General features: G+C 58.1%; 100 protein-coding genes, 2 tRNA genes, 1 other RNA gene and 1 pseudogene (1 of these 104 running past the window's edge). 64 read left to right on the top strand and 40 right to left on the bottom strand.

All coding sequences use genetic code 11. From position 1 onward, the window contains the following. The 4 genes from LKR43_RS13975 to lpxC form a co-directional block, all read left to right on the top strand. A protein-coding gene (locus LKR43_RS13975) for a cell division protein FtsQ/DivIB (protein ID WP_227684777.1) crosses the window boundary here: on the top strand, nucleotides 1–673 show its 3' portion. The gene continues 119 nt to the left of window position 1, outside the view; 673 of the gene's 792 nt are visible here — the last part of the coding sequence; its start codon lies beyond the left edge, outside the window; it ends in the stop codon at nucleotides 671–673. A 6-nt stretch (nucleotides 674–679) separates the two neighbouring features. Further along, nucleotides 680–1906: a cell division protein FtsA gene (ftsA, locus tag LKR43_RS13970; RefSeq protein ID WP_227684823.1), complete on the top strand. Its 1227-nt coding sequence runs from the start codon at nucleotides 680–682 to the stop codon at nucleotides 1904–1906. Nucleotides 1907–2072: 166 nt separating this feature from the next. Next, the gene (gene ftsZ, locus LKR43_RS13965; RefSeq protein ID WP_227684775.1) at nucleotides 2073–3245 is read left to right on the top strand and encodes a cell division protein FtsZ; all 1173 of its coding nucleotides are present in this window, start codon (nucleotides 2073–2075) and stop codon (nucleotides 3243–3245) included. Nucleotides 3246–3508: 263 nt separating this feature from the next. Continuing rightward, complete coding sequence (lpxC, locus tag LKR43_RS13960) at nucleotides 3509–4432, top strand: UDP-3-O-acyl-N-acetylglucosamine deacetylase (protein WP_227684773.1); 924 nt, start codon at nucleotides 3509–3511, stop codon at nucleotides 4430–4432. A gap of 31 nt (nucleotides 4433–4463) precedes the next feature. Here the strand turns inward: lpxC and LKR43_RS13955 are convergent, their stop codons facing one another. After that, the gene (locus LKR43_RS13955) at nucleotides 4464–4937 is read right to left on the bottom strand and encodes a DciA family protein (protein ID WP_227684772.1); all 474 of its coding nucleotides are present in this window, start codon (nucleotides 4935–4937) and stop codon (nucleotides 4464–4466) included. Between the two features lie 39 nt (nucleotides 4938–4976). Between LKR43_RS13955 and LKR43_RS13950 the strand changes: the two genes are divergently transcribed. Continuing rightward, the gene (locus LKR43_RS13950) at nucleotides 4977–5942 is read left to right on the top strand and encodes a M23 family metallopeptidase (RefSeq protein ID WP_227684770.1); all 966 of its coding nucleotides are present in this window, start codon (nucleotides 4977–4979) and stop codon (nucleotides 5940–5942) included. 91 nt (nucleotides 5943–6033) lie between these two features. After that, a complete protein-coding gene (gene secA / locus LKR43_RS13945; protein WP_227684768.1) occupies nucleotides 6034–8760 on the top strand; it encodes a preprotein translocase subunit SecA in 2727 nt (908 codons plus the stop codon). Between the two features lie 56 nt (nucleotides 8761–8816). Here secA and mgtE read toward each other — a convergent pair whose 3' ends face one another. The 4 genes from mgtE to LKR43_RS13925 all read right to left on the bottom strand — a co-directional run bounded on the left by mgtE (nucleotide 8817) and on the right by LKR43_RS13925 (nucleotide 12818). Then, nucleotides 8817–10295 carry a magnesium transporter gene (gene mgtE, locus LKR43_RS13940; protein WP_227684766.1) on the bottom strand — a complete coding sequence of 493 codons (1479 nt, stop codon included), beginning with the start codon at nucleotides 10293–10295 and terminating at the stop codon, nucleotides 8817–8819. 14 nt (nucleotides 10296–10309) lie between these two features. Then, nucleotides 10310–10648 carry an acyl-CoA thioesterase gene (locus LKR43_RS13935; protein ID WP_227684821.1) on the bottom strand — a complete coding sequence of 113 codons (339 nt, stop codon included), beginning with the start codon at nucleotides 10646–10648 and terminating at the stop codon, nucleotides 10310–10312. Between the two features lie 86 nt (nucleotides 10649–10734). Further along, entirely contained in the window at nucleotides 10735–11937 is a 1203-nt protein-coding gene (locus LKR43_RS13930; RefSeq protein ID WP_227684764.1) for a M20 aminoacylase family protein, read from the bottom strand. 32 nt (nucleotides 11938–11969) lie between these two features. Next, entirely contained in the window at nucleotides 11970–12818 is an 849-nt protein-coding gene (locus LKR43_RS13925) for an inositol monophosphatase family protein (RefSeq protein ID WP_227684763.1), read from the bottom strand. A gap of 86 nt (nucleotides 12819–12904) precedes the next feature. Here LKR43_RS13925 and mnmC point away from each other — a divergent pair, with 86 nt between their 5' ends. Together mnmC and LKR43_RS13915 are read left to right on the top strand one after the other, a co-directional pair. Next, nucleotides 12905–14770: an FAD-dependent 5-carboxymethylaminomethyl-2-thiouridine(34) oxidoreductase MnmC gene (gene mnmC, locus LKR43_RS13920; RefSeq protein ID WP_227684761.1), complete on the top strand. Its 1866-nt coding sequence runs from the start codon at nucleotides 12905–12907 to the stop codon at nucleotides 14768–14770. Between the two features lie 115 nt (nucleotides 14771–14885). Next, on the top strand, nucleotides 14886–17099 hold the full coding sequence (locus LKR43_RS13915; RefSeq protein WP_227684759.1) for a glycoside hydrolase family 31 protein: 2214 nt from the start codon (nucleotides 14886–14888) through the stop codon (nucleotides 17097–17099). 46 nt (nucleotides 17100–17145) lie between these two features. Here the strand turns inward: LKR43_RS13915 and LKR43_RS13910 are convergent, their stop codons facing one another. Further along, nucleotides 17146–17937, bottom strand: coding sequence for a metallophosphoesterase (locus LKR43_RS13910; protein WP_227684758.1), 792 nt, complete (start codon nucleotides 17935–17937; stop codon nucleotides 17146–17148). Between the two features lie 124 nt (nucleotides 17938–18061). Here LKR43_RS13910 and LKR43_RS13905 point away from each other — a divergent pair. Next, a tRNA-Lys gene (locus LKR43_RS13905) sits at nucleotides 18062–18137 on the top strand. A 24-nt stretch (nucleotides 18138–18161) separates the two neighbouring features. On the opposite strand, the gene LKR43_RS13900 is transcribed toward LKR43_RS13905, so the two are convergent. From LKR43_RS13900 to LKR43_RS13885, 4 genes and pseudogenes are all read right to left on the bottom strand, one after another. Next, entirely contained in the window at nucleotides 18162–19154 is a 993-nt protein-coding gene (locus LKR43_RS13900) for an integrase (protein ID WP_227684757.1), read from the bottom strand. 14 nt (nucleotides 19155–19168) lie between these two features. Continuing rightward, nucleotides 19169–19303: pseudogene (locus tag LKR43_RS16335) on the bottom strand (helix-turn-helix domain-containing protein); the annotation flags it as partial. Nucleotides 19304–19535: 232 nt separating this feature from the next. Next, nucleotides 19536–20147: a hypothetical protein gene (locus tag LKR43_RS13890; protein ID WP_227684755.1), complete on the bottom strand. Its 612-nt coding sequence runs from the start codon at nucleotides 20145–20147 to the stop codon at nucleotides 19536–19538. A gap of 175 nt (nucleotides 20148–20322) precedes the next feature. Continuing rightward, nucleotides 20323–20463, bottom strand: coding sequence for a hypothetical protein (locus LKR43_RS13885; RefSeq protein ID WP_227684748.1), 141 nt, complete (start codon nucleotides 20461–20463; stop codon nucleotides 20323–20325). Between the two features lie 215 nt (nucleotides 20464–20678). Here LKR43_RS13885 and LKR43_RS13880 point away from each other — a divergent pair, with 215 nt between their 5' ends. Continuing rightward, complete coding sequence (locus LKR43_RS13880) at nucleotides 20679–21176, top strand: hypothetical protein (RefSeq protein ID WP_227684746.1); 498 nt, start codon at nucleotides 20679–20681, stop codon at nucleotides 21174–21176. 98 nt (nucleotides 21177–21274) lie between these two features. Here the strand turns inward: LKR43_RS13880 and LKR43_RS13875 are convergent, their stop codons facing one another. Continuing rightward, complete coding sequence (locus LKR43_RS13875) at nucleotides 21275–21646, bottom strand: pyrimidine dimer DNA glycosylase/endonuclease V (protein WP_227684744.1); 372 nt, start codon at nucleotides 21644–21646, stop codon at nucleotides 21275–21277. 405 nt (nucleotides 21647–22051) lie between these two features. On the opposite strand from LKR43_RS13875, the gene LKR43_RS13870 reads away from it, so the two are divergent. From LKR43_RS13870 to glnQ, 6 genes are all read left to right on the top strand, one after another. Further along, nucleotides 22052–23062, top strand: a complete 1011-nt coding sequence (locus LKR43_RS13870) for a methionine ABC transporter ATP-binding protein (RefSeq protein ID WP_227684743.1) — start codon at nucleotides 22052–22054, stop codon at nucleotides 23060–23062. Further along, the gene (locus LKR43_RS13865) at nucleotides 23059–23718 is read left to right on the top strand and encodes a methionine ABC transporter permease (RefSeq protein WP_227684741.1); all 660 of its coding nucleotides are present in this window, start codon (nucleotides 23059–23061) and stop codon (nucleotides 23716–23718) included. Before LKR43_RS13870 ends, LKR43_RS13865 begins: the two co-directional genes overlap by 4 nt. Before the next feature lie 19 nt (nucleotides 23719–23737). Continuing rightward, nucleotides 23738–24523: a MetQ/NlpA family ABC transporter substrate-binding protein gene (locus LKR43_RS13860; RefSeq protein WP_227684739.1), complete on the top strand. Its 786-nt coding sequence runs from the start codon at nucleotides 23738–23740 to the stop codon at nucleotides 24521–24523. Nucleotides 24524–24667: 144 nt separating this feature from the next. Then, nucleotides 24668–25423, top strand: coding sequence for a glutamine ABC transporter substrate-binding protein GlnH (glnH, locus tag LKR43_RS13855; protein ID WP_227684737.1), 756 nt, complete (start codon nucleotides 24668–24670; stop codon nucleotides 25421–25423). Nucleotides 25424–25534: 111 nt separating this feature from the next. Next, on the top strand, nucleotides 25535–26374 hold the full coding sequence (locus tag LKR43_RS13850; protein ID WP_227684734.1) for an ABC transporter permease subunit: 840 nt from the start codon (nucleotides 25535–25537) through the stop codon (nucleotides 26372–26374). After that, a complete protein-coding gene (glnQ, locus tag LKR43_RS13845) occupies nucleotides 26371–27099 on the top strand; it encodes a glutamine ABC transporter ATP-binding protein GlnQ (RefSeq protein ID WP_227684733.1) in 729 nt (242 codons plus the stop codon). Before LKR43_RS13850 ends, glnQ begins: the two co-directional genes overlap by 4 nt. A gap of 72 nt (nucleotides 27100–27171) precedes the next feature. Here the strand turns inward: glnQ and LKR43_RS13840 are convergent, their stop codons facing one another. The 3 genes from LKR43_RS13840 to LKR43_RS13830 all read right to left on the bottom strand — a co-directional run bounded on the left by LKR43_RS13840 (nucleotide 27172) and on the right by LKR43_RS13830 (nucleotide 29819). Further along, nucleotides 27172–27873 carry a DUF6776 family protein gene (locus LKR43_RS13840; protein WP_227684731.1) on the bottom strand — a complete coding sequence of 234 codons (702 nt, stop codon included), beginning with the start codon at nucleotides 27871–27873 and terminating at the stop codon, nucleotides 27172–27174. A gap of 198 nt (nucleotides 27874–28071) precedes the next feature. Next, on the bottom strand, nucleotides 28072–28779 hold the full coding sequence (gene murU / locus LKR43_RS13835) for an N-acetylmuramate alpha-1-phosphate uridylyltransferase MurU (protein ID WP_227684729.1): 708 nt from the start codon (nucleotides 28777–28779) through the stop codon (nucleotides 28072–28074). Beyond that, nucleotides 28779–29819: an aminoglycoside phosphotransferase family protein gene (locus LKR43_RS13830; RefSeq protein ID WP_227684727.1), complete on the bottom strand. Its 1041-nt coding sequence runs from the start codon at nucleotides 29817–29819 to the stop codon at nucleotides 28779–28781. The genes murU and LKR43_RS13830 overlap by 1 nt, the downstream gene beginning before the upstream one ends. Nucleotides 29820–29960: 141 nt before the next feature. Between LKR43_RS13830 and LKR43_RS13825 the strand changes: the two genes are divergently transcribed. From LKR43_RS13825 to rsmA, 3 genes are read left to right on the top strand one after another with little or no spacing between them, the layout of a single operon-like run. Continuing rightward, complete coding sequence (locus LKR43_RS13825) at nucleotides 29961–32348, top strand: LPS-assembly protein LptD (RefSeq protein WP_227684725.1); 2388 nt, start codon at nucleotides 29961–29963, stop codon at nucleotides 32346–32348. Further along, nucleotides 32348–33829 carry a peptidylprolyl isomerase gene (locus tag LKR43_RS13820; protein WP_227684723.1) on the top strand — a complete coding sequence of 494 codons (1482 nt, stop codon included), beginning with the start codon at nucleotides 32348–32350 and terminating at the stop codon, nucleotides 33827–33829. Before LKR43_RS13825 ends, LKR43_RS13820 begins: the two co-directional genes overlap by 1 nt. A 6-nt stretch (nucleotides 33830–33835) precedes the next feature. Continuing rightward, on the top strand, nucleotides 33836–34621 hold the full coding sequence (rsmA, locus tag LKR43_RS13815) for a 16S rRNA (adenine(1518)-N(6)/adenine(1519)-N(6))-dimethyltransferase RsmA (RefSeq protein WP_227684722.1): 786 nt from the start codon (nucleotides 33836–33838) through the stop codon (nucleotides 34619–34621). A gap of 43 nt (nucleotides 34622–34664) precedes the next feature. Here rsmA and LKR43_RS13810 read toward each other — a convergent pair whose 3' ends face one another. Beyond that, complete coding sequence (locus LKR43_RS13810; RefSeq protein ID WP_227684720.1) at nucleotides 34665–35894, bottom strand: nucleoside recognition domain-containing protein; 1230 nt, start codon at nucleotides 35892–35894, stop codon at nucleotides 34665–34667. A 124-nt stretch (nucleotides 35895–36018) separates the two neighbouring features. Between LKR43_RS13810 and LKR43_RS13805 the strand changes: the two genes are divergently transcribed. Continuing rightward, the gene (locus tag LKR43_RS13805) at nucleotides 36019–38256 is read left to right on the top strand and encodes an acyl-CoA dehydrogenase (RefSeq protein ID WP_227684819.1); all 2238 of its coding nucleotides are present in this window, start codon (nucleotides 36019–36021) and stop codon (nucleotides 38254–38256) included. A gap of 6 nt (nucleotides 38257–38262) precedes the next feature. On the opposite strand, the gene gloA is transcribed toward LKR43_RS13805, so the two are convergent. The 6 genes from gloA to glyQ are packed head-to-tail and all read right to left on the bottom strand — an operon-like array spanning nucleotide 38263 to nucleotide 43905. Then, a complete protein-coding gene (gene gloA / locus LKR43_RS13800; protein WP_227684713.1) occupies nucleotides 38263–38658 on the bottom strand; it encodes a lactoylglutathione lyase in 396 nt (131 codons plus the stop codon). A 44-nt stretch (nucleotides 38659–38702) separates the two neighbouring features. After that, on the bottom strand, nucleotides 38703–39575 hold the full coding sequence (locus LKR43_RS13795; RefSeq protein WP_227684711.1) for a M48 family metallopeptidase: 873 nt from the start codon (nucleotides 39573–39575) through the stop codon (nucleotides 38703–38705). Then, nucleotides 39553–40305 (bottom strand): lysophospholipid acyltransferase family protein, encoded by a 753-nt coding sequence (locus LKR43_RS13790; protein WP_370632123.1) that lies wholly within the window; start codon nucleotides 40303–40305, stop codon nucleotides 39553–39555. The genes LKR43_RS13795 and LKR43_RS13790 overlap by 23 nt, the downstream gene beginning before the upstream one ends. A 2-nt stretch (nucleotides 40306–40307) precedes the next feature. Beyond that, nucleotides 40308–40850, bottom strand: a complete 543-nt coding sequence (gmhB, locus tag LKR43_RS13785; RefSeq protein ID WP_227684709.1) for a D-glycero-beta-D-manno-heptose 1,7-bisphosphate 7-phosphatase — start codon at nucleotides 40848–40850, stop codon at nucleotides 40308–40310. After that, entirely contained in the window at nucleotides 40847–43000 is a 2154-nt protein-coding gene (gene glyS, locus LKR43_RS13780; protein ID WP_227684707.1) for a glycine--tRNA ligase subunit beta, read from the bottom strand. The genes gmhB and glyS overlap by 4 nt, the downstream gene beginning before the upstream one ends. Continuing rightward, nucleotides 43000–43905, bottom strand: a complete 906-nt coding sequence (gene glyQ / locus LKR43_RS13775; RefSeq protein ID WP_227684705.1) for a glycine--tRNA ligase subunit alpha — start codon at nucleotides 43903–43905, stop codon at nucleotides 43000–43002. Before glyQ ends, glyS begins: the two co-directional genes overlap by 1 nt. Before the next feature lie 200 nt (nucleotides 43906–44105). Between glyQ and LKR43_RS13770 the strand changes: the two genes are divergently transcribed. From LKR43_RS13770 to LKR43_RS13750, 5 genes are all read left to right on the top strand, one after another. Then, on the top strand, nucleotides 44106–44873 hold the full coding sequence (locus LKR43_RS13770; RefSeq protein WP_227684703.1) for a crotonase/enoyl-CoA hydratase family protein: 768 nt from the start codon (nucleotides 44106–44108) through the stop codon (nucleotides 44871–44873). Between the two features lie 69 nt (nucleotides 44874–44942). After that, nucleotides 44943–46469, top strand: a complete 1527-nt coding sequence (locus tag LKR43_RS13765; protein WP_227684701.1) for a fumarate hydratase — start codon at nucleotides 44943–44945, stop codon at nucleotides 46467–46469. A 144-nt stretch (nucleotides 46470–46613) separates the two neighbouring features. Further along, entirely contained in the window at nucleotides 46614–47444 is an 831-nt protein-coding gene (locus LKR43_RS13760) for a MaoC family dehydratase N-terminal domain-containing protein (RefSeq protein ID WP_227684695.1), read from the top strand. Further along, nucleotides 47441–48670 carry a CaiB/BaiF CoA-transferase family protein gene (locus LKR43_RS13755; protein WP_227684694.1) on the top strand — a complete coding sequence of 410 codons (1230 nt, stop codon included), beginning with the start codon at nucleotides 47441–47443 and terminating at the stop codon, nucleotides 48668–48670. Before LKR43_RS13760 ends, LKR43_RS13755 begins: the two co-directional genes overlap by 4 nt. Next, nucleotides 48670–49482, top strand: a complete 813-nt coding sequence (locus LKR43_RS13750; protein ID WP_227684691.1) for a CoA ester lyase — start codon at nucleotides 48670–48672, stop codon at nucleotides 49480–49482. The genes LKR43_RS13755 and LKR43_RS13750 overlap by 1 nt, the downstream gene beginning before the upstream one ends. 11 nt (nucleotides 49483–49493) lie before the next feature. Here the strand turns inward: LKR43_RS13750 and folK are convergent, their stop codons facing one another. The 4 genes from folK to hda are packed head-to-tail and all read right to left on the bottom strand — an operon-like array spanning nucleotide 49494 to nucleotide 52752. Next, entirely contained in the window at nucleotides 49494–49982 is a 489-nt protein-coding gene (gene folK, locus LKR43_RS13745) for a 2-amino-4-hydroxy-6-hydroxymethyldihydropteridine diphosphokinase (RefSeq protein ID WP_227684689.1), read from the bottom strand. Continuing rightward, nucleotides 49979–51340 (bottom strand): polynucleotide adenylyltransferase PcnB, encoded by a 1362-nt coding sequence (gene pcnB / locus LKR43_RS13740; RefSeq protein WP_227684686.1) that lies wholly within the window; start codon nucleotides 51338–51340, stop codon nucleotides 49979–49981. The genes folK and pcnB overlap by 4 nt, the downstream gene beginning before the upstream one ends. Nucleotides 51341–51352: 12 nt before the next feature. Continuing rightward, nucleotides 51353–52051, bottom strand: coding sequence for an HAD family phosphatase (locus tag LKR43_RS13735; RefSeq protein ID WP_227684816.1), 699 nt, complete (start codon nucleotides 52049–52051; stop codon nucleotides 51353–51355). Next, the gene (hda, locus tag LKR43_RS13730) at nucleotides 52051–52752 is read right to left on the bottom strand and encodes a DnaA regulatory inactivator Hda (RefSeq protein WP_227684685.1); all 702 of its coding nucleotides are present in this window, start codon (nucleotides 52750–52752) and stop codon (nucleotides 52051–52053) included. Before hda ends, LKR43_RS13735 begins: the two co-directional genes overlap by 1 nt. A 116-nt stretch (nucleotides 52753–52868) precedes the next feature. On the opposite strand from hda, the gene purM reads away from it, so the two are divergent. Then, the gene (gene purM, locus LKR43_RS13725) at nucleotides 52869–53921 is read left to right on the top strand and encodes a phosphoribosylformylglycinamidine cyclo-ligase (protein ID WP_227684683.1); all 1053 of its coding nucleotides are present in this window, start codon (nucleotides 52869–52871) and stop codon (nucleotides 53919–53921) included. An 11-nt stretch (nucleotides 53922–53932) separates the two neighbouring features. On the opposite strand, the gene miaA is transcribed toward purM, so the two are convergent. The 5 genes from miaA to LKR43_RS13700 form a co-directional block, all read right to left on the bottom strand. Continuing rightward, nucleotides 53933–54868: a tRNA (adenosine(37)-N6)-dimethylallyltransferase MiaA gene (miaA, locus tag LKR43_RS13720; RefSeq protein WP_227684681.1), complete on the bottom strand. Its 936-nt coding sequence runs from the start codon at nucleotides 54866–54868 to the stop codon at nucleotides 53933–53935. Then, nucleotides 54865–56706, bottom strand: a complete 1842-nt coding sequence (gene mutL / locus LKR43_RS13715) for a DNA mismatch repair endonuclease MutL (RefSeq protein WP_227684679.1) — start codon at nucleotides 56704–56706, stop codon at nucleotides 54865–54867. Before mutL ends, miaA begins: the two co-directional genes overlap by 4 nt. A gap of 111 nt (nucleotides 56707–56817) precedes the next feature. Continuing rightward, complete coding sequence (locus LKR43_RS13710; RefSeq protein ID WP_227684677.1) at nucleotides 56818–58185, bottom strand: N-acetylmuramoyl-L-alanine amidase; 1368 nt, start codon at nucleotides 58183–58185, stop codon at nucleotides 56818–56820. Next, nucleotides 58155–58673 (bottom strand): tRNA (adenosine(37)-N6)-threonylcarbamoyltransferase complex ATPase subunit type 1 TsaE, encoded by a 519-nt coding sequence (gene tsaE, locus LKR43_RS13705; RefSeq protein WP_227684675.1) that lies wholly within the window; start codon nucleotides 58671–58673, stop codon nucleotides 58155–58157. The genes LKR43_RS13710 and tsaE overlap by 31 nt, the downstream gene beginning before the upstream one ends. An 8-nt stretch (nucleotides 58674–58681) precedes the next feature. Next, complete coding sequence (locus tag LKR43_RS13700) at nucleotides 58682–59584, bottom strand: AEC family transporter (RefSeq protein WP_227684662.1); 903 nt, start codon at nucleotides 59582–59584, stop codon at nucleotides 58682–58684. Nucleotides 59585–59779: 195 nt separating this feature from the next. On the opposite strand from LKR43_RS13700, the gene LKR43_RS13695 reads away from it, so the two are divergent. Together LKR43_RS13695 and LKR43_RS13690 are read left to right on the top strand one after the other, a co-directional pair. After that, nucleotides 59780–60766 (top strand): tripartite tricarboxylate transporter substrate binding protein BugE, encoded by a 987-nt coding sequence (locus LKR43_RS13695; protein WP_227684661.1) that lies wholly within the window; start codon nucleotides 59780–59782, stop codon nucleotides 60764–60766. A gap of 130 nt (nucleotides 60767–60896) precedes the next feature. After that, nucleotides 60897–60971: transfer RNA gene (locus LKR43_RS13690), tRNA-Arg, on the top strand. A 17-nt stretch (nucleotides 60972–60988) separates the two neighbouring features. Here the strand turns inward: LKR43_RS13690 and ybaK are convergent. Together ybaK and xerD are read right to left on the bottom strand one after the other, a co-directional pair. Continuing rightward, nucleotides 60989–61480, bottom strand: a complete 492-nt coding sequence (gene ybaK / locus LKR43_RS13685; RefSeq protein WP_227684660.1) for a Cys-tRNA(Pro) deacylase — start codon at nucleotides 61478–61480, stop codon at nucleotides 60989–60991. Between the two features lie 36 nt (nucleotides 61481–61516). After that, nucleotides 61517–62434 carry a site-specific tyrosine recombinase XerD gene (gene xerD / locus LKR43_RS13680; RefSeq protein WP_370632124.1) on the bottom strand — a complete coding sequence of 306 codons (918 nt, stop codon included), beginning with the start codon at nucleotides 62432–62434 and terminating at the stop codon, nucleotides 61517–61519. A gap of 174 nt (nucleotides 62435–62608) precedes the next feature. Here xerD and modA point away from each other — a divergent pair, with 174 nt between their 5' ends. The 3 genes from modA to LKR43_RS13665 are packed head-to-tail and all read left to right on the top strand — an operon-like array spanning nucleotide 62609 to nucleotide 64799. Then, nucleotides 62609–63364 (top strand): molybdate ABC transporter substrate-binding protein, encoded by a 756-nt coding sequence (modA, locus tag LKR43_RS13675; RefSeq protein ID WP_227684657.1) that lies wholly within the window; start codon nucleotides 62609–62611, stop codon nucleotides 63362–63364. 11 nt (nucleotides 63365–63375) lie between these two features. Further along, on the top strand, nucleotides 63376–64065 hold the full coding sequence (modB, locus tag LKR43_RS13670; RefSeq protein ID WP_227684654.1) for a molybdate ABC transporter permease subunit: 690 nt from the start codon (nucleotides 63376–63378) through the stop codon (nucleotides 64063–64065). Then, complete coding sequence (locus LKR43_RS13665; protein ID WP_227684652.1) at nucleotides 64062–64799, top strand: ABC transporter ATP-binding protein; 738 nt, start codon at nucleotides 64062–64064, stop codon at nucleotides 64797–64799. Before modB ends, LKR43_RS13665 begins: the two co-directional genes overlap by 4 nt. Here LKR43_RS13665 and LKR43_RS13660 read toward each other — a convergent pair. Next, a complete protein-coding gene (locus LKR43_RS13660; protein ID WP_227684651.1) occupies nucleotides 64751–65578 on the bottom strand; it encodes a TOBE domain-containing protein in 828 nt (275 codons plus the stop codon). The two genes, LKR43_RS13665 and LKR43_RS13660, sit on opposite strands and share 49 nt — an antisense overlap. Nucleotides 65579–65741: 163 nt before the next feature. Here LKR43_RS13660 and LKR43_RS13655 point away from each other — a divergent pair, with 163 nt between their 5' ends. Then, a complete protein-coding gene (locus tag LKR43_RS13655) occupies nucleotides 65742–66959 on the top strand; it encodes an ABC transporter substrate-binding protein (RefSeq protein WP_227684649.1) in 1218 nt (405 codons plus the stop codon). A gap of 59 nt (nucleotides 66960–67018) precedes the next feature. On the opposite strand, the gene LKR43_RS13650 is transcribed toward LKR43_RS13655, so the two are convergent. Beyond that, complete coding sequence (locus tag LKR43_RS13650) at nucleotides 67019–67858, bottom strand: AraC family transcriptional regulator (RefSeq protein WP_227684647.1); 840 nt, start codon at nucleotides 67856–67858, stop codon at nucleotides 67019–67021. A 42-nt stretch (nucleotides 67859–67900) separates the two neighbouring features. Between LKR43_RS13650 and LKR43_RS13645 the strand changes: the two genes are divergently transcribed. From LKR43_RS13645 to recR, 9 genes are all read left to right on the top strand, one after another. Continuing rightward, the gene (locus tag LKR43_RS13645; RefSeq protein ID WP_227684645.1) at nucleotides 67901–68740 is read left to right on the top strand and encodes a phosphoenolpyruvate hydrolase family protein; all 840 of its coding nucleotides are present in this window, start codon (nucleotides 67901–67903) and stop codon (nucleotides 68738–68740) included. 2 nt (nucleotides 68741–68742) lie between these two features. Continuing rightward, nucleotides 68743–69183: an SRPBCC family protein gene (locus tag LKR43_RS13640; RefSeq protein ID WP_227684643.1), complete on the top strand. Its 441-nt coding sequence runs from the start codon at nucleotides 68743–68745 to the stop codon at nucleotides 69181–69183. Continuing rightward, the gene (locus LKR43_RS13635; protein ID WP_227684641.1) at nucleotides 69183–70403 is read left to right on the top strand and encodes a Tm-1-like ATP-binding domain-containing protein; all 1221 of its coding nucleotides are present in this window, start codon (nucleotides 69183–69185) and stop codon (nucleotides 70401–70403) included. The genes LKR43_RS13640 and LKR43_RS13635 overlap by 1 nt, the downstream gene beginning before the upstream one ends. 53 nt (nucleotides 70404–70456) lie before the next feature. Continuing rightward, the gene (locus LKR43_RS13630; RefSeq protein WP_227684639.1) at nucleotides 70457–73111 is read left to right on the top strand and encodes a PD-(D/E)XK nuclease family protein; all 2655 of its coding nucleotides are present in this window, start codon (nucleotides 70457–70459) and stop codon (nucleotides 73109–73111) included. After that, the gene (locus LKR43_RS13625) at nucleotides 73101–76466 is read left to right on the top strand and encodes a UvrD-helicase domain-containing protein (protein ID WP_227684637.1); all 3366 of its coding nucleotides are present in this window, start codon (nucleotides 73101–73103) and stop codon (nucleotides 76464–76466) included. Before LKR43_RS13630 ends, LKR43_RS13625 begins: the two co-directional genes overlap by 11 nt. Before the next feature lie 10 nt (nucleotides 76467–76476). Continuing rightward, nucleotides 76477–76574: signal recognition particle sRNA small type (gene ffs / locus LKR43_RS13620), an RNA gene on the top strand. Nucleotides 76575–76672: 98 nt separating this feature from the next. Beyond that, the gene (gene dnaX / locus LKR43_RS13615) at nucleotides 76673–78589 is read left to right on the top strand and encodes a DNA polymerase III subunit gamma/tau (protein ID WP_227684636.1); all 1917 of its coding nucleotides are present in this window, start codon (nucleotides 76673–76675) and stop codon (nucleotides 78587–78589) included. A 42-nt stretch (nucleotides 78590–78631) separates the two neighbouring features. Beyond that, the gene (locus LKR43_RS13610) at nucleotides 78632–78958 is read left to right on the top strand and encodes a YbaB/EbfC family nucleoid-associated protein (RefSeq protein WP_227684635.1); all 327 of its coding nucleotides are present in this window, start codon (nucleotides 78632–78634) and stop codon (nucleotides 78956–78958) included. Continuing rightward, the gene (recR, locus tag LKR43_RS13605; protein ID WP_227684634.1) at nucleotides 78958–79566 is read left to right on the top strand and encodes a recombination mediator RecR; all 609 of its coding nucleotides are present in this window, start codon (nucleotides 78958–78960) and stop codon (nucleotides 79564–79566) included. Before LKR43_RS13610 ends, recR begins: the two co-directional genes overlap by 1 nt. 34 nt (nucleotides 79567–79600) lie before the next feature. Here the strand turns inward: recR and LKR43_RS13600 are convergent, their stop codons facing one another. Beyond that, on the bottom strand, nucleotides 79601–80683 hold the full coding sequence (locus tag LKR43_RS13600; RefSeq protein ID WP_227684632.1) for a PA0069 family radical SAM protein: 1083 nt from the start codon (nucleotides 80681–80683) through the stop codon (nucleotides 79601–79603). A 95-nt stretch (nucleotides 80684–80778) separates the two neighbouring features. After that, nucleotides 80779–81738: a transaldolase gene (gene tal, locus LKR43_RS13595; protein WP_227684630.1), complete on the bottom strand. Its 960-nt coding sequence runs from the start codon at nucleotides 81736–81738 to the stop codon at nucleotides 80779–80781. A gap of 108 nt (nucleotides 81739–81846) precedes the next feature. Between tal and carA the strand changes: the two genes are divergently transcribed. From carA to LKR43_RS13580, 3 genes are read left to right on the top strand one after another with little or no spacing between them, the layout of a single operon-like run. Next, nucleotides 81847–83001 (top strand): glutamine-hydrolyzing carbamoyl-phosphate synthase small subunit, encoded by a 1155-nt coding sequence (carA, locus tag LKR43_RS13590; protein WP_370632122.1) that lies wholly within the window; start codon nucleotides 81847–81849, stop codon nucleotides 82999–83001. Between the two features lie 9 nt (nucleotides 83002–83010). Continuing rightward, entirely contained in the window at nucleotides 83011–86253 is a 3243-nt protein-coding gene (carB, locus tag LKR43_RS13585) for a carbamoyl-phosphate synthase large subunit (protein WP_227684621.1), read from the top strand. Nucleotides 86254–86263: 10 nt separating this feature from the next. After that, on the top strand, nucleotides 86264–87025 hold the full coding sequence (locus LKR43_RS13580; protein WP_227684615.1) for an SDR family oxidoreductase: 762 nt from the start codon (nucleotides 86264–86266) through the stop codon (nucleotides 87023–87025). A 41-nt stretch (nucleotides 87026–87066) separates the two neighbouring features. Here LKR43_RS13580 and LKR43_RS13575 read toward each other — a convergent pair whose 3' ends face one another. Next, the gene (locus LKR43_RS13575) at nucleotides 87067–87702 is read right to left on the bottom strand and encodes a histidine phosphatase family protein (protein WP_227684607.1); all 636 of its coding nucleotides are present in this window, start codon (nucleotides 87700–87702) and stop codon (nucleotides 87067–87069) included. 139 nt (nucleotides 87703–87841) lie between these two features. Between LKR43_RS13575 and LKR43_RS13570 the strand changes: the two genes are divergently transcribed. Both LKR43_RS13570 and greA read left to right on the top strand, forming a co-directional pair. Beyond that, entirely contained in the window at nucleotides 87842–89176 is a 1335-nt protein-coding gene (locus LKR43_RS13570; protein ID WP_227684604.1) for a solute carrier family 23 protein, read from the top strand. A gap of 236 nt (nucleotides 89177–89412) precedes the next feature. Beyond that, nucleotides 89413–89889, top strand: coding sequence for a transcription elongation factor GreA (greA, locus tag LKR43_RS13565; protein WP_227684603.1), 477 nt, complete (start codon nucleotides 89413–89415; stop codon nucleotides 89887–89889). A 136-nt stretch (nucleotides 89890–90025) separates the two neighbouring features. Here greA and LKR43_RS13560 read toward each other — a convergent pair whose 3' ends face one another. Next, a complete protein-coding gene (locus LKR43_RS13560; protein WP_227684595.1) occupies nucleotides 90026–90592 on the bottom strand; it encodes a YhbY family RNA-binding protein in 567 nt (188 codons plus the stop codon). Between the two features lie 17 nt (nucleotides 90593–90609). Here LKR43_RS13560 and LKR43_RS13555 point away from each other — a divergent pair, with 17 nt between their 5' ends. From LKR43_RS13555 to LKR43_RS13535, 5 genes are all read left to right on the top strand, one after another. Beyond that, nucleotides 90610–91245, top strand: a complete 636-nt coding sequence (locus LKR43_RS13555) for an RlmE family RNA methyltransferase (protein ID WP_227684593.1) — start codon at nucleotides 90610–90612, stop codon at nucleotides 91243–91245. A 112-nt stretch (nucleotides 91246–91357) separates the two neighbouring features. Beyond that, nucleotides 91358–93253: an ATP-dependent zinc metalloprotease FtsH gene (ftsH, locus tag LKR43_RS13550; RefSeq protein ID WP_227684592.1), complete on the top strand. Its 1896-nt coding sequence runs from the start codon at nucleotides 91358–91360 to the stop codon at nucleotides 93251–93253. Nucleotides 93254–93273: 20 nt separating this feature from the next. Beyond that, a complete protein-coding gene (gene folP / locus LKR43_RS13545) occupies nucleotides 93274–94113 on the top strand; it encodes a dihydropteroate synthase (protein ID WP_227684586.1) in 840 nt (279 codons plus the stop codon). Continuing rightward, complete coding sequence (gene glmM, locus LKR43_RS13540) at nucleotides 94110–95456, top strand: phosphoglucosamine mutase (RefSeq protein WP_227684584.1); 1347 nt, start codon at nucleotides 94110–94112, stop codon at nucleotides 95454–95456. The genes folP and glmM overlap by 4 nt, the downstream gene beginning before the upstream one ends. Before the next feature lie 64 nt (nucleotides 95457–95520). Then, entirely contained in the window at nucleotides 95521–96303 is a 783-nt protein-coding gene (locus LKR43_RS13535) for a GNAT family N-acetyltransferase (RefSeq protein ID WP_227684582.1), read from the top strand. 11 nt (nucleotides 96304–96314) lie between these two features. On the opposite strand, the gene ppx is transcribed toward LKR43_RS13535, so the two are convergent. Beyond that, on the bottom strand, nucleotides 96315–97805 hold the full coding sequence (ppx, locus tag LKR43_RS13530; RefSeq protein ID WP_227684580.1) for an exopolyphosphatase: 1491 nt from the start codon (nucleotides 97803–97805) through the stop codon (nucleotides 96315–96317). A 194-nt stretch (nucleotides 97806–97999) separates the two neighbouring features. On the opposite strand from ppx, the gene ppk1 reads away from it, so the two are divergent. The 11 genes from ppk1 (at nucleotide 98000) to LKR43_RS13475 (ending at nucleotide 112305) form a co-directional block, all read left to right on the top strand. Then, nucleotides 98000–100072: a polyphosphate kinase 1 gene (gene ppk1, locus LKR43_RS13525; protein ID WP_227684578.1), complete on the top strand. Its 2073-nt coding sequence runs from the start codon at nucleotides 98000–98002 to the stop codon at nucleotides 100070–100072. Nucleotides 100073–100174: 102 nt separating this feature from the next. Continuing rightward, the gene (gene pstS, locus LKR43_RS13520) at nucleotides 100175–101218 is read left to right on the top strand and encodes a phosphate ABC transporter substrate-binding protein PstS (RefSeq protein WP_227684568.1); all 1044 of its coding nucleotides are present in this window, start codon (nucleotides 100175–100177) and stop codon (nucleotides 101216–101218) included. 163 nt (nucleotides 101219–101381) lie between these two features. Next, nucleotides 101382–102320: a phosphate ABC transporter permease subunit PstC gene (pstC, locus tag LKR43_RS13515; protein WP_227684566.1), complete on the top strand. Its 939-nt coding sequence runs from the start codon at nucleotides 101382–101384 to the stop codon at nucleotides 102318–102320. 14 nt (nucleotides 102321–102334) lie between these two features. Beyond that, nucleotides 102335–103195 (top strand): phosphate ABC transporter permease PstA, encoded by an 861-nt coding sequence (gene pstA / locus LKR43_RS13510; protein ID WP_227684564.1) that lies wholly within the window; start codon nucleotides 102335–102337, stop codon nucleotides 103193–103195. 42 nt (nucleotides 103196–103237) lie between these two features. Continuing rightward, the gene (pstB, locus tag LKR43_RS13505) at nucleotides 103238–104014 is read left to right on the top strand and encodes a phosphate ABC transporter ATP-binding protein PstB (protein WP_227684563.1); all 777 of its coding nucleotides are present in this window, start codon (nucleotides 103238–103240) and stop codon (nucleotides 104012–104014) included. Nucleotides 104015–104435: 421 nt separating this feature from the next. Beyond that, on the top strand, nucleotides 104436–105812 hold the full coding sequence (locus tag LKR43_RS13500; protein ID WP_227684562.1) for a substrate-binding protein: 1377 nt from the start codon (nucleotides 104436–104438) through the stop codon (nucleotides 105810–105812). 67 nt (nucleotides 105813–105879) lie between these two features. Then, entirely contained in the window at nucleotides 105880–106734 is an 855-nt protein-coding gene (locus LKR43_RS13495; protein WP_227684561.1) for a branched-chain amino acid ABC transporter permease, read from the top strand. Next, nucleotides 106731–108635, top strand: coding sequence for an ATP-binding cassette domain-containing protein (locus tag LKR43_RS13490; RefSeq protein ID WP_227684560.1), 1905 nt, complete (start codon nucleotides 106731–106733; stop codon nucleotides 108633–108635). The genes LKR43_RS13495 and LKR43_RS13490 overlap by 4 nt, the downstream gene beginning before the upstream one ends. Continuing rightward, on the top strand, nucleotides 108632–109336 hold the full coding sequence (locus tag LKR43_RS13485; RefSeq protein ID WP_227684559.1) for an ABC transporter ATP-binding protein: 705 nt from the start codon (nucleotides 108632–108634) through the stop codon (nucleotides 109334–109336). The genes LKR43_RS13490 and LKR43_RS13485 overlap by 4 nt, the downstream gene beginning before the upstream one ends. 33 nt (nucleotides 109337–109369) lie before the next feature. Beyond that, entirely contained in the window at nucleotides 109370–111349 is a 1980-nt protein-coding gene (gene acs, locus LKR43_RS13480) for an acetate--CoA ligase (protein WP_227684558.1), read from the top strand. A 167-nt stretch (nucleotides 111350–111516) separates the two neighbouring features. Then, complete coding sequence (locus tag LKR43_RS13475; protein ID WP_227684557.1) at nucleotides 111517–112305, top strand: helix-turn-helix domain-containing protein; 789 nt, start codon at nucleotides 111517–111519, stop codon at nucleotides 112303–112305. Between the two features lie 67 nt (nucleotides 112306–112372). On the opposite strand, the gene LKR43_RS13470 is transcribed toward LKR43_RS13475, so the two are convergent. Then, nucleotides 112373–112846 carry an AMP-binding protein gene (locus LKR43_RS13470; RefSeq protein ID WP_227684556.1) on the bottom strand — a complete coding sequence of 158 codons (474 nt, stop codon included), beginning with the start codon at nucleotides 112844–112846 and terminating at the stop codon, nucleotides 112373–112375. 151 nt (nucleotides 112847–112997) lie between these two features. Here LKR43_RS13470 and LKR43_RS13465 point away from each other — a divergent pair, with 151 nt between their 5' ends. Both LKR43_RS13465 and LKR43_RS13460 read left to right on the top strand, forming a co-directional pair. Continuing rightward, complete coding sequence (locus LKR43_RS13465; RefSeq protein ID WP_227684555.1) at nucleotides 112998–114635, top strand: acyl-CoA synthetase; 1638 nt, start codon at nucleotides 112998–113000, stop codon at nucleotides 114633–114635. 151 nt (nucleotides 114636–114786) lie between these two features. Next, nucleotides 114787–115343 (top strand): transposase (locus LKR43_RS13460; RefSeq protein ID WP_227684554.1); only part of this gene is annotated, 557 nt, incomplete at its 3' end.

The raw sequence follows: 115343 nt of genomic DNA, 5'->3' as shown, positions 1-115343 counted from the left end.
CACGATTCAGATTGAGCCCTTGCAGTCCGAGGCCTTCAGCTATGTGACGGCTGCAGGGGTGCAGGCCAGCATTGCGGGGCGTGTATCAGGCAATTTCTTTTCGGTGAATCTTGATGACACCCGGCATTTGATAGAAACCGTGCCTTGGGTGCGCCATGCTCAGGTGCGCCGTGTATGGCCCAATGCCCTGAGCGTGAAGATAGAAGAGCAGCAGCCTCTGGCCCTGTGGAATGAAAACCAGATGATCAACACCTGGGGCGAATCGTTTACCGCCAACCAGGGCGAGCTGGCCGACGATGCCAGTCTGCCGCAGCTTAATGGACCTGACAGCTCGGAGCGGCTGGTGGTGCAGCGTTATGCCGAGCTGGCCCGTTGGTTTGCCCCTCTTAACCTGAGTGTGCACGAAGTAACGCTCAGCCCGCGCTATGCCTGGGAAGTGCAGCTGTCTGACGGCGTGCGCCTGAGTCTTGGGCGTGACCCGGCGGCCGATGTCGCGGACCCGCACGGACGCTCCGGCGCCTTGCCCTTTGCCGCCCGCATTGCGCGTTTCGTGCATGCCTGGCCCAAATTGAATGAACGGCTCGATGGACGTGCCATCAGCAGTGCAGATTTACGCTATCCCAACGGTTTTGCAATTACGTTGGCCCCTGTTTCCAGTATCTCTTCGAAGTAAATGACTATGACCCGTGACATCAAAGACCTGATCGTTGCACTCGATATCGGCACCAGCAAAGTGGTGGCGGTAGTGGCCGAGATATTGCCTGAAGGACGTTTTGAAGTGCTGGGCCTGGGCCAGCATGAATCCCAGGGCATGCGTAAAGGGGTGGTGGTCAATATCGAATCGACCGTCAACTCGATACAGCGTGCCCTGGAAGAAGCGGAACTGATGGCTGACTGCAAGATTCGCGAGGTTTATACCGGCATCGCAGGCAGTCATATCACCAGCTTTAACTCCAGCGGCATGGTGGCCGTCAAGGACAAGGAAGTGACGGCAACCGACGTCGCCCGGGTCATTGAGACCGCCAAGGCGGTCAATATACCGACCGACCAGCAGGTGCTGCATGTGCTGACACAGGAGTTCATTGTTGATTCGCAGGAAGACATCCGTGAGCCCATAGGGATGAGCGGACTGCGTCTGGAAGTACGGGTGCATATCGTGACCGGTGCGGTCAGCGCGGCCCAGAACATCGTCAAGTGTGTACGGCGCTGCGGGCTGGAAGTGCAGGATCTGATCCTGCAGCCGCTGGCATCCAGTCTGGCCTGCCTGACCTCCGACGAGAAGGAACTGGGTGTGGTGCTGGTTGATGTGGGTGGTGGCACAACCGATGTGGCCATATTCACGGGCGGAGCCATACGCCACACCGCCGTGGTGCCCATTGCCGGCGACCAGATCACCAGCGATATCGCCGCGATGCTCCGGACACCTACGCCGGACGCGGAAGAGATCAAGCTGCGCTTTGGCATTGCCAAGCAGGTTCTGGCCAGCGCCGACGAGCACATCGAAGTGCCCGGACTGGGTGACCGGCCCAACCGCCAGGTCAAGCGCCAGGCGCTGGGCGCTGTGATCGAGCCGCGCATTGAAGAACTGTTTACTTTTGTACAGCAGATCGTGCGCGAGTCGGGCTATGAGGACTTGCTGGCTTCGGGCGTTGTCCTGACCGGCGGTACTTCGCTGATGCCAGGCATCGTCGAGCTGGCAGAAGACGTATTTCTGAAACCGGTGCGTGTGGCAGTGCCTGCCTACGAAGGCAGTCTGGCCGATGTTATGCACAATCCGCGTTTCTCCACCGTAATGGGCTTGCTGGCCGAAGCCCGTTTGCAACGCGCCCGTGGTCGCAAGGTTGCCCAGCAAAAAGGCAGTGTCAAGACCTTGCTGGCGCGTATGAAGGAGTGGTTCATGAATTAGGGTCGACAGGCCCTGATGGGCGGGCGATATAAGCCCGCTCCTGGAGATGTTTCAAATCAGATGCGAGTTTTCGGGCTGGCGTTTCTTTTGAGGCTATTCCAAACAATAAGCTGTACTGGGGAATTTTTGTATTTATTGCTTTTCTGGAAATGTGAGGGAGTCAATCATGATGAATTTTGAAATGCTCGATACCAACTCGAATGGTACTGTCATTAAAGTAGTGGGCGTAGGCGGCGCTGGCGGCAATGCCGTGGCCCATATGATTCGTTCGGGTGTACATGGTGTGGATTTCATCTGCGCCAATACCGATGCACAAGCGCTGGCCACCAGCGAGGCACCGGTTCAAATCCGTCTGGGACGCACCGGTCTGGGTGCTGGTGCCAAGCCTGAGCAAGGCCGCGCTTCGGCTGAAACAGCTCGCGAAGAAATTCGTGCAGCCCTGAACGGCGCCAACATGGTGTTCATTACGGCTGGTATGGGTGGCGGCACCGGTACCGGCGCAGGTCCGGTGGTTGCGGAAGTAGCCAAGGAACTGGGCATTCTGACCGTAGGTGTGGTGACCAAGCCTTTTTCGTTCGAAGGCGGCAAGCGCATGAAAATGGCTGAAGAAGGTATTGCCGAGCTGTCGAAGCACGTGCATTCGCTGATCGTGGTTCTGAACGAAAACCTGTACGACCTGATGGACGACGATGCAACCCAGGACGACTGCTTCAAGGCGGCTGACGATGTGCTGCACAACGCCTGCGCAGGCATCGCCGAGATCATCAACGTTGAAGGTAATGTGAACGTTGACTTCGAAGACGTCAAAACCATTATGGGCGAGCAAGGCCAGGCCATGATGGGCACGTCGATCGCAGCGGGTGCTGATCGTGCCCGTGTTGCGGCCGAACGCGCCATTGCCTGCCCCTTGCTGGAAGGCGTTGACCTTAACGGTGCACGCGGCATGCTGGTCAATATCACCGCCAGCCGTACACTGAAAATGCGCGAAACCCGTGAAATCATGGATACCATCCGCAGCTACGCCTCCGACGATGCAACCATCGTCTTCGGTACCGCTTACGACGAGTCCATGGGCGAAAACCTGCGGGTTACCGTCGTGGCCACAGGCCTGGGCCGTCCTGCCGCATCGCGTCCTCAGTTGGTCTCCAGCTCTGCTGAAGAACTGCGCCGTACGGGTACCGACGATATGCCCCTGACCGGGCATGATTACGGTAACTCCGACGTTCCGGCCGTGATACGTAACCCGCGCAGCCAGGCTTCGGCCCAGGTTCGCGCTCTTGAAACTGCCGGCATGGACCACTTTGACATTCCGGCGTTTCTGCGCAAGCAGGCGGATTGATAGCCTGAAGCGTAAACAATTGTAAGTTTCGCCTCTCTCCATACCGGCCTGAGCAGGGCCGGTACTCCAGGGCGCATGGTTTCTTCCCCGGGAACCATGCGCCGTTGCGCTTGAAACAGGGTGTTTTGGCCGAAAATTTGCATGCAGTTCATGAAGTTAGTTGAAACAGAAGTATTTAGTGGTTAACCCGCAATTCGGGTTAAACTAGGCTTGATTCATGGCACTGGCGCTTTTAGCCCTGCCGCATACTGCCGAATAAAAATATGCTACGTCAACGCACTATCCAGAAAGTTATCAGTACCAAAGGGGTGGGCCTGCATTCAGGCCGACGGGTCGAGATCACCCTGCGTCCGGCCGCGCCCAATACCGGTATCGTATTTCATCGCGTTGACCTTCCCGAAGTAGTCGACCTTCCCGCGCAGGCGGACCAGGTAGGCAATACCCGCATGGCTTCTGTACTGCAGCAGGGCAACGTGCGCGTTTCTACAGTCGAACACCTGATGTCAGCCCTGGCTGGCCTGGGCATCGATAACCTGCACGTCGATCTCACGGCAGAAGAAGTCCCCATTATGGATGGCAGCGCCGGCACATTTGTATATTTGCTGCGTTCGGCCGGCCTTCAGGAACAGGCTGTGCCCAAGAAATTCCTGCGGGTGCTGAAAACCGTTGAAGTCAGCGAAGGCGAGGGCGATGACCTGAAGTGGGCTCGTCTGGAACCCTACGACGGCTTTGCCTTGTCGTTTGCCATCGATTTTCATCATCCTGCCATCGACTCGACGGCCAATTTTGCCGAAGTCGATTTCGCAACCGATTCCTATGTCAAGACGATTGCGCGTGCCCGCACTTTCGGCTTTGCCAGCGAAGTCGAGGCCCTGCGTGCTGCGGGGCTGGCCCGCGGTGGTAGTCTTGATAACGCCATCGTGATGGACGAATACCGCGTCCTGAACTCCGATGGGCTGCGCTACGACGACGAATTCGTCAAACACAAGATACTCGACGCCATCGGCGACCTTTACCTTATAGGAAAGCCGCTAGTGGCAAAATATGTGGCGTGCAAATCCGGGCACGGGCTGAATAATCAGCTGGCCCGGGCCTTGCTCGCCCAACAAGACGCCTGGGAACTCGTCACGTACGAGTCAGCCGCTGCGGCGCCCAAGGCGTTCGTGCAAGAGTGGAAGTTCGCTTAAGCACAATCTGGAACCTGCCCGACACCAGGCGCTAGCCCTGATGATGCCGCAGCAGCCGTTGCACGGCATCGGCCAGCGGCCCGGGGCGCAATTCGCTATGTAATGTTTCAAAGGCCTTCAGGGCCGTGCCGTCCAGAGGCACGACCTCCCGGCTTGGCGTTTTTGTCCGGGTTTTGGCCAGTCCGGCTTGAACCCGCACGCTGATTTGGGTAAGGTTCCAACCTTTGCTGTTCAACAACTGGATGATCCGGGGTGCTATTTGCCGAAGTTTTGCGGCATGTGCCGCGCCGGGAACTGCCAGTGTAATTTGCTGTCTGTCTATACGGGCCACCTTGCAAACTTCCGCCAGGGCAGGGGGTAAGGCCTGTTTTGCTGCCTGCTCCACGGCGATCAGTTCCCGTGCAGCGGCCAACACCTGCGAGCCGCGCTGGTCGTCGCTCAGCCAACTGACTGCCAGGACGGCAGCGGTGGCTTCTGATGATGGAGCTGAATGGCGTCTGGTCATACGTGGGTTTTATGGATATTAAACGTGGGAAATATGTTTATGCGGAATCGATCTGCCGATTCTACCGCTAAAGGATTCAAGGGCCTGGCTATTGGCTTGCTGGTTGCCTGCGCCATGGGTGCCTCGGCCGTAGCAGGGGCCTGGGTGCAATCGCAGCGTACCGTACAGCCCGTGCTGAGCAGTGACCAGGAACGCATCATTACCGAACAGGCCTTGCGTGACTCGGCCTATGTGCGCCAGAACGTGAATCTGCTGGCCGGCAAGGTTGGCGATTTGCAGGCCAAGCTTATTGCCATGGACGGCCTGAGCAAGCGCGTGGCCGAGGTTGCAGGCGTGTCTTATACCGACCCCGAGGTACAGGCCAGCATCGAGCAGACGAGCCTGGATCCTGTTATGGATGATATCACTACGGCGCATGGGGCTTCCTGGTCGGCCGAGGGACTGGGGCGTGAGCTCGACATCCTGACTCACCAGCTTTCCGAACAGAAAGACTGGTTCGCCATGCTGGACCTGGTCATGACCAAGCGTACAGGGGTCGAGGCCAGCCTGCCCACCCTGATGCCGGTCGACTATCCTTATCTCAGCTCCTCTTTCGGCTGGCGCCGTAATCCGGTGACGGGCCGCCATACCTTGCATGAAGGGCTGGATTTTGCCGCGCCCAAAGGTACGCCCATTCGCGCAGCATCGGGCGGCGTCGTCACGCAGGCCCGCTACGCCACGGGTTATGGCAAGCTGGTCGAAATCAACCATGGCAATGGATTGATCACGCGCTATGCCCATGCGTCATCCATCAATGTAAAGGTTGGTGATCTGGTCGAGAAAGGGCAGCTTATTGCGCGAGTCGGTTCTACGGGCCGGTCTACCGGCTCGCATCTGCACTTTGAGGTGCGCATGGCGGGACACCCGCTGGATCCTACCCTGTTTCTGGCCGACCAGCAGGCGCCCGAACACCTGGTAACTGATGCCTCGAAAGTCGCTCAAGCCGTCACTGCTAAGGTGCGTTAAACTGTATCGTTTTCCTGCGGATGTATCCGCCAACCCATACAGGCATGTAGGCTTGCGCCTTGCGTAGCAGGCTCGCATTGATGAAACAAGAATGGTTTCTCTGCTAAAAAAGCTAATTGGCAGTCGTAACGACCGCATACTTAAACAGTTTCGCAAACAGGTCGCGCAAATCAATGCGCTTGAACCGGCCATGGGGGCGCTCAGCGACGAAGAGCTGACAGCGAAAACCGCCGGATTTCGTCAGCGTATTGCCGATGGTGCCTCGCTGGATGACCTTCTGCCCGAGGCATTTGCCGTCGTGCGCGAGGCCAGCAAGCGGGTATTCGGCATGCGTCACTTCGACGTCCAGTTGCTGGGCGCCATCGCTTTGCACAGCGGCAAGATTGCCGAGATGCGCACCGGTGAGGGTAAAACCCTGATGGCAACGCTTGCCGTCTATCTGAACGCGCTGGCCGGCAAGGGCGTACACGTCGTGACCGTCAATGATTACCTGGCACGTCGTGATGCCGAATGGATGGGCCGGTTGTACTCCTTCCTGGGCCTGACCACCGGCGTGGTCGTGCCGCAGCAAGATAACGAAGAAAAGAAAGCAGCCTATCAGGCCGACATCACCTACGGCACCAATAACGAATACGGCTTTGATTATCTGCGCGACAACATGGAGTATCGCGCCGAAGATCGCCGTCAGCGTCCGTTGTTCTATGCCATCGTCGACGAGGTTGACTCCATCCTGATCGACGAGGCGCGCACGCCGCTTATCATTTCCGGCCAGGCCGAAGATAATACCGATCTGTATACTCGCATGAACGTCGTACCGCCCATGCTTACGCGCATGGCGAGCGAACCCAAGCCGCACGAGCCCGAGCCCGAAGGCGATTTCTGGGTAGACGAAAAAGGCCAGCAGGTGCATTTGTCAGAAGCCGGGCAAATCAGGGCTGAAGAGGTTCTGACTCAGGTCGGGCTGCTGCCCGAAGGCGAATCCCTCTACGACCCGCGTCATATTTCACTGGTTCACCATCTTATGGTGTCCCTGCGCGCTCACTCCCTGTTCTTCCGTGATCAGCAATACGTGGTACAGCAAGGTGAAATCGTTATCGTCGATGAGTTCACGGGTCGCCTGATGGCGGGCCGGCGTTGGTCCGACGGCCTGCACCAGGCGGTGGAAGCCAAGGAAGGCGTCAAGATCCAGAACGAGAACCAGACGCTGGCGTCCATTACCTTCCAGAACTACTTCCGCATGTATGGCAAGTTGTCCGGCATGACGGGTACGGCCGATACAGAAGCCTACGAGTTCCAGTCGATTTACGGGCTGGAAACCGTCATCGTGCCGACCAATCGTCCCATGGCACGTAATGACCAGAACGACCAGGTCTTCAAGACCGACGCTGAGAAGTACAACGCCATCCTGGCCGACATTAAAGATTGTCACGAGCGCGGGCAACCCGTGCTGGTCGGTACGACCAGCATCGAGAACTCCGAACTGCTGTCAGGCCTGTTGAACAAAGAAAAACTGCCGCACTCGGTGCTTAACGCCAAGCAGCATGCGCGTGAAGCCGAAATCGTGGCGGAAGCCGGCAAGCCTGGCCATATCACCATCGCCACCAATATGGCAGGCCGCGGTACCGACATCGTACTGGGTGGCAGTGTCGAGAAACAGATTGATGTGTTGCGTGCCGATGCATCCCTGACCGACGAGGAAAAGGAAGCGCGAATTGCCACCATCAAGGCTGAGTGGGCGCCTGCCAACGAGGCCGTCAAGGCAGCTGGTGGCCTGCGCATCATAGGTACCGAGCGCCACGAATCCCGTCGCATCGATAACCAGTTGCGTGGCCGGGCAGGCCGCCAGGGCGATCCGGGCTCCTCGCGTTTTTACCTGTCGCTTGAAGATTCGCTGATGCGCATCTTTGCCGGCGACCGGGTGCGTGCCATTATGGAGCGGCTGCGCTTGCCCGAGGGCGAGCCCATCGAGGCAAAAATGGTGTCTCGTTCCATCGAGTCGGCTCAGCGCAAGGTCGAGGCACGCAACTTCGATATCCGCAAACAATTGCTCGAATACGACGACGTGTCCAACGACCAGCGCAAAGTGCTGTACGCGCAGCGCAACGAAGTGCTCGAGTCTACCGACGTTGCCGATACCATTGCTAATTTGCGTGATGCCGCCCTGAGCGAGCAGTTCCGGTCCTATATCCCGGAAGGCACCATGGAAGAGCAATGGGACGTACCGGGCTTGCAGACCGCACTCGAAGCCGAATGGCAGCTTGCCTTGCCTCTGGTTGATATGCTTGAGCAGGAATCCAGCCTTACCGATGACGATTTGCTGGACCGGGTTCTGGAAGAAGGGCGGCGCCTGTATCAGGTCAAGGTCGATCTGGTTGGCAGGGAAGGCTGGGCTCCCTTCGAGCGCTCCATGTTGCTGCAATCCATCGACACCAACTGGCGCAATCACCTGTCGTCACTTGATCACCTGCGCCAGGGCATACATTTGCGCGGCTATGCACAGAAGGATCCCAAGCAAGAGTTCAAGCGCGAGGCGTTCGAGCTGTTCTCAAGCATGCTGGACCGCATTCGTGACGAGGTCGTGCGTACGCTGATGAATGTTCGCATCCAGTCGTCCGAGCAGGTCGAGGTCGAAGAACCCGAACCCCAGCTCGAGAATGTGACTTACCACCATTCGGATTATGATGCCGCGCTTAGTGGTGAAGACCCCGGGCTGAACCAGGCTTCACAAGGCGCAGAGGTGCCCAAGGTAGGTCGTAACGATGCATGCCCTTGCGGCAGCGGGAAGAAATACAAGCATTGCCACGGCAAGCTTGCCTGATTCCGCGTACAGGGCTTTCCTGGCCTGATCCAAAGGCCGGGAAAGCATCCACGCTTTTAGATCAGGAAAACCGTAGCCAGTCCCAGGAATACAAAGAAACCCAACGAATCGGTGGCGAAGGTCAGCAGCACCGACGAACCCATTGCAGGATCTTTGCCAAAGCGATCGCGCAGCATGGGAATGACCACGCCCAGTGCCGCGCCGATCAGCATATTACAGATCATGGCGGCCATCATGACTGCAGCAATGGCCAGCGAGCCTGAAATCGCCCAGGCGAATGCCGCTGCAACCATACTGCCGCACAACCCCACCAGAAACGTAACGGTCAGTTCACGCTTGACCAGTTGCCAGGCGTTCTGGCTGCTTACGCGTCCTACGGCCAGCGCCCGGATAATCATGGTCATGGTCTGGTTGCCCGAGTTGCCGCCGATACCGGCGACGATGGACATCAGGAAGGCCAGGATAACGATATGGCTGACCGTATCCTCAAAACGGGATGCAATCAGCGAAGCCGTTGCCGCGGTGCACAGATTCACAAACAGCCAGGGGGCGCGGTTGCGCAAGGCATCCAGCACAGGTGCGAAGATATCCTCTTCCTGAAGACCGGCACGGGACAGGGCCTGTTCCTGCGAGTCTTCCTGCATCACGTCAACCACTTCGGCGATGGTCACGCGACCTATGAGGCGGCCCTGATCATCGGTCACGGGCGCCGACACCAGATCATAGCGCTCGAAGGCTCCGGCCGCATCGGCGTCGGAGTCGAGCGGATTCAGGGTCAGGTAGTCGGTGGACATCACCGTGGAGACCAGGTTTTCAGGATCCTTGACCAGCAAGGTCGACAGCTGCAAAGTGCCTTGCAGCTTGTCGTCCCGGTCGACCACAAAGACCTGGTCGGTATGATCGGGCAACTCTTGTAGACGACGCAGGTATCGCAGTACGACTTCAAGGGTGACGTCCTCGCGCACACGCACCATCTCGAAGTCCATGATGGCCCCGACCGTGTCTTCGGGGTAGCCCATGGCTTCGATCAGTTGAGCACGCTCGGCATCGGTCAGGCCTTTCTGGACCTCGCTGATGACCTCGGCCGGCAGGTCGGCGGCCAGATCGGCAATCTCGTCTGCATCCATGGTGCCGGTGGCGGCCACCAGATCCTGGTGATCCATGGACTCGATGAGCGATTCACGGGCCCAGTCGTCAACTTCGAGCAATACATCGGCGTCGTGTTCGGCGCTGACCAGCTGCCAGACAGCCTGCCGCTCCTGCACCGGTAGCGACTCGAGGATGAACGCGATATCCGAGGGGTGCAGATGATTGATGATGGCCCTGATCTCGTTCTCGTGCTGTCGGTGCAGCAGTCCTTCGAGCAGGTTCGAGCGGTTGTCCTCTTCGAATTGACGACGCGCAAGCGCTTCTACGACTTCCTGTCGCTTAAGTATGGTTTGCAGCTGCTGCAAAGCCAGTTGTGCGTCTTCAGGATCAAGGCGGCGCGGTATGGTGATCGGCACGCTTTCAGCCTGGACTGGGGAATCCGGCATGGTCAACCTTGGTTTCAGGCAGGAGGAAGTGGACGGCGCTTGCGCTGGTCATCGGTCGCAACGTAAGTCAGGATGGCTTCCGTGACTTTGACGACCTCGAGCTCCAGGCGCTGGCGCTCGGCATAGACTTCGACCGATACGGTCACGGATGTGGTGCCGACCTTCACGATTTCCGCGTAAAAACTCAACAGATCGCCCACAAACACCGGTTGCTTGAAGGTGAACGAATTCACCGCAATCGTGGCTACCCGCCCGGCAGCGCGGCGAGTCGCGGGAATGGATCCCGCTATGTCGACCTGGGCCATGATCCAGCCGCCGAAGACATCCCCGTGGATATTCGAGTCGGCGGGCATGGGCGTGACGCGCAGTACGGCGTGCCGTTCTGGTGGTGGTAACACAGTGGTGGTGTTGGCGTTCAAGAAGGTGGCTCCCGAAATGTTTAACGAGTGGGATTGGCCAGCCATTGCCTGGCCAGCTCGACCCAATAGGTTGCCCCCAGGGGAATGAGGTCATCGTTGAAGTCGTAGCTCCCGTTATGCAGCATGCAAGGACCGAGGCCATGACCGGCGATGCGATGATCGCCCTGGCCATTGCCTATCCAGATGTAGCAGCCCGGTACTTCCTTGAGCATGAAGGCAAAGTCTTCGGACCCCATCGAGGGTGTGACGGACTGATCGACCTGGGACTCGCCCACAATGCCGCCGAGCACCTGCGCACAAAAGGCCGCTTCGGGCTCGTGGTTGATCGTGGGAGGATAACGGCGCAAAAAGGTAAAGCTTGGCGTGCAGTCGAGCGCCCGGCAGGTGTGTTCGGTGATGTCGCGCATGCGGTTCTCGATGAGGTCAAGGACGTCATCGGAAAACGTGCGTACCGTGCCCCGCAGCGTGGCGTCGTTGGGAATCACATTATCGGCCGAGCCAGTGTGTATCTGGGTAATGCTGATGACGGCAGGATCCAGCGGATGGCGATTGCGGGTGACGATGGTTTGCAGGCTTTGGGCCAGCTGGACAGCGGCCATGACCGGGTCTGCACCCAGATGCGGCATTGCTCCGTGCGCGCCCTTGCCCTCGAGGACAATTTCAAAGGTGTTGCTCGAGGCCATGATGGGGCCGGCGGTCAGTCCGAATGATCCTGCGTCCATGCCTGGCCAGTTATGCATGCCGAAGACGGCATCCATGGGAAACAGGTCGAACATGCCATCGTCTATCATGGCCTTGGCACCGCCCAGACCTTCTTCTGCCGGCTGGAAAATCACATACACAGTGCCGTCGAAATCACGGTGTTCAGCCAGATAACGCGCAGCGGCAAGCAACATGGCCGTGTGGCCGTCGTGGCCGCAAGCATGCATTTTCCCCGGATTGCGGCTGGCATGCTCGAAGGTGTTTGCCTCTTGCATGGGCAAGGCGTCCATGTCGGCGCGCAGTCCCAGGGCTTTGCCGTTGCGGGTTCTGCCATGTATGGTGCCTACCACTCCGGTAACGCCCAGTCCACGGTGTACAGGTATGTTCCAGGACTCCAGCTTCGCGGCAACGACATCGGCGGTTCGCACTTCTTCGTAGGCCAGTTCCGGATGAGCGTGGATGTCGCGCCTGATATCAGTGATTTCGGACTTCCAGCCCACAATCGCTTCAGCGAGTTTCATGCTTGTCTCCTGTTTTTCTTTCTATTGTGAAGTTATTCTTTCTTCAGATGCGGTTGTATCATGGCATCGAGCGCAGGTGCGGTGTGGGTGTTGCCGGCATACACATAGCCTTTTATGGGCCATGGGGTGCGGTGGTACATGTCTTCGCAAACGCCGCCGGCCTCGCGCACAATGACTGTTCCGGCTGCGACGTCCCAGGGGGCCAGCCCCATTTCCCAGTAGCCGTCGTAGCGTCCGCAAGCCACCCAGGCCAGGTCAAGCGCAGCTGCGCCCAGGCGTCGTACGCCGCGCGTGGTATTGATGGCTTCGTGCAGCGTTGGCATGTACTGGTCTGCAAACGAGAAGTCACGGAAAGGGAAACCCGAGCCGAGAACGGATTCGGCCAGAACCTCGGTTTGCGAGCACGTGATGCGATGCCCGTTCAGCCAGGCTCCGACACCATGCATGGCGGTAAACATCTCTTCGCGATTGGGGTCGTATACCACCCCAATGACGGGCGTGTCTTCGGTCAGGGGAGTGTCTCCGTCGACCAGGGTACCTGCGTGTGCGATCAGTGCAATCGACACGGCATATTGCGGAATGCCATGAAGAAAGTTGGTGGTGCCGTCAAGTGGGTCGATATACCAGGTCGCTGCCCCCGAGGTTTGTCCGCCGCTTTCTTCGGCCACGATGCCCAGCTCGGGCGTACGTTCGCGCAGGATCTCGAGAACCGCCTGTTCGGCTTCGCGATCAGCCTGAGAAACCAGATCATTGCGACTTTTTTTGTCGATGACCAGTTCGGCGCGGTTGTGTGAGTAGGCTTGCAGGATGGCTGCTGCTGCGTGGGCTGCAGTGACTGCGGCGTCGAGGTAGTCGCTGAGAGGAAGACGGGTTGATGGCATTGTTGTACGGTAATTGGTCAACTGGAGCGGATTTGCTCACGTATCATTGTACGTGATGGTATCTTATATTTATTGCACCGAACTGTATGTCCAGCAACTATGAACCGCTGATACCGGCTCAGCCGGAACTGAATCAGCGTGGCGTGCCTGTCAGCGCCAGTTTTGGCGATGTATACCACCCGCAATGGGGGGCCCTCGAGCAGGCCCGGCGTGTATTCCTCCACGGCAACGATCTGCCCCGACGCTGGCGCGGCAAAGCCAGCTTTACCGTTTGCGAAACGGGATTTGGGCTCGGGCATAATTTTCTGGCGCTGTGGCTGGCCTGGCGCCAGGACCCGCACAGATCCAGGCGGCTGCATATGGTGTCGTTCGAACTGCATCCGTTTGCCAGCCATCACATGCAGGCCTTCTGGAAAGAGAGCCTGTCTGCGGCGGAGCAGGCGCTTGCCAGCGAACTGCTGGCGGCATGGCCGCCGTTGCTGCCGGGCCTGCACCGGCTGGAACTCGATGGCGGGGCAGTTACTCTGACACTGGCATTTGGTTCAGTGGAGCGCCTCGCCAGACAAGTCTCGGCACATGTCGATGCCTATTTCCTGGATGGCTTTGCGCCGCGTGTTAATCCGGCAATGTGGACGCGCCATCTGTTTGGCCAGTTGGTACGCATGGCGAATGTGGGCGCCACGGCGGCAAGCTGGTGCTGTGCCGGAGAAATGCGTCGCGGATTACGCGATGCGGGCTTCCTGGTATCCAAGGTGCCGGGCTATGGCGGCAAGCGCGAAATAACGGTGGCCACCTTGCGGCCTGGCATGGGCCGGCAGGGCGGCCAGGCTGAGCGTGGTGACAAGGTTCTGGTGGTCGGTGGTGGGCTGGCGGGTGCGGGCGTCGCGCAGGCGCTCGCCTTGCGGGGGCACGAAGTCGAGGTGTTCGATCCTGTATTCGCACAGGGGTTGGGAGCCAGCCATCTGGGTCATATTGCCGCTGCACTCACGCCGGTCATCAGTCGTGACGATGATATTCGCGCACGCTTGAGCCGGGCGGGCACCTTGCGTGCCCTGCAGCGTTGGCAGGGCTTGCCCGAGCCTGCCCGTCCCTTGCGCTGCGGAACGCTTGAGGTGGCCACCGACGCCCAGCATGCGGCGGATCGCCGGCTGGCTCTTGAAACCTTGCGCTTGCCCGCTGACTGGGTCAGTTGGGTAGAAGGGGCACAGGCAAAAGAACTGGCCGGTGTGGAACCGCCCTGGGGCGGCCTCTGGTTTTCAGCCGGACAACGAGTGCAGCCCGAGGCCTTGCTGCACGCTTTGTTGGGCCTGCCCGGGGTATACTGTAGGGATAGCTCAGTCAGTCGTTTGCTCTATAACGACGCGGGTCGGGAGTGGCTGGCATTCGATGCCGACGGGCGGGTGCAGGCCAGTGCTTCCAGTGTGGTGCTGGCCAATGCATGGCACGCCTCTGCGCTGTTGGCAGCCACGCCAGGCCTGGGTGCCATGCCCAAGGTGGGCGCCATGCATCGATTGGGCGGGCAGGTCAGTTACTTTGCGGCCAACCAGCCAGGCTGGCCGCACGCCATTGTCGCTGGCGATGGTTATTGTCTGCCGGCTGTCGATGGTCTCCATGTGGGCGGCAGTACGTATATGGCCGACGTGGCCACAAGTAAAATAACGGCACAAGGGCACCAAGACGTCATGAACAAGCTGAGTGTGTTATTGAATGTGCAAAAGGCCGCAGTTGGGCCGGTACCAGCCAAAGGATGGGCCGGCTGGCGTGCAGCAGTCAGTGATCGTCTGCCTGTTATTGGTCAGGTTCCTGGCTCTTCGGGTTTGTGGCTGGCTTGCGCATTCGGTTCGCGCGGCCTGACCTGGGCGCCATTAGCCGGTGATCTGATAGCCGCCCGTCTTAACCACGAACCGTTACCCCTGGAGCGCGAGCTGATGCGAAAAATTGCTCCCCGCTGACCATTCCATCAATTTCTTAAGGTGCATAAATACGTGCGATTTTATTTTATAGCCCAAATCCGTCAAAATAATGGCTTTTGAATGCTTATTGGGCGTAAGCCCCGAGGATTGCGCTGTGCCGCCCAAGTCTGACCTTGATCACGTGACGCAACTTGTTGCCCTGGATTTTCTAACCTCGAAATCGACACGAGCCGATTTTGCCGTGCCTGACACCGATATGCAGCTTCTGATTGAAGCGCATGCTCCGGGCGTCTACCGCTTGCGCTGTGCGCAAGCGGGTGTACTGCATAACGAAAAGCCCGGCGCGCGGGCCCGTGCCCACGCCGAGATGCTGTTGGCGCGCCACGAGCCGGTAGGCGAGCTGGCCGTCAGCTCCATTGCCGAAGCACCGCATAGCGGCTGGCGGCTTCAGCAGGGTGACATTACCCTGGAAGTCACGCAGTCTCCTTTGCAGCTGTTCGTTTACAAGGGTGAAGATTGTGTGCTGGGTAGCTCCGGGCTTGCACTGGCATGCGACCACGACAAGCAGCAAGCCTCCTGGCATCTTGCATTCGAGCTGGATGGCGACGACGCCCTGCATGGCACCGGAGAAACCAGCACCGAGCTGGATCAGCGCGGCAGTACAAGAGTCTCCGACGAGCACGGTGCGCGAGCGCTGCCCTTGGTCTGGAGCACCAAAGGGTGGGGCCTGTATTTCAATACCCTGGCTTGCGTGAAGCATGATCTGGGCGACACCGATCCCGATCTGTACCAGGTTTCGCTGTCTGACGGTGTGCTCGACCTCTTCCTGTTTGTTGGCGAACCGTCAGAAATCCTGAATCAGTACACGGCCCTGACCGGTCGTGCCGGCCAGCCGGGTCTCTGGCCCATGGGTGTCTGGCTCGATCAGGCCGGCGGTCAGAGTGTGGAAGATACCCTGGCTGTCGTGCAAACCTTCCGCGACCAGCAGTGGGGGCTCGATGCCGTCTGCCTGGCGGCGCCAGCTGCGTACGGCTTTCAGGCCGACAAGCCGGCCTTTGAGTGGGATGCCAACCGTGTCCCCGATGCGCGCGATCTGTTCGCCCGAGCCCAGGCACTGAACGTGCAGTTTGCAGCACCTTCATTTCCGGGAGTGCTGCGTGGCACCGAAATGTTCGACGAATGGGAAGACCGTGGCTGGCTCCTCATCGACGATGACGGCAATGCCCACGTTTTTGAGGGCAATGAAGCCAGTGGCGGCCAGCCTTTCGGCTTGCTTGATCTCACGCACAAAGACGTCTACAAGCTTTGGTCAGAGCGTCAGCGCCAGGTTTTCGACGAAGGCCTGGGGGCGCCCGTCTGCAATGCGCAATTCGATATCCCCGACGGTATCACCGCGCGCGGCGGAGAATCCGGCGCCATTTTGCGCACGGTTTATCCCTTGCTGGCGCGTCGCGCCTTGTTTGATGCGGTTGCGGGGCATAAAACACCACAAGAAGGCGTGGTCATCAGTAGCGACGTCTTTCCTGCGGCGCAGCGTTTTGCCTGGCAGCGCGGCCCGCGCACAGGCAACGACTGGGCGGCCTTTGAACATAGCCTGCGCACGGCACTCTCGCTGGGCGACAACGGCATTACGGTTCAAACACACACGCTGGGGTCCGCGCAGCATCCTGTCAAGGACATGACGCCAGAGCTCTATATACGCTGGCTCGCTGCCAATGTCTTTTCAGCCAATTTCAGTTTTCAGGCCTTGCCGGCCCTGTTGCCTACGGCGTTTGATGCGGCAATTCAGGAATTGGTGCGGCATTGGCTGCAATGGCGCTACCGGCTGATTCCCTACGTGCTGGGGATTATCGAAGACGCAGTTCGTTCAGGCCTGCCGGTGCAGCGCTCCATGGCGCTTGCCTTCCCTTCCGATCCTCTGGCGCAAGCCTGGGATACGCAGTACCTGCTGGGGCCGGCCCTGCTTGTGGCGCCGGTGCTGAAACCGGGCAAGCAGACGCAGGTCTATTTGCCCGAAGGCGACGCATGGTGGGATCTCAATACCGGCTGGCGCTACGAGGGCGGCACGACCTGGACTGTCGACGCCGACCTGGATACATTGCCGTTGTTTGGCCGCGAGGGCCATATGTTGTGTCTGGGGCCAAACGCCCAGCATACCGGTGACTTCAATTCAGCCCGCATCCTCGACGAGGTCTGGATGTTTGGCATGCCCGAGCACAGCCCGGTGGTCATGCGCAACAAGATTCGTGTCATGCAAATGCAGGGATCCAGCTATATCAAGGGCCTGGAAGGCTTGCGTATCCTTCCGTCGGAAGGTCTCGAGGTCAAGCGGCGCGGGGCGGAAGTCCGCATATCGCGGGCGCGCTGATTGTGCTGCAAACCTCGGGGAAATAAAAAAGGGCCTAAGCCCTTTTTTATTTCCCATTCAGTGTGATGACCAGATCAGGGTCGAAGTCTGGGTTTTCGGTGATGCCGTCTTTCGTGTAGCCGCGCGGATTGCAGACTACACGTGTCTGATTGACCTGGTAATCGAAGCTGTTGTGTGTGTGACCGTGTATCCACAAGGCGGGCTGGCCCTCATCCATAAGATCCTCGCTGTTCGAGACAAAGCAGGTATTGATGGGCGAGCCTGCAAAGCGCGAATGTATGCTTTTGGGGGATGGGGCGTGATGCGTGATGACGACAGTAGGCCCGTCGAAAGGTGTGGCCAGGTTTTGCCGCAACCATGCGCGATTAAGCCGGAACAGGGCTTCGACGTCGTCGGGGGTCAGGTTGCTGTCGGGCCTGGTGCCGGACCGGATGCGGCTGAAATCGTAGGTGAATTTCAGTGCGTGTGCGATGGCCTCATCGCGGGCTTTACCCGGGCCTTCGAGATTGAAATCCGTCCATAGTGTGCTGCCAAGAAAGCGTATGCCATGGAGCACGATGGCTTCGTTATCCAGTACGTGTATTTGCGTGCCGTCGGCATAATGCTTCAACAGGCTTATGGTTTCCTTCATGTCGCTGCCGTAGAACTCATGATTGCCTGCCACATACAGCACTGGCTTGGTAAATGCCCGGGCCCAGGCAATGGCTTCTTTTGGCCGGCTGATGTCGCCTGCAAGTATCGCTATGTCAAACTGCGACGAGGGCAGGGAAAGGCCGCCCCTGCTCAAATGCAGATCTGAAAGTATGGACAGGCGTACGGGTTCTTGACTGGCAGGCATGATGATGTTCCATGGGTAATGGCCGGGTGCAATACATCGTAATCCACCAGACGTGACTGTGTATTTTGCGCCGCAGCTAATTTGACACGCTTAAAAAAAAGAGTCATAATAGCTGTCTTAGGTTGGGTCGTTAGCTCAGTTGGTAGAGCACCGGACTTTTAATCCGTTGGTCGCGCGTTCGAGCCGCGCACGACCCACCAACTATTTCAAGAGGTTGCGTGATTTCACGCAGCCTCTTTCTTTTTGGCGTTGGGGGATTTCTTGGCAATTCGCTCAAGCGCTCCCCTAAGCCTCGATGTAGCAAGGTGCGAGTAGCGCTTGGTGCTGGCTACCGACTTGTGCCCGAGTACGCCGCCCACCGTGTAGAGGTCAACATCCACGTTGATCATCGCGCTGGCCGACGAATGCCGCAAGTCGTGAAAACGGACATAGCCCAACCCGATAGCTCGGGCCGCCTCTTTAAAACGCTTAGATATCCAGAATCGATCCCTCATAGGGACTTTCAGGCAAGCTTGTATTTTTGGATGGATAGGCACCATCCTAGGATCTCCGTTCTTGGTGTCTGTCAAGACGAAATTCCCCCCAACAGCATCGGCCCGTAAGATTTCCGAGATGCGCATGCCGCTATAAAAAGCGATTCGGATCGCGGCCCTGGCGGACTGGCACCGGCACTTTTTGGCAATCATAAGCACCTGCTTGCGGGTCAAATAGTAATGACGATCATTGTTCACCGGCGGCACTTCCACTTTCTCGCCTGGGTCGTGAAGCCCAAGACCGTGATGCTTCCACGCATACCGGCAAGCCGATGTCAGGTAACGTATCCGATTCTTGATTGTAGCCGGCGCCAGTGGCGAGCCATCATCTTTGAGCGCCTTTTCCCGGTAGTCCCGGCAGACTTGGGCAAGGTCGCCCATATTCTTCCCTTGATAGGACCAAAACATCAAAGCAAGCTCATTTTCAATGTTTTCGCCAGATTTCAGGCCTGGAACTTTGTGCTTCAGATATAACTTGATGGCGTCTTCAATCAGGCCGTCTGGCTTTTCGATACCAGATGCAACGGCGTAGAGCCTCGCTGATTCTTGGCGGTCGTAGGCGTCAGCCTGGGGCTTTTTCCACGTTTTCGGAAGTAGCTTTCTAGATCGGACCCTTTGGCCGTTAATGATGCGGTCGAAGTCGAATACGAGGCAACCGCGTTTTTTGTCTTTATAGATCGACATGATTGTAAGTACTCGGTAAGATCGTCCATCGAAAAAAGGACACGCCTGCCGATTCGATGGCAGGGTATCGGGCCGGTTGGCGCAGCTAGATCATAGACTGTCCGGGAGGAGACTCCCAGATGCTGCGCAGCTTGCACTACAGAGAGCATTCTCTATCTCCCATCAAAAACCCGCCACGGGGGCGGGTAGATTCAACCACCTGGCTGTTACGGCCAGCACCTCGGCTATGCGCTCAGTCATGGCCATCCTCCATAGTTATCCACAGCCCGCCAGCGAAAACCGGGGGCCCCTGGGAGTTATCCCCAGGCAAGGGGAGTTCGAACCCCAGACTCTCGCTAGTCACGAGCGGGCATAGGGGGGTAATAATAATATTTTGGGTGGTCATTGCCGTTTCTCCAGTTCGCTCCAGGCCTCGTCTTCCTCGGGCGTCGGCGCGTCCTGCTGTGCTTGCTGCTCCGCGATGCCGACAATTGCTTGCAGGGCATAATCAAGTGCTGCCTGCTCATTTGGGCCAAGCATTTTTTCTTCGAGCTTGAAACGGCACAAGAACATACTGGCACGTTCTGGCGTCATGGCACTCGGCCCCTTCACCGGCTCTGCGCATTTAAGGCAAAAATACTGGTCGGCTTTCTTTACCCAGCCATCTGCATTTTTATTTCCCACCCGACCGCAGCCGTCGCAGGCCATATAAAATTCCAGCATTGCCTCGCACCGCTCGCAGTCATCGTCTGTACAGCTTTCGGCGTGAGCAATATTTTGGGCGTCAGTAGGCTCGTCAACCGTCAAGGATTGCTTGGCTGGCGACTCGGCAGGTTGTGAGGGTGTGTCAAACATCCAGTCTTGATTTAATGCTGGCTTGTAGCGCTGCTGGCGGACATGGGCGATGGCGGATTGCCAAACTGAATAGCATCCTTCTTTTAGGGATGGCGAACGATCTTTGGTTTCCCACCACGCCTCAAACGCGGCGCGTTGGTCTTTGTCTTGTTGGGTCATTGTTCTTCCTTTAAGTCCCTGCGCTTGCCTTCCCAGTCACAGCCCATGCAATGACATTCAGCATCGTCGTCGTGGGTCTTGCTTGAGTGGCAGTAGAAATGGCCTGTGTTTACGTCATATGCTGTTCGCTCGTAGACAAGCAGGTTGTCCGAGCCACAGTTAGGGCAGGTTTTCATCACTCCCCCTCAATGCGGCGGCGGGCGATATCGAGCAGGAATGCCCGCAGTGCCTTCCATTCGTGGTTTCTGCAGCCGCTATCGACATAAACGCGGAAACCTTCGCCTTTGGCATCGGCGAACTCTTGCGCCGATTCCATGGTGATGAAGGTTGCGTAGTGCTCCCATTCTTAGATGTAGCCTGTGCGGATGTATCCATCCGGTTCGTCGCCGCTATCGATCCAGTTGCCCTCAAGAGTCTCCGCCTCATCGTCAACTATCCGAAGCCCGCTATCGTTGAAATGTTCACTTTCACCTACGCGGCGTATCTGGCGTGGTATTGGCGCATGTGAGCTGGTCTGAGCGCTGGGAACGAATGGACCCTGAGCGCGTCCTGATGCGCAAGCAGGAGCAGCAGCAGCGCCAGCACGCCAGATCAAAGCAGGGCAAGCAGGAAAGGGAGAGGGAAGGCATTGAGGCATTATTTGAAGGAAAGCCAATGACGCAGGATGAATCTTTACAGATCGAAGAGCTGCTTGAGACCTGGTACCGGTACGAGCGGGCCTATCTGCCGGCATTGGGGGCGCCAAGGGTTTCCGTGTCATGCAAGGGGCACGAGCCGGAGAAGGGTGATACCCACGCTACCGGCTCAGACAGGGACGAGCTATTGGAGCGCATCACAGCTGAAGCAGTTGAGGCGTGTGTAGACGAGTTGCCGGTCATGCAGCGCGCGGCCATTAGTGTGCATATGCGCAACAGGACGACGCGGCAGGCGGTGCACCGTAACCCGCGAATCGAAGATCAGCATCGAGCGTATCAAGAGGCAAAGATGGCCCTGTGGCCAAAATTGAAGAGAAAAGGATTGGTGAAATGATACTGTGCGCATTGACAGTGGATGAATTCACAGCGATAATACTCATGTCGGGGCGTCTTGCGCCCTGAAGAATCGTAAGCCCTGCCAATCGGTGGGGCTTATTTATTTCCGTTTCGTTCTTCGATTCGTCTTCGGTTCAGCTGTATCGCGTCGCCCGTCGGCTCCCAATCGTTCCAATAAGAGTCTGGCAGATCAGGAAAGTCCTCTGGCTTCACCCCGGTAAAGGTCGGTTTGTAGCCGCGTCGCTTCATTTCCTCGATCAACGCCAAATGACGCTTGGCGAGGTAGCCCAGACGAGTGTAGAAGAAAAGGACGTGGCCCTTTCCGAGTGTATACGCCTGCGGTTGAGTAAAGCTGCCACGCAGCGCAGCCTTCTGCGCCAGTGCAAATACACGCGGCAACTCCCGGTATTCAGCAACGAGATGAGGGCCGCTGAGTTCTTCTACAGGAACGCAGTTGATTCGGGTCATACGATAGATTCTGAGCGTAAAGCACTTTTATACCAGTTGTCTCCTCCTAGGCTGTTACACCCAGCCCCTCGCGCCCCGCTGATTCATTCGAGTCACGGGGCGCCTCCTTTTTGAGGCTACAAAAGCCTATGAAAATCCCCTGCGCCGCAACGCCTCTCGTGGCAATGCCATCAAGGCTGAACGCAGTCATCATTCAGCTGGTTTGAAAGTTCGGGCAGCTTTTTTAATAAAGCTGCCTTTTCTTTTGCGCGCTCGCTTCATTATTTTAAGTATGTTCAATATGCCCAAACGGTATTAGGCTGCGCTTAATAATTTCTTTTGGTCATGTTAAATTACACGTTTGGCCAAAAGCCTGCATCGCCAAAAGCGCACTCGACATCACCCTGTTACGCCTAAGTTTGTATTTTGATCCGCCTAGAAAATATCCGTAAAACCTATGAATCACCTGGTCGTGTCATGCACGCCCTGGATGGTATCGACCTGCATGTCAGGCAGGGCGAGGTGTTCGGCATCATCGGGCGTTCGGGGGCGGGCAAAAGCACCCTGATACGGATGCTCAATTTGCTTGAACGCCCTACGCAGGGCCAGGTCTGGGTACGCGAACAAAACATCACCGCACTGAGCGAGGCGCAACTGCGACAGTTCCGGCAGGGCGTGGGTATGGTGTTTCAGCATTTCAATTTGCTGCGCTCACGCACTGTCATGGACAACGTCTGCTTTCCGCTACGACTTTCCGGCATGAGCCGGAAGCAGCAAATCGAACGGGCGCACGAAGTGCTTGCTCTGGTGGGGCTGACTGAACATGCCCGAAAATATCCGAGGCAATTGTCGGGCGGGCAGCAGCAGCGGGTGGGGATTGCCAGGGCGCTTGCCAGCCGTCCCGAGCTGTTGCTGTGCGACGAGGCGACCTCGGCTCTGGACCCTGAAACCACTCAGTCCATCTTGCGGTTGCTGCTCGATATCAACAAACGTCTGGGCCTGACCATCGTGCTGATTACGCATGGCATGGATGTCATCCGTACCGTATGCGACCGTGTGGCGGTTATCGATGCCGGGCGCATTGTCGAGTGCGGTGAAGTTCTCGATGTCTTTCTGCATCCGCAGCATGCGGTCACGCAGGCGCTGTTGTCCGAGAGCGGCATGGACGCCGAAGGCTGGCGCGAGATGGCACAAGGCATTTCAGGCCGGCTGGTCAGGCTGAGTTTTCGTGGTGACGCGACCTTACAACCCATGCTCAGTCGCGCCAGCCGCGAACTCAATCTTGATCTGAGCATTCTGCAGGGCTCGGTCAGCCGCATCAAAGATACCCCCTACGGCCAGCTGGTGCTGTCGATACAGGGCGATGCCCAGGCGCAAGACCGGCTCGCCGGTCTGTTTGCCGCGCAGGGGGTGCAATGCGAGGAGCTCAAGCCATGATATTTGCCAATATGGACTGGGCCCTGATAGGTGAAGCGACCATCGACACCCTGCTCATGACCGGTTTCTCGTTGCTGTTTACGATTCTGATAGGCCTGCCGCTGGGCATAGTGCTGTTCCTGACCAGCAAGAACCAGATGCTGGACAACCGTCCCGTTTATCAGGTCTTGTCGTTTGTCGTGAATGTGTTGCGGTCGGTGCCTTTTCTGATTCTGTTGATCGTGATGATTCCCATGACACGTATTCTGGCGGGTACCTCACTGGGCGTGGAAGGGGCGGTGCCGCCCCTGGTCGCCAGTGCTGCACCTTTTTTCGCACGGCTGGTCGAGAATGTATTGCGTGAGCTGGATCCTGGCGTCTCTGAAGCGTGCCGCGCCATGGGTGCAAACTCAAGGCAGACCGTATTGTGGGCGCTCGTGCCCGAAGCCACCACCGGTATTGTGGCTGCAGTAATCGTGACGGCCATCGCGCTGGTCGGATACTCGGCCATGTCGGGCGTTATCGGCGGAGGGGGCCTGGGTGACCTGGCTTTGCGCTTTGGCTATCAGCGCTATCAGACTGACGTCATGATCGTGACGGTCGTCATACTTGTTGTAATGGTTCAGTTATTGCAGGTTTTTGGTGATCGCCTGGTGGCCAGGTTGAACCGGAAATAATATTTTCAAGGAGTTAAGCATGTTTTTGAAGAAAATCGTCTCCGTCGCTGCTGGTTTTGCGCTGCTGGGCAGTGCTGCCTTGCATGCGGAAACGCTTAGTGTTGCTGCAACGCCGGTGCCGCACGCCGAATTGCTGGAGCTGGTCAAGCCAGTCCTGGCCAAAGAGGGTGTCGAGCTGGATATCAAGGTGTTTACCGATTATGTGCAGCCCAACCAGCAGGTGGCTGATGGTCAGATCGATGTGAATTTCTTTCAGCACCAGCCTTATCTGGACTCCTTCAACAAAGAGCGTAAAACAGACCTGGTCACCGTCGGCCTGGTCCATGTAGAGCCTTTTGGCGCGTACTCCGACAAGATCAAGAACGTTGCAGACCTGAAAGAGGGGGCGCAGATTGCTCTGCCTAACGATCCGTCCAACGGTGCCCGTGCATTGTTGCTGCTGCAGAAACAAGGTCTGATCAAACTGAAGGATCCGGCGAATATCCTGGCGACCTCGCGTGATGTTGTTGAGAATCCCAAGAAGCTCAAATTCCGTGAGCTCGAGGCTGCAACGCTGCCGCGTGTCCTGCCTGATGTTGACCTTGCCCTGATCAATACCAACTATGCGCTGGAAGCCGGCTTGAACCCGGTCAAGGACGCCCTGTTCATCGAAGGGGCAGACTCACCCTATGCGAACATCGTTGTCACCACCCAGGCCAGGAAGGATGACGCGGCAGTCAAGAAGCTGGTGCAGGCTCTGAACAGTGACGAGACACGCAAGTTCATCGAAGAAAAATACAAGGGTGCCATCGTTCCGGCCTTCTGACCGGCATCAAACCTGACCCATGCAAAGCGGCTTAAAGCCGCTTTTTTTCGGTTACCATACGCTGTAACGTCTGTTGTCATAAGCAACAGAGCGCGTCATAGCCCCATTGCAGGGCACCCGTCGTCCATTACAAGGAGTCAATATATGATCAAAAATAAAATGCTGGCAGGTTTGGCCGGCCTGGCCCTGGCACTGGCCTTGCCCGCTGGCAGCGCAATGGCACAAGACAAAGAATTGCTGGTTGCAACCGATACCGCCTTTGTCCCTTTTGAGTTCAAGCAAGATGGCAAATATACGGGCTTCGATATCGAGCTGTGGGAAGCCATTGCCCAGGAAGCCGGCCTGAAGTACAGCCTGCGCCCCATGGATTTCAATGGCATTATCCCTGGCCTGCAAACCCGTAACGTCGATGTTGCCCTGGCAGGTATCACCATACGCGACGACCGCAAGAAGGTCATTGATTTCTCCGACCCCTACTACGAAAGCGGCCTGGCGCTGCTGGTCAGCAAAGACAACAACGCCATCACCAAGGCACAGGATCTTGACGGCAAAATGGTTGCGGTCAAGATAGGCACTGCAACGGTCGATTACCTGAAGGAAAACGTTCCCGGGGCCAAGCTGAAACTGTTCCCCAATATCGACAACGCCTTCCTTGAACTGGCCACAGGGCGCGTGGATGCTGTTGTACACGACACACCCAATCTTCAGTATTTTGCCAAGACTGGCGGTAAAGGCCGCGTCAAAGTCGTGGGTTCGTTGAAAAGCGGCGACTTTTACGGCATTGGTTTCCCCAAGGGAAGCGAGCTGGTCCCTGTTGTGAACAAGGCGCTCAAAGCCTTGCAAGACAATGGCAAGTACGATGCCATCTACGAAAAATGGTTCGGTCAGAAGGTCCAGTAATCTGACCCAACCTGGTACGGCGATCAGGTGTTTCTTGCACCGGATCGCCGTTTTTTGTTCGGAACGGCGCCTGCTGCAGCTGCGCGGCGCCCATTTTTAAAGGCGATTACCGTGACTTTTGAATGGTCAGTCATTTGGGATGCAATGCCCAGCCTGCTTGAAGGCGCAAAAATGACGATAAAAATCACCTTGCTGGGCTTGATCGGCGGTACCTTGCTGGGTTTTCTGACGGGCGTGATCACGACTTACGTCAAGGTGCTGGTTACCTGGAAAACAGCAGCTATCGCCGTCGCTTCCCTGATTGCACTTTACATACTGCTGCAGCTTGCTTCGTGGCTGGGCGGAACCGTATTGTCGGGCGTGCCCGACTGGGCCTGGCTGGCCATACAGATAGTGGTGGCCGTGCTGCTGCTGCTACGTTTTGCAGCTTATATACCGGTGGCCCTGTCGTTTCTGGCGCAACTGTACATTCTGGTTATCCGTGGTACGCCGATCGTGGTGCAGGTCATGTTCATCTATTTTGCCCTGCCATTGATATTTGGCTGGCGCATAGATGCCGTGCTGGCTGCCATTTTCACCCTGGTCATCAACTCGGGTGCCTATATTGCAGAAATCGTGCGCGGTGCCTTGCAATCTGTTCCCAAAGGCCTGAAAGAGGCCGGTGAGGCCATGGGCCTGCCGTTCTACAAGGTACTTGCCTATATCATTGGGCCCGTTGCGTTGCGCCGCATGATACCGGCCATGGGTAACCAGTGCATCATCAGTCTTAAAGACTCATCCCTGTTTATCGTAATTGGCGTTGCCGAGCTTACGCGCCAGGGTCAGGAAATCATTGCGGGCAACTTCCGCTCGGTCGAGATCTGGGGTGCCGTCGCAGTGCTCTACCTGATCCTCACCGGCATCATTGCGCTCACGCTCAAATTCATTGAACACAGGACGCAAATCGTATGAGCATTGTTGAATTCAAAAATGTCGTCAAGCGCTTTGGAAGCAGCACAGTCCTGAATGGCATAGACCTCACCATAGAGAAGGGCGAAGTGGTTGTCGTGGTGGGCCCGTCCGGCTCAGGCAAGTCCACGCTTCTTCGCTGCATCAATGTGCTGGAACACATAGAAGAGGGCGACATCATCGTCAATGGCCTGAGCGTGCGTGGCAGCGGGCCCGAGGTCCGCGAGCTGCGTCGCGAAGCCGGTATGGTGTTCCAGCAGTTCAATCTTTTTCCTCAGCTGACCGCCCTGGAAAATGTCATGTTCGGGCCCGTGCACACGCGTGGCGTCAGCAAGTCACAGGCACGCGAAGAGGCCAAGGCTTTGCTTGACAAGGTGGGCCTGGCCGAAAAAATGGGCAATTATCCCGGCCAGCTTTCGGGCGGACAGCAGCAGCGTGTTGCCATTGCCCGGGCGCTGGCGATTCGTCCCAAACTCATGCTGTTCGATGAGCCGACCTCGGCGCTTGATCCCGAACTGCGTCACGAGGTGCTGAAGGTCATGCAGGACGTTGCCGAAGAAGGCATGACCATGGTGGTGGTTACGCACGAAATGGAGTTTGCCCGCAAGGTCGGTACCCGCCTGATTTTCATCGATCAGGGCAAGATTGCCGAAGATGGTCCTCCGGCCGAGCTCCTGAGCAATCCTCCCAGCCAGAGGCTGAAAGACTTTCTGCAGCACGTGGCCTGATCAGATAACCAGCCTGTAAAAGCAGAGGGGCCTGGCTTTACCGGCCAGGCCCCTCTGCTGCGTTTGTGCCTTTTACCTGACGACTCGTATGGTGCGCGTGCCAACCACCTTGTCGGAGTCGTTGCGCATGATCTTGATTGTGACTTCACGGGGAGTGAAGCCTTCTGGCATGGTGGCGTTTCCATCTACATGGGTGTAGCGCTCGAGCTCCAGGTCAAAGGGGGGGAGGTCAATGTGGCCTGACTTCCGGTTGCTGTAGCGCCCGGCTACGGTCAGCTCGACCTTGCCCTGGAACAGTGCGGTTTTTCCTTCTTCCTGCATGACCAGAAACTCATAATTCAGCAGGTCTTCACTGCTGGTGAACGATGCAGCGCGGATGCCGGGCGAAGTACCCCGTGGATCGGGGGGCATGGCCTGGGCAAACATGGCAATATCTTTTTTGGCCTGTTCCAGCTGTTCCTTGGCGCTGGCAAGCTCGGTTGCCTGCGATGCAAGTTGGGTGCGTACTTCAGCCAGTGTGCGGGTTTCGCGGCTGAGATCGGTTTGCAGCCGCTGTTTGTCCATGTTGGCGCTGTTCAGGTCGTAGTGCAACTGTTCGGACTGTTGCACCGTCAGGCGCGTAGGGCCATAGCTTTTCTGCAGAAACAGCAGGCCGCCGGCACCCAGCACCACGCCAGTAAGCATCAAGACCAACCATCTGGGGATGCGGCGTGTGCGGCGGGTTGTGCCGTATGCCGTGGGCTTGAATACATGGCGCTTGGAGGAACCGAACATGGGTAATTATTTCCTGTATTGCAGTGCGGCGTGCTGGTGAATCTGGCCGCGAAAAAACGTTAAAGAATAGTCTGTAAGCACTGGGTCCGACAATCCCGGCGGGGTTTGGTTTCGCTTTGAAGGGTTTTGTAATAATAGCGTGCCGTGTCTCACAGGCAAAAGCGTAGCATGCCTGCACGCTGCAGGCATACCCGCCTGTTATTGAATTGACCCGCGCGAAAGCCGTTGGTCAAGCTCGGCCAGGCGTTCGGGCGTACCCACATCGACCCATGCTCCCGGGTGATGGCTGCCTATTACCTGTTGTCGCAGCATGGCCTGGCGCAACAAGGGCGCCAGCGCTGCGGGCTGCCCGGGTGGCAAGTCTTTGAACAAAGTGGGCAGATAGATACCGATGCCGGCAAAGGTCAGTGCGGTGCCTTCCGTGTTGGTGCCCGGATGCATGAGCAGGCCGTTGGCGCATAATTGAAAATCACCCGCCGGATGATGGGCGGGGTTATCGACCATAAGCAGCCATGCCTGCCTGGCCTGCCGCTTCAGGTCAGCGGCGATGTCGATGGCCCGGGCGGGATCCCAATCGCACCAGACGTCACCATTGACGACTAAAAAGGGGGCGTCGTCAAAAAAAGGCAGTGCTTGTGCAATGCCGCCAGCCGTTTCCAGGGGCAGAGGCTCCGGTGAATACACGATGCGTGCACCCAGCTGGCGCCCGTCATCCAGTGCCTGCTCTATCTGCTCGCCCAGCCAGGCGTGATTGATAATCAGCTCGGTGATGCCCGCCCTGGCCAGGCGCTCTATGTGCCAGACGATGAGCGGCTTGCCGTTGACTTTCAGCAGCGGCTTCGGAGTGTGATCGGTCAGGGGCCGCATGCGCTCGCCGCGGCCCGCTGCAAGAATCATGGCTCGCATCAGAAGGTGTACCCAACGCTGATCTGGCGGTTCTCGAGTTTGTCCAGCAGGCGCAGGAGCGGGCGGAATGCGTTGTAGCGGCTTGCTACTTGCCTTGCATAGGCATTCACGCGCGGGATGTGATCCAGGTAGTGATGCTTGCCGTCCCGGTGTGAGAGCCGGGCGAAGACACCCAGTATGCGCAGGTTACGCTGCAGGCTCATGTATTCGTACGCCTGGTGGAAATCGGCGAAATCGGATGCCACCGGCAAGCCTGCCGCCCGGGCTGCTTCCCAGTAGCGTATCGCCCAGTCCAGTTGCTGTGGTTCTTCCCAGGTAGTGCGTGCGTCCATGACGAGCGAGGCAATGTCATAGGTAATCGGGCCGGCCAGTGCATCCTGGTAATCGATGACGCCAGGCAGGCCGTCGTGGCTGACCATAAGGTTGGGCGAGTGGAAGTCGCGATGTACGAACACATTGGGTTGCCGGACGTTCTCGGTGACGAGCAGCTCGAAGATGCCGTGCAATGCTTGCAGTTCGGTATCGTTCAAGCTTGCCTGGCAATGGCGCTGGGCATACCATTCCGGAAAAACGGTAAGCTCTTGTGACAGCCGCTCGATGTCGTAGGCGGGCAGTCCCGATACGGGCGTATGCTGCATTTGGACCAGGGCCTTGAGGGCATTGCGATACAAAGTTTGCAACTGGGTGTCGTCGAGGCCGGCCTGTATTGCCTGATAATACGTCTGGTCGCCGAGGTCTGACAGCAGCAGGAAGCCTTCATCCAGGTTTTGTGCCAGCACTTTAGGCACCTTGACGCCGGTCTGAGCCAGCAGCCCGGTTACATGCAAGAATGGACGGCAGTCTTCTTGTTGCGGTGGTGCGTCCATGACTATCGCTGTGCCGGATCCGGCCTGCAGGCGAAAATAGCGGCGAAAGCTGGCATCACTGGATGCCGGCTGCAGCGTGGCGACATCCAGGCCGCGTGCACCAGCGATATCGTGCAGCCACAGGCTCAGTGCGGCAAGACGGTGGTCGGTGCGATTATTCAAGGTTGGTTCCATGGTTTGCAGTTGAAGGTTGGGTCAGTCATAGGGCGTCGATGCGCCATGCGGGCGCCGGCTTCTCTATAATACCGGCTCGCTTATCGTTGCGGTTTGGCAACTATGCCAAAATATGGTTTGTTTTCAGGAGTCACTACCCTCGTGCGTTTGCTTTGGTGGGCATTTATTATCGCTTTCAGCGGCGTCTCGACGGCGCAGGCCCAGACGTCTGCGCCGCAGGACGGTGTCCGCATCGCCCCGGGCCAGCTGACGGTGGCGCCCAATCTGCGCATTCATCGAAATATAGCCGATGAAGACATGTCTTCTTTTCTGGTTGCCGACAAAATGGAAACCGATGAGAACGGCAAGGTCATCTTGAGCGGCTCGGCAGAGGTCAGACGCATAGATTCGGTTGTGAAGGGTGACCGTATCGAGTACGAGCGTTCCAGCGGTCAGGTTCAGGTGCGCGGTAACGGCCTGATCATGCGTGATGCCAGCATTGTGACGGGCCCTGAACTCAATTACAACCTGAATAAAGAAACCGGTGAAATAAACGATCCCAACTTCTGGCTGGGGGCGTCGGGTGGTTCCGGTACGGCCAGCAGGGCGCAGATCTTCAGCAAAAGTACCATGCGGCTCTCTGATGTGAATTATTCGGGCTGTCCCTGCCCCGAGCCTGCCTGGTATATCAAATCGCCTCGGGTCGACATGGATTTTGACGAGAATGAAGGTATTGCGCGCCATGGTGTGCTGTACTTCAAAGACGTCCCCATCCTGTATTCGCCCTGGCTGAGCTTTCCCCTGAAAAAAGAGCGTAAGTCAGGGTTTTTGATTCCGACTTACGGCATGTCCAGCAACAGCGGGCTCGAGTTATCGGCGCCGTATTACTTCAATATCGCACCTAATTACGATGCCACCCTGACGCCGCGCTATCTGAGCAAGCGTGGACTGCAGTTGGGCGGAGAATTCCGCTATATGGGTGAACGCTACAGCGGCGCGCTGGAAGGCACTTATCTGCACGATGACAAGGACACCGGCGAGCGTCGCTGGTTGTTCATGGCGCGCCATGCGCATGCGCTGGGGGGCGGCTTGAGCGCGTCCTACGATATCCGCCGGGTCTCCGATGACGACTACTTCCGTGATTTCTCTACATTCGGGCTGAACGAATCGACCAATAATTATCTGACCAGCCGGGCGGGGCTGGACTGGTCCGGGTACAAGTATTTCAGAGCATCGCTGGCAGCATACAAATACCAGACCTTGCAGGATGCAACGACCGGCTATGTGGCGCCCCAATACGACAAGCTGCCTGAGCTCTACGTGGGCGCAGCCAGGTACAACTGGAACGGCTTTGACGTCAAGTCTGACAATTACGTAACCCGTTTCCGCATGCCGTTCTATTCGGGCTCGCTTCAAGAGTTCGATGCCTATCGGGACCGCAGGATTGCACCGGACGGAACACGTTTTTCGTCTTATTCGACCATTGCATTTCCCGTCGTGCGTGCCGGTTGGTATGTAACGCCCAAGTTCGGCATGCACCTGAGCCAGTACAACACCGAGTGGTACGCCGATGAGCCTGGGCGTGGGGTCTATAACGCCTACCCCGGGACACAATCGCGAGCCGTTCCCGTGCTGTCACTCGATTCGGGCATGACTTTCGAGCGCAACACCACACTGTTCGGCAACAAATCCATCCAGACGCTTGAGCCCCGGGTTTACTACTTGTATGTGCCGTATCGGGACCAATCGCAAATTCCTGTCTTCGATACCGACATTGCCACATTCAACTTTTCCCAGGCGTTCAACGAGAATCTGTTTACCGGAGGCTGGGACCGTATCGCCAATGCAAACCAGGTCACGCTGGGTCTGACCACCCGCTGGCTGGACGAGGAAACAGGTTTCGAGCGTCTGTCGCTGTCAGCCGCACAACGCTTGTATTTTGATGACCAGAAAGTTGCGCTGCCGGGTGGGCGCGGCTTGCGTACCGATACCAAGTCAGACTACCTGGTGGGTATGAATGCTGCCTTGACCGACACGTTGAACGTACGCTTTGATGCGCAATTCAATCCCGAATCAAATGACCGCAACCGCATGTCGGCCGGCTTCCGCTGGACACCCAAGCGCCTGACCACGTTGTCGGCCTCTTATCGCTACGAGCGCGACCAGAACATGCTTTTGCCCGCTTACGGTGATAATCCCAACTACGAAGACCGGACGCGTGAGCAAGTCAGCGTGTCTGCGCAGTGGCCCTTGACCAACAAGCTTTACGCCATGGGTCGCTACGATTATTCTTTGCAGGAAAAACGCGGTACCCAGTCAATACTGGGTCTGGAGTATAAAGGCGATTGCTGCTGGACAGCGCGTGTCGTGGTCCAGCGCTATGCCGTATCAAAAGAAGATGCCAACAGTGCCGTGTTCTTCCAGCTCGAGCTTTCCGGGCTGGGATCGCTGGGCACTGACCCTATGCGTTTATTGCGTGACCGCATCATAGGATATGAGTCGGTGACGCCTTCAATACCGGATACAACCACCTTCGAGAGGTATGAGTAATGCGTAGTTTTTACGCTAATCGCTGGATAGCTGGCATGTTGATGTGCATTATGGGTGCACTGTTGTCGGCAACAGGCACGGCGGCTGAGAAGGCCAGGCAGCCGGCATCGCCACAGTTTGTCGATGGGATTGCTGCCGTGGTCAATCGGCAGGTCATTACGCTGCAGCAGGTCAACAGCCGCGCCGCCCAAGTGCAAAAGCAGATGCAAGCCCAGAAGATCCCCGTACCTGAGTTTTCCGTGCTGCAGAAGCAGGTATTGCAACGCCTGATCATGGAAGAGCTCGAACGGCAGGAAGCAGAACGCTTGGGTATCAATGTGACCGACGCACAGGTGATGCAAGCGGCGCAAACCGTTGCCCAGCGTAACCGCATGACGACCGAGCAGTTGCGTAAAGAAATCGAAAAGACGGGTGAAACATGGGATGGCTACCTGAGCAATTTGCGCCAGGAGGTCCGCACCGACTTGCTGCGGCAGCGCACCGTAGACAGAACCATTGTCATTTCCGACGCCGAGATCGATGCTTTCCTCAAGAGCCAGGGGCAGTCTGCGGCGCCAACGCCTCAGCAAAGCGCGGCACAGCCCACGCCCCAAGCCGCGCCGGTGCCGACCGGGCCGCAGATTCTGGGGCTGGCACAGATTCTCGTCGTGGTGCCGGAAGGGGCCCGAACGGCCGAAGTGCAGGAGCTGCGTAAAAAGGCCGAGGGCTTGCTGGCACAGGTGCGGGGCGGAGCCGATTTCGGCGGCGTGGCTGCGGCATCGTCCGATGGGCCGCAAGCGCTGCGCGGCGGTGAACTTGGCGTCCGTCCTCTGGATGGCTGGCCGGATCTGTTCATTCAGGCTACCCGGAATCTGCAGGCAGGCCAGATCAGCGAGATCGTCCAGAGCGGCAACGGCTTTCATATCCTGAAAGTTCTCACACGAGGCCAGCCGCAGCGCGGCAGTGCGCCGCCTTCACCGTCCGGACCGCCGCCTGCCATGGCACAGCAGCAACCGGCCATACCGGAAGGCCCCATGATGGTGACCCAGACACACGCCCGTCATATCCTTATCAAGACCACTCAGGTCATGTCCGACGAGGCAGCCCGAACCCGTCTGGCACAGTTGCGCCAGCGCCTGATCAACGGCGAGAGCTTCGAATCCCTGGCTCGACGTTACTCCGAGGACGCGTCGGCACCGCAGGGCGGCGATCTTGGCTGGCTGACGCCGGGCGAGACCGTACCAGCGTTCGAGCGGGCCATGGACGCACTGGAGCCAGGCCAGATCAGCGAGCCCATACAGTCGCAGTTTGGCTGGCACCTGATTCAGGTTGAAGAACGTCGCACCAAAGACATGGAAAATGAATTCCGCCGCATGAAGGCACGCCAGCTGTTGTTCCAGCGTCGTGTAGAGCCAGCATTCGAAGACTGGCTCAGCCAGCTGCGCGGACAGGCATATATCGATAACCGCCTTGACCCGGCCTCGAATCGCGGACGTCGTTAATTATTTATGGCACATCAGGCTCGCAAACGCTTCGGCCAGCATTTTCTTACCGACGAAGGTGTCATTGACGCCATCGTGCGGGGCATAGATCCCCGGCGCGATGACAAGATGATAGAAATAGGCCCGGGGCTGTCCGCCCTGACGGGACCTTTGCTGAACGCACTGGATCACCTGACGGTCGTGGAAATCGACCGGGACCTGGCTGCACGCCTGCGCAGCAGCCACTCTCCCAAGCGCCTGACGGTTATTGAGCAAGACGCCCTGACAGTTGATTTTTCTGCCTTGGGCAACGGCTTGCGGATCGTTGGCAATTTGCCATACAACATTTCCAGTCCGTTGTTGTTCCATCTGATGAGCAGCGCGGAACAGGTGCGCGATCAGCATTTCATGCTGCAGCGTGAAGTGATTGACCGCATGGTGGCGCAGCCGTCGTCGGCCGATTATGGCCGTTTGTCGGTGATGTTGCAGTCGCGCTACCGCATGGTCAAGCTGTTCGATGTGGATCCTGAGTCGTTCGATCCGCCGCCCCGTGTGGTGTCAGCAGTTGTGCGCATGGTGCCTTTGCCCGAGACGCGTCACAAGCCCGCGAGTGCCAAGGCTTTCGAGCAGGTCGTGGCGCGTGCTTTTGCGCAGCGGCGCAAGATGCTGCGGCGGGGTCTGGCAGACTGGACGCCTTCGATAGACTGGGATGCGCTCGGCATTCCTGCCACGGCGCGGGCCGAAGAGTTATCGGTGGAGCAGTTCATTCTGCTGACTGATCACTTGCTGGATAAGGGTGTGTTGGCGGGGTAGCCGTCTGTTTTTTATTGCTGCCCTTTTGGTTTCTTAAGCAAGGTTACCCAAAGAACCAGTAGCACGCTGCGATGGCGGCGGTGATGCCTGCCAGATCGGCGATCAGGGCGCAGCCTACGGCGTGGCGGGCTCGCTGGATGCTGACTGCACCGAAATACACGGCCAGCACGTAGAACGTGGTTTCAGTGCTGCCTTGTATGGTGGCCGCAACAAGGGCGGGGAAGCTGTCGGGCCCGAAGTGCTGCATGGTTTCTATCAGCATGGCGCGTGCGGCACTGCCTGAAAATGGCTTGACCAGTGCCGTTGGCAAGGCGTCGACAAAGCGACCGTCCAGGCCAAAGGCCTGCACCGCCCAACGTATGCCATCGAGTGCGACATCCAGAGCACCCGATGCGCGCAGCACTCCTATTGCGCAGAGCATGGCGACCAGATAGGGCAGCAGATTCCTGGAAACTTCGAATCCGTCTTTCGCGCCTTCCACAAAGCACTCATAGACGGCGATCTTCTTGCGGGCTCCGGCCAGCAGGAAGATCATGATGATGCCGAACAGCGTCAGATTCCCCAGTAACGATGAGGTTGCGGCGATGGCGGCACTGCTTAAGGTTGCCAGCACAGCCATGAAGGTGCCCAGGATGAGCACCAGGCCGCCCAGCCACATCAGTACGACCGGATCGTACAGCTTCAGCCTTTGCATGAACGCCACCGACAACAGGCCGGCCACGGTAGATGCCGAGGTGGCCAGCAGTATAGGCAAAAATACCATGGTGGGGTCGGGAGCGCCTTGCTGTGCGCGGTACATGAAAATGGTGACCGGCAGCAAGGTCAACGACGACGCGTTCAGCACCAGAAACAGAATTTGCGCGTTGCTTGCCGTGTCGGGCCTGGGATTCAGGGTCTGCAGCTCCTTCATCGCGCGCAAACCTATTGGTGTTGCAGCGTTGTCCAGCCCCAGTCCGTTTGCGGCGAAGTTCAGGGTGATCAGGCCCAGGGCCGGGTGGCCTGGTGGCACTTCCGGCATCAGCCGGCTGAACAGGGGGCTCAGCCAGCGCCCGAGCATGTCGACCAGGCCGGCGGCCTCGGCGATACGCAGGAATCCCAGCCATAGTGTCAGGGTGCCGAACAGCAGGATCATCAACTCGACCGACAGCTCGGCCATGTCGAACAGGCTGAGCACAATGCGCGAGAAAACCTCGGGATCGTGAAGAAAGATCCATTGGTACAGCCCCGACAGCGAAGCTACGACGAAAAAAGCAAGCCAGAGCGTGTTGAGCATAGAGCGTCGCTATGAATTTTGTGGCGGTACGGAATTGTCGCAGACTTCTGCCTTCGGGGGCGCAGGTTTGATCGAGGTCCTGTACGCCCCTTGGTATTTCGGGGGATAATGTCCGTGACTGCACATCGTTGTAAAAGGAAGCATCATGAACTGGAGAGCCTGGCGTCGTCAGTGGCTTACCGAGCCTTTATACCGCATGGCCCGCGATGCCATGCCGAGTTTGTCTCCTACCGAACAGCAAGCCATCGAAGCAGGTGATGTCTGGTGGGACGCCCAGCTTTTTTCCGGCAGGCCCGACTGGCGCATGCTGCTCGATGTTCCTCCTGTGGCACTCACCACCGAAGAACAGGCCTTTATCGACGGTCCGGTGGCGCAGTTGTGCAAGATGCTGAACGATTGGAACATCAACTGGAAAGATGCCGATCTTCCCGCGCAGGCCTGGGATTTCCTGCGTCAGCAGGGTTTCTTTGGCATGATCATTCCCAAAGAATATGGCGGTCTGGGTTTTTCCGCTTATGCCCACTCCGAGGTCGTGCGTCAGATTTCCGTGCGCTCCGTGACGGCAAGCGTCACGGTCATGGTACCTAATTCGCTGGGCCCGGGCGAACTGCTTATGCAGTTCGGCACGCAAGAACAACGCGAGTACTGGTTGCCGAGGCTGGCGCGCGGCGAAGAAATTCCCTGCTTTGGCCTGACCAGTCCCGAGGCAGGTTCCGATGCTGCTTCCATGACCGACACGGGTGTGGTTTGCCGGCGTGAAATCGACGGTGTCGAAACACTGGGCATATTGCTCAACTGGCGCAAGCGCTACATTACTCTCAGTCCCGTTGCCACCGTGCTGGGTCTGGCTTTCAAGCTGTCCGACCCCGATGGCCTTATTGGCGAGAACAAAGAGCCGGGTATTTCGGTCGCTCTGATCCCGGTGAACTTGCCTGGGGTGGTCACCGGACGCCGCCATTTGCCTGCCATGCAGGCATTCCAGAACGGCCCGACCGAAGGGCATGATGTTTTCGTTCCGCTTGATGCCCTGATCGGTGGTGTCGAGCAGGCCGGCCAGGGCTGGCAGATGCTCATGAGCGCCCTGGCTGCCGGACGGGGCATTTCCCTGCCGTCGCTGTCGGCAGCGGCATGTACTTTTTCAGCCCATACTGCCGGTGCGTATGCGCGTGTACGCACCCAGTTCGGCATACCGGTGGGCAAGTTCGAAGGTGTCCAGGAAAGACTTGGGCACCTGGCCGCCAACGCCTATCTCGTTGAAGCCGCGCGTCGCTTTACTTGTGCGGGCATAGATCAGGGCTACAAGCCTTCAGTCGTGTCTGCCATCATGAAGCTGCATGCAACGGAACGCATGCGGGTATCGGTGAACGATGCCATGGACATCCATGCAGGCAAGGCAGTGATCGACGGACCATCCAACTACCTGGGCAATCTGTACCGTGCCGTGCCGGTTGCGATTACTGTCGAAGGCGCCAATATACTTACCCGCAGCCTTATAGTGTTCGGGCAGGGCGCCATACGGGCTCATCCCTATCTTATGGACGAAATCGTGGCCATAAGCAATAGCGACCAGACTGCCGGAGAAGACGCCTTTGATGCCGTCATCTGGAGGCATCTGGCGCATAGCGCCAAGAACGCGTTGCGAGCCGTGGGTACTGCCTGGACGGCAGGCGTGTTTACGCGTGCACCCAAGGCAGCCGGAGCCGTTGCGCCGTATTTCAGAAGTCTGAACCGTTATGCGGCGGCGTTTGCCCTGATTTCCGAAGTCACGCTGCTTACCCTGGGTGGTTCGCTCAAACGCAAGGAAATGCTGTCGGCGCGTCTGGGCGATATTCTGGCCGAACTGTTTCTGGTATCGGCGGTGCTGAAGCGCTGGCTCGATGAAGGCAAGCACGATGCAGATCTGCCGCTGGTGCGACTGTGCTCCTTGCAAAGTTTTGCCACCATAGAAAAGCGGCTGGACGACGTCCTGCTCAACTTTCCGTCCCGCGCCATGGCCTGGACCTTGCGGGCTATGTTGCTGCCAGTGGGTTTTCGATCGCCACCACCCTCCGACAAGGTGATTGCGGCCTGCGCAAACATTCTGCTTGAACCCTGCGATGCTCGCTCGCGCCTGGTGGGTGAAGTCTGGGAGGGTCACGACAGCCCTAGCGTCGAACTGCTGGAGCGTGCCTTTGAACTGATCAACGAGGTTCAGCCACTGCTTGATCGCATCAGGCATGCGGGTCTGAAAGACTGGCGCCTGGCCCACGAGAAGGGTGCGATCACTGACGGGCAGGCGGCAAGGCTGCAGGCTGCCGAGCAGGCGCTGGAACAGGTCATCGAAGTCGATGATTTCGCCCCGGAAGACCTGTCGCGCAGCTAGCTGTTCTTAGTCGTTACGATCTTTTTTCTGGATCAGCTCGATTTTGTAGCCATCGGGATCCTCTACAAAGGCAATAACGGTCTGGCCATGTTTCATGGGGCCGGCTTCGCGCACCACGTTGCCGCCTTTTTCCTTGATGCGGGCACAGGCGTCGTAGGCATTTTCAACCTCGAGTGCAATATGACCGTAGCCGTTGCCCAGGTCATAAGACGAGGTATCCCAGTTGTGCGTGAGCTCAATAACGGCGCCTTCGCTTTCTTCCTGGTAGCCCACAAACGCCAGCGTAAATTTGCCGTCGGGATAGTCTTTGCGCCGTAACAGCTTCATGCCGAGTACGTCGGTATAAAAGGCAAGCGAGCGATCCAGATCGCCCACGCGTAGCATGGTATGCAGTAAACGCATCAAAATCTCCTTGATGGTTGGGTTGGTGAAATGCCTGGTTCGCCTTAAATCAGGGGCAGGGAACCAGGGTTGTGTTGTCTGAGGGCATCGCGTGCCTGCTCAAAGCCTGGGAGTATACGTTCGACTTCACGCCAGAAATCCTTGCTGTGGTTCAGCTCCCGCAGATGCGCGATTTCGTGCGCAATCACATAGTCGATGATGTCAGGCTGAAAGTGTATCAGGCGCCAGTTAAGCATAATGTTCCCGTCACTGCTGCAGGAACCCCAGCGCGTTGCGGCCGATGACAGTCGCCATCGTCGCATGGTCAGATTGCTGACTGCCAGAAAATGCCGCAGGCGCTCGTCGAACCAGGCCTGGGCCTGCTGCTGCAGCCATACGTGGGCGCTGTCACGTATGCGGTTCCGGTCTGCATCAAGAGGCAGTGGCAGAAAGAGTGCGTCGTTGTCCCGGGGGGTAAAGCGAACTCCGGCAAATCCTGCAGCCCTGCGCGTGTTGTCCAGTGTCAGCACAATGCGCTTGCCCATATAGGGAATGCGTCCGCCGTGATGCCATTGGGCTTCCGCCGTTTCCAGCTGCTGCTGGCGGGCCTGGCTAAGGCGCAGTTTTTCCAATACCCATGCTGATTTTTCGATGACGGCGGCGTCGATCTGGCTTAAGGTGATCCAGTTTGGGGCTCTGACTTGCAGGCCGTCGTCATTGATGGTCAGCCCTATGCTTTTGCGTCTTGACCGTTGCAGCACATAACCGATTTTCTGTTCCGGGGCCTGCACTTCCCGCCAGCGGCAACCCGCGGGTAAGGACGGCGGGCAGCTTATTGGCACTATCGATAAGGGGCGGGCAGCCGGGGCCGGTGGCGGAACCGGCTGTGTCTCGGGCGGATCAGAGAAAAACAGCTCAAGTTGCTTGATCAGGCCCATATCGTTCAGGATTCAGTATGCGCATTTCAGATTCGATCCAGTCACGAACCTTCTGATTGACCGCTTCGGCTGTCAGGCCTGCAGGATCTATGGGTGGCCCTATGGATACGGTAACGAGTCCGGGCTTTTTGATGAAGGCATTGCGGGGCCAGCACTCGCCTGCATTGTGTGCGACCGGAATAATGGGCGTATTGGTGCGTGTTGCCAGCAGGGCTCCGCCCAACTTGTAGCGACCAGCTTTGCCGGGCGCGATGCGTGTTCCTTCGGGAAACAAAATCGGCCAGCGTCCCTCATTGATACGCTGCTGGCCAGTGCGTACGACCTGTTCGAATGCGTCGCGCCCCTTGCTGCGGTCTATGGGTATCATGCGCAGCAAGGCCAGTCCCCAACCGAAGAATGGCACCCAGTGCAGCTCCTTTTTGTAGACGAAGCACAGCTCGCGCGGCATATAAGCCGGAAAGAACAGCGTTTCCCAGGCTGACTGGTGTTTGGACAGCAATATGCCGGGGCCATCGGGCAGGTTCCCGGCGCCTTTTATCTGCCAGCGTATGCCAAGTATGACTTTGGCGCCCCAAACCCCCAGGCGTGGCCAGCCGGCCGTCAGCCGGTAACGCCAGTGCAGGGGCAAGGGAGACCACAGTATGCAGGCAAATGCGTAGGGGATGACGGTGACGATCAGAAAGAGCTGATAAAGCGTGGCGCGGGCAATGGCCAGGCTGTGTTTGAACATATCTATTCCTCGGACAGCCAGGTATTCACTACGGCTGCCAGGTTGTCGGCGATGCGGGTTCCGGCGGGTAAGTCGCCTTTGTCCAGGGTTTTGCGTCCGTTTCCGGTCATGACCAGCCACGGTGTGCATCCGGCTTCTGCTGCGGCCTGAAGGTCGCGCAAGGAGTCACCCACGGCAGGTACGCCGGCAAGATCGGGCAGATCGTAGCGGCGTGCAATATCGAGGAACATACCGGGCCTGGGCTTGCGACAGGTGCATCCGTCGTCCGGCCCGTGCGGACAGATGAAGATGGCCTCGACCATGCCGCCGGCCTGAACGACCTCGCGCCGTAATTTTGCGTGTATGGCATTGAGCGTGTCCATGCTGAACAGGCCGCGTGCGATGCCGGACTGGTTGCTGGCGATCACCACGCGCCAGCCCGCCCGCGACAGGCGGGCGATGGCATCTACGCTGCCCGGCAGCGCGATCCATTCGTCAGGGCTTTTGACGAAGGCGGGGCTGTCTTGGTTGATGACGCCGTCGCGGTCGAGTATGGCGAGCTTCACTGGGCCAGCCTGGAAATATCGGCCACCTGGTTCATGGCACGGTGCAAATCATTCAGGAGCGCCAGGCGGTTGGCACGTACGTCGAGATCTTCGGCCATCACCATGACATCGTTGAAAAACGCATCGACTGCGTCTTTGGCCTGTGCCATGGTTGCCATGCTTGCGCTGAAGTCACCTTGGGCAAACTGGGCCTGCGCCTGCGGTGCAAGCCTGGTAATCGTGTCGGCCAGGGTCTTCTCGGCGGGCTCGGACAGGCGGGCGTAATCAAGGCTGCCAGGCTCGGCGTCTGCCTTCTTGAGCAGGTTGCTGATGCGCTTGTTGGCTGCCGCCAGGCTGGCAGCTTCGGGGCGCCGGGCAAATGCTGCGCAGGCGGCGCTGCGTGCCTGCACCTGATGCAGGGCCGGCTTCAGGGCCAGTACGGCATCGATAACGTTGCGATCGACGTCCTGGCTTAACTGGTTGCGATAGCGTTCATAGATGAAAGCCTGCACCTGCTCGGCCGTGTCATGCGCAATGACGCCCAGATCGAAGGTGCCGATCGCCTGGGCAAGCAGGTCGTGAAGGTTCAGCGTTTCGGTGTCGCTGATGACAAGATAGCCGCCCGCATGCAGTTGTTCGAATGCACTGATCAGGCCCAGCGCGGCACGACGCAAGCCGTAGGGGTCGCGTTCGCCGGTGGGTACCAGGCCTATGCCCCAGATGCCCAGCAAGGTCTCGACGCGCTCGGCCATGAAAAGAATGGTGGCGGTCAGGGTTTCCGCCTGAACTGGTGCATCGAGGCGAATGCGGTATTGACTTCTGATGGCCCGCACGACGTCGTCGGGCTCGCCATCGGCTGCGGCGTAATAGGCGCCCATGATGCCTTGCAGCTCGGGGAACTCGTTGACCATATTGGAGGTCAGGTCGGCCTTGGCCAGCAAGGCCGAGCGGCCGGCAAGGGCAACATTGGCACCCAGCTGCTCGGCAATATGGCGCGATACCTTGCGCACGCGCTCGACGCGGTTCAGTTGTGTGCCCAGTTTGTTGTGATACACGCTGGAGGCAAGCGCCACCACGCGATCGGCCAACGGTGTTTTCAGGTCGGTCTGGAAGAAGAACTGCGCGTCTGCAAGGCGAGGGCGCACCACGCGCTGGTTGCCTTCGATGATGTGCGAGGGATCCTCGGTTTGCATATTGCTGACGATCAGAAAGCGATGTGTCAGCTTGCCTGTGCCGGGCTCAAACAGCGGAAAATACTTCTGATTCAGGCGCATGGTCAGAATCAGGCACTCGGGCGGTACATCAAGGAATTGTTGTTCGAACTCGCCGACGTAGACGGTCGGGTGCTCGACCAGTGCGGTTACCTCATCGAGCAATGCGATGACCTCGGGGTCGGTACCCAGCGTAGCTCCGAGAGCCTGGGCGTGTGCTTGCAATTGCTGGTCGATGAGTGCGCGGCGTTCCGTAAACGAGGCGATGACCTTGCCATCGTCGGACAGGCGCTGCTCGTAGCTATTGGGGTCGTTCAGTTCAATTTCACCGTGTGACATGAAGCGGTGACCCAGTGTCGTGCGACCGGCTGTAAGGCCAAGCGCCTGCACATTGATGACCTGGTCACCCCACAGCGCAACAAGCCGGTGCGCCGGCCGGACAAACTTCACGCTGCTTACGCCGTCGGCGAGCTGATAGCGCATGACCTTGGGTATGGGCAGGTGTGTGATGGCGTAGTCCAGCGCTTCCTGGAGGATGGGATCGAGCAGGGCGCCGCAGCTGACACCTTGCGCATACAGGTAGTCTTGCTTGCCGTCAGACTCGCGTATCAGGTCGGCCGCCGTCAGGTGCTCAAGATTTTTGCTGGCCAGTTTCTTGGCCAGGGCGGGTGTGATTTCACCGGCTTCGGTCAAGCCGATCTTGGCCGGCATGAGTTTTTCGGTAAAGTTCTGGTCGGGTGCCTGGCCAAGCACTGCGCTCAGGCGTACTGCCAGGCGCCGTGGTGTGGAGAAATCGGTAACCGTGCAGCCGTCGGGCAGCAGGTGATGCTGATCCAGTATTTTGTGCAGGCCTTCGGCAAATGCCAGGCCGAGCTTTTGCAAGGCCTTGGGCGGCAGCTCTTCGGTCAGCAGCTCGATCAACAGCGGCCGGTTCTGTACGGCGGAAGAGGCGTTCGTCATTATTTGGCCTCCGTGCTGATTGGCTGGGCAAGCATGGGGAATCCTAGTTTTTCGCGTGAGTCAAAGTACGCCTGTGCGACCGTGCGCGACAGGTTGCGGATGCGGCCTATGTAAGCGGCGCGCTCGGTGACGCTGATCGCGCCTCGTGCATCCAGCATGTTGAAGGTGTGGGCGGCCTTGAGCGTTGCCTCGTAGGCCGGCAGGGCCAGTGGAACGGTGATCAGGCGCTGCGCCTCGGCTTCGTAGTCGTTGAAATGTCCGAACAGCATGCTGGTGGATGCGTGTTCGAAGTTATAGGTGGATTGCTCGACCTCGTTCTGGTGGAACACGTCGCGATAAAGTACGCGGCCATTGGGAGAATCGGTCCAGACCAGGTCGTAGACGCTTTCCACGCCCTGCAAATACATGGCCAGGCGCTCCAGGCCGTAGGTGATTTCGCCCGTTGTGGGCGTGCAGTCCAGGCCACCCACCTGCTGGAAGTAGGTGAACTGGGTGACTTCCATGCCGTTCAGCCATACTTCCCAGCCCAGGCCCCAGGCGCCAAGCGTGGGATTTTCCCAGTCATCTTCCACAAACCGGATATCGTGCTCCTGGGGGTTGATACCCAGCGCCTGGAGCGAGCCTATGTACAAATCGATGATTTCTGGCGGTGCGGGCTTGAGCACCACCTGGTACTGGTAATAATGCTGCAGGCGATTGGGGTTTTCGCCGTATCGGCCGTCTTTGGGGCGCCGTGAAGGCTGCACGTAGGCGGCACGCCAGGGCTCCGGGCCTATCGAGCGCAAGAAGGTTGCGGTATGCGAAGTACCTGCGCCAACTTCCATGTCGTAGGGTTGCAGCAGGGCGCAACCGTGTCTGTCCCAATATTGCTGTAGCGTTAAAATGATTTGCTGAAAAGTGAGCATGAGCGAAAGCCAGTAAAGCGATAAGCCGCAAAAGTTTTCAATTTTAACTGGTTCCGCACAGAAGGCGGTATGTCGCGCGTCAAGAACAGATACAAATGATCGTATGATGTAGGTTCAATGGCTGCAGGCGGCAAGGCATGCAGTGCTCATCCCGTTCAATCTTCTGCGTCCTGTGTCGCAGTTTTTTCTGGAATAGCTTTATGTCTGACTTAGTAAAAGTGGAAGTGGTCGACCGAATTCAGGTAATTACCCTGAACCGGCCCCAGGCGCGCAATGCCATCAACTATGAAACCGCCCAGGAGCTGGCGCGGGTACTCGACCAGATGGACGCCTCCGACGACGTCGTCATGGGCGTGCTCACAGGCGCGGGCAACACTTTTTGTTCAGGCATGGATCTCAAGGCGTTTGCCCTTAACGGTCAACGGCCCTACGTTGACGGCCGGGGGTTCGCAGGCTTGTGCGAGAAACCACCCAGAAAGCCCATGATTGCCGCAGTCGAAGGTTATGCGCTGGCCGGTGGTTTTGAAATCGCTTTGGCTTGTGACCTGATCGTTGCTGCCCGCAGTGCCAGTTTCGGCCTGCCTGAAGTCAAGCGTGGCATTGTCGCCGGCGCGGGTGGCATGATGCGCCTGCCCAGCCGCATTCCTTACCATATTGCAATGGAAGCCATTCTTACCGGCGAAATGTTCTCGGCCGAGCGCGCCCACGGCTACGGTCTGGTCAATCGTCTGGTCGAGACCGGTCAGGCGCTCGAAGCCGCGCTCGAAATGGCACGCATCATTGCCTCGAACGGCCCTCTGGCTGTACAAACAGCGAAAAGTATCGTGACCCAGTCACGCGACTGGAGCCAGGCCGATATGTTCGATCTGCAGCGCCCTCGTACCGCCCATATTTTCACCTCGGCAGACGCCAAGGAAGGCGCGACCGCCTTTGCCGAAAAACGGGCACCCGTCTGGACCGGCAAGTAAGGCCAGCCCATCTACAGTGTTTCCGCAGGCTGCCCGCGGCCTGCCATTTTTTATTTGCCAGCAAGCACCATGACTACCATTATCAAAGAAAGCGATCTGATCCAGTCAATCGCAGATGCCGTACAGTTCATCAGTTTTTATCATCCTGCCGATTACATCAAGCACCTGGCACGCGCCTACGAGCGCGAGGAAAGTCCGGCAGCCAAGGATGCCATCGCCCAGATCCTGACCAACTCACGCATGTGCGCCGAGGGCCATCGTCCCATTTGCCAGGATACGGGTATCGTCAATGTATTCCTCAAGGTCGGTCTCGATGTGCGCTTTGACACGCGTCGCAGCATGCAGGAAGTGTGCGATGAAGGCGTGCGTCAGGGGTACCTGAATCCCGATAATCCGCTGCGGGCGTCGGTGCTGAATGATCCCTTGTTTGCACGCAAGAACACGCGTGACAACACTCCCTGTATTGTCAACGTCGAGCTGGTCCCCGGTGACAAGGTCGACGTCCAGGTCGCCGCAAAGGGTGGCGGCTCCGAAAACAAGTCCAAGTTCGTCATGCTCAATCCCAGCGACTCGCTGATCGACTGGGTGCTCAAGACGGTTCCGCAAATGGGTGCTGGCTGGTGCCCTCCCGGCATGCTGGGCATAGGCGTCGGTGGTACGGCCGAGAAAGCCATGCTCATGGCCAAGCAGTCGCTCATGGAAGACATCGACATGTACGAGCTGCTGCAGCGCGGACCGCAGAACAAACTCGAGGAATTGCGCATCGAGCTGTACCAGAAGGTCAATGCCCTGGGCATAGGTGCGCAGGGCCTGGGCGGCCTGACAACAGTGCTTGACGTCAAGATCAATACCTTCCCGACCCACGCGGCATCCAAGCCTGTGGCCATGATCCCCAACTGCGCGGCGACACGGCACGTCCACTTTGAGCTCGATGGTTCGGGTCCGGCTGAACTTACGCCGCCGTCCTTGTCCGATTGGCCCGATGTGCATTGGGCGCCAGACTACAACAAGTCGCTGCAGGTCGATCTCAATACCCTGACCAAAGAGCAGGTTGCCAGCTGGAAACCCGGCCAGACGCTGCTGTTGTCCGGCAAAATGCTGACCGGACGCGACGCGGCACACAAGCGCATCCAGGAAATGCTCGACAAGGGTGAGCCACTGCCCGTCGATTTCACCAACCGCGTTATCTATTATGTGGGTCCCGTTGATCCGGTGGGTGCCGAGGTTGTCGGTCCGGCAGGCCCGACAACGGCTACGCGTATGGACAAGTTCACCGACATGATGTTGTCCCGCACGGGCCTGATCTCCATGATAGGCAAGGCCGAGCGCGGCCCTGCGGCCATCGACTCAATCCGCAAGCACGGATCGGCTTATCTGATGGCGGTTGGTGGCTCTGCCTACCTGGTATCCAAAGCCATACGCGGTGCCAAAGTGGTGGGCTTCGAGGACCTGGGTATGGAAGCCATCTACGAGTTCGACGTCAAGGACATGCCTGTGACCGTGGCCGTCGATTCGCAAGGCACCTCGGTGCACGAGACCGGCCCCAAAGCCTGGCGGGCACGCATTGCGGAAATTCCGCTGGTTCCGGTAGCCTGAAGCGGGCAGGCCGGGCTGCCTGCCCGGCGCGCTTGCGCCGTGTTGTTTGGCATATGCGAACCGGGCCTTATCCAAAAACTAATTCAAAAAAAGCCGGTCAGCTGGCAAGCTATGGCTTGAATTGATATTAATTTGGGAATGATCATGACGACACCGGATCTGGACGCATGGATAGGACGCCAGGAAAGCAGCGAAGACAATATTGATATCGGGCATATCCGGAAAGTCGCCCTGACGCTTGATATGCCTGCGCCGGCACCTGGTGCGCCATTACCGTTGCTGTGGCAATGGGCGCTCTTCACGGACGGCGTGCCTTACAGTGCGTTAGGCGGCGACGGCCATCCGGAGCGCGGCGGCTTTCTGCCGCCGGCCGATACCCGTAACCGCATGTGGGCGGGTGGTCGGGTTGAGTTTATTCAGCCTTTGCGGGTAGGCGGCAAGGCCCACAAGACATCGACCATTCTGGCGATCAAGGAAAAAACCGGCAGTACGGGCAAGCTGCTGTTCGTGACCGTCGGGCACAAATACACCCAGGGCGATTCGCTGTGCATATCAGAGGAACAGGACATCGTCTATCGCGAACCCAGTCCGCCCAAGCTGCAGGGCAGCACGCCAACACCTGCATCGCAATGGAGCGAATCCATAGACCCCAGCCCCATTATGCTGTTCCGCTATTCGGCGATCACGTTCAATGGGCATCGCATTCATTACGATCACCCGTACACTACGCAAAAGGAAGGCTATCCGGGTCTGGTCGTGCACGGACCCATGATCGCGACGCTGATGTGCCGCGCCTTCACGCACGCCCATCCCGACAAGGTGCCTGTGTCGCTGTCGTATCGAGGCTTGCGTCCTCTGGTTTCACCCAAGCCCTTCAACGTGCAGGGTGCATTGGCTGAAGACGGAATTGCACAGTTGTGGGCGGAGCAGGATGGCACGCTGGCCCATCAGGCAGAATTGAGGTTCAAGGCATGAGTACAGATCGCAAGGCCAACGATGTTGTGCAAGATCAGATCAGCGCGCCGCGCCCGCTCGACGGAATCACCGTCATCAGTCTCGAGCATGCGATCGCGGCGCCGTTCTGTACCCGCCAACTGGCTGACATGGGCGCGCGTGTCATCAAGATAGAGCGCCCTGGCGTGGGCGATTTTGCGCGCAAGTACGATGAGCGTGTAGAAGGGCTTGCCTCCCATTTTGTCTGGACCAACCGCTCCAAAGAGAGTCTTACTCTGAACCTGAAGCATCCCGATGCGGCCAATGTGCTCAAGGAACTGCTCGCGCAAGCCGATGTGCTGGTCCAGAATCTGGCTCCGGGGGCGGCTGCCCGTCTGGGGTTATCTTTCGAGGCATTGCACGATCAGCACCCGCGTCTTATCGTTTGCGATATATCGGGCTACGGAGAAGGCGGGCCTTATCAGGACAAGAAGGCCTATGACTTGCTGATTCAAAGCGAAAGCGGCTTTTTGTCTGTCACGGGCACTCCACAAAGCCCGGCCAAGGCAGGTTGCTCGATATCAGATATTGCAGCAGGCATGTATGCCTACAGCAGCATACTGTCTGCCTTGCTTTTGCGTGCACGCACCGGAGAGGGCAGTCGTATCGATGTTTCCATGCTCGAGAGCACGGTCGAGTGGATGAGTTTTCCTCTGTACTATGCATTCGACGGTGCATCGCCGCCGCCGCGTGCAGGTGCTGCCCATGCCACTATTTATCCCTACGGGCCTTTCCCTGCCGGAGACGGGAGCGAGGTCATGCTGGGCTTGCAGAACGAGCGCGAGTGGGCCGCTTTTTGCGCCACAGTGCTGCAGCAACCCGAGCTGGCCGGCGACGACAGATTCAACACCAACAGCTTGCGTGTTGCCAACCAGGATGCCTTGCGCGTGCTGATCGTTACCGCTTTCGCCTCGTTGTCGCGCAGCGAGGTTATCGCCAGGCTCGATGCTGCCGGCATTGCCAATGCCAGTGTCAATACCATGCATGATGTCTGGGCGCATCCACAACTGGCCGCGCGCCAGCGTTGGCGCACCATAGACAGCAGCGCCGGACCCCTGCCGGCCTTGATCCCGCCGGCTACAAACTCGTCGTTCCCGGCGCGCATGGACAAGATCCCCGAGCTGGGCGAGCATTCGGCAGCGCTGTTGGCAGAACTGGGCTATACCGAAGAACAAATACAGACATTCATTAAGGAAGGGGTAATTTGATGCAAGCACCCATCAGGGCAGCGCTTTTCGTTCCGGCTACGCGCCCCGAGCGCTTTGCCAAAGCGTTGGCGGCTGGTGCCGACACAGTCATCATTGATCTTGAAGATGCGGTCGAACATCCGCTCAAGGAGCAGGCGCGCAATAACCTGCGGGAGTTTGCGGCTGCCAACCCTCAGGCCACCATTCTGGTGCGCATCAACGACGCCACCACTTCCTGGTTCGAAGAAGACCTTGCCTTATGTTCCGCCTTGCCATCGGTACGGGCGTTAGTATTGCCCAAGGCTGAATCGCCCGAGCAAGTGAAACGGGTGGCCGATACCGGCAAGCCGGTACTTCCGATCGTGGAGAGTCCGCGCGGCGTTTTGGCGCTAAGCGGGATTGCTGCGGTACCCGGGGTAGAGCGCCTGTCTTTTGGCAGTCTCGACATGATGCTCGAAACGCGAACCATACCCGACACGGCCGGTGCCCACATATTGCTTGATCACATACGCTGCCAGATTTTGCTGTGCAGCGCGGCGCACGGCTTGCTGCCACCTGTCGATGGTGTATATCCGAACTTTGCCGACGATCAGGGTTTGGCGGCCATTGCAAGCCAGGTACGCGACATGGGTTTTGGCGGCATGCTGTGCATACACCCCAGACAAATCCCGGTCATACTCCAGGCGTTTGCTCCCAGCGACGCCGACAGGGAATGGGCGAAACGCGTGGTCGACACGGCCGATGCCACCGGCTCGCTGGCTTTTCAGCTGGATGGCAATATGGTGGATGCGCCGGTCATCGAGCGGGCGCGACGCATACTGGCAAGCGCCTGACAACGCACGTATCAGGTTTCAGGCTGATCAGGCACAGGCTCCAGCGCCTGATCAGAACAGGCTTGCAGCAGCTCTGTCAGTGAACCCTGACGCAGGTGCAGCGCTGGCCTGAGCTCTTCCAGAGGGCGTAGTACAAACGCACGCTCGTGCATGCGCGGATGCGGCACGGTCAGGCGCGGTGTGTCCACGGTCAGTTCGCCGTACAACAGCAGATCCAGGTCCAGGGTGCGCGGAGCATTTCGATAAGGCCGCAGCCGCCCATGCTGATTTTCAATGCCCTGCAAGACGCTTAACAGCGCATCGGCCGCCAGATCAGTGTCTATTTCAGCGACGGCGTTGACATAGTCGGGGCCTGTGGCATCGACGGGTGCGCTGCGATAAAACCGCGACAGCCTTAGCCCCGAGATGCCTGGTGCGGCACCAAGGGCATGTGCAGCCTGCTGCAAGGTATGGCGCGCGTCACCCAGGTTGGCACCCAGGCCTATGTAGGCCTTGATCACGCCTGCTGTGTGCCCGTGGACGGGGTCGCGGGCCGCTTGCGCGGGCGTCGCCGGCGCCTGGTGCCGGAGGAGCGGTTGCCGCGCTGCTGGGTTTGTTGGCTTTCTATCATTTCGCCACGCAAGGCATGATCGGCATTGGCCAGGTCCATCCACCACTGTGCCTGCACACTGTCGACCTCGCGGGCTTCGGCCCGTAATTGCAGGAAGTCGACGGCGGCCCTGAAGCGTGGTTGCTCCATCATGCGCCAGATGGCTTTGGCGTTGATGCGTTCAAAGCGCGCCTGCATGAACCAGATCTCGCGCATGTCGGCCTGAAAGCGTCGCTGTATGGCCAGCTTGCGGGTTTGAGCTTCGACGACCGAGTCGGCGGCCTGCATGAGTGCTTGTGCCGGATGTTCACCTTCCGCGCACAATTCCTGCCAACGCTTGTTTACAAGCTTCCAGAGCAGGGCGGCAAACAGAAAGCTGGGGCTGATGGTCTTGCCCGCACGGACCCGTGCGTCGGTACGTGCCAGAGCCAGCTCGATAAAAGCCTCTCCGCCTTGTTCCTGGAAGACTGTGTCGATCAGGGGCAGCAGGCCTTTGTGCAGATCGAAAGCCTGCAGTTGTCGCAGGCAGTCCATGGCGTGACCACAGGTCAGCAGTTTGAGCGTTTCATCGAACAGGCGCGATGAGGGCACGTGTTCGATCAACTCGGAGAGCTGGGTAATGGGTGCGCGGGTAGCAGGATCCAGGGTGCCGTTCAGCTTGGCTGCAAAGCGCAGCGCCCGCAGCATGCGCACCGGATCTTCGCGATAGCGCTTTTCGGGGTCGCCTATCATGCGCACCACGCGATTCTTCAGGTCGGTCACGCCACGATGGTAGTCGAGCACTTCTTCGTTGATAGGGTCGTAATACAGGGCGTTCAGGGTGAAGTCGCGGCGGGCGGCGTCTTCTTCCTGTGAACCGAATAAATTATCGCGCAGGATGCGGCCGTGCTCATCGGTATGTTCGTCGCTGGCCGCATTGGCGCGAAAAGTGGATGTTTCAATGATTTCCTGGCCAAAGACTACATGCACCAGCTGGAACCGCTTGCCGATAATGCGTGCGCGACGAAACAGCGGACGGATCTGGTTGGGGGTGGCATTGGTGGCCACGTCAAAGTCTTTGGGTTCCAGGCCGACGATCAGGTCGCGCACGGCGCCACCCACGATAAAGGCATCGTAGCCTTCGGCGCGCAAAACTTCGCATACCTTGATGGCATGGCGCGAGACATTGCGGCGATCAATACCGTGCTTGTCGCGCGAAAAACGTTCGGGGACATCGGGCGGAGTCGCAAACAGGCGGCTTACAAAGTTTTTTATTGTTTCTTTAAGCATGGTGGCGGTATTTTAAGACTTTGCGTCTTGCATGTCCTTGAACAGGTCCAGCGTGGTCCAGCCGCGCTCTTCCGCCAGTTGCCGCAGGCCAGGGTTGGGGTTGGTGGCAACGGGATGGGTCACGACCTCGAGCAGGGGCAGGTCATTGTGCGAGTCGCTGTAGAAATAAGACGCGTCAAAGTCTGACAGACTGCTGTCCATTTCGTTCAGCCATGCGTTCACGCGCACGACTTTGCCGGCCTGGAAACTGGGCACGCCCTGAATCTTGCCGGTATAGCGTCCATCGCGAATTTCCGGAACGGTCGCAATCAGGTGTGGAATGCCAAAGGCGCGGGCTATGGGTGCGGTCACAAATTCGTTGGTGGCAGTCACGATGGCACACAGATCGCCGTGGGCAATGTGCTGCTGAACCAGATCCAGAGCCACGGGCAATATGGCCGGGCGAACCACCTCGGCCATAAAGGCCTCATGCCATTGCGCCAGTTCGGCCATGCTCGCATTGCTGAGCAGCCCGAGCATGAACTCGGCGGCGCGTTCGGCCGTCAGGGTCCCTGCGTTGTACTGTTCCATCAATTCTTCGTTGCGCCGCTGGGCCTGGGCAGGATCGCCTGCGCGCCCGGTGCGGGCCAGGAAATCAGCCCATTGATAGTCGCTGTCCAGTGGAAGCAGGGTATGGTCAAGGTCAAACAGGGCCAGACGTTTTGTGGTCATCATGAGTTATTGTGGTCAGGCTGGCCCGAAGCCAGCAGTTCCTTCAGCAAGGGCAGTGTTATTGCCCGGTGGCGTTCAAGCGAATAGCGGTCGAGCGCATCGAGCAGCGCGCTTAGATGTCGCATGTCGCGGGTGTAGTGGGTCAGGACCCAGTTAATGACTTCCGGACCCAATTGCAGGCCTCTGTCGGTGGCTCTGGCCAGCAAGGCCTGGGCACGATCGTCGTCGGAAAGCTGCTCCAGACGGAAGACCAGGTCCCAGCCCAGGCGCGTGCGCAGGTCTTCCCGCAGCGGCATGGCCAGTGGCGCCCGGTTACCTGCGAGCACCAGCACAAAAGCCTGGCTGGTCGAGGCAACCTCGCGCCATCGATTGTACAGGGCAAACAGTGCGGCCTGCCAATCGCTGTCCATGCTCTCGACGTTATCGATAGCGATAAGCTTGTGCGTCAAGGTGTCGGCGCTGGCGATCTCGCGCAAGGCGTCTGCCTGCTCGCCAGGATGGAAATAGCGTGTAGCCGGCCCGGCTGCCATCGACTGCAGCAGGTGCGTGCGTCCGGCACCCGGAGGGCCCCATAAATAGACGGCCCTGCCTGGCTGGCAGTCTCGCAATGCCTGTACGGCTGCCTGGTTGCTTCCCGCCACAAAGTTGTCCAGCGAAGGGGGCGAAGGAGGCAAAAGGTCGAGTATCAGTTGCTGCGTCATCGGCTGCCCGGAGCCCGATAGCCGCCTGTTGCGGAAATGTCAGCCGTATTCATCGTAAAATCAAGCCTTGGTAATTCATTAAACACGCAATTCTTGCATATCCCACGGCATTTCTCATGACAAACAAACATTCCGCCTCCCTGACCTATCGTGATGCAGGGGTCGATATCGATGCCGGTGAGGCGCTGGTCGATCGTATCAAACCCTTGGCTGCCAAGACCATGAGGGCGGGTGTCATGGCCGGAATAGGCGGGTTTGGCGCGCTTTTTGAAGTGCCGCGCCACCTGAAGGAACCTGTTCTGGTGTCTGGCACTGACGGCGTTGGCACCAAGCTCAGGCTGGCATTCGACTGGAATCGCCACGACACCGTGGGCATAGACCTGGTCGCCATGAGCGTCAACGATATCCTCGTCCAGGGCGCGGAACCCCTGTATTTCCTTGATTATTTTGCCTGCGGCAAGCTCTCGGTCGATACGGCCGCCAGCGTGGTTGGGGGCATCGCCAAGGGTTGTGAACTGTCGGGTTGCGCCCTGATCGGCGGGGAAACTGCCGAAATGCCCGGCATGTACCCAGACGGCGAATACGACCTGGCCGGCTTCGCTGTCGGTGCGGTAGAAAAATCGCGCATCATCGACGGCAAATCCATTGCGGTTGGCGATGTGGTGCTGGGCCTGGCGTCCAGCGGCGCGCACTCCAACGGATTTTCGTTGTTGCGCAAGATTCTTACTCACGCCAATGCCCGGCCTGGTCAGGAGCTGGACGGCCGTCCCATCGAAGACGTGGTCATGGCGCCTACCCGTATCTACGTCAAGTCGGTATTGGCGGCTATTGCAGAGCATGGCACGGCGATCAAGGGCCTGGCTCACATCACCGGTGGAGGCCTGCTCGATAACGTACCGCGCATTCTGCAGCCCGGCCTTTCGGCGCGCCTGCATCGCGATGCCTGGACTATGCCCAGGCTGTTCTCCTGGTTGCAGGAAAACGGCGGCGTGGCCGACGCGGAAATGCACCGCGTGTTCAATTGCGGTATCGGCATGGTAATTGTTGTGCCGGCCGATCAGGCTGATGCGGTAACGGCTACCCTGGTTGCCCATGGCGAACAGGTCAGCCGGCTGGGCGAAATTATCGAACAGCAGGGCGCCGATGCGCCGCAAACCATAGTGGTCTAAATCCACTTCGTCTACAGCGGCCATTGCCTGGCAACACGGTCCACGATCTGCATCGCGGCATCGGTGGCCAGGCAATCAACGGTTTCACGTTCCGGTTGCGAACGCAGCCAGGTCAGCTGGCGCTTGGCCAGTTGCCGTGTGGCCGCCACCGCCTGTTCTATAGCCTGCTCGATACTTATACGGCCATCCAGGTGATCCCATAGCTGCCGATAGCCCACGCAACGCACCGAGGGCAAGCCAACATTCAGGTCTGGCCGGGCATGCAGCGTGCGTACCTCTTCGAGCAGTCCGGCCTCCAGCATGGTGTGATAGCGCGTTGCAATGCGTGCGTGCAGGGCAAGCCTGTCGGACGGCTCAAGGCTGAGGGTCACAAATTTCTGTTGATTTTCCTGCCGGGGACGAGCGTCCGCCAGCCAGGCTGACATGGGGCGGCCGCTGCTACGGTAAATTTCGATGGCTCTTTGCAGGCGCTGGCTGTCGTTGGGTGCGAGCCGGGCGGCTGTTTCAGGGTCGAACACCGATAGCTGACGATGCAGTTCGGGCCAGCCACAGTTCTGGGCCTCGCGATCGATCTCAGCCCGAATGACGGGATCTGCCGCTGGCAGTTCATTCAGACCTTCACGCAGCGCTTTGTAATAGAGCATGGTGCCGCCGCAAATCAGCGGCCGATTACCCCGCTCTTGTATCTGGCGGATCAGCTGGCTTGCGTGGCTCTGAAACTGGGCTGCGGAATAGCGCTCGGCCGGATCGAGGATGTCCAGCAGGTGGTGCGGCATGACCGCCTGTTCCTGCTTGCTGGGCTTGGCTGTGCCTATGTCCATGCCGCGGTAAATGGTTGCCGAATCCATCACAATGACTTCTATGGGCCAGCGCTGTGCCAGGGCAAGGGTGGCCGCGCTTTTTCCCGCCGCAGTGGGGCCGGCCAGGCAGATTACGGGTAAGATCATTGGCCACGCATGAAGAGCTTGTCGAGCTCTCCCACCTTCCATTGAATCCAGGTAGGCCGGCCGTGATTGCACTGATCGGCGCGCTCGGTCTGCTCCATCTGACGCAGCAGGCCGTTCATTTCATCCAGCGTCAGCCGTCGATTGGCCCGTACCGATCCGTGGCACGCCATGGTAGACAGCAATTCGTTGCGTTGCTCGGTCAGTCGTGGCGAGGCGCCAACGCTGGCCAGGTCTCGCAGTACGTTGCGCGCCAGCGCTTCAATGTCGCCGTGGGCCAGCAGGGCGGGAACCGCGCGTACCGCTACCGATGCGGGGCCGGTTGGGCGCAGGTTCAGACCCAGCTCAGCCAGGGTTTGAGCATGCTCCTCGATCAGGCCCAGATCTTTTTCCGTGACGCTGAACACAACGGGAACCAGCAATTCCTGGCACGGCAGACTCTGGGCGTCCATCGCCTGTTTAAGCTCTTCGTATACGACGCGTTCATGCGCTGCATGCATGTCGACCAGTACCAGACCCGCATGGTTCTGGGCCAGGATGTAGATACCATGCAGCTGGCCCAGAGCCATGCCCAGCGGAAAGTCATGCACGCCATCTGTCGTAGCTGTGACAGTCGAAACAGGAGGGTCCAGGGGGCGGTACAAAGACTGCCAGTCTTGCTGCGGTCGTGTCTGGCTGTGCAGGCTGAATGAATGTTGCTGCTGTTGGGGGCGGTAAAAGGAGGGCGCCGGCGCACGGCCATCAGTCGTGGCCGTCGCTGCCTCGAAGGCTGGTGCCGGACTGGCGGAATCCGTAGCACTGCTCGAGGGTATTTGCCGGCTCAGCGCGGTATCGGGTGCGGTCAGCGACTGACCGCCTGCGCCAGCCAGGACCTGAGTCAGGGTCTGGCTCACGAAACGGTGTATGGCTCCGCTGTCGCGAAAGCGCACTTCATGCTTTGCAGGATGCACATTGACGTCGACCATTGCGGGGTCTACGGTCAGAAACAGAACAAAGGCAGGTTGCCGGTCGCCGTGCAGGACGTCGGCGTATGCCTGGCGTATGGCGTGCGATACCGTGCGATCCTTGACGTAGCGTCCGTTCACGTACAGATACTGCTTGTCGGCGCGGCTGCGCGCATACGTGGGCCGTGTAATCACACCTTGAACCGAGATCAGGCCGTGCTGATGCTCAACGTACAGGCCTTGATCGGTAAACTCCTGGCCCAGTACATCACGTACACGCTGACCCACTTCGCAGGCGCGCCAGTTGCGCTGTGCCTTGTCGTTGTGGAACAGCCGAAAGGCAATATGCGGGTGGGCAAGCGCGATGCGTTCCAGGGCGTCGACGCAGTGTCCGTACTCGGTCGCTTCAGAGCGCAAGAATTTGCGGCGGGCGGGTACGTTGTCAAAGAGCTGACGAACGTCGATGGTGGTGCCGATCGAGCCCGAGGCTGCTGTGGGCTCGAGTTGGTCGGCTTCCATTTGCCATGCATGAGGCTCCCCCGCGGTCCGTGATGTCAGGGTCAGGCGGGCGACAGAGGCAACCGAAGCAAGCGCCTCTCCGCGAAAGCCCATGGAGCTGACCGATTCGAGCTCGTCCAGCGATCCGATTTTATTTGTGGCGTGGCGCGTCAGCGCCAGCCTGAGCTCGTGCGCAGGAATGCCATAGCCGTCATCGCTGACTGATATGCGGCGTATGCCGCCCCCATCCATGCGCACTTCTATGGCCCTGGAACCTGCATCAATGGCGTTCTCCAGCAACTCTTTCAGTACTGATGCGGGGCGCTCAATGACCTCGCCCGCCGCGATCTGGCTGATCAGCAGATCGGGAAGCTGGGCAATGGAGCGGCGTTCTGACATGACGTGGTGTTTCCTTGGCTGACGAATCTGACGAATACATAGCGTACTCGTCAGATTTTAGCCGGACGCGAGCCGTCGCTTGGGAATCGGGTGCAGCTGTGGCAAAACCGGTCAGCTTCGCGCCATGGTGGGGTGGGCGCTGAAGTAATGATTGACGCCGTCCAGCATGGCGCGTGCAATGCGGTCCTGGTGGGCAGGGCTGCGCAACAGGCGCTCTTCCTCGGGATTGCTGATAAAGGCGGTTTCTACCAATATGGACGGAATGTCAGGGGCTTTCAGCACAGCAAACCCGGCGCGTTCCACCCGTTTTTTATGCAGGCGATTGATCTTGCCGATTTCATTGAGCACACGACTGCCCGCACGCATGGAGTCATTGATCTGTGCTGCAGTAGACAAATCCAGCAATACCTGTGCCACCTGCTTGTTGTGTGAACCAAGGTTAACGCCGCCGATCAGGTCGGCATCGTTTTCACGTTTTGCCATCATTCGCGCAGCGGCACTGGTTGCGCCGTTCTGCGACAGTGCGAATACCGATGAACCTCGTGCGCTGGGCTTGATCCAGGCATCGGCATGTATCGAAATGAACAGATCAGCCTTGACGCGACGCGCTTTCTGGACCCGCACATGCAAGGGAACAAAATAATCGTTGTCGCGTGTCAGGTAAGCGCGCATATTGGGCTGGGCGTCGATCAACTTCTTCAGCTTGCGGGCGATGCTGAGCACAATGTCTTTTTCTTTTGTACCCCTGGGGCCGATGGCACCGGGATCTTCGCCGCCATGGCCTGCATCCAGCGCCACAAGTATGGGCTGAGCCTGGCGCACAGGGGCAGGTGTGCTGCTGGGTGGTGCGGCAGGCGGCTGTCGACGCGGTTTCTGGGCCACGGGCGGGGGCAGCTGCTGCCCCGGAACAGATGGCACCGGAGCTTCGTCAGGGGTGTTGCGAGCCAGGTCTTCGAGCACATCGGCCAAAGGGTCGGTGTCGGTGCTGTTCATGATGGCCAGCAACGGATCCTGGGCGATCTTCGGGTACAGATCCAGTACCAGACGATATTTGTATTCGCCGATGGGTTTCAGGGTAAAGACCTGGGGGGCAATGGGCTGCTTTAAATCCAGTACAAGGCGCACGACGCCCGGGCGGTTTTGTCCGACCCGCACACTGCTGATGTAAGGGTCGTTGGGCTTGACCTTTGATACCAGGTCGTTGATGGCGGGGCTGAGCCTCAGGCCATCTATGTCGACGACCAGCCTGTCGGGACCCTCTAGCGCGAAATGTTCAGCTTTCAGCTCACTGTCCATCTCGAGCGTGACCCGTGTGTACTCATCAGCGGGCCAGGTCCGGACGGCAACAATGGTGGCGGCATTGGCGGTTGTGGTGATGACGGGCAGCACAAACAGGCTGCCGGCTGTGGCAATGAGGCGGCGGCGCGCTGCGCTTTCCGGCGCGGAGCCTACGAGGGCAAGTTCAGTGTCGTCAGCCATAATTTTCCTTTGTCGCTGTGGGCTGTAAGGCTGGCGCGCCGTCCGGAGTCTGCATATTCAAGATGAATGTCCAGGTCGGGAGACGGTAATAAGGCGCCTGCTTGCTCTGGCCACTCAATTAAAACAATGGCGTTTTTCTGCAGAATATCCCGAAAGCCAGCATCTAACCATTCTCGAGGATCGCTAAATCTATAGAAATCAAGATGATAGAAGTATAAGTTAGAAACATTATAGCTTTCAAGTAAAGCGTAGCTGGGACTTTTAATTCTTCCGGTGATTCCGGCTGCCCGAAGAAAAGCGCGGGCAAAGCTGGTTTTGCCCGCGCCCAGGTCGCCACGCAAGTGAATTCGGCCCCCCGGCTGAGTGTCTCCGGCGACCGGATGTTTGCCGCAAGCCAGCATGGAAAGTTGTTCGGCTAACGCTGAAGTTTCCTCTTCATTGCTTAAGTATGTGCTTACTGTCGTTAAATCTTGATTTTCTTCGTTCATTTTGAGATTCACCAAACAATAGATCCGGCCATCAGCCAGAAAGGAATGGTCAGCGCGGACAACACGGTGCACAGCGACATCGTGACCGCGACCAGGCGTCCGTTACCGCCCATTCTTGCTGCCAGCACATAGGCTGACGAAGCTGTGGGCAGGGCGCCAAATAACAACAGTATTTGTCTTTCAACCATGCTCAGGTCAAGTATCCAGCCCAGAAACAGCGCTGCGAGCGGCAGCACCATCAGGCGCAGCGTGATGATCCACCCCATCAGTTTGCCGGCGCTGCGCACACCGTGGAGCGATAGGGTCGCGCCCACGCACATCAGGCCTATGGCGATGGCGCACGAACCCAGCCGGCTAAGCGTGGTGTCAATGACGTTTGGGATGGGTATGCGCAGAAAATTGCACAGCAAAGCCAGTACGGTGGCAATGATCAACGGATTCTGCAGGATCTCGCGCACTATTCTGCCGCCGTTCTGGCGTGCCAGCGCATGGACGGCGGCAACATTAACTATTGGAATGGCGAAGCCGACCAATATGGCCATGACGGTCTGGCCGTTGGCTCCGGCCAGACTGCCGGCCAGTGACAGACCCATATAGGTATTGAAACGATAAGCGCACTGCGCAAGCGATGCATGGTCTACCGGATCGGGACGCAGGACCGGTACGGCCAGCCAGGCCATTGCAATGCCGAACATCATCAGACCAACCGTGGCCTGCAGCAAAACATATGTGCCCGAGAGGCTAAGCGGGGTTTGCGTGATGGAGTGAAACAGCAGGGCCGGGAACAGCACGAAGTACACCAGCTTTTCGGCACTCTTGAAAAAATCGCCTGTAAACAGGCGCTTGTTCAGCAGCAGCCAGCCAAGTCCAATAAGCAAAAAGTCAGGCAATACAAGCAGGAATACAGACATGGGGTTGCGTTGTGAATAGTAGGAATGCTGGCTGGGCGCGGGGATCGGGCAATAGGGCTGGCGAATGGCAACTGTAACCGGACAAGACAAGGATGCCAGAATGCTGTTATTCTGCGGTTCGCAATAAAAATGAGCTTAACGCAAAATTAAAGCGCTTGTTTTACTGCTTTCATGCACTCATGGAGAGATCAAGACATGGCAATATTCCAAAAGAAACTCGCAGCGATTACCCTCGCCGCAGGCGTGGCTTCGCTATTTGGCGCCACTGCCGTAGCTGCTGATTACCCATCACAGCCTATCCGCGTCATTGTTCCGTTTGCGCCTGGCGGCTCAACCGATATCGTGGCACGCATCGTAACCCAACGCATGGGCGAAGAACTCGGACAAACCATGGTTGTCGAGAACAAAGGCGGTGCAGGTGGCGCAATCGGTGCAACCGAAGCGGCCCGCGCCAAGCCCGATGGCTACACCTTGTCGATTGCAACCGTCTCCACCATGGCCGTCAATCCGGCCTGCCGCCCTGACGACTTGCCTTATGACCCCCTGAAGGATTTCCTGCCGGTCACCAACTTCGCCAACGTACCTAACGTTATCGAAGTCAATCCCAAGTTCCCGGCCAAGACCTTCAAGGAATTTGTGCAAATCCTTAAAGACAATCCCGGCAAGCATACACATGGCAGTTCGGGCACATGCTCGGTACTGCACTTGTTTGGCGAGGCCTTCAAGCTGGCTACCGGCACCGATGCCATTCACGTACCCTACAAAGGCTCGGGTCCTGCTGTAACTGACGCAGTTGGCGGCCAGATCGACAGTATGTTCGACAACCTGCCTTCCTCCATGGGGCAGATCCAGGCCGGCAACTTGCGTGCCCTGGCCGTTGCATGGCCAGAGCGCGTGGCAAGCCTGCCCGATGTGCCCACACTGGCAGAAGAGGGCTATCCTCAGCTGAACCAGCCTGCCTGGTACGGCTTGCTGGCTCCCGCCGGTACGTCCGACGAAATCATCAAGACCCTACGCGATGCCGCCGTTGTTGCACTGAAGGATCCCAAGGTCATTGCCGCTCTCGAGAAACAGGGCGCTGCTCCTTCGGGCAACACGCCGGAAGAGTTCGGCAAGGAAATCAAAGAGCAATACGACTGGGCCAAAGACGTTGTCGCCAAAGGCAATATCAAGCTTGAGTAGGACGGCCAGTCTGTGAAGACACCTGCCGATGCCGGCGTGTCTTCATGAAGAAACCGGAGCGCAAGGCTCCGGTTTTTTTTGAACAACCTTGTGTTCATCCAGTGTGCTTTATAATCTCAGCCCACACCGCGTCTCCGTAGTTAAATGGATATAACTTTCCCCTCCTAAGGGAAGATTGCAGGTTCGATTCCTGCCGGGGACGCCACCATCTCCCGCTAGCGCCTATTTCGGTATCCCCGCCTGCACAGCCTTCGCACCCAGCAAATCCAGCAGCGCCGACGGCGCCACGCCTATCAAATAACCGCGCCGTCCGCCATTCACATAAATAACCGGATAGTCCAGCAGGTCTTGTTCTACCCACACAGGCATTTTCTTGCGCGTGGAAAAGGGCGAGGTGCCGCCCACCAAATAGCCGGAATGCTTTTGTGCGGTGTCAGGTGTGCAGGGGGCGATTTTCTTGCTGCCGGTCTGGCGAGCCAGATTCTTGGTGGAAACTTCCAGATCGCCGTGCATGACCACAACCAGAGGCCTGGCATGCTCATCTTCCATGATCAGGGTCTTGGCCACCTGATGTAAATCCAGTCCCAGTTGCCGCGCAGCTTCGGTTGCGCCGCCATGATCCACATATTCGTAGGGGTGTTCGGTAAAGCTGATCTTGTGTTTTTTCAGGAACTGGGTGGCGGGGGTTTCCGAAACGTGTTTTTCTTTGGCCATTGTTGTGGGGTGACAATAATAGAAATGGGGCGAGGCCTAGGCGCGGGGGTGGTGTTTGGCGTGCAGGGTTTTAAGGCGTTCGCTGGCAACATGAGTATAAATCTGTGTTGTCGAAATGTCGGCGTGGCCCAGCAGCATCTGTACAACGCGCAGGTCGGCGCCGTGGTTCAGCAAATGTGTTGCAAAGGCATGGCGCAGCACGTGTGGCGACAGGGGCGTGTGAATATCGGCCAGTGCCGCGTATTTTTTTACGATCAACCAGAATGACTGCCGTGTCATGGGTGCTGCCCGAGAGGTGACGAACAGGGCATCGCAGCGGCGCGGGCCCAGCAGATCGGGGCGAGCCTCTTTTATATACAAGTCTATCCAGTGCAGGGCTTCGTCACCCAGCGGTACCAGCCTGTCCTTGCCGCCTTTGCCCTGATTGATGCGTACGATGCCTTCTGCCAGGCTGACGTCCAGCATGCCCAGGCTGATCAGTTCACTGACTCGCAGGCCGGTAGCGTAGAGGGTTTCCAGCATGGCGCGGTCGCGCAGGCCCAGGGCGTTGCGATGATCGGGTGCCTGAAGGAGGGCGTCAACCTGGTCTTCAGATAGTGTTTTTGGAAAGCGTGCTGCTTGCTTTGCGGCTCGCAGGGTCAGGCAAGGATCTTTTGAAACCAGTCCTTGGCGCATGGCCCACAGGTAGTAACGCTTTAATGCAGCAAGGCGCCGGTTGGCGGTAGTGGCTTTTGTTGTGGCATGTTTAGCCGCAAACCAGTCCTGGATGTCGGCTGCATCGGCCTGCTCCAGCTTTTTTCCCGGCTTGGCGTGCAGCCACTGGGCAAAGGCGGACAGGTCGCGGCGGTATGCCGACAGCGTGTTCTGGGCCAGGCCGTCTTCCAGCCAGATGGCATCCAGGAAAGCATCGATAGAGGGGGGAGGCAGGTAAGTCAACGGTGCTTGTGTCGTGATTTGGTTGCGTATGATTTTGATACTGCATTGTCGCAGGCCTGACGGCTTTTGCGCCAATGCAAACAATCCGTGTTTTAGTTGTGGTCGGGTTTGACATATCGTTATATAGGTATATATATTACGAGCTGCAACAAACGGGTCTTGGCTCACGCTCCAACAACACAGGAACAAGTAATGAAACTCAAGAAACTGATCGCAGCGGCAGTACTTGCCGCTGTGGGCTGGCATGCTCAGGTCTCCGCTGCCGATATGCTGGTGGGGGCGGCTGCCAGCCTGACCAACGCTTTTACCGAGCTTGCCACGCAATTCCAGCAGAAGCACCCCGATACCAAGGTGCTGATGAGTTTTGCCAGTTCTGATGCCGTAGCAAAGCAGGTAATTGAGGGCGCTCCCATGGATATATACGCTTCGGCTGACCAGAAGGCCATGGACAAGGCCGTGGCGGCCGGCAGCATTGAAACGGCCACGCGGCACAACTTTGTCCGTAATGAAGTCGTGCTGATCGTTCCCGTCAACGATCCCAACAACATCAAATCGCTGGCCGATTTGAAATCAGATGGCGTCACGCGCATTGCCCTGGGCAATCCGGCTTCCGTACCGGTGGGCCGCTATACCAAAGGATTGCTTGAGCAATCCGGTGACTGGGATACAGTCAAGAAAAGCGAGGTGCTGGGCCAGAACGTACGGCAAGTACTGGATTACGTCGCGCGCGGCGAGGTCGATGCAGGCTTTGTCTATGCCACTGATGCAGCCATCATGCATGACAAAGTAAAGGTCGTGCAAAAGCTGTCCTCGCCCACGCCGGTGCTGTATCCCATTGCCCTGGTCAAGCGCGATGGCCGTCATCCCGATGCCAAGGCCTTTCTGGATTACATTGATTCAGACGAAGGGCAGGCTGTGCTTGCCAAATACGGGTTCTCGAAACCCTGATCCGGCAGACCATGACGGAAATCAGCGTTCCGCTGCTGCTGTCGCTTAAAGTGGCCGGCTGGGCCACTTTTTTTGCGGCTGTGCTGGGTATCAGTGTGGCTTACGGCCTGTCGCGCTGGCGCTCTTCCTGGGCTGACGCGATAGATGCCCTGCTGACGCTGCCCATGGTGCTGCCGCCCACGGTTATCGGCTATTACCTGTTGGTGTTGCTGGGCCGCCGTGGCTGGTTTGGATCATATTTATCCGGGCTGGGTATAGAGCTGGTCTTCACCTGGCAGGGGGCGGTCATTGCCGCGACAGTGGTGGCGTTTCCCATGGTGCTGAAAGCAGCGCGTGCGGCTTTTGAAGACGTGGATCATGCGCTGGAGGACGGCGCACGGGTATTGGGTATTGGTCCATGGGGTATTTTCTTCAGGGTAACGTTGCCGCTGGCGCTGCATGGCATTCTGGCTGGCGTGCTGCTGGCATTCGCCCGTGCGCTGGGTGAATTCGGCGCCACGCTGATGATTGCCGGAAACATACCCGGGCGCACACAAACATTGTCGATTGCCATCTACGAGGCAGTCCAGGCTGGCAACGACGACACGGCCAATACGCTGGTACTGGTCACGGCGCTGACCTGTGTGGTGGTACTGCTGATTGCAGGACGCCTGGCGCCTGATCGGTCGCGCATGAAGGGCATGGCAGGAGGGCGGCGATGATAGACATCAATATCGCGCGGCGCATTCATGCGGGAAAGCGGGAATTCCACCTGAATGTAGTGCTGCAGTCCAGCGCCCGCCGCATTGCCTTGTTTGGTCCATCCGGATCGGGCAAGACATTGACGGTGCATGCCATTGCCGGCCTGATGCATCCGGACAGCGGCTATATCCGCGTCGATGGAAGCACGCTGTTCGATGCGGGGAAAAATATTTTTCTGACGCCTCAGGAGCGCAAGCTGGGCTATCTGCAGCAGGATTACGGCCTGTTCCCGCACCTGACCGTCGAGCAGAATATCGGCTTCGGACTTAAGCAGGGCTGGCTAAACCCCAGGCGCAATTCCTTGCCGCGTCCCGCCATGCGCTGGGTGGACGCCTTTGACCTGCAAAGCGTCTTGCACAGCTATCCGCGTGAAATTTCGGGTGGCCAGAAGCAACGTACCGCACTGGCGCGCGCACTGGCGGTGCAGCCCAGGCTTTTGTTGCTGGACGAACCCCTGTCGGCCCTTGATGTGAACCTGCGCCGCACCATGCGCGAAGAACTGGCGGCTTTACAGGCCGCGCTTCAGATACCGACCATTTTGATTACGCACGACCCGGACGATGCGATAGCTCTGGCCGATGAAGTGTATCTGATACAGGATGGCAGCATTGTCGGACGCTGCCACCCGTCGGATTTGCACGAGCTTCAGTCCATCACACCCAGCATGACGCTGGATGCCTTGAAAATGGCATAAGCCTTTTGACCGGTTTCCAGCCCCATGGATGCCTGGCTTTCCCTGGAAATGATGGCCGCTATAACATGGCCTGTGGGCAATTCGATGCAGACTTCGCTATTGACGGCACCTTCGGTAATACGACTTACTTTGCCCGGCAGCTGATTGCGTGCTGATAAGCGCATGTTGTCACCGGCCTGACCTACCAGCACCGACGAGGCCTTGATGAAGGCCAGTGCGCGCTTGCCGGGTTCCAGCCCCAGACTCTGAGTGCTCTCGCTGGTGATGGAGGCCACAATGTGCGTCTCGCGGTTCAGTTCCAGTGTCACCTCATCGTTGACAGCGCCGGGAGTGATGGCAACTACGGTGCCTATAAGCTTGTTGCGTGCGGAAGTATCTATCATCATGTGCTGTATCACTTCCAGGTTGTGGCTGGCCTGATCATTGATGGTTGCGAGCCTGGCCATGAAGCGTTCGTGCTCGGCATGCAGCAGGGCGTATACGCGTATTAATTCATGAGCGCGAGCGGTCAGGTTCGCGCCACCGCCACGCTGGCCACCGGTGATGCGCTGTACCAGCGGCTCGCCCGCCAGATTATTCATCGTCTCGACCGCATCCCATGCGGCCTTGTAGCTCAAGCCGATTTTTTTCGCTGCAGCAGTGATAGACCCTTCTGAGTCGATGGCGGCCAGCAGCGCCATGCGTTTCTGATTTCCCCAGTTCTGTTGACCTGAACGGAACCAGATGGAGCCGGCCAGCTCTACAGGCGGAGTTTCTTGATCTTTATTTTGTTCAGACATAGGTTCAGTGTAGGCCGTTTTCGTTCAGGAAGTGGATTTCGGATAGGTGCAGGTGCCTTCAAAGTATGGACGCCGGGACAGCCGAAATTTAGCATGAGGCATACCTTGGGAACACAGGGTCCGAATCGCAGTCCGTGCGAACGAATTACACAGGAGACGAAATATGCAGACCAGTTTATGGAAATGTACCGCGGCGTCTATCGCCCTGACAGCCGGTGCCGCCACTGCCCACGCCCAGACACTATCCGACGATGTCATACGCATAGGTGTGCTTACCGATATTTCCGGCGTCTATGCCGATGTATCCGGCAAAGGGGCCATTGAAGCCGTGAAGATGGCGGTCGAGGATTTCGGCGGCACCATGTTCGGCAAGCCCATCGAGGTCATCTTTGCCGATCACCTGAACAAGCCCGATATTGGTGCCGCAAAGGCACGTGAATGGTTCGACCGCGACGGCGTCGATATGATTACTGACCTGGCTAACTCGGGGGTCGCCCTGGCCGTTGCCGGTATCGCCAAGGAAAAAAAGCGCCACATCATCGTCAATAATCCCTCCAATATGGGGCTCACTAATGCGATGTGTTCGCCCTACACCATACACTACACCTACGATGCCTATTCACTGGCTCACGGCACCGGGCGTACGGTTGCTGAACAGCCTGGTGGCGATACCTGGTACTTCCTGACGGTTGATTTTGCTTTTGGCATAGGCCTTGAAGAGCAGGTCAGTGAAGTCGTGCGCGCCGCTAATGGCAAGGTGTTGGGTGCAGCCCGCCATCCACTGGGCACAACCGACTACTCGTCCTATATTCTGCAGGCCCAGTCATCGGGTGCAAAAATCATAGGCCTGGCCTCCACAGGACACGACAGCATCAACGCCATCAAGGCGGCTCACGAATTTGGTCTTACGCCCAAGCAAAAGCTTGCCGGCCTGCTGCTCTGGATCAATGACATACACTCCATCGGCATTGATGTCGCCCAGGGCATGATGCTTACCAATGCCTGGTACTGGGATATGAACGATGGGTCCCGTGAGTTCGCAAAACGATATTACGAGCGTATGAACAGCATGCCCAATATGGCGCATGCAGGCGACTATTCATCCACCATGCACTACCTGAAGGCGGTGCAGGCAGCCGGCACAGATGACCCCGATGCGGTTTCGGCCAAAATGCGTGAAATGCCCATCAACGACTTCTTTGCCCAGGACGGCAAGGTCCGCGAAGACGGGCGCATGGTTCACGACATGTATCTGTGGGAAGTCAAATCTCCATCCGAGTCCAAGGGGCCATGGGATTACTTCAAGCTGGTCAAGACCATCCCGGCTGACAAGGCGTTTGCTCCGCTGGCCGACAGCACCTGCTATCTGGTCAAGAAGTAAGCCGGAAGCATACGGTGGATTCCACGCTTTACGGCATCGATCAAAGGCCTCGCAGCTTTCTAGCTGCGGGGCCTGGACCGGTACTCCGATGGGCGGAAGCCGGTCAGGCGCTTGAAGGTATTCGAGAAAGTGAAGGGGTTGATGTAGCCCACGTCCTGGGCAATGGCTTCAATTTTCTTTTGGGTAGTCACCAGCTGATGAGCCGCCTGCGCAATGCGCATGGTCGTCAGTTGCTTTCCCGGACTGCGGCCAAAGTTGCGCCAGCACAGTCGGCGCAAATGTTCAGGGCTGATATTCGCCAGGCGCGCAAGTTCTTCAAGTGTCCATGGCCGCCCGATGTCGTCAAGAATCGCCGACCACATGCTGTTCAGGCGTGGTTCGCGCTGCCAGGGGTCTACTATGCGGGTTACATAGCGTTCAATAATGTCTACCCAAATGGCGCAGGTGCCGGGGTCAGCATCCGACTCCATTTCAGCCGACAGTCCCAGTATGGCTTTTTCCAGCGGTCGTCCGTCGAACCTGGTCAGGCCTGGCGCCATGGCGCTTGCCAGCGATCTGGGCGAACTGGGCATGAAGCGCACCCAGCACAGCTGCCAGCGCTGACCAGGCAGGCAGTGGAAGGCATGCAGAACATGCGCAGGCGCGAAACTGGCCAGGCCAACGGTATGGCTGCGCCAGTTGCCATCCAGCAAGGTCTGGCCTTCGCCGCCCAGGCACACTTGCAGGAACGCGCCGCTAAGGTGGGTGCGAACTACCGTATACGGAGAGGCCGCATCTACGACGGCAACATGAGCAATATGCCGCGCGGCCAGCGCCTCACAGTGTTCGGCACGAACTGTGATGAGGCGGGTGTCATCGCCCAGAATATGCGTCTCGGTCTGCAGGTCAGGTTTCTCCATAAATCGAATCATTACACAAAAACGCGTTACTAAGGAGTTGTTATGGCAAGGCATGATCGCCAGGCATTGATGCAGAAGTTTCAGGACATGGTCGCACGGGGTGAACCCATTATTGGCGGTGGCGCGGGTACGGGTATTTCGGCCAAGTGTGAAGAGGCGGCCGGGATAGATCTTATTGTGATCTACAACTCTGGTCGCTATCGCATGGCAGGGCGCGCATCGTCGGCAGGCTTGCTGGCCTATGGCAATGCCAACGAAATTGTGCTCGAAATGGCCGGCGAGGTCTTGCCAGTGTGCAAGCGCACGCCCGTGCTGGCCGGAGTGAACGGCACCGACCCTTTTATCGTCATGCCGGTGTTCCTGAAAAAGCTCAAGGAGCTGGGATTTGCCGGCGTGCAGAACTTCCCCACCGTTGGCATTATCGACGGCACCTTCCGCCAAAGTCTCGAAGAGACCGGCATCAATTATTCAACGGAAGTCGACATGATCCGTCAGGCGCATGAACTGGATCTGCTGACTACGCCTTATGTGTTCAGTGCTGATGAAGCTGTTGAAATGGCCAAGGCGGGTGCTGATTTCATCGTGCCACACATGGGCGTGACCGTCGGTGGCACCATAGGGGCGAACTCGGCCAAAACGCTGGAAGAGTCTGTGCGATTGATCGATGAGTGGGGCGAAGCCGCACGAAAAGTCCGCAAAGACATCATCGTCATTGCGCATGGCGGCCCCATTTCCATGCCCGACGATGTGCAGTATGTGCTGGACCACAGCGAGCATTGCAACGGCTTCTACGGTGCCAGCAGCATGGAGCGGCTGCCTGTCGAGGTCGCCATCACCAAACATGTGTCTTTGTACAAGGCACTGTCACGTAAAAAAGGATGATCATGGCAAGAGTCTATGTAAGCGCCGTTATGGACGCCACATTGGATCAGGCGTGGGAGATGCTGCGCGATTTTGGTGATCTGGGCAATTATCATCCCTTCTTTGAAAATTCCTACATTGAAGACCAGTGGCCGGCAGACCGCATCGGTTGCGTGCGCCACTTCACCGTTCGTGACGGTGGCGGCATACTGCGCGAGCGATTGCTCGAGCTTTCCGATCACGAGCATCGCTGCACCTATGAAATCCTTCACATTGATGCCGACTGGACTAACTACGTGGCACAGATGCATTTGCTGCCGGTTACCGAAACGGGGCAGTGCTTTGGTGAATGGTGGGCCACCTTTGATGTGCCGGCGGATCAGGAAGCCGAGGCCGTCGAGCGTGTTGCCGATACCTTCCGGATATTCTTTCAGTGCGTGAATGAGCGTTACGGGAAAGGCTGATGACGACAACACCATCCGTCTGGGTGGTCGGAACCTTTGATACCAAGGCCGATGAACTTACGTATCTGGCCAGGTTGATCAGACAGGCCGGCCTGCCCGTGCTCACGGTAGACATCAGCACCCGCGGCACGGCAGGCCAGGCCGACCTGTCTGCCTCCGATGTGGCCGCTTACCATGAATCGGGTGCCGGGCATGTGCTGGGTGGCACCGACAGGGGTGCCGCGGTGATTGCAATGGGTCAGGCCTTGCGCCGCCTGATCGGTGACCGCAGCAAGGCAGGGCAGATCCTGGGCGTTCTGGGCATAGGCGGATCGGGTGGTACTTCCATGCTGGCACCCGCCTTGCAGGTATTGCCTTATGGCATGCCCAAGCTACTGGTGTCTACGCTTGCCGCGGGCAACGTTGCACCCTTTGTCGACGTATACGACATCATGATGCTGAACCCGGTGACCGACCTGGCAGGCATCAACCGCCTGTCACGCATGGTGCTGGCCAACGCAGCACATGCCATGGTCGGCATGGTCCAGCACCCGGTGCCCGAGCCTGCAACCGACGAGCTCCCCGCTATTGGTCTGACCATGTTTGGCGTCACCACCGAGTGCGTGCAAGCCGTTACACGGTTACTTGACTCTGATTACGATTGCCAGGTGTTCCATGCCAATGGCATAGGTGGCCGGACCATGGAGTCCCTGGCCCATTCCGGGTTGCTTCGCGCCATCGTTGATATCACCACGACCGAGGTGGGCCAGCATCTGGCCGGCGGGGTCTGCGACGCGGGTCCTGACAGGCTTGCTGCGGCGGCCGAGCTGGGCCTGCCCTGGATAGGTTCCGTCGGCGCGCTCGACATGATCAACTGGGGGGCGCGCGACACCATACCGGTCCGCCATGCCGATCGTCTTTTTCATACGCATAATGCCCACGTTACCCTGATGCGCAGTACAGCGGCCGAGCTGGAGCGGGCGGGCGAGCATATTGCCTTGCGGTTGAATCAGTCGCCGGGCATCGTGCGTTTGTTGCTGCCCATGCAGGGCCTGTCTGCCATCGATAGGCCTGGCGCGCCATTCCATGATCCGGATGCCGACCAGGCGCTGTTTTCTGCGATAGAGCGCCATTTTGTAGCTACCGACCGGCACCGGCTGGAAAAACTGCCGTGGCATATCAACGATCCTGAATTTGCAAGGGCACTGGCAACAACTGTGCGCGATGTGATGGAACCGTAAAGGAAGTCGTTAGAATAGGTCTGTTGCAGAATCGGCCAGGCGCGCCTCGACCCATGACAGACCTATTCCCACCCATCACGCTGGATGAGCTCGCAAGGCTGGAAGCCCAGGACGTACTGGTGCTGACCGTCAATAATCGTCACGCGCGCCGCATTCTTGCCGATCTGTCGGCATCGCTGAGCCCCGGACGCAGCGTGATGGCCGTACCCGATATCGTGCCCCTGTCAGGCTGGCTGCGGCGAGCCGCCGATCAGCTTTCCTTCGTACCCGATTGTGGCCTCGCTTCCCACACGCTGGATGCCTTCGGGGCGCAGTGGCTCTGGAAGCAAGTGATTGCAGAAGCTGAATCCGAGCGGGCCCTGCTCGACGTTGCCCAGGCGGCCAGACTGGCTGCCGAAGCTGACCGACTGATCGACGATTGGCACATACAACCCGCGCAAGGCACGGAGACCAGCGACTACCAGCATTTTCTGGACTGGCGCGAACGCTATCGAAAGCAGTTGGCACAGCTGGACATGGAGGACGCCAACCTTGCCTATGGTCGCATCGTCCAGGCAGTGCGCGACGGCATGCTCCAGGCGCCGGCGGGCACAATAGTGCTGGCCGGATTCAACGAGTTTTCGCCCCGCTTGTCCGATATGCTGCTCGCCCTGCAGGAGCAGGGGGTCAGGCTTGCGGTGTTGAGTGCACCCGTCCAGATGGCGGATACCGTGAAACGAGTGGTGGCACCAGGTCCTGACGACGAATGGCGGCTGGCGGTGCAATGGGCTGCCGACCAGTTGCAGATGCATCCGCAGGGCCGCTATGCCATAGTGGCCGCCCGGCTGGAGGCTGACGTGGTGCTTGCCCATCGCTGTCTTCGGAGCGGCCTGCTCGACGAACAAGGCCAGGTACTGCCTTATAACGTTGCAGTTGCACGCGCCATGAATGAATGGCCTCTGGTCGCGGCTGCCCTGGCATGGCTGCGTGTGCTGGCCGGTTTTACCATCAGGAATTCCTGCGCACCTGCCGACCTCGGGCCCGCTTTGCTGGCCGGTGCATGTGCCGGTGCCGGCCGCGAGGCTTCAGGTCGGGCTGCCATCGATGCGTTTTGGCGTCGGCGTGCCGTAATGGGTGTGTCTGCAACGTCGTTTGCAGAGCTGCTGGCTCAGCATGCGCCTGAACTTGCTACGGCCTGGCACGACAGCCACGCCTTGATGTCCGGGCAGTCAGGGCCGGCCACCGTTGATGTCTGGGTGCGGCGCTTCCGGCAGGGCTTGCAGATTCTGGGCTATCCCGGACAAGCCGTGCTGGATAGCCATGCCTTTCAACAGCTGGAAGCCTTTGATGGACTGATGGACAGTCTTGCGCGCCAGGCGCGTGTCATGGGCAACGTAAGCATGACGACCGCCGTGAGCCTGTTGCAGCGCCTTGCCCGTGAAACTCCGTTTCAACCTCAGCGGGATCCGGCGGCAAGACTGGATGTGCTGGGCTTGCTGGAGTCTGAGGGTGGGCGCTGGGATGGCGTATGGGTACTGGGACTGACCGATGAGGTGCTGCCGGCTCCACCCAGGCCCAATCCATTCATTCCACTGGCCGCATTGCGTCAGGCGCGTGCGCCACGCGCGACACCAGAGCGCGAATTGCATTGGGCCAGAACGCTTTATCAAAGCCTGCTCGCCAGTGCGCCGCAAGTGTGGCTGAGCCATGCCGAGTACGAAGGCGAGCGTGAGTTGCGCCCCAGTCCCTGCATTGCAGATATTGAAGCCAGCCCCAGGGAACTGCGTGCCCGGGAGCCTCGGCCCATCACGCTGGAATGTGTTCGTGATGAACAAGGCCCGCCCGTGCAGGCTGGTGCGCTGACCCGTGGCGGGATTGCTGTCATCGACACGCAGGCGCGCAATCCTTTATGGGCATTTGCCAAGTACCGATTGGGTGCAAGCGAGCTGCCTGACTACGCCCAGCTGTCTGACCAGAACGCCCGCGGACTGTTGCTGCACCGGGCCATAGAGCTGGTGTGGCGCATGCTCGCAGACCAGCAGGCACTGTTTGATCTGCAGGCAAATGGCGGCTTGCAGTCGCTGCTGGAACCATCCGTGCAACAGGCGGCAGATGAGTGCCTGCAGGACTATGCGCCGGCGGTCCGCCGGATGGAAACGGAACGCACGACGGGTGTGCTGCAGAAATGGCTGCTGCTTGAACTGACGCGTGAACCATTTCGGGTGCGTGATGTCGAGCAAACTTATGCGTGGTCGCACGGGGCGCTGCAGCTCAGCCTGCGCCTGGATCGCATAGATGAGCTGGCTGACGGGCGCCTGGCCGTTATCGACTACAAGTCGGGTGGCGGGCGCCTGGACCCCAAATCCGACTGGATGCGTGAGCGCCCGGTGGGCTTGCAACTGCCGTTTTATGCTTCGGTGCTCGCGCAAGACGATGCCCGTGTGGCCGCACTGGTGCTGGCACGGCTGCATGCCCGCGAAGTTCAGGTCAAGGGGCTGGCTGATGCCGATTACGGTTTTGAGGGGCTGGCCGGATTGTCCGACTGGCCGGCCTTTGCGGCGTACAGCTGGGATCAGCTGATGCAGCAATGGCGCGATGTCATCTGTTTGATGGCCGATGAATACGCAGCGGGTGTAGCGCGCAACCATAGTCTGCGAAAAGATGACATACAGTATTGCGATGTCTTGCCTTTGTTGCGCCTGAACGAGGAGTACCCACGTGTCGATTAAGCAACCCAGCGATAGTGCGGTACGCGCTGCGGCGATAGATCCTTCGCGTTCCTTCCTTATCCAGGCCCCGGCCGGCTCGGGGAAAACCGAGTTGCTTACAGACCGGATTCTGGCCTTGCTGGCGACGGTAAACCGTCCGGAAGAAATCGTATCCATCACGTTCACCCGCAAGGCGGCTTCGGAAATGCATGCCCGCGTTCTGGCCAAGCTGCAGGCGGGTATGGGCCCGCAGCCTGCAGAACCTTACAAGCTGCGCGGCTGGCAGCTTGCGCAAGCCGTTTTGCAACGTGATCGAGAGCTGGGCTGGGATCTGCTGGAGTACCCGGCCAGACTCAGCATCCGCACCATAGACTCTTTCTGCACCTGGCTGGTACGCGCCATGCCCTGGCTGACATCATTGGGTGGCGTGCCCGCCATCACCGACAATGCGCGGGAGCACTACGAGGCCGCCGCGCAGGCGACGCTGGCCATGGCTGATGACAATGCCGCCGTGGCAGGCCTGATCGCGCACATGGATGTGGACGTCCGCGCAGCACAGGAGTTGCTGGCCGATATGCTGGCCAGCAGGGATCAGTGGTTGCCATTGCTGGGGCAGGGGGCGGATGTCGACGTCTTGCTGGACAACCTGGACAGCGCCGTCGTGGCCGATCTGACGGCATTGGCACAGGCGATGCCTGCAGGGTGGGCGCAGGCGTTGGCGCCCTGTGTTTCAAGGGCTGCAAATGTCCTGGCCGCAGCCGGGAACGGCGCCAGCCTGGAAGCCTTGCAGTTTTGGGAGGGGGCTCCGTTCGGAACCGATATGGCGAGTCTGGAGCAGTGGCAGGCCTTGGCCAATGTTCTGCTGACCGGCAAGAATACCCTGCGCCGTCGTGTCACCATCAAGGAAGGGTTCGAAGCCAAGGCTGCCTACAAGGACGAGTTTCTGCAATGGCTCAATGCTGCGTCCGACTCGGAGGACTGGGTCGCCATGCTGGCAGGCATACGGCTTGCACCGGCCGAAGGCTATACCGACGAACAGCACGAAGTCCTGCTTTTGCTGGTCGAGGTGCTGTGGCTGGCTGCGGCGCAACTGAACCTGCGTTTTACCGAGGCGGCCGAGGTGGACTTCGCCGAGATTGCGCAGCGCGCCCTGCAGGCTCTCGGTCATGCCGATGATCCCACCGACCTGTTGCTCGCTCTCGATACGAGCATACGGCACATATTGATAGACGAATTCCAGGACACGAGCCAATCACAGATCGATCTGCTCGAGCGCCTGACTTCAGGCTGGCAAACGGGTGACGGACGTACATTGTTCCTTGTGGGCGACCCCATGCAATCCATCTATCGCTTCCGCAAGGCCGATGTGGCTTGCTTTCTGAAGGTGAAAGAGCAGGGGCTGGGCGACATCACCTTGACGGCGCTGGAGCTTACCGACAACTTCCGCTCGCAGGCCAATCTGGTGGATTGGGTCAATGCCACTTGCGGGCTCGTCTTCCCGGCCGAGAATCATGGCGGACTGGGGGCGATCACTTATACGCCGTCGGTGGCATTCCAGGACGGTGTGGATGGTCTGGGCGTGCAGTTTCACCCGATATGGCAGGACAAGGACAATGCCGATGAGGCTGACGATCCGGTGACAGCGGCCGAATCTGTCGCCATACATCTGGCCAGGCAAGCCTTGCAGCAATATCCCGACAGTCCTCATCCGGTTGCCATTCTGGTCAGGGCCCGCAGTCATCTCGATGCGATTGTGCACCGTCTGGCGCAGGAAGATATTCCCTGCCGTGCGGTCGAGCTTGTGTCCTTGCAGTCGCGCCAGGTTGTTATAGACCTGGCACAGCTTGCCCGGGCGCTGTCGCACGCCGGCGACCGATTGGCCTGGCTGTCGGTGCTGCGTTCGCCTCTTTGCGGGCTGACGCTGAACAGCCTGCATGCCGTGTTTGGAGCAGATCTGACTGCTGCCGTCCCGACATTGCTGGCCGCCTGGCTTGCACGCGATGCGGCCGGCCAGCCTGGTATTCATGAAGACGACGCCCGGCGCTTGCGTCATGCCGCAAGCATCCTGCTTGATGATGGCAATGCTTCAGGTACCCTGCCTTTTGCAGCCTGGCTTGAAACACGCTGGCTGGCCCTGGGCGGCGCCGATATCTACCCTGGCGCCAGCGACAGGGCAGACGCCGAGCGCCTGCTGCGCCTTATCGAAGAGCTTGCCCCCTATGGTGGTCTGAATCCGGTCGCCCTGGAAGACCGGCTGGCCAAGCTGTATGCCGCCCCAAGCAGCAGCGGCCGTGCCGTCGAAGTCATGACCATACATAAGTCCAAAGGGCTGGAGTTCGAAACTGTCATTCTGGCTGGAATGCATAAACGCCCGCGCGCCGACACGGCGCCGCTCATGCGTTTCGAGATGTCGGGCGGGCAGTTGCTGCTCGGACCCATCAAGCACAAGACTGCAGAAGAGCATGATCCTGTGTCGATTTATCTGGCCGAGCGTGAAAAGAAACGGGCTGCTTACGAAACAGACCGTCTGCTGTATGTTGCCCTGACCAGGGCGCGGCAGGAGCTGCATCTCATTGGTGTAGTCGGCCTGGATGACAAGACGGGCATCAAGCTGCCGGCCGGCAGTTCTCTGCTGGGGCGGTTGTGGGAGCATATCCGGATGCCCGATCTGCCCGAAGCCTCCGATCTCGAGGCGGTTGACGGCGTGTCAGGCGCCGCGGATGCACCGGCCGGCCGTCTGTTGCGGCGCATGACGCCCGACAGCGTGCCAGAGGTTCAGGCGACTGCTGTGCCTGCAGGGCAGGGCACTCCATGGCAGTGGCGAGTCGAATCGGGCGACGAAAGCGTGATCGGCACGGTGGCTCACGCCTGGCTGGAAAGGCTGGGCAACGAAGGCATGGCGTCCTGGCCGATCCGCCGGCTTGATGACACCATACCGGTGTTTCGCAAGCAGCTGGCGCGGGCAGGACTGGCCACCTCCGCACTCGATGCCGGGGCACAAGTCCTGCGTGACACGCTGGTGGCCACGATAGGGAGCGAACGGGGTGCCTGGCTGCTGGGGGTGGCCAGGGCGCATCGCGAGTGGTCCTTGCTGGACCTGAGCGGACGGGTTTCCGTCATCGACCTGGCCATTTCGCAAGAGCATGACTGGCTGGTGGTGGATTACAAGACCGGCATCCCGCAAGAGAGTGAAACGCTTGAGAGTTTTGCGGCGCGCATGCGTGACCGCTATCGCGACCAGATACAGCGCTACTGTGCGCACGTCAGTGCGATTGATGGTCGCCCGGCACGCGGCGCGCTGTATTTTCCCCGGGCCGACCTTTGGGTCGAGTACATGCAGGACGTGCCGCCGGCACGAGCAGGCAAGTCCTGTTAAACTTCAGTCTGGCGGGCCCCTTCGCATGGTCCGGCGGTGAAACTGGTCAGGTCGGGAACGAAGCAGCCATAGTCGCTTAGGGTCAGTGCCGAAGTCAGGCTCGCCTCTTCATGCCCGCCTCATATCCCCCCGAATACCCCAAGCGGCATCGAATCCGGTACACTTTTCCTTTATCGATCCGATCGCTCTCTGCTTAAGCTCCCCGCATGACTTATCTGGTACTGGCGCGTAAATGGCGGCCACGTTCGTTTGAGACCCTAATAGGCCAGGATCACGTGGTTCGTGCGCTCACGCACGCGCTGTCCACGCAACGTCTGCATCACGCCTGGTTGTTCACCGGCACGCGTGGGGTGGGCAAAACGACCTTGTCGCGCATACTTGCCAAATCGCTTAACTGCGAATCCGGCATTACCGCTACGCCCTGCGGGCATTGCCAGGCGTGTACCGAAATTGATGTCGGTCGCTTTGTTGATTATGTCGAGCTCGATGCCGCGTCCAATCGCGGTGTCGATGAAATGACGCAGTTGCTCGAGCAGGCGGTGTATGCGCCCAGCAGTGGCCGCTTCAAGGTCTACATGATCGACGAAGTCCACATGCTGACCGGTCATGCGTTCAATGCCATGCTGAAAACGCTGGAAGAGCCGCCGCCGCACGTTAAGTTCATCCTTGCCACGACCGATCCCCAGAAAATTCCCGTAACGGTGCTGTCGCGCTGTCTGCAATTCAATCTGAAGCAGATGACGGCCGAATCCATCGTAGAACACCTGCAAGAGGTTCTGGGCCAAGAGGGCATGCAGTACGAGGTCTCCGCCTTGCGATTGCTGGCGCAGGCGGCATCCGGATCCATGCGCGATGCGCTGTCCCTGACCGATCAGGCTATTGCCTATAGCGCCGGCAACCTTACGGGCGAGGCAGTGCAGGGCATGCTGGGCACCATAGATCAGCAGCATCTGGTCACTTTGCTGGGTGGGCTGGCTGCCGGCGATGCGGCTCAGGTACTGAAAGTGGCTGATGAACTGGCCTCGCGCGGGCTGTCGTATTCAGGCGCACTGGCTGACCTGGCCGTGCTGTTGTCGCGAGTTGCCATTCAGCAGCGCATTCCGGGAGCCATCGCTACCGACGACCCGCTTGCTGACGACATTGTCCGGCTGGCCGCAGCCATGCATCCCGATCAGACCCAGTTGTTTTACTCAGTGGCGGTACATAGCCGCGGCGAACTGTCGCTGGCGCCCGATGAATATGCCGGCTTCGTCATGGCCTGCCTGCGCATGCTTGCGCTGGTTCCCGCAGGTACGGTGCCGCCTCCTGCGCCACCGTCCGGCACCGACGACACCAAAACACAGGCCGTTGCACCCAACACTGAGCCTGATCCGGCGCCCGAGAGCCAGGCCGCACCCGATGCCGCCGATATTCCGGCATGGGAAGAAACGCCGGAAGGCTACGCCGAACAGGCTGAACCGGCCGGGCAGGCCAGCCCCGTTTACGAACCGGCGGCTGAAGCGGCGGCCGATGACAACCAGTTCGAAACTATGCAGCCCGTCGAGGCGACTGACGACGATGCGCGTCTCGAACCCGCCGACATGTCTGCCTACGATGGCCCGCCCGACGACTTCCAGGAAGCATCATTCGTACCGGATGACTTCCCGGAAATTGACGCCGTGCCCGACGACGCTGTTCCGGCGGCACTTATGGGCGAACGCAAGAAAACCAAAGGGCCGCGCCTGAAGGGTATGACGGCCCAGGACTGGCCTGCGCTGGCCGCAGTGCTTCCGGTCACGGGCTGGGCTGCCGAGTTGGCCCGTCAAAGCGAGTGGGTGGGTATCGATGGCGAACAAGTCACCTTGCGTGTGGCGATATTGTCCCGGGAAGACAGTGCGGGCAGGCAGCGCCTGCAAACCGTTTTGTCAGAACATTTCGGTACTGTGATTCGCTTGAATATCGAATACGGTACCACCGGCGATGAAACGGCTCATGCGGTTGAGCAAGCCCAGAAAGCCATACGTCAGCAAGAAGCCGAGCAGGCTGCGGTCAACGATCCCTTCGTCCAGACGCTCATCTCCGAGTTTGGTGCCCGGATGGTACCGGGCTCCATCAGCGCCACGCCCCTGCGTAAGGTGGCATAAGGCGCAGTTTTTTATATTTTTTATGTTCAGGAAATACCCATCATGATGAAAGGCCAGATCGCCGGCTTGATGCGCCAGGCGCAGCAAATGCAGGAAAACATGAAGAAGGCGCAAGATGCGCTTGCTGAAATTGTTGTGGAAGGTGCTTCAGGTGGCGGGCTCGTCAAGGTTTCCATGACTTGCCGTCACGACGTCAAGCGCGTAACCATAGACCCCAGTCTGCTTGCCGACGACAAAGACATGCTTGAAGACCTGGTGGCTGCGGCCTTCAACGACGCGCTGCGCAAGGCCGAAGCTACGTCCCAGGAAAAAATGTCTGCGGTCACGGCCGGCATGCCCCTGCCTCCCGGGATGAAGCTGCCGTTCTGATGGATTCGTCGCTGCCCGAGCCGGAGCCGCTCACCAGTCTGATTGAAGCCTTGCGCCGCTTGCCCGGCGTGGGAGTGCGCTCGGCCCGACGCATGGCCTATCACATGCTTCAGTACGATACCAACGGAGCCGAGCAGCTCAGCCGGGCTCTGGCCGCAGCGTTGCAGGACTTGCGCCACTGCTCACGATGCAATGGCTTTGCCGAAGAAGAGGTGTGCGCCACCTGCGCCAATCCCAAGCGCGATGCTTCTTTGCTTTGCGTGGTTGAAACGCCGGCAGATCAGAACATGATCGAATCCAGCCATGGTTATCGGGGCCTGTACTACGTGCTGATGGGGCGCCTGACGCCGCTTGAAGGTGTCGGACCCCAGGCTTTACAGTTCGACCGCCTGCTGCAGCGCGCTACCGACGGCGTCGTAAAAGAAGTCATCCTGGCTACAAACTTCACGGCTGAGGGCGAAACTACTGCGCATTATCTGTCCGAGCTGCTGCGCGCCCGCAACCTCACCGTTTCCAGGCTGGCTCGCGGCGTACCGGCAGGCAGCGAACTTGAGTATGTAGACGCGGGCACCATTGCGTGGGCCCTGATGGAAAGACGCCATACCTGACGCTCAAGCTGTCAGGCAATGGCGTGCGCTGCGCTTAAAACAGCGTGCCCTGGCTTTGCGCAGGTTGCGGACGGCAAAAATCATCAGTGTTCAACGACAGCTGTGCGTCGCGTTCGGGGTTTAGTCCGGCCTTGGCGCACGCTTTCCGGAAGCGCTGGCGGATAAGGTCGGCAAAAATACCGCTGCCTTTCATGCGAGTGCGGAAGTCGGAGTCATAAGTCTTGCCGCCACGCATCTGTTTGATCAGATTCATGACGTGAGCCTCTTTCAGGGGGTGGTGGGCAGCCAACCATTCCCGGAACAGCTCGGTGACTTCAAGGGGCAGCCTGAGCAGCACGTAAGCGGCATGGCGTGCGCCGGCCTCTTGGGCGCTGAACAGAATCTTTTCAATATCGTGATCTGTCAGTGCCGGAATGACCGGAGCCACGATGACGCCGGTGGGAATACCCGCCTGGGAAAGCTTGCGCAGGGTATTAAGCCTGGCGCCCGGCGCGCTGGCCCGTGGTTCCAGGGTTCTTGCGATGGTGCCATCAAGCGAACCGAGCGATATATATACCCGAACCAGATTTTTTTCTGCCATTCTGGCCAATATGTCGATGTCTTGTGTGATGGATGCCGACTTGGTGGTGATGGCGACCGGGTGGTTGAATTCGTGCAGGACTGCCAGAATAGTAGCGGTGATGCGCAGGCGCCTTTCTATGGGCTGATACGGATCGGTGTTGGCGCCCAGCGCAATCAGTTTTGGCACATACGATGGCCGGGACAACTCTTTGCGCAAGAGTTCGGCAGCATTGTGTTTGGCGTACAGCCTGGTTTCGAAGTCCAGCCCGGGTGAATGATTCAGAAAGGCATGTGTGGGCCGGGCGTAGCAGTAGATGCAACCGTGTTCGCACCCGCGATAGGGATTGATGGATTGATCAAACGGAACGTCGGGGGATTCGTTGCGCGAGATAATGGATTTTGCCGTTTCATTGCTGACGACGGTTGCTGGTCGGGGAGTGTTGTCATCGGGGACGACGCTGCCCCATTCGTCATCGAACGCTTGCCGCTGCAGCTGTTCGTAGCGGGATGTTCTGTTCGAGATGCTGCCCCGGCCTTTGATGGGCGTAGTCTGCATGGAGGGCTCTTGATAGCTGTATGAATATACAGTATATCAGGCCTGCCCGGCCGTCGAGCCACAATTGCGTTAAGGCCGGGCAGGAGGCTCCGGGGTTATTTTCCTCGCGCTTGTGCGATCAGGGCATCGAGCTTGATGCCATCGGCTACGAATGCACGTATGCCTTCGGCCAGTTTTTCGGTGGCCATGGCGTCCTGATTCAGCTCGGTGCGGAAGGACACTTCGTTGCTGGCTTGCCAGGCCGGCGCGTTTTGCTTTGCGTGCCCGGGGGTCAGCTGGCGGATCAGGCCGGTGGTGTTTCCGGAAAGCTGATTCAGCAGATCGGGGCTGATGGTCAGCAGGTCGCAGCCGGCCAAAGCCTGAATCTGGCCGATATTGCGGAAGCTGGCGCCCATGATCTCGGTGGGGATGTCGTAGGTCTTGTAGTAATCGTATATCCGTGTGACCGACTGCACGCCTGGGTCGGCGGCGCCGGCACTTGCGGTTTCGTCCCATTGGGCGCCCGCGTTTTTCTTGTACCAGTCATAGATACGACCCACAAACGGGGAAATCAGTTGCACCTTGGCCTGGGCGCATGCAAGAGCCTGTGGCAGGCAGAACAGCAGCGTCATGTTGCAGCGTATGCCTTCGGCCTGCAGCACCCTGGCTGCCTGTATGCCTTCCCATGTTGAAGCCAGCTTGATCAGCACGCGTTCGCGCTCAATGCCGCTGCGTTGATACAGTTCAATAAGCTGGCGGGCACGCTCGATGCTGGCCTGGGTGTCGAAGGACAGGCGTGCGTCGACTTCGGTGGATACCCGCCCCGGGATAATGGACAGAATCTCGCGGCCAAAGGCAACCAGCAGGTGGTCGACCAATTCGCTGGCCGACGCATTGGCGTGGTCGCTGACGACTTTATCCAGCAAATAGCGGTTTTCTTCCTGCTGTGCCGCCTTCAGGATAAGCGAAGGGTTGGTGGTTGCATCGGTAGGCCGATACTTGCGCATGGCCTCGAAATCACCTGTATCGGCAACGACAGTCGTAAATTGGCGAAGTAAATCAAGCTGATTGGACATAGGTTGGTTACACCATCATTATTTAATATCGACCCGTTCAAAAGGGTCTGGAGGTTCTCAATGTATAATTAGAAGGTTTAATTATCGACTTTACAACCGGGGTTTACAGTGCTGCCGCCACTCTTTTCCAAAGAGCCAAATCAGGCTCCTTCCGCAATTCTTGCATTGGCAGACGGTACCATCTTCAAGGGTGTCTCTATTGGCGCCGATGGTTATTGCGTGGCTGAAATCGTATTCAATACGGCCATGACGGGCTACCAAGAGATTCTGACCGATCCAAGTTACAGCGGTCAGATCGTTACTTTAACGTATCCACATATCGGTAATACCGGTGTCAACGACGAAGACGTGGAATCCACACAGGTGCATGCGGCCGGGCTGGTCGTGCGCGACTGCGCCTTGCGTGTATCCAGCTTTCGCGCCAAACAGTCTCTGCCTGACTACCTGAAAGAGCAGGGTATTGTTGCTATTTCAGGGGTAGACACCCGCAAGCTCACACGTATTTTGCGTGATGGCGGTGCGCAGGGCGCCTGCATACTGGTGGGCGATGATGCCGAACGCGCCGTGCAGCTGGCCCAGGGCTTTCCTGGCATGTCCGGACAAGACCTGGCCAAAACGGTTTCCATCAAAGACAGTCAGAACTGGCGTGAAGGTACCTGGCAACTGGGCAAGGGCTTTAACCAACCCGAAGACACAAGCTATCACGTCGTAGCATACGACTATGGCATCAAGACCAACATTCTTCGCCTGCTGGCCGACCGTGGCTGCCGCATTACCATGGTGCCGGCCCAAACGCCCGTCCAGGAAGTCCTCGACCTGAAGCCCGACGGCATTTTTCTGTCCAACGGCCCTGGCGACCCCGGGCCCTGCGACTACGCCATCGAAACTTGCAAGGCGGCGCTCGAGAAAAAAATTCCGTTGTTCGGCATTTGCCTGGGTCAGCAGATCATGGGCCTGGGGCTCGGCGCCAAAACGGTCAAGATGAAGTCAGGCCACCATGGCGCCAATCATCCAGTGCAAGACCTTGATACCGGTCGTGTCTTCATCACCAGCCAGAACCATGGCTTTAATGTCGACAAGGAAAGCCTGCCGGCCAATGCCCGCATGACACACGTATCTTTGTTCGATGGCACTTTGCAAGGCTTCGAGCTTACCGATGCGCCCGCATTCTGCTTCCAGGGTCACCCTGAAGCCAGCCCCGGCCCACACGACATCGTGGTGCTTTTCGACAAATTCATCAGCCTCATGGCTGGCAAAAAATAAATCAGCAATATGCCAAAGCGTTCAGATATAAAAAGCATACTCATCATTGGCGCGGGCCCGATCATCATCGGGCAGGCCTGCGAGTTCGACTATTCCGGTGCACAGGCCTGCAAGGCGCTCAAGGCCGATGGTTTCCGTACCATTCTGGTCAACAGCAATCCCGCCACCATCATGACCGACCCGGAAACGGCCGATGTGACCTACATCGAACCCATTACCTGGGAAGCCGTCGAGAAAATCATCGAGCGCGAGAAGCCCGATGCCTTGCTGCCCACCATGGGCGGCCAGACCGCGCTGAACTGCGCCCTCGATCTGGTGCATAACGGCGTACTGGAAAAGCACGGCGTTGAGCTCATAGGCGCCAACGAGCACGCCATCGAAAAGGCGGAAGATCGCCAGAAATTCAAGCAGGCCATGAATGACATCGGCCTTGAATCGGCAAAATCCGGTGTGGCGCACTCCATGGACGAAGCCTGGGCAGTGCAGCGCCGCATTGGCGAGGAAGTGGGCACCGCGGGCTTCCCCGTGGTTATACGTCCCAGCTTCACCATGGGTGGCTCGGGCGGTGGCATTGCCTACAACAGCGAAGAGTTCGAAAGCATTTGCCGGCGTGGCCTGGAAGCGTCGCCGACCAACGAACTGCTCATCGAAGAATCACTGCTGGGCTGGAAAGAGTATGAAATGGAAGTCGTGCGCGACAGCGCCGACAACTGCATTATTGTTTGTTCCATCGAGAACCTGGACCCCATGGGCGTGCATACCGGTGACTCCATCACCGTGGCGCCTGCGCAAACCCTGACCGACAAGGAATACCAGATCATGCGTAACGCATCGATCGCGGTATTGCGCGAGATCGGGGTTGATACGGGTGGTTCCAATGTGCAGTTTGCCGTGAATCCCAAAGATGGCCGCATGATCGTCATCGAGATGAATCCACGTGTATCCCGTTCGTCGGCACTGGCGTCCAAGGCTACCGGCTTTCCTATAGCCAAGGTAGCCGCTCGCCTTGCCGTGGGCTATACCCTGGATGAACTCAAGAACGAAATCACCGGTGGTGCAACACCGGCCTCGTTCGAGCCCACCATAGACTACGTTGTCACCAAGGTGCCGCGTTTCGCCTTCGAAAAATTCCCTCAGGCCGACTCGCGTCTGACGACACAGATGAAGTCCGTGGGCGAAGTCATGGCCATAGGCCGCACCTTTCAGGAGTCCTTCCAGAAAGCCTTGCGCGGCCTGGAAGTGGGTGTTGACGGCCTGAACCAGAAGACTACCGATCGTGAAAAGCTCCAGATAGAGCTTGGCGAGCCCGGCCCCGAGCGTATCTGGTACGTGGGCGACGCCTTTGCGCAAGGCTTCAGCCTGGAAGAAGTCCATAGCCTGACCAGCATCGATCCCTGGTTCCTTGCCCAGATCAAGGAAATCGTCGATATCGAACTCGCGCTCGAGCAAAAGACGCTGGCCGATCTCGATTACGACATCGTCTGGCAGCTCAAGCGCCGTGGCTTTTCCGACCGTCGTCTGGCATTTTTGCTGGACTCGTCCGAAAGCGAGGTGCGCAAGTTGCGCCATCAGTTGGGTGTGCGTCCGGTTTACAAGCGGGTCGATACCTGCGCCGCCGAGTTTCCCACTCGTACGGCCTATATGTATTCCACCTATGAAGATGAATGCGAAGCGGCGCCCTCCGATCGCAAGAAAATCATTGTTCTTGGCGGTGGCCCCAACCGTATTGGCCAGGGTATCGAGTTCGACTATTGCTGCGTGCATGCCGCTCTGGCCCTGCGCGATGACGAATACGAAACCATCATGGTCAACTGCAACCCTGAAACGGTTTCCACCGATTACGATACGTCCGACCGTCTTTATTTCGAGCCGCTTACGCTCGAAGACGTGCTGGAGATCGTTCACAAAGAGAACCCTGTCGGCATGATCGTCCAGTACGGCGGCCAGACTCCACTGAAGCTGGCGCGTGCGCTCGAAGCCAACGGTGTGCCCATCATCGGTACCAGCCCCGAGTCCATCGACGTAGCCGAAGACCGCGAGCGCTTCCAGAAGCTACTCAACAAGCTGGGGCTGCGTCAGCCGCCCAACCGCACCGCGCGCACCGAGGGCGAAGCCCTGGCGCATGCCGCCGAGATCGGTTATCCCCTGGTGGTACGCCCCAGCTATGTGCTGGGTGGTCGTGCCATGGAAATCGTGCACGAGCAGCAAGACCTGGAGCGCTATATGCGCGAAGCGGTCAAGGTCAGCAACGATTCTCCGGTGCTGCTGGATCACTTCCTGAACAACGCCACCGAAGTTGACGTCGATTGCATTGCCGACGGTGAAGTCGTGTTCATAGGCGGCGTCATGGAGCACATCGAGCAGGCCGGCGTGCATTCGGGTGACTCGGCTTGCAGCTTGCCACCATACTCGCTGTCCGACGAGATCATCACCGAGATCAAGCGCCAGACGGAACTGATGGCGCGAGCCCTGAACGTCAAGGGCCTCATGAACGTGCAATTCGCCATCCAGGATGGCGAGGTTTATGTGCTCGAGGTGAACCCTCGTGCCTCCCGCACCGTGCCGTACGTTTCCAAGGCTACCGGCCTGCAGCTGGCCAAGATCGCAGCGCGCGCCATGGCCGGAAAAACGCTGGCCAGCCAGGGCATACACAAGGAAGTGGTGCCTGATTATTTCTCGGTAAAGGAAGCCGTATTTCCTTTTGTCAAGTTCCCGGGCGTCGATACCATTCTCGGACCGGAAATGAAATCCACCGGCGAGGTAATGGGCGTCGGTACCAGCTTTGGCGAAGCCTTCGTGAAGTCACAGCTTGCCGCCAGCGCCTGGCTGCCCGAGTCCGGTACCGTGTTCATCAGCGTGCGTGCCCAGGACAAACCGCGTGCAGTCGAAGTCGCTCGCGGCTTGAGCGACCTGGGCTACAAGATAGTCGCTACACGTGGTACCGCAGCCGCTATCGAGGAAGCTGGTCTGAAGGTGCAGGTGGTCAACAAAGTCACCGAAGGCCGTCCGCATATCGTCGACATGATGAAAAACGGCGAGATTTCCATGGTCATCAATACTGTCGAAGAGCGGCGCAATGCCATTGCCGACTCCCGTGCGATACGCACCAACGCACTGGCTTCTCGCGTGACATTCTTCACGACCATTGCCGGGGCTCGTGCAGCCGTCGAAGGCCTGCATTATCTGCGCAAGGGTGATGGCCTGAAGGTTTATTCCCTGCAGGAACTGCACGCTTCCTTGCCGGCGCAATAAGGCTGGCGCGTTGACATCGCGCGTTTTCATTACCGGGGCCAGCAGCGGCATAGGAGCCGCTCTGGCCCTTGCTTATGCCCGGCGCGGCGCGCAGCTGGGCTTGTTGGGCCGCCGTACTGAAGCCTTGCAGGCGGTCGTCGATAGCCTGCCGGGCAGCGGTCATGTCATCTATACCGTCGACGTTCGCGACCGTGATGTCTTGCATGCTGCCGCCAATGATTTTCTTGCCGACGGGCCGGTCGATGTCGTCATTGCCAGCGCCGGTATCAGCGTGGGGACGCTGACTGAAGAGCTCGATGACTATCGGGTATTTGAAGCCATTATTGCGACCAACTTGAACGCCACGGTCGCCACGTTCGAACCTTTTGTGGCAACCATGAAAAAGCAGGGCAAGGGGCGTCTGGTTGGCGTGGCCAGCGTTGCGGCTGTGCGTGGCCTGCCGGGTGCCGGCGCTTATAGTGCTTCCAAGGCTGCAGTACGCACTTATTGTGAAAGCCTGCGGGTGGAGCTGAGCCAGACCGGAGTCAAGGTGGTTACCCTGGCGCCCGGATTCATACAAACCCCCATGACGGCGCATAATCCCTACAAAATGCCTTTCCTTATGCCTGTTGAAAAGTTCGCGGCGCAGGCCGTGCTGGCTATAGGGCGCGGTGTGTCGTACACCGTGATCCCATGGCAGATGGGGTGGGTGGCCAGGCTGTTGCGTCTGGTGCCGGACCGTCTGTACGATTATTTTGCCGTCCGCCGCGAGCGCAAGCCCAGGCAGAACTGAAAGCACGGCATGGCTTGCCGGCGGGTCAGTACAAAGTGCGCCTAAAGCACGTCATCCAGCGCAGTTTGTTCAAGATGCTCTGTCTGGCCCCAGTCCTGCGCGCTCCAGTGCCCGTCTGCACTGATGTTGAAGCGATTGATGCTGACATTCAGTATAGGTGCGTGTCGTGGCGCATCCAGCGCTATTGCGCTGGCCTTGCGCCAGGCGATGTCTATCACGCCTCCGTGTGAAAAGACCATGACATTGCGTCCGCGATGGCGTTGTGCGAGCGCCTCGAAGGCGTTGACAACGCGTTGGGCAAACGCAGCCAGGCTCTCACCCTGTTCTATGTCTTGTTCGGGGCTGCGAAAAGCCAGTGTGCGTAAATCCTTCAGGTTGCTCCAGTCCTGTCCTTCGTATATGCCGTAGCAGCGCTCGCGCAGCTGTGGATTGCGTTCGACTGGCAGATCGAAATGGCTGGTGGCGCTGACCGCAGTGTCGTACGCCCGGCCAAGGTCACTGCTCACGACGGCATCTATGCGGGAATCGAATCGGGGTGAACGCAGGTATAGCCCAAGCCGCTGCGCCTGTTCGATGCCTGCGGCATTCAGGGGGATGTCCAGGTGACCCTGAAGACGTCTTTCCGCATTCCATTGGGTTTCGCCGTGTCGTATCAACCAGAATTGTGTGGTGTGCATGCCTGCCTGTAGCCCTGGCCGCAGGCCATTGGGCAATGGAAATATTTGATATGGATAAATTATGTTGCAGTTCAATGTAGGCTAACCGTACACTTTCGCCTGCATATTGCCCTTATTTTAATAAAAAGCGAAATACTCCATGTCCAACTCCTATTTTCCCCGCTGGCGCAAGGTGCCGGGCGGCGCCAATGGTGTCGTCGTGCAGCCTGACGAGTGCATGTCCTGGCCGCAAAACATAGCCATGGGTGCGCAGCACGTCGTGGCCATGTTCGGCTCAACGATCCTGGCACCCTTGCTCATGGGTTTCGATGCCAATGTTGCCATCCTGATGTCCGGTGTGGGCACGCTGATATTTTTCTTTTTTGTGCGTGGACGCGTGCCCAGCTATCTGGGCTCCAGCTTTGCCTTCATTGGTGGTGTGATTGCGGTCACAGGTTATGCCGGTGCGGGCCCCAATGCCAATATCGGTGTTGCGCTTGGCGCCATCATTGCCTGCGGCTTTGTATATACCTTGATAGGCCTGCTGGTCTGGTGGATGAATGCCCGGTCCGGTGGTGCCGCACAATGGATTAATAACTGGATGCCTCCGGTTGTGACCGGTGCCATCGTGGCGGTAATCGGTCTGAACCTGGCTCCTATTGCAGCAAAAGGCGCCATGGGTGGATCCACCTTCGATGCCCTGATGGCTCTGATGACGGTGCTTTGCGTGGGTGGTGTGGCGGTCTATACGCGCGGCACCGTTCAGCGACTGCTGATTCTGATAGGCCTGCTGCTGGCTTGCATCGTTTACGGCGTACTGGCCAATGGTCTGGGGCTGGGCAAGCCCATCGATTTCAGCGGTGTCGCCAACGCCGCCTGGATCGGCCTGCCGCAATTTGCCGCACCGGTATTCGAGATGCATGCCATGAGCGTGATTGTTCCTGTGGCCATCATTCTGGTTGCCGAGAACCTGGGTCACATCAAGGCAGTCAGTGCAATGACGGGCCAGGATCTGGACCGCTACCTGGGGCGGGCCTTTGTGGGCGACGGCGTGGCCACCATGGTATCGGGGGCGGTGGGCGGAACGGGTGTAACGACCTATGCCGAAAACATCGGCGTCATGACCGTTACCCGCATCTATTCCACGCTGGTATTCGTCGTGGCAGCCTGCTTCGCTATTTTGCTGGGTTTCTCACCGAAATTCGGCGCCTTGATACAAACCATACCCGGCCCGGTGCTGGGCGGAATGTCGGTCGTGGTGTTTGGCCTGATTGCTGTGGCCGGTGCACGGATCTGGGTGGTAAATCAGGTTGATTTTGGCGACAACCGCAACCTCATCGTGGCCGCAGTCACGCTGGTGCTTGGTGCCGGTAATTTTTCCCTTCAGTTTGGTGCGTTCAGGCTGGACGGTATCGGTACCGCGACCTTCGGGGCGATCATTTTGTACGCCTTGCTGCGCATCGGGTTACCGTCAACCGAAGGGAAAAAGGCATAAAACAGGTTGGGCTTGCAATTTCCCTGAAGTTTGCCGACAATAGCTACAAATCCCCGGTTTGTGTTTCAGCCGGGGTTTTGCTTTACGTTGGGTCCAGTCGTTGTTTTTACAGCTATAAGAAATTAGTGATGGCTTGGCTTCGCATACCCGGGCGGTAATCTCCGGCCCAGGCAACAGTTTTTTATTAGGCGCTCCTTTGTGGGGAGCGTCTTTTTACTTTTTACTCAGGAATACCTATGTCTGCGATACCGTTGACAGCACGCGGCGCTGAGCGTCTGCAAGCAGAATTACATCGTTTGAAAACCATAGAGCGGCCCGAGGTCATCAATGCCATCGCCGAGGCGCGCGCCCAGGGCGATTTGTCGGAAAACGCCGAGTACGACGCCGCTCGCGAGCGCCAGGCTTTTGTCGAGGGCCGTATCCAGGAGCTGGACGGCACGCTGTCGAACGCCCAGATCATCGACCCATCCAAGCTGGATGTCGAAGGCAAGGCCGTATTCGGCGCAACCGTTGAAATCGAAGACCTGGAGTCGGGCGAGCGCGTCAAATACCAGATCGTGGGCGACGTCGAGGCCGATATCCGCTCTAACCAGATTTCCGTCTCCAGTCCTGTGGCGCGTGCCCTGATTGGTCGCGCACAGGGTGATGTGGTCGAGGTCAAGGCGCCCGCCGGCATCCGCGAATACGAAGTGGTAAGCGTAAGTTACCTCTAAAATGACTGTGCGCGCCCGGAGCGCGCAAGCAGGCAATTGCAGGTTGATGCAAAGAAGAAAGCCCATACGCAAACATGCGATGGGCTTTATCATTTAAAATTCCAGCCGCGTACTTTCAGGGGCGCGGCTTCGGGTATCAGCGTTTGCCGGAACGGGTTAACGAGCGGCGCCCGGCTCGTAACGATAATGCGCTGCCGGCACGACGCGGTATGCCGTGTGCCGGGCGATCGGCCGGAGCACTTGCGCGGCGGGCTCGTGGAGCCGCTTTTTCGGTGCTTTCGGCTTTGAGTGTTGCCCGTTTGGCTTTTTCGCTGCGGCGAGTGCGTGTTACACCCTCGGCCGCCTGTTTTTTCGGGGTGTAAGGTTCCGAAGGCTTGCGGGTGGCTCGTGTGGCGTTTTCTGCGTCGGCTTTGGCTTTCTGGGCAGCGACATCCGGCCGGTAAATGATCAGTGTTTTGCCCAGGTGGTGAACCAGCGCGCACGACAGCGAGTCGCAAATGGTTTCCAGCATGGCATTGCGCGCGTCGCGCTCTTCGCCGGCAATACGAACCTTGATCAATTGATGGGCGTTCAGGTTAAGGTCGATTTCTTTCAGTACGGAATCAGACAGGCCCCGGTCACCGATCAGGACGACCGGGCGCAAAGGGTGGGCAGCAGCGCGCAGTGCGCTACGCTCTTGGGAAGTAATTTCAAGTTTGGGCATAGAGAGATTGTACGGGAATGGCCAAAAAAAAATTCTCAAAAGATTGGGTCATGCAGCATATTAATGACCCATACGTCAAAATGGCGCAACAAAAGGGTTACAGGGCGCGGGCTGCGTTCAAATTAACCGAGATTCTTGACGCCGAAAAACTGTTGCGGCCGGGCGACATCGTGGTCGATCTCGGGTCAGCACCCGGTAGCTGGTCGCAGGTCGCACGCGAGCGTCTGCTTGGTCCCGGCGGTGTGGTGCAGGGCCGTATCGTTGCCCTGGACATGCTCCCCATGGAGCCGATTGCAGGTGTCGAGTTCATTCAGGGTGATTTTCGTGAAGACGCCGTGCTCGATCAGTTGAAAAATCTCGTAGGCGATGCGAAGGTTGATCTTGTTATTTCGGATATGGCCCCCAACTTATCCGGTGTGAGTTCAGCGGATTCAGCTAGAATTCAGCATGTGTGCGATTTAGCGCTCGATTTTTCATGCCAGCACCTCAAACCCGAGGGGGCATTGATCGTCAAGGCGTTTCATGGCAGCGGTTTTTCACAGATCGTCGAATCGTTCAAGCGCCACTTCATGCGTGTAGTAGAACGAAAACCCAAGGCGTCCCGTGACAAGTCGTCTGAAACCTTCCTGGTGGCACGCCGTTTGAAGCCTTAGGGTTTCCAAAACATCATTCTTTCTATCGGGTAGAATGAACTATTGACATACTTGTTGTGCTGCCGTTATTGCGGAAGTCTGGCAAGCCGAAGTTACAAGTAGGAGGTTGGCTTTGAACAACTCGTTTTCCAAAGTTGCGATCTGGATGGTGATTGCGTTGGTCCTGTTTACTGTATTCAAGCAGTTCGACGGGCGCGCAGCTACAACCGAGACCGTAACTTATACCCAGTTCATGAAAGATGCTCAGGCTGGGCGCATTTCCAAAGTTGATATCCAGGGCGACACGCTGCATGTCACGCCCGATGCTGGTCGCCCTTACAGCCTGACCTCGCCGGGTGATCTCTGGATGGTTCCCGAGTTGGTCAAGTCCGGCGTTCAGGTTTCCGGCAAGGCCCGCGAAGAGCCTTCCTTCCTGACCAGCCTGTTTATTTCCTGGTTCCCCATGCTGTTGCTGATCGGGGTCTGGATCTTCTTCATGCGTCAGATGCAGGGCGGCGGCAAGGGCGGAGCCTTCAGCTTCGGCAAGTCACGTGCACGCATGCTCGACGAAAACACCAATAACATTACCTTTGCCGATGTCGCCGGCTGCGACGAGGCCAAGGAAGATGTACAGGAGCTCGTTGACTTCCTGCGCGACCCCACCAAGTTTCAGCGTCTTGGCGGCCGTATTCCACGGGGTGTGCTCATGGTGGGCTCGCCCGGTACTGGTAAAACCTTGCTGGCCAAGGCTATTGCCGGCGAAGCCAAAGTGCCTTTCTTCAGTATTTCCGGTTCCGACTTCGTCGAAATGTTCGTGGGTGTGGGTGCAGCCCGTGTGCGCGACATGTTCGAGAATGCCAAAAAGCAGGCGCCGTGCATTATCTTCATCGATGAAATCGATGCTGTCGGTCGTCAGCGGGGCGCTGGCCTGGGTGGCGGAAACGACGAACGCGAGCAAACGCTGAACCAGCTGCTGGTTGAAATGGATGGTTTCGAAACAGGTCAGGGTGTTCTGGTCATTGCCGCAACCAACCGTCCCGATGTGCTTGATCCGGCGCTTTTGCGTCCCGGCCGCTTCGACCGTCAGGTCGTGGTATCCCTGCCCGATATTCGGGGCCGAGAGCAGATCCTGAAGGTGCACATGCGCAAGGTGCCTCTGGCTACCAACGTTGACGCACTGGTCCTGGCTCGCGGCACGCCCGGGTTTTCAGGTGCCGATCTGGCCAATCTGGTCAACGAAGCCGCTTTGTTCGCGGCACGGCGCAATGGCCGTACTGTCGAAATGAGCGACTTCGAAAAAGCCAAAGACAAGATCATCATGGGCGCCGAGCGTCGCTCCATCGTCATGCCCGAAGAAGAGCGCCGCAATACGGCATATCATGAATCGGGTCACGCGCTGGTGGCACGTCTGCTGCCTAAAACCGATCCGGTCCACAAGGTCACCATCATTCCGCGTGGCCGGGCCCTGGGGGTAACCATGCAGTTGCCCGAGGGTGATCGTTACAGCATGGATAAAGAACGCTTGCTCAATACCATCGCCGTGCTGTTTGGTGGTCGTATTGCCGAAGAAGTGTTCATGAATCAAATGACCACCGGCGCGTCGAACGACTTCGAGCGTGCAACTGCAATTGCCCGCGACATCGTCACACGCTATGGCATGACCGACTCGCTGGGGCCGGTGGTGTACGCCGAAAACGAAGGCGAGGTTTTCCTGGGGCGCAGCGTTACCAAAACCACGCACGTGTCAGAAGCCACCATGCAGAAGGTTGACCACGAGATTCGCACCATCATTGACGAGCAATACGCTATTGCACGCAAGCTGATCGAAGACAACCGCGACAAAATGGAAGCCATGACGGCGGCCTTGCTTGAGTGGGAAACCATTGATGCCGACCAGATCAACGACATCATGGAAGGACGTCCTCCGCGCGCTCCGCAAACACCGGAAAGCAAGAACGATACGTCCGATCGCACGCCTCCCACCGGGCTGAGCTCGGCCGACGGTAGCGCTGCAGCAACACCAGTCTAGGGATCATTGGCACGTTATCAATGAGTTCAACCTTGCTATGCGGGCGCTTCGAGCTTGATCTCGAGCGCCCATTGATAATGGGGATAGTCAATGTCACCCCAGACTCCTTTTCCGACGGCAACAAGCATTTCAGTGCCGATCAGGCCATCGCTCATGGCCGGCTGCTGATCGAGCAGGGGGCCGATATCCTGGATATCGGTGGTGAATCTACACGGCCTGGCGCCGACCCGGTCCCTGCCGACGAAGAGCTCAAACGCATATTGCCGGTGATCCGCGGATTGCACGACGCCGGCGTGCCTTTGTCGATCGATACGTTCAAGCCTGAAGTCATGCGCGGTGCGCTCGAGGCCGGCGCCGACATGATCAACGATATCTACGCCCTGCGTCTTCCCGGCGCACTGGCTGCTGTGGCGGATTCGCGCTGTTGCGTATGCGCAATGCACATGCAGGGCGATCCCAAGACCATGCAGCAGGCTCCCCGCTACGAAAATGTGATGCAGGACGTCGAGCAGTTTCTGCACGAGCGCATTGCAGCCCTGCTGGAAGCGGGCATAGACCGGCGGCGCATTGTCCTGGATCCGGGATTCGGGTTTGGTAAAACCCCCCAGCAGAATTATTTGTTATTACGGCGGCTGCACGAGCTTGATGGCCAGGGCTATCCCTGGCTACTGGGCCTGTCCCGCAAATCCATGATAGGTCATATTGTTGACCGCGAACCCGCACAACGGGTATCGGGCAGCGTGGCAGCGGCATTGGCCGGTCTGGCGCGCGGCGCGAATATCTTGCGTGTGCACGACGTGGCCGAGACGGCAGATGCCGTAAAAGTATGGCGTGCAATTGAACACGGAGATTTTTTATGACGAAGCGTAAATATTTCGGTACCGACGGGGTGCGCGGTGAAGTGGGTGGTTCAACCATCAACGCCGAATTTGCCATGCGGCTGGGCTATGCAGCCGGGCGGGTACTGGCGCGTCAAAATCCGGGCCGTGGGCGTCCTACTGTTGTGATCGGGAAGGACACGCGTATCTCGGGCTATATGCTCGAGTCAGCCCTGGAGGCCGGTTTGTCGGCTGCGGGCATCGACGTATTGCTGGCGGGACCGGTGCCTACGCCTGCTGTTGCGTATCTGACCCGTGCTTTGCGGCTGGTGGCCGGTATCGTCATCAGTGCCTCACACAATCCCTACCAGGATAACGGCATCAAGTTTTTCTCGGCATCCGGGATGAAACTGCCTGATGAGGTCGAGGCCGAAATTGAGGCCGCCATCGATGAGCCCCTGGGTTGTGTGAGCTCCGAAGCGCTCGGCAGGGCCCGTCGCATCGAGGATTCGGCCGGACGCTATATCGAGTTTTGCAAAAGTACCTTCCCCAACGAGCTGGATCTCTCGGGTTTTTCCATCGTGGTTGATGCAGCCCATGGGGCCGCTTACCAGGTTGCCCCTCACGTATTCCGCGAGCTGGGCGGTGAGGTCTTTGCCATAGGTTGCCAGCCGGACGGTTTCAACATCAACGAAGGTGTGGGCGCCATGCATCCCGAGCGTCTGGTGTCTGAAGTGCAGGCCCGTGGGGCCGACCTGGGCATTGCTCTCGACGGCGACGCCGATCGCCTGCAAATGGTGGATGGCAGCGGACGCCTCTATAACGGCGACGAGCTGCTTTATGCCATCGTGCGTGACCGCATGATGCAGGGTCCGGTCGAGGGCGTGGTGGGTACGTTGATGACCAACCTTGGCCTGGAAAAGCAGATGGAAGCGCTGGGCGTGGGCTTTGCGCGCGCCAAGGTCGGCGATCGTTACGTGCTCGAAGGCATGCAGCAGCGCGGATGGCTGTATGGTGGTGAAAGCTCGGGGCACTTGCTGTGCCTGGATTGCCACACGACGGGCGATGGCATTATTGCCGCCCTGCAGGTGCTGACGGCCATGAGCCGCAGCGGCTCCAGCCTGGCTGAACTGGTCTCGGGCCTGAAGATGTATCCGCAAAAAATGGTCAATGTGCCGCTGGCGCCCGGTGTGCAGTGGCAGTCACATGTCGGTTTGCAGGCGGCTCAGAAGCGTGTCGAAGAGATGCTGGCTGGTCGCGGGCGCGTTTTGATTCGCGCATCGGGCACCGAGCCCAAGCTGCGCCTGATGGTCGAAGCCGAAACAGAACAGCTGGCGGAAGAGGGCGTAAGCCAGTTGGCGGCGGTGAGCTTAACAAACGCGTAACGTAAGCATAAAATACCTGCAACATTATCGCTGCATAATGGCTCAGTGTTTACGGAGTCCACCTATGTTAGAGCTTGCACGTATTCAGTCTGATGCGGTTGTTGACGCGAATTGGACTACACCCGGGCCGCAAAGCCTGGTTTTGGGTTTGGCGCGTACCAACGAAGAACTCGAAGCTATACAGCGCCTGCGCTATAACGTATTCACGGAAGAAATGCACGCCGTGTTTCCGAATGCGGTAGATGGCCTGGACACTGATCGCTATGACCCCTGGTGTGAGCATCTCATGGTCAGGGAAACCGGCTCCGGCATGGTGGTGGGCACCTACCGCCTGTTGCCCCCCGAGCATGTGAGCAAGGCCGGGGGGTACTACTCCGATACCGAGTTCGACCTCTCGGGCCTCAGTCATCTTTATCCTGTCATGGCCGAGGTCGGGCGCTCCTGTACGCATCCCGACTATCGCAGCGGGGCGGTCATCATGCTGTTGTGGTCGGGTATTGCCAACCTGATGAAGCAGTATGGCTTCCGGTATGTACTGGGTTGTGCCAGTGTCAGCCTGCGCGACGACGGCGTTACTGCCGCCGAAGTATGGCGTGTGGCCAGCAAGGAGCTCGCCAGGCAGCCCGAACTTGCCCGGGTGGTGCCACGACACCGCTATCCCGTCGAGCGCCTTGACAGCACCCTGCCTGCCCGCATTCCGCCCCTGATCAAAGGCTACCTGAAGCTGGGCGCCAGCATTTGCGGCGAACCCGCCTGGGATCCTGATTTCAACACGGCCGATTTTCCTGTCTTGCTGGATATTCACGCCATGGACGCCCGCTATCGGCGCCATTTTGGCATAGGCTGACCCCGACCGCCTTATTTGGCGATCAGTTCGAAGTTGAATTCACCTTTGTTCCATTCGCTCTGTTCGGCATGCAGCGAGTACTCTGACAGGGGGTGGCGGGTCAGCCAGCCCTGATCAACACTGATGCGCAAATTCTGCCCCTCGACAGCCAGGGTCAGGGGCAGTTGCTCGTGATCGTCGCGGCGTCGTGAAAGCAGGACGGCCAGACGCAGGCACAGCAGGGTCAGCCAACGCATGCGCGTCGGTTCCTGCACGGGGAATTTGCTGAGCTTGCCGTGGTGCCCCAGCACGAGCCTGGCCAGTATCATCTGGTCGTCGTTCGAAAATCCGGGCATGTCGGCGTGCTGCAGAATATAGGCACTATGCTTATGGTATTCGGCGTGGGCAATGCTAAGGCCTATCTCGTGCAGATCGGCCGCCCATTCCAGGGTGCGCTCAAGATCCTGAACCTCGGTGTCGTCAGGCAGGTTCAGCTGCTTGAACAGGCTCAGGGCTGTACGCTTGACGCGGGCCGACTGGCGCACGTCTACATGGTAGCGTTTGATGAATTGCCTGACGGTCTCATGGCGTTTGTCGTGTTCCGAATCACGGCCCAGAAGATCGTAAAGCACGCCAACGCGCAATGCGCCTTCACCGGGGCCCATGCCCTTGATTTTCAATTCCTTGAAGGCGGCCATCATGATGGCCAGCCCGCCCGCCAGGACAAGAGAGCGGTCGTGCTTGAGGCCGGGCAGTTCGCTCATGATGACCTTGCCGTCGCGAACGAGCTTGTCCTTGAGTTGTTCCATGCCCTCCAGCGTAATGCCCTTTTTCGACATCCCGCCTTCCTGCAATACCGCAATCAGACCTTTGGCCGTACCCGACGATCCATAGGCTTCTTGCCAGCCCGCTTTCCGGTACCGTTTTGAAATGCCTTCAAGTTCGCGTCGTGCAGCGATCTGTGCTTCCTGCATACGCGATTCAGTGATCCGGCCGTCCGGGAAAAAACGACGTGTGTAGCTGACACAGCCCATATACAGCGAGCTCATGTGCAGCGGCTGAAAACCCTTGCCGATAATGACCTCGGTCGAGCCGCCGCCGATGTCTATCATCAGGCGGTTGTTGCTGGAAGGCGGCAGTTCGTTGGTAATACCCGAGAAAATGAGCCGGGCCTCTTCCTGTCCTGCAATGACCTCTATGGGAAACCCCAGGGCTTCCTCGGCTCGTGGCAGCAGTTCGTCGACATTCCTGGCTATCCGGAAGGTGTTCGTGGCCACCGCACGAACCCGGTTCGGATGGAAACCGGCCAGTCGTTCGCCCAGGCGTTTCAGGACTGTGACGGCGCGCTCTATGGATTCCTGGTCCAGCACCTTGTCTTCGTTCAGTCCGGCAGCCAGTCGGACTGACTCCTTGAGACGATCGACGGCATAAATTTGGGCCTTGCCGTCTTGCTGTACGACACGACCGATCGAGAGCCTGAAGCTGTTTGAGCCCAGGTCAACGGCGGCAATTAGGTGGTCCATGATGGATAGATTCGGCTGTAAACCCGTGGATTATAAAGACCGTATACCTATTTCTGCTTGAAACCCTGCCAAACTCCGGGAAATCGGGCATATTTATACTAGTGCACATGTTTTGCAGATTTGGCCTGGCGTGTGTCACATAACTGTCATCTAAATGAAGTAAAACGCTCAACTCCTTTTTGTGGACCTGTTATATGCTTCCTTCCGCATCCAATCCGACGTTGCTGAACCGAGAATTGTCTTTGCTCAAGTTCAATGAACGAGTAATGGCCATGGCCGAGAATCGCAACACGCCGGTACTTGAGCGGCTGCGGTATTTGTGCATCGTCAGTTCCAATATGGATGAGTTCTTTGAAATAAGGATCTCCAGCCTGAAGGAGCAGCAACGCCAGACCCCCGGCGTCGTGGGCGTTGACGGTTACAGTCCTGGTGAAGCCTTCGAGCGCGTGCAACGCGCGGCGCACGAGCTGGTCGAGCGCCAGAACAGCCTGCTGACCAACCAGGTATTGCCCAAGCTCAAGACTGAAGGTATTGCCCTGCTCGATCCCGCTTCCTGGAGCGAAGAACTGCGGGATTGGGCACATGCCGTGTTTGAGCGTGAGGTCATGCCTTTGCTTACACCCATAGGGCTGGATCCGGCCCATCCGTTTCCACGCGTTTATAACAAGAGCCTGAATTTCATTGTTTCATTGTCGGGGCAGGACGCCTTCGGACGCAGCGCTTCAATAGCCATTGTGCAGGCGCCACGTGCCCTGCCGCGTGTGATGAAGGTGCCGGCCGAAATCGCCGGTATTCCTCATGGCTATTTATTGCTGACCGCGCTCATCAGTGCGTTTGTCGGGGAGCTGTTCGTGGGGCTGGATGTCAAGGGTGTCTACCAGTGGCGTGTTACCCGTAACAGTGATCTGTTTGTCGACGAGGAAGAAATCACCAATTTGCGTCAGGCCTTGCAGGGCGAGCTGTCGCAGCGCAACTTCGGCGCCGCCGTTCGTCTGGAAATCGCCCAAGGCATGCCTGCCGACCTCGAGGTCTTTCTTCAGCAGGAATTCCTGCTTCAGCCGCAAGACACCTACCGGGTCAGTGGCCCCGTGAACCTGTCACGTCTTATGCAGCTTTGCAACATGGTAGACAGGTCCGAGCTGTTGTTCCCCGATCATCGTCCGAAGCTGCCGGCGCCCTTCGATACGGTGGGTGATAACCCGGAAGAGCTTTTTGCCGCAATTGCCGCCAAAGACCAGCTGCTGCATCATCCTTACCAGTCGTTTCAGCCTGTGCTTAATTTCCTGACGGCCGCGGCGGTTGATCCGGCGGTGGTCGCCATCAAGCAAACCATTTACCGTACGGGCGAGGATTCCGAGCTCATGCGCTTGCTGCTGGCTGCCGCCAAGGCAGGTAAAGAGGTCACGGTGGTCGTCGAACTCATGGCGCGCTTTGACGAACAAACCAATATCAACTGGGCCGCCAAGCTCGAAGAAGTCGGTGCGCATGTCAGCTATGGCGTGGTAGGGCATAAAACCCACGCCAAGATGGCGCTGGTGCTGCGCCGCGAAAAAGGTCTCATACGCCGTTACGGCCACTTGGGCACGGGCAACTATCACCCGAAAACAGCACGCCTGTATACCGATTTCGGCCTGCTGACTGCGGATCAGAAAATGTGCCACGACATGGACAGGGTGTTTTCGTTGTTGACCGGACTGGGTGCACGCCGGCAGCTGAACTTGCTGCTGCAGTCGCCCTTTACCCTGCACCAGACCATGCTTGCGCTGATCCGTAACGAAACCGCGCATGCCAAAGCCGGCAGGAAGGCGCGTGTCATGGCCAAAATGAACTCGCTGCTCGAGCCCGTTATCATTGACTGCCTGTATGAGGCCAGCCAGGCGGGTGTGAAGATAGACCTCATCGTGCGAGGAGCCTGTGCACTCAGGGCGGGTGTACCGGGGTTGTCCGAAAATATTACGGTCCGGTCCATCGTCGGCCGCTTCCTTGAGCACTCCCGGGTGTTCTATTTTTACAACGACGGGGCCGAAAACGTCTATTTGTCTTCCGCAGACTGGATGGATCGCAATTTCTTTCGGCGTGTCGAGGTGAGTTTTCCGGTGCTGGACAAGGCCTTGAAGAGAAGGGTGATCAGCGAGGCGTTTACTTACGCGCTGCGCGATAACCAGCTGGCCTGGCGCGCCCTGTCGAACGGGTCTTATACTAAGGTATCCAGTCGTGGAAAGCCCTTCAACATCCATGACCACCTGGTAAAACAGCTGGGTAATTGAAATTTATATGGCTGTCACGAACATGTCATATTAATTTCTTACGATGTCATCTGTGCAGGTTCAGTCCTGTCTCCACCAGTCACAGATCAAGAGGATACCTCTATGTTTAAGCGCGTTTTATTGCAGGTTTCAGTTGGCTTCGCCTTTGGCGCGGTCGCACTAACGGCTCAAGCGGCCGACATCACCGGCGCCGGTGCATCCTTTCCTTATCCCATCTACGCTAAATGGGCAGCCAAGTACCAGGAAGAAACCGGCAATCGCGTCAACTATCAGTCCATCGGTTCCGGTGGCGGCCAGCAGCAAATTATTGCCAAAACCGTTGACTTCGGTGCTTCCGACGACCCCATGAAGGCCGACAAGCTGTCTGAAAACAACCTGTTCCAGTTCCCCGCCATCGTTGGCGGCACGGTTCCCGTCGTTAACGTCGACGGCATCAAGCCCGGCGAACTGAAACTGTCCGGCGAACTCATTGCCGACATTTTCCTGGCCAAGGTCACCAAGTGGAACGACCCCGCCATCAAAGCGATGAACCCTGATGTCAAGCTGCCCGACGCATCGATTATCGTCGTGCACCGTTCGGACGGCTCGGGCACCACATTCGGCTGGACCAACTACCTGTCCAAGGTATCGGCCGAGTGGAAAGAGAAAGTCGGCGAAGGTAAAGCTGTAAAATGGCCCACAGGCCAAGGCGGTAAGGGTAACGAAGGTGTTGCCGCTTACGTTCGTCAGCTGAAGAACTCCATCGGTTACGTTGAGTACGCATACGCCAAGCAGAACAACCTGTCCTGGACACAGTTGAAGAACCTGGACGGCAAGTTTGTTCAGCCTACTCAGGAAGCCTTTGCAGCCGCAGCTGCCAACGCCGACTGGAAGAGCGCGCCTGGCATGGGTGTGGTCCTGACCAACGAACCCGGTGCCGAATCCTGGCCCGTAACGTCCGCCAGCTTCATCCTGGTGCACAAGAAGCAAGACAAGCCTGAGGCTGGCAAAGAAGTTCTGGCTTTCTTTGACTGGGCGTTCAAGAACGGTGACAAGATGGCAGCAGAGCTCGACTACGTGCCCATGCCCGATGCAGTTACCAATCAGATCGCCGAATCCTGGAAAACGGAAATCAAGGCTGCTGACGGTAGCGCAATCTGGAAGTAATGCATGAAATGGGCTGACGTTTGGCCCTGATTCAGGGAAAGACGGTGCAGCAAAGCTGACACCGTCTTTCTTGTGTTAAAAAACGGCAGTTCACGCGCGCTCACTTTTATTTGATGTCCGTGTATTTATCTTACTGGTCTTCGCTCAATGCTAAAAAACCGACATGAAAAATAACCAAAGCGCACTCATGGACGCCATTTTCAAGAACCTGACCCGTACGTTTGCATTCTTCGTGTTTGCGCTGCTGGGAGCCATCATGGTGTCCCTGGTGTATGGCAGTCGCGAGTCTATAGCCGAATATGGCTTCAGCTTTCTCTGGACCAATAACTGGGATCCTGTTCAGAATATCTACGGCGCAATGGTGCCCATCGTCGGCACCTTGCTTACTTCAGCCATAGCGCTGCTTATTGCTGTGCCGGTGTCGTTCGGCATAGCCATGTTCCTGACCGAGCTGTCGCCGGTATGGCTGCGCCGGCCATTGGGCACGGCCATAGAAATGCTGGCGGCCATTCCTTCCATCATTTACGGGATGTGGGGGCTTTTCGTATTTGTGCCCCTGTTCCAGCAGCATGTCCAGCCGCACATCATCAGTCTGTTCGAGGGCGTACCGGTGCTGGGCGATATCTTTGCCGGGCCACCGTTTGGTATCGGTGTGTTTACGGCAGGCCTGATTCTCTCCATCATGGTCATGCCTTTCATTACGGCGGTCATGCGCGACGTGTTCGAAGTTGTGCCTGCCATGCTGAAAGAGTCCGCCTATGGCCTGGGCGCCACGACCTGGGAGGTCGTATGGCGGGTGGTTCTGCCCTATACCAAGAACGGCGTTATCGGCGGCATCATGCTTGGTCTGGGCCGGGCTTTGGGTGAAACGATGGCAGTTACATTTGTGATCGGTAATGCCTTTAATCTGCCCAATTCCATCTTTGCGCCGTCCAACTCCATCGCCTCGGCACTGGCCAACGAATTCAACGAAGCCGGAGGCATGCAAAAATCGGCTCTCCTGGAGCTCGGGCTGATCCTCTTCCTGATCACCACCGTGGTTCTGGCTTTCTCCAAACTCCTGCTGCTGCGCCTGCAAAAAGGCGAGGGCAAAACCCACTAAGCCGGAAAACGTTTATGTTCACTTCAGAGTCTGTCGTCAACCTGTCGAATCCGGTCTATAAAAAGCGCCAGCGCGTCAACCGTGTATTGCTTACGTTGTCCAGCGCCACCGTGGTTTTTGGCCTGTTCTGGTTGTTCTGGATCATTCTTACCTTGCTCACGAAGGGCGGGTCGGCGTTGTCATTAAGCTTGCTGACCGAAGTCACGCCTCCTCCGGGCGCTGATGGCGGTCTGTTCAATGCCATCTTCGGCAGTGTGGCCATGGCCGTGGTTGCCACGCTGATTGGTACGCCTATCGGCGTGCTGGCCGGTACTTATTTGGCTGAATATGGCCAACGCGGCTGGCTGGCACCGGCTACGCGCTTCCTGAATGATGTCCTTCTGTCTGCGCCTTCCATTGTCATCGGCCTGTTCATCTATGCGGTATACGTTGCACAGGTTGGACACTATTCCGGCTGGGCCGGTGCATTCGCCCTGGCCATCATCGTTATTCCGGTGGTGGTGCGCTCCACCGACAATATGCTGTCGCTGGTGCCCAACAGCCTGCGCGAGGCCGCCGCCGCCCTGGGCTGCCCCCAGTGGCGTATTGTGATGTTCATCTGCTATCGGGCGGCGCGCTCGGGCATCATTACCGGCGTTCTGCTGGCAATCGCACGCATTTCGGGTGAAACCGCACCGCTGTTGTTTACCGCGCTGAACAACCAGTTCATGTCCATGAACATGAATGCACCCATTGCCAACCTGCCAGTGGTGATTTTCCAGTATGCCGCCAGTCCCTTCGAAGACTGGAACCGCCTGGCCTGGGCGGGCGCAGTACTCATCACTCTGCTGGTATTGGGCATCAATATTATTGCTCGCAGTCTCTTTCGCAAATAACACATAGGCTCAAGGGCCAGCCCTTTGACCTGGGATATGACCATGCAAACCACACCACCTGTTGAACGTACCAAGCTGGAAGTCAAGAACCTGAATTTCTATTATGGCAATTACCAGGCCATTAAGGACGTAAATCTGTCCATCAAGGAAAACAAGGTTACGGCTTTCATCGGCCCTTCCGGTTGTGGCAAGTCCACACTGCTGCGTACCTTCAATCGCATGTATGAACTGTATCCAGGCCAGCGTGCCGAAGGCGAGATCAATCTCGATGGCGAGAACCTCCTGGCCTCCAAGATGGATATCTCCCTGATACGGGCCAAAGTCGGTATGGTTTTCCAGAAACCCACTCCCTTTCCCATGAGCATCTATGACAATATCGCCTTTGGCGTGCGTCTGTTCGAAAAGCTCAGCAAGGCCGAAATGGACGAGCGGATCGAGTGGGCCCTGACCAAGGCTGCGCTCTGGAACGAGGTCAAGGACAAACTCTCCCAAAGCGGTAACGGCTTGTCGGGTGGTCAACAGCAGCGGCTTTGCATTGCGCGCGGTGTGGCGATCAAACCCGAAGTTTTGTTGCTCGATGAACCCTGCTCGGCGCTTGACCCCATCTCGACCGCCAAGATTGAAGAGCTGATTGCCGAGATCAAGTCTGAATACACCGTGGTCATTGTTACGCACAACATGCAGCAGGCCGCTCGCTGTTCCGACTATACGGCCTACATGTACCTGGGCGAGCTCATGGAGTTCGGCGATACCGACCAGATCTTCGTGAAGCCCGCACGCAAGGAAACCGAAGACTATATTACGGGTCGATTCGGATAGGCTTCAATGCCTGCCAATTAGAAAAACGCCGCTTGATACCGGCGTTTTTTTTCGTCTGAAAATCGGCCGTAAACGCGCTCATGTCCGATTCGTGATCTTTCCATGCCGCTTTCTCATGCAGGTTAACCCTTGGCTTTATTTGGAAAGTCAGATTTGCGTTAGTTAATGTCCTTTTCAAGTGAGTTGCACTTACTTTCCTTTGATAATCTGCGCCACATCCGTAGCAAATAACTATAGAACACTGCGGATACGCTCTTGATAAGAAATACAACAGACAAACGGCCTGCAATGCGTGTTCATTGCGGCAAAGAATTCTTGCGCACGATTGACGTCCCTGCCCGCAATACGGAAGGGCGCAGCTTGGCACAGGAAAACTGCGGGACGACTCATGCGTCACCGAATTATCAAAAGGAGACTTACGGTGGAAGACAAGAAAGTTCAAGACAAGCAGGACAGCACGACGGAACGTCGTGGTTTTCTCAAGACCAGCACAGCGGTTGCAGGTGGCTTGCTCGTGCCAGGTGCATATAGCTCGGCCGCCTTCGGTCAGGAGAAAAAGTATCCAAAACTGGGCAACTACCCCGATGGCGTCGCGGGTGATACCGTTGTTGCCGGTCTTACACTGGACTTGACCGGCCCCTACTCGGCAGAGGGAGCCGGACAGAAGCGTGGCTTCGAACTCGCGGCGGAAATGATCAATAATGGAGATCCACGGGTAAAGAAGGTATCGCCGCTGACCAAGCAGGGCATTCTGGGCAAGAAAGTCGAACTGGTTATTGGCGATGCAGAGACCAAGCCCAATAGCGCAGTGCAGGCCGCGACGCGTTTCATCCGTCAGGACAAGGCCATGATGATTGCAGGCAGTGTCAGTAGTTCGGTGGCAATCGCGTTGCAAAATACCTGCGAACGCGCCAAAACGCTGTACTTTCCCATCATCAGCGGTTCAAGCGATACCACCGGCAAGGATTGCCGGCGCTATGGCTTCCGTCTGTGCCACCATGCCTACACGGCGTCGAAGGCAATCGCACCCGTATTGGCCGAAGCCTATGGCAAAGACGTGAAGGCCATCTACCTGGTGCCCGACTACAACTACGGACACTCCATTCATGATCACATGCGTGAGTTCACCGAGGCGCAGGGATGGACCACCATTGATACGCCACAGATCCATCCTTTGGGTGCGACCGATTACAGTGCGTATCTGCTGAACGTGGCCAACAGTGGCGCCGATATACTCATCAACCTTGACTATGGCGCTGACGCGGTCAACTCGGCCAAGCAGGCCCACCAGTTCGGTGTGCTCAAAAACATGAAGATGTGCGTGCCCTACATGCCCGCCTACATGCTGGAAGAGGTCGGCCCCGAGATCATGGAAGGCGTGCACGGCACCATGGTGTTCTGGTGGACAGAAGCCGAAAAGAACGAGGTAGCGAAGGATTTCGTCGAGGCATACGAGGCGAAGTTCAACGCCAAGCCGCGTGATCCCGAGCATAACGCCTACATGACCATGCTTTTGTGGGCTGATGCCGTTGAACGTGCGGGAACCTTCTATCCCGCCGAAGTTGTCAAGGCTTTCGAGGACAGCATCAATCACAAGCGGCCCTACACCATGGGTGGCGAAGTCTACTTCCGCGCCGAGGATCACGATGGCGCGGCCAACTTTGCCGTCGTCAAGGGCAAGAAACCTTCCGAAATCAAGAACAAGGATGATCTGGTCGATGTGGTCGCCGTAGCCAACGGGGTGGATACGCTGCCGCCGGTAGGCTATGCCGGTTGCAAGATGGCTCCGGCGGCCTGAGCCGGGACTGTGATCATTTCGTTGTTATAAAAAAGGGGAGACTAGCATGCCTAGCCTTGGCCTAATCATGTCACAAGTTTTCAATGGTCTGGCGCTGGGGGTGCTGCTCTCCCTCATTGCTGCCGGTCTGACCATTATCTACGGCACGCTTGGTGTAATCAATTTTGCACACGGCGCGTTGTTCGTAGTGGGCGCTTACGCCGGCTTTTCCGTATTTACCAGTACCGGTTCTTTTGTATTGTCCATCTTTGGCGGTGCGGTAGCCGCCATGGTGATGGGCCTGATCATGGAACGAGGCCTGATCAAGCGGTTCTACAACCGACCTGTCGAAGATCAGATTCTGGTTACTTTCGGCATCAGCATTGTCATTGTCGAAATCATCCGCGCAATTTTTGGCGGCGTCGGACAACGTGTTCCCTTGCCTGTCTGGGGCGAAGGTGTCGTCGACATGGGGTTTGTTGTGTATCCTTTGTATCGTATTCAGATTTTGGGCATTGCGGCGGGTGCGTTGGGTCTGTGCTGGCTGGTGCTTTACCGCACGCGGCTTGGGTTGATCATCCGCTCCGGCATTGAAGATGCCCTGATGACCCGCCTGCTGGGCATCAACATACAGCGCGCATTCCTGATTGTTTTCGGAGTAGGGGCAGCGGCGGCCGGCTTCGCGGGCATGATTTACGCCCCCATCGTTTCCATCGTGCCCGATATGGGCTTCCGCGTACTGATCCAGTCATTTGTGGTCGTCGTGCTCGGTGGCGTGGGTTCATTCCCGGGCGCAATACTGGGAGGCTTGATTGCGGGGCAGATTCTTAGCCTGACTTCCCTGTTCAACCCGGTTTATTCAGATGTCATGCTGTTTGCGGCCATGGCGATCATTCTTATTTTGCGGCCACAAGGCCTGTTGGGCGTGGAGGGCAGGGCATGAGTCAGACTGATAACTCCGTTGCAATCAAACCGGGTGAAAATGTGGGCGAGGCGCATTCCGTGCGGGCGGTCAGTACCGGAGGATTCCGGCGCCGCTATGCGGTGGAAGTCATTACTGCCATGGTGCTTTGCGTTGCCCCGTTCATGGCGCCCCTAATTGGTGCGGGGCCTGATCTGCTTGGGCGCGTCCTGATCTGGGGGTTGTTCGGCCTGGGTTTTGACCTGCTGTTTGGCTATGCCGGCCTTCTGTCATTCGGCCAGGCGGCATTCTACGGAACCGGCAGTTTCGTAACCGCCTACCTGCTTACCACCGGCATCATTCCCAATATGCTGCTTGCCCTGGTGGTGGCCATGCTGGTTGCCTCGGTGCTGGGTCTGCTGATCGGCTACCTCACCCTCAGGCGCAGTGGCATCTACTTTGCCATGAGCACCCTGGCTTTTGCCGAGATGATCTACTTTCTTGAGTTCGGTCCATTGCGTGACTGGACAGGAGGGGAAAACGGCATACCGGGCATTCCGGAACCCGCCATCGAGTTGGGTTTCTTCAGCTACACGATACAGCCGGGCTGGTCCATGTACACCTTTCTGGCGGTCATGTTCTTTGTTGGATTCGTTATCGCCCGTCGCATTTCGCTCTCGCCGTTTGGTGTCATCCTGACAGCGATTCGCGGCAACCCGGTTCGGGCGATGGCAGTCGGACACAAGATACAGCGCTACAAACTGGCGGTCTTCGTCGTGGCAGCCGCCTATGGCGGCGTGGCCGGCGGTCTGCTGGGATTGTTCCAGGGATACATGCCGCCCGATGCCTTTAACCTGCATACTTCCGCCGAGCTGGTCATCCAGACGGTGATGGGCGGCGCGGGTACCTTGTTCGGGCCGCTGCTGGGTGCATTTATCTGGCTGTACCTGTTTGAAGTCCTGCAATTTGTGGATTCGGTCGGCCCATACTGGAGACTGATACTGGGTGTGATCTTCGTCATCCTGGTTACCATGTTCCGTCGTGGTATTTGCGGGGAATTCATTGCCTGGCGAAACAAGCGGATGACGCGCCGCATTGCGCGCGCCTATACCGAGCCGGTGCAGCAGGCGTCGCGACGCCCGGCGGTGAAGCTGGTAATGCGTGAGGCCGCGCCCGTCAAGCCAGGTTCTCCCATATTGCAGGCCAATAATATTGCCAAGCACTACGGTGGGCTCAAGGCTGTAAAGGGGGTTTCGATTTCGGTCGCCGAAGGCGAGCTTCGTGGACTCATCGGGCCGAACGGCGCCGGCAAGTCGACTTTTTTCAAGATGCTGGCCGGCGAGATCCTGCCTACCTCTGGTGAAGTCTTTCTGCGTGGTGAAAATATTACCGGCATTGGCGTTACCCAGGTGTGCCAGATGGGCATGAGCAAGAGCTATCAGGTCAACGAACTGTTCGATGCCCTGACCGTTCGCCAGAATATCCTGATGTCCGTATTGGGACAGAAGCGTGGATCCTTCCGCTTCGATGCCTTGTCCAGCCTGAATGGCGTCAGCGGTTACGGAGAGCAGGTCGAGGCTGCCATGGCGCTGGTCGAGCTGAGCCACAAGGCTGATACGCCGGTCCACGAGCTTTCCTACGGAGAAAAGAGGCGGGTTGAGATCGGCCTGGCGCTGGCAACAGGTGCCAACGTTCTGCTGCTTGACGAGCCGCTCGCCGGCATGAGCCCGGAGGAGCGTGTGCATGCGGTGGCCTTGCTCAAGAGCATAAGACGTGGCCGTACAGTGCTCATTGTCGAGCATGACATGGACGCCATGTTCGAACTGGCGGATCAAATCACGGTTCTTTACGATGGCAACTTCCTTGCGGAGGGTACCCCGGAAGAAATCCAGGCCAACAAGGCTGTGCAGGAAGCTTATCTGGGAGGCGTAGTCGAGTCATGAATCTATTGGAAGCCGAAAGCATCAATACCTATTATGGCGATTCGCACATTCTGTTCGATGTGTCGCTCGAGGTTAAGGAGAACGAGGTCGTGGCGCTGCTGGGCCGTAACGGTGCCGGCAAATCCACCTTGCTGAAAACCCTGGCGGGGGCGCTCACGGCCAAGTCCGGGCAAATCACTTTTGCCGGTACACCCATCCACCAAATGCCCGCACATCTGATTGCACGCCTGGGCTTGCAGCTGGTGCCGGAGGAACGGCGGGTATTTGGTGGCATCACCGTTCACGAGAACCTGAAACTTGCTGCGATGACGGCGAAGAAACCGCTGAGCTTCTCGGAGATCTATCGCACCTTTCCGCGTCTGGATGAGCGGCGCGACAACAAGGGCCGTGAGCTGTCCGGAGGTGAGCAGCAGATGGTGGCCATTGCGCGCGCCATGATTCGTGATGCGCGATTGATTCTGCTTGACGAGCCCTTCGAGGGGCTTGCCCCGCTGATCGTGCGCGACCTCATGAATGTCTGCCAGGACCTGGCCCGCCAGGGACGAACCATCGTGGTGGTCGAGCAAAACGTGGCGGCTGCGCTGTCCATGGCCGACCGCTGCTATCTGCTCAATACCGGGCATATCGTATTCGGGGGAAGCTCTGACGAGCTGCAGGGCAAGCCCGAGATCATGAACCGCTATCTAGGAGCCGCAGCGTGATTTTCACGCTTTGATGAAGCAGGAGTATATGTAATGTCATCTACCATTGATTCCATCCTGGTCGAACATCGTGTGTTTTCGCCGTCATCCAGGTCCATGGCCGGCGCAGCGGTTGCAGGCATGGACAGCTACAAAGCGCTGTGTGCGGAAGCCGACGAAGATTTCAATGGCTTCTGGGCGCGTCTGGCCAATGAGCACCTGGTCTGGCGCAAGTCATTCACCAAGGTGCTGGATGAATCCAGAGCCCCCTTCTATACCTGGTTCGATGACGGCGAACTGAATGTTTCCGAAAACTGTCTTGATGTGCATCTGACCAACGGCAACGCCGATAAAACCGCACTGATCTTTGAGGCCGATGACGGAACGGTGGAAAAAGTGACGTATCGGGAACTGTATGCCCGCGTCTGCCGGATTGCCAACGGTATCCGGTCACTGGGCTACCAGAAGGGCGACCGGGCCATCATTTACCTGCCCATGTCCATTGAAGCGATAGCCTGCATGCAGGCTTGCGCCCGTCTGGGAGTGATTCACTCCGTGGTGTTTGGCGGGTTCTCCGCCAAAAGCCTGCATCAGCGTATTGTGGACGTTGGTGCCAGGCTGGTCATAACCGCCGATGCGCAGATGCGGGGCGGGCGTGCCATTGCGCTGAAGGGCGCCGTCGACGAGGCGCTGGCCGACGAAGGGGGCGATATCGTTCAGCACGTGGTCGTGTACAAGCGGGCCGGCGGCGACGTCAACTGGAATGAAACACGCGACGTCTGGTTGCATGATCTCGAGAAGAATCAGCGTGACTCTTGCGAGGCCGTTTCAGTAGAGGCCGAGCATCCCTTGTTCATCCTGTACACCTCGGGCTCTACCGGGAAACCCAAGGGCGTGCAGCATGCTTCGGCGGGCTATCTGCTTTGGGTAACGTTGACCACCAAATGGGTGTTCGATGCGCGCCCCGACGATATCTTCTGGTGCACGGCCGATGTGGGCTGGGTAACCGGCCATAGCTACATCACATACGGCACCCTGGCTGCCGGTCTTACACAGATCATATTCGAAGGAATCCCCACGCATCCGCACGCCGGCCGCTTCTGGGAAATGATACAGCGTCATAGGGTCAGCATCTTCTATACGGCGCCGACGGCCATCCGCTCCCTGATCAAGGCCGCTCAGGCCGATCCCGATACGCATCCGCAGCGCTATGACCTTTCCAGCCTGCGCTTGCTGGGCTCTGTCGGTGAGCCGATCAACCCCGAGGCATGGATCTGGTATTACCAGAATGTGGGTCGGGGCCGTTGCCCTATTGTCGATACCTGGTGGCAGACGGAAACCGGAGGACATATCCTGAGTCCCTTGCCGGGCGCGACCCCGCTCAAGCCGGGGTCCTGCACCTTGCCGTTGCCGGGCATCGTCACTGGAGTCGTTGACGAGGCGGGCAACGATGTGCCGCAGGGGCGTGGTGGCTTCCTGGTCATCAAGCGGCCGTGGCCGGCCATGATACGAACCGTATGGGGCGATGAGGCGCGCTACAGAAGCAGTTATTTTCCGTCAGACCTGAAAGGCTATTACCTGGCCGGCGACAACGCACAGCGCGATGCGGATGGCTATTACTGGATCATGGGCCGTACCGACGACGTCCTGAGTGTATCGGGGCATCGACTGGGTGGCACTGAAATCGAATCTGCCCTGGTAGCTCATGAAAAGGTTGCCGAAGCGGCGGTCGTCGGGCGTCCCGATGCCACCACGGGCGAGGCAATCGTGGCCTTCATTATGCTCAAGGAGCCGGTACCCGAGGGTGAACAGGCTGATGCCATCGCCAGGGAACTGCGCGACTGGGTTGCCAGTGAGGTGGGGCCCATCGCCAAACCTCGGGATATCCGCTTTGGCAACAATCTACCCAAGACGCGCTCGGGCAAGATACTCAGAAGGCTGTTGCGGGTCGTTGCGGAAGGAAAGGAGATCACGCAAGACGTGTCTACGCTCGAGAATCCTGATGTGCTCAAGCAGTTTACTGGAGTGTATTGACCGGCAAGGCTGCTTACGCCTTGTTATGGGGGTTTTCCTTCATGGTTATAACTTCAGGTTCTATTAGAATCAATGCACGGATAACGCCGGCGAGAGCAACTGCGGATCTGTCGTCTTGATCATTATGTGTTTGAAAGCCATTTTGGTTTTGGGGGTAGATAGCTGCTATGGAAACGCAATTCGGGATCAGTATGGCGGGTAGCCATGCCGGGGTCCTGGCAGGCAGTCTGAGCCGGGATTTCGCCGACTCCACGATACTGACCGATCATTCTCATGAAATGGGTCAGATCAAATACGCTTTGAGTGGCATTATGGTGGTCTCGAGTACTGAAGGGCATTGGGTGGTGCCACCCACACGCGCCCTTTGGCTCGCACCTCATGTACGGCATCGGGTTCGCATGCTGGGCAAGGTGCGGTTGCGCTCTGTTTTCGTCAACCCGGCTTTCTCACATGGTTTGCCGGCCCAAAGCTGCATGCTGCCGGTTTCGCCTCTTTTTCGGGAAATCATCGCAGCCGTTGCGGCCGCCGGCCTCAGTGCCGTGCCCAGCCGCCGCATCAAGTTGCTCATGAATCTGCTGCTCGAAGAGGTCAGTGCAGACTCGTGCCTGCCCTTGCACCTGCCTGTACCAAAGGATCATCGTCTGGCCATTATTTGCACGCACATCCAGGAGCATCTGGACGACGTGAAAACGCTTAATGAATGGTCCAGGGATCTTGGCTACGACCAGCGCACCCTGCATCGGCTGTTCATGCACGAGTTGGGCATGTCGTTCGGACAGTGGCGACAGCAGGCAAAGCTGCTGACCGCTCTGGAGTGGCTGGCTGAAGGCAAACAGGTACTGGCCGTCGCACTGGATCTTGGTTATCAGAATCAAAGTGCGTTCACGGCCATGTTTCGACGCAATCTTGGTCTTACTCCCAGTGAGTTCGTCAAGTCCGTCGTGCCGGCGGAATAAAAAGTGCGGTTGAACAATTCCAGCGTCTACCGCCTTCGCTGAGTTCGCCGAGGCTGAAGCTGCCAGTTCAGGCTTCTTGTGTGCTGGTGCTTGTGGAGTTCTGCGGCTGGGCATCGTGGCGCTCGGGTACCTGACCGCGATAGGTCAGTACCAGGCCTTCGAGCTGCGAAAACTGAATGGTGAAGTCGTCGTCGGCGTTGATTTTTTCCTGGCCGGCCTCATCAACGATAATGGTTGAGCACAGGGTGTCGTTGAGTATTTCGTCCAGGGTTTCGGTGCTGCTGTTGCAGCTCAGGGGTACGAGCACTTTGCCGGCAGCCAGTATGGCCAGCATGCTGACCTGATACTCCAGCGAAGAGGGCTGGGCGCACAGGCCTACCCGTGTGCCGGGCGTGGGGTCTTTGGACTGCAGGGCCACGGCCAGGGCATTGACTGCCACCAATAGTTCGGAATACGAGACCTGGGTCTCGTCGTTTTCCAGGGCAGTCGACTGGCCATGGCGTTCAGCCATGGATGTCCAGAAATCAAGGGTGCGCATCATATACAGCCAGCCTTCAAAGTAAAAAAAGTCACAGGGGTGAGTATAGAGAGCCAGGGCGTGGTTTTCTAAGGCTATCGCCTAGGGTTTTCCCGTTAATTTTGAACTGGGCGTAAGATATCGTCATCATTCATTCGAAAGCAGGAAAATGCTCATGTTGCCCTTGAAACCCGTCAGCTATGACGATATCAGACAAAGATTCAGCTGGGACATCCCCTCACGGTACAACATAGGTGTGGATGTTTGCGACAAATGGGCGCAGCAAGACGCGGGCCGGCTGGCCCTGATACATGTCGGTCACGACGGCGCAGCACGAAACTACAGCTTTGGCGAGCTGCTGGAAATGTCCAATCGTGTGGGCAACCTGTTGCTGGATCACGGTATCGAGCCTGGCGACCGTGTGGGCATACTGCTGCCGCAGGCGCCGGAAACGGCCATGAGCCACATCGCCGCATACAAAACCGGCTGTATCGCCATTCCGCTGTTTACCCTGTTCGGTGTCGAGGCACTTCAATATCGCTTGAGCGATAGCGGTGCGCGCGTGGTTGTAACCAATACCGAAGGTGCCGCAAAGCTGGCTCAAATACGTGATCAGCTGCCCAACCTTCAGGTGGTGTTCACCATAGATGGTGCTTGCGACGGCGCCCTCGATCTGCACCGCGAGGCTGCCAGGCATAGCTCCGACCTCACGCCCGTCGATACGAGCGCCGACGATCCAGCTGTCATTATTTACACGTCGGGCACGACGGGGCAGCCTAAAGGTGCCCTGCATGCACATCGCGTATTGCTGGGCCATCTGCCAGGCGTTGAAATTTCGCACAACCTTTTTCCCCTGGAAGGCGACCGTATGTGGACGCCGGCCGACTGGGCCTGGATAGGCGGTCTGTTCGATGTGCTGATGCCGGCCTGGCATCACGGTATTACCGTAGTCGCGCACAGGTTCGCGAAATTCACGCCTGAAGCTGCGTTCCAGCTCATGCAGGACCACGGCGTACGCAATACCTTTTTGCCACCTACTGCCCTGAAGATGATGCGCACGGTGGCCGAACCCGAGAAGCGCTGGAATTACCGTTTGCGCTCGGTGGCCAGTGGCGGCGAATCACTGGGAATGGAGTTGCTTGACTGGGGGCGACGTACTTTCGGCCTGACCATCAACGAATTCTACGGACAGACCGAGTGCAATATGACGGTGTCGTCGTGCGCCGACCTGATGCCGGTTAGCCCGGGTGCCATAGGTCGGCCGGTTCCAGGCCATGATGTTGCCATCATCGATGAAAGCGGCACTGTGCTGGCTGCCGGTGAAACCGGAAATATCGCCGTGCGTAGTCCGGATCCCGTCATGTTCCTGCAATACTGGAACAATACGAATGCTACCCGGGAAAAATATATAGGCGACTGGCTGGTCACCGGAGATACGGGCAGCATGGATGGCGATGGCTATATTCATTTTCTGGGCCGCAACGACGACGTAATCACCTCGGCAGGCTATCGCATCGGCCCCGGAGAAATCGAAGACTGCATCCTGCAGCATCCGTCGGTAAAAATGGTGGCGGTCGTGGGTGCTTCCGATCCTCAAAGAACCGAGGTTGTGACGGCCGTTATTGTGCTGCAGGATAATCTTGAGCCCGGCGAGTCTCTGAAGCGGGAAATTCAGGAACATGTGAAAATCCGGCTGGCGGCACATGAGTATCCGCGCGAAATATTCTTTGTGACCGAGTTGCCCATGACGACCACCGGCAAGGTCATACGCCGAGAGCTGCGCAAGCAGGTCGAGGTCTGGCGGCAGAAATAAAAAAAGCCTGCGCATCAAGGCTCTTCATCATAAAAGGGGGACAAGCGACATTCATTAAACTTGTTTTTGCGAAGAAACATGTCTAATGGAAGGAATGCCGATGTCCCCAGTCGATTCTATCTTAGGAATCCGAGATTTAGTAGTTGAACGAGTGGAGCGTGGCCGAGAGATTCATGTCTGGGCCAGGCCGGCCAAGCGCTTGGCGTGCGTACATTGCCAGCAAACGTCAGTACGCATTAAAGCGACGCACCAGCGTACGCTCAAGCACACCCGCCAGGGCAATCAACTGATGATGCTGCACCTGGCCGTGCCCAAGTACCACTGCCTGGATTGCAACCGGTACTTTCGTCACCGGTTTGCCGGTATCCGGCCCCGGCGCCGGGCCACCGAGGCCTATCGCCTGGAAGTCTTCGAGGCCCACGATGGGGGCGTAAGCCAGCGTCAGCTCACGCGCACACACCGGATCGGCAGCGCGACGGTCGAGCGCTGGTATCAGTCCTTTATCAAGCAGCGTGTGTCGGAGTTATCCAGCCGCCAGTGCCCGCAGGTGCTGGGCATCGATGAGCATTTCTTCAGCCGCAAGAAGGGTTACGCCACCACGCTGGTGGACTTGAAGCACCACAAGGTGTTCGATGTGGTGCTGGGCCGCTCAGAGGCGAGCCTGCGCAGCTATTTGAAGCGCCTGCCAGGCAGGGAGCACGTGCGCGT

The sequence above is a fragment of the Pusillimonas sp. MFBS29 genome (genome assembly GCF_020687695.1).
In the GTDB taxonomy this organism is placed as follows: Bacteria; Pseudomonadota; Gammaproteobacteria; order Burkholderiales; family Burkholderiaceae_B; genus Pusillimonas_C.
This window is presented reverse-complemented; position numbering and strand designations above follow the sequence as displayed.

Bases quoted from the DNA above. Each gene is read 5' to 3' on its own strand.
- ftsA (WP_227684823.1), top strand. From the start codon at position 680: ATGACCCGTGACATCAAAGACCTGATCGTTGCACTCGATATCGGCACC.
- ftsZ (WP_227684775.1), top strand. From the start codon at position 2,073: ATGATGAATTTTGAAATGCTCGATACCAACTCGAATGGTACTGTCATT.
- lpxC (WP_227684773.1), top strand. From the start codon at position 3,509: ATGCTACGTCAACGCACTATCCAGAAAGTTATCAGTACCAAAGGGGTG.
- LKR43_RS13955 (WP_227684772.1), bottom strand. From the start codon at position 4,937: ATGACCAGACGCCATTCAGCTCCATCATCAGAAGCCACCGCTGCCGTC.
- LKR43_RS13950 (WP_227684770.1), top strand. From the start codon at position 4,977: ATGCGGAATCGATCTGCCGATTCTACCGCTAAAGGATTCAAGGGCCTG.
- secA (WP_227684768.1), top strand. From the start codon at position 6,034: ATGGTTTCTCTGCTAAAAAAGCTAATTGGCAGTCGTAACGACCGCATA.
- mgtE (WP_227684766.1), bottom strand. From the start codon at position 10,295: ATGCCGGATTCCCCAGTCCAGGCTGAAAGCGTGCCGATCACCATACCG.
- LKR43_RS13935 (WP_227684821.1), bottom strand. From the start codon at position 10,648: ATGCCCGCCGACTCGAATATCCACGGGGATGTCTTCGGCGGCTGGATC.
- LKR43_RS13930 (WP_227684764.1), bottom strand. From the start codon at position 11,937: ATGAAACTCGCTGAAGCGATTGTGGGCTGGAAGTCCGAAATCACTGAT.
- LKR43_RS13925 (WP_227684763.1), bottom strand. From the start codon at position 12,818: ATGCCATCAACCCGTCTTCCTCTCAGCGACTACCTCGACGCCGCAGTC.
- mnmC (WP_227684761.1), top strand. From the start codon at position 12,905: ATGTCCAGCAACTATGAACCGCTGATACCGGCTCAGCCGGAACTGAAT.
- LKR43_RS13910 (WP_227684758.1), bottom strand. From the start codon at position 17,937: ATGCCTGCCAGTCAAGAACCCGTACGCCTGTCCATACTTTCAGATCTG.
- LKR43_RS13900 (WP_227684757.1), bottom strand. From the start codon at position 19,154: ATGTCGATCTATAAAGACAAAAAACGCGGTTGCCTCGTATTCGACTTC.
- LKR43_RS13890 (WP_227684755.1), bottom strand. From the start codon at position 20,147: ATGACCCAACAAGACAAAGACCAACGCGCCGCGTTTGAGGCGTGGTGG.
- LKR43_RS13885 (WP_227684748.1), bottom strand. From the start codon at position 20,463: ATGGAATCGGCGCAAGAGTTCGCCGATGCCAAAGGCGAAGGTTTCCGC.
- LKR43_RS13880 (WP_227684746.1), top strand. From the start codon at position 20,679: ATGGACCCTGAGCGCGTCCTGATGCGCAAGCAGGAGCAGCAGCAGCGC.
- LKR43_RS13875 (WP_227684744.1), bottom strand. From the start codon at position 21,646: ATGACCCGAATCAACTGCGTTCCTGTAGAAGAACTCAGCGGCCCTCAT.
- LKR43_RS13865 (WP_227684741.1), top strand. From the start codon at position 23,059: ATGATATTTGCCAATATGGACTGGGCCCTGATAGGTGAAGCGACCATC.
- LKR43_RS13860 (WP_227684739.1), top strand. From the start codon at position 23,738: ATGTTTTTGAAGAAAATCGTCTCCGTCGCTGCTGGTTTTGCGCTGCTG.
- glnH (WP_227684737.1), top strand. From the start codon at position 24,668: ATGATCAAAAATAAAATGCTGGCAGGTTTGGCCGGCCTGGCCCTGGCA.
- glnQ (WP_227684733.1), top strand. From the start codon at position 26,371: ATGAGCATTGTTGAATTCAAAAATGTCGTCAAGCGCTTTGGAAGCAGC.
- LKR43_RS13840 (WP_227684731.1), bottom strand. From the start codon at position 27,873: ATGTTCGGTTCCTCCAAGCGCCATGTATTCAAGCCCACGGCATACGGC.
- murU (WP_227684729.1), bottom strand. From the start codon at position 28,779: ATGCGAGCCATGATTCTTGCAGCGGGCCGCGGCGAGCGCATGCGGCCC.
- LKR43_RS13830 (WP_227684727.1), bottom strand. From the start codon at position 29,819: ATGGAACCAACCTTGAATAATCGCACCGACCACCGTCTTGCCGCACTG.
- LKR43_RS13820 (WP_227684723.1), top strand. From the start codon at position 32,348: ATGCGTAGTTTTTACGCTAATCGCTGGATAGCTGGCATGTTGATGTGC.
- rsmA (WP_227684722.1), top strand. From the start codon at position 33,836: ATGGCACATCAGGCTCGCAAACGCTTCGGCCAGCATTTTCTTACCGAC.
- LKR43_RS13810 (WP_227684720.1), bottom strand. From the start codon at position 35,894: ATGCTCAACACGCTCTGGCTTGCTTTTTTCGTCGTAGCTTCGCTGTCG.
- gloA (WP_227684713.1), bottom strand. From the start codon at position 38,658: ATGCGTTTACTGCATACCATGCTACGCGTGGGCGATCTGGATCGCTCG.
- LKR43_RS13795 (WP_227684711.1), bottom strand. From the start codon at position 39,575: ATGGGCCTGATCAAGCAACTTGAGCTGTTTTTCTCTGATCCGCCCGAG.
- LKR43_RS13790 (WP_370632123.1), bottom strand. From the start codon at position 40,305: ATGTTCAAACACAGCCTGGCCATTGCCCGCGCCACGCTTTATCAGCTC.
- glyS (WP_227684707.1), bottom strand. From the start codon at position 43,000: ATGACGAACGCCTCTTCCGCCGTACAGAACCGGCCGCTGTTGATCGAG.
- glyQ (WP_227684705.1), bottom strand. From the start codon at position 43,905: ATGCTCACTTTTCAGCAAATCATTTTAACGCTACAGCAATATTGGGAC.
- LKR43_RS13770 (WP_227684703.1), top strand. From the start codon at position 44,106: ATGTCTGACTTAGTAAAAGTGGAAGTGGTCGACCGAATTCAGGTAATT.
- LKR43_RS13765 (WP_227684701.1), top strand. From the start codon at position 44,943: ATGACTACCATTATCAAAGAAAGCGATCTGATCCAGTCAATCGCAGAT.
- LKR43_RS13760 (WP_227684695.1), top strand. From the start codon at position 46,614: ATGACGACACCGGATCTGGACGCATGGATAGGACGCCAGGAAAGCAGC.
- LKR43_RS13755 (WP_227684694.1), top strand. From the start codon at position 47,441: ATGAGTACAGATCGCAAGGCCAACGATGTTGTGCAAGATCAGATCAGC.
- LKR43_RS13750 (WP_227684691.1), top strand. From the start codon at position 48,670: ATGCAAGCACCCATCAGGGCAGCGCTTTTCGTTCCGGCTACGCGCCCC.
- pcnB (WP_227684686.1), bottom strand. From the start codon at position 51,340: ATGCTTAAAGAAACAATAAAAAACTTTGTAAGCCGCCTGTTTGCGACT.
- LKR43_RS13735 (WP_227684816.1), bottom strand. From the start codon at position 52,051: ATGACCACAAAACGTCTGGCCCTGTTTGACCTTGACCATACCCTGCTT.
- hda (WP_227684685.1), bottom strand. From the start codon at position 52,752: ATGACGCAGCAACTGATACTCGACCTTTTGCCTCCTTCGCCCCCTTCG.
- purM (WP_227684683.1), top strand. From the start codon at position 52,869: ATGACAAACAAACATTCCGCCTCCCTGACCTATCGTGATGCAGGGGTC.
- miaA (WP_227684681.1), bottom strand. From the start codon at position 54,868: ATGATCTTACCCGTAATCTGCCTGGCCGGCCCCACTGCGGCGGGAAAA.
- mutL (WP_227684679.1), bottom strand. From the start codon at position 56,706: ATGTCAGAACGCCGCTCCATTGCCCAGCTTCCCGATCTGCTGATCAGC.
- LKR43_RS13710 (WP_227684677.1), bottom strand. From the start codon at position 58,185: ATGGCTGACGACACTGAACTTGCCCTCGTAGGCTCCGCGCCGGAAAGC.
- tsaE (WP_227684675.1), bottom strand. From the start codon at position 58,673: ATGAACGAAGAAAATCAAGATTTAACGACAGTAAGCACATACTTAAGC.
- LKR43_RS13700 (WP_227684662.1), bottom strand. From the start codon at position 59,584: ATGTCTGTATTCCTGCTTGTATTGCCTGACTTTTTGCTTATTGGACTT.
- LKR43_RS13695 (WP_227684661.1), top strand. From the start codon at position 59,780: ATGGCAATATTCCAAAAGAAACTCGCAGCGATTACCCTCGCCGCAGGC.
- ybaK (WP_227684660.1), bottom strand. From the start codon at position 61,480: ATGGCCAAAGAAAAACACGTTTCGGAAACCCCCGCCACCCAGTTCCTG.
- modA (WP_227684657.1), top strand. From the start codon at position 62,609: ATGAAACTCAAGAAACTGATCGCAGCGGCAGTACTTGCCGCTGTGGGC.
- modB (WP_227684654.1), top strand. From the start codon at position 63,376: ATGACGGAAATCAGCGTTCCGCTGCTGCTGTCGCTTAAAGTGGCCGGC.
- LKR43_RS13665 (WP_227684652.1), top strand. From the start codon at position 64,062: ATGATAGACATCAATATCGCGCGGCGCATTCATGCGGGAAAGCGGGAA.
- LKR43_RS13660 (WP_227684651.1), bottom strand. From the start codon at position 65,578: ATGTCTGAACAAAATAAAGATCAAGAAACTCCGCCTGTAGAGCTGGCC.
- LKR43_RS13655 (WP_227684649.1), top strand. From the start codon at position 65,742: ATGCAGACCAGTTTATGGAAATGTACCGCGGCGTCTATCGCCCTGACA.
- LKR43_RS13650 (WP_227684647.1), bottom strand. From the start codon at position 67,858: ATGGAGAAACCTGACCTGCAGACCGAGACGCATATTCTGGGCGATGAC.
- LKR43_RS13645 (WP_227684645.1), top strand. From the start codon at position 67,901: ATGGCAAGGCATGATCGCCAGGCATTGATGCAGAAGTTTCAGGACATG.
- LKR43_RS13640 (WP_227684643.1), top strand. From the start codon at position 68,743: ATGGCAAGAGTCTATGTAAGCGCCGTTATGGACGCCACATTGGATCAG.
- LKR43_RS13635 (WP_227684641.1), top strand. From the start codon at position 69,183: ATGACGACAACACCATCCGTCTGGGTGGTCGGAACCTTTGATACCAAG.
- LKR43_RS13630 (WP_227684639.1), top strand. From the start codon at position 70,457: ATGACAGACCTATTCCCACCCATCACGCTGGATGAGCTCGCAAGGCTG.
- dnaX (WP_227684636.1), top strand. From the start codon at position 76,673: ATGACTTATCTGGTACTGGCGCGTAAATGGCGGCCACGTTCGTTTGAG.
- LKR43_RS13610 (WP_227684635.1), top strand. From the start codon at position 78,632: ATGATGAAAGGCCAGATCGCCGGCTTGATGCGCCAGGCGCAGCAAATG.
- recR (WP_227684634.1), top strand. From the start codon at position 78,958: ATGGATTCGTCGCTGCCCGAGCCGGAGCCGCTCACCAGTCTGATTGAA.
- LKR43_RS13600 (WP_227684632.1), bottom strand. From the start codon at position 80,683: ATGCAGACTACGCCCATCAAAGGCCGGGGCAGCATCTCGAACAGAACA.
- tal (WP_227684630.1), bottom strand. From the start codon at position 81,738: ATGTCCAATCAGCTTGATTTACTTCGCCAATTTACGACTGTCGTTGCC.
- carB (WP_227684621.1), top strand. From the start codon at position 83,011: ATGCCAAAGCGTTCAGATATAAAAAGCATACTCATCATTGGCGCGGGC.
- LKR43_RS13575 (WP_227684607.1), bottom strand. From the start codon at position 87,702: ATGCACACCACACAATTCTGGTTGATACGACACGGCGAAACCCAATGG.
- LKR43_RS13570 (WP_227684604.1), top strand. From the start codon at position 87,842: ATGTCCAACTCCTATTTTCCCCGCTGGCGCAAGGTGCCGGGCGGCGCC.
- greA (WP_227684603.1), top strand. From the start codon at position 89,413: ATGTCTGCGATACCGTTGACAGCACGCGGCGCTGAGCGTCTGCAAGCA.
- LKR43_RS13560 (WP_227684595.1), bottom strand. From the start codon at position 90,592: ATGCCCAAACTTGAAATTACTTCCCAAGAGCGTAGCGCACTGCGCGCT.
- LKR43_RS13555 (WP_227684593.1), top strand. From the start codon at position 90,610: ATGGCCAAAAAAAAATTCTCAAAAGATTGGGTCATGCAGCATATTAAT.
- folP (WP_227684586.1), top strand. From the start codon at position 93,274: ATGAGTTCAACCTTGCTATGCGGGCGCTTCGAGCTTGATCTCGAGCGC.
- glmM (WP_227684584.1), top strand. From the start codon at position 94,110: ATGACGAAGCGTAAATATTTCGGTACCGACGGGGTGCGCGGTGAAGTG.
- LKR43_RS13535 (WP_227684582.1), top strand. From the start codon at position 95,521: ATGTTAGAGCTTGCACGTATTCAGTCTGATGCGGTTGTTGACGCGAAT.
- ppx (WP_227684580.1), bottom strand. From the start codon at position 97,805: ATGGACCACCTAATTGCCGCCGTTGACCTGGGCTCAAACAGCTTCAGG.
- ppk1 (WP_227684578.1), top strand. From the start codon at position 98,000: ATGCTTCCTTCCGCATCCAATCCGACGTTGCTGAACCGAGAATTGTCT.
- pstS (WP_227684568.1), top strand. From the start codon at position 100,175: ATGTTTAAGCGCGTTTTATTGCAGGTTTCAGTTGGCTTCGCCTTTGGC.
- pstC (WP_227684566.1), top strand. From the start codon at position 101,382: ATGAAAAATAACCAAAGCGCACTCATGGACGCCATTTTCAAGAACCTG.
- pstA (WP_227684564.1), top strand. From the start codon at position 102,335: ATGTTCACTTCAGAGTCTGTCGTCAACCTGTCGAATCCGGTCTATAAA.
- pstB (WP_227684563.1), top strand. From the start codon at position 103,238: ATGCAAACCACACCACCTGTTGAACGTACCAAGCTGGAAGTCAAGAAC.
- LKR43_RS13495 (WP_227684561.1), top strand. From the start codon at position 105,880: ATGTCACAAGTTTTCAATGGTCTGGCGCTGGGGGTGCTGCTCTCCCTC.
- LKR43_RS13490 (WP_227684560.1), top strand. From the start codon at position 106,731: ATGAGTCAGACTGATAACTCCGTTGCAATCAAACCGGGTGAAAATGTG.
- LKR43_RS13485 (WP_227684559.1), top strand. From the start codon at position 108,632: ATGAATCTATTGGAAGCCGAAAGCATCAATACCTATTATGGCGATTCG.
- acs (WP_227684558.1), top strand. From the start codon at position 109,370: ATGTCATCTACCATTGATTCCATCCTGGTCGAACATCGTGTGTTTTCG.
- LKR43_RS13475 (WP_227684557.1), top strand. From the start codon at position 111,517: ATGGAAACGCAATTCGGGATCAGTATGGCGGGTAGCCATGCCGGGGTC.
- LKR43_RS13470 (WP_227684556.1), bottom strand. From the start codon at position 112,846: ATGATGCGCACCCTTGATTTCTGGACATCCATGGCTGAACGCCATGGC.
- LKR43_RS13465 (WP_227684555.1), top strand. From the start codon at position 112,998: ATGTTGCCCTTGAAACCCGTCAGCTATGACGATATCAGACAAAGATTC.